Origin of the sequence: Mesorhizobium sp. B2-6-1, assembly GCF_006440475.1 — a bacterium.
Classification (GTDB): domain Bacteria; phylum Pseudomonadota; class Alphaproteobacteria; order Rhizobiales; family Rhizobiaceae; genus Mesorhizobium.
In genome coordinates this window covers 227,185-342,074 of the sequence record NZ_VFUH01000002.1, presented here as the reverse complement: position 1 = coordinate 342,074, position 114,890 = coordinate 227,185, and the positions used below count along the sequence as shown (strand labels likewise).

Below are 114,890 nucleotides of genomic sequence, written 5' to 3'. Positions count from 1 at the left end.
TCCGAGGTGCGGAAATCGCTGATCATGCGGTCGAAGCGGCCTTCGCGGCGCGCCACCGCCACGGCGCCGCGCAACATAGGAGCGATGGAAGCCGGCGTCGCGAGCTTCGCGGGAAGCGCGGCCTTTGCCGCCTTGGGCTTGGCATGCTTGGCTACATACTCCTCGGCGACATTCACATAATGGATCATCCGGTCGTAGGCCTGCTTGGCGTCGTCGCCGAAGGTGAAGATGCCGTGCTTGTCGAGGATCAGGCCTTCCACATCAGGGTCGGCGTCGAAAACGTCGGCAGCCGCCTTGGCGAGGTCGAAGCCCGGCATGATGTAGGGCACGTAACCCATCTTGGCCCCGAACACCGTCTTCACCAGCGGCTTGCTGTCTTCCTGATCGACGATCGCCAGGATGGCGGTCGAGTGCGTGTGGTCGACGAATTTGTGCGGCAGGAAGGCATGCAGCAAAGTCTCGACCGAAGGATTGGGCGAGGACGGATCGATGAGGTTCGCCCGCTGCAGCGCGACCATGTCCTCGTCGGAGAGCTTGTCCAGCGCGCGCGCCTTGATGAGCGCGCCCATCTTCACCGCCGGCAAGCCCTCCGGCTCGATGACGGCCATGTCCCAGCCGCTGCCCTTGACGCACAGCACGTCCCATTCGTCGCCGACGAGGTCGGTCGCCTTGGTCTTGCAGGAGGTGTTGCCGCCGCCATGCAGCACCAGTCTCGGTTCGCCGCCCAGCAGGCGCGTCGTGTAGACGCGTAGCGCGAGGTCGCGTCCGACGCCTTTCTTTGCATAGTCGGCAACCATCTTCTCCGCGTCGCCGTCATTCCACAGGTTCTTCATTAGCTTCGTCCGGTTGCTGTCATCGTGGTGAAACAGGAATGCCGCGACGCCCTGATGACGGCCGCGGCAGGAATGGTCTCTAGGATACCTTTTTGCCTGGCGCTCCGGCATGATCCAGAAGCCGCTGCGCCATGTCGGCGCCGACCACCAGATGCGTGCAAAGGCCGCCGTCGATCGCAGCGAGCAGGGGTTCGAACTTGCTGTTCTCCTGCACCACCATCAGCCGCTTCTGAATGGCGCGCAACGAGGAAAGCTCCGCCGAGATCACCCGCCTGTTGTAGCCGCAGTCGAGCACCTTGCCCTCGGCATCGATGATCTGCCCGGCAATGACGCCGGCCGCCCCTGCTTTGCGCAGGTCGGCCATTTCGTCTGATGTCAGCGCGCCGCATTTGACCAGATGGCTGTCGGCATCGACGGCGCCGACCGAATACAGCGCCAGATCGCATTCGTGGATGCTCGACAGCTGTTCGCGGATTACAGGCTCGGCCCGCAGGCCGCGCGCCAGCTCTTCTGTGGTCAGCACGAGCGGCGCGTAGAAATTGATGCCCTTGGCGTTGAGCCGCCGGGCGATCTCCATCGTGCACTGGTCGGGACGATAGGAATATGGCGCGCCGAGATTGCCGCAGAGCTGCACCACGGTGACATCCTGGAGATCGGCGTAGGACATGATGTCGGCGATCATGTAGACGGTGCGTCCCCAGGCGACGCCGATGCGGTCGCCTTTTTTCACCAGTTCGAGAAAGACGCTCGCCGCCAGCACCGCGATGTCGGTGGCGGGATCGGCGATATGGCCGTTTTCCGGCGCGATCCAGACCGCGTCGAGACCGAGTGCATCCTCGAGCTTGCGCGCCATGACGTCGTCGGTGAAAAGCTGGGTCGAGGTCGAGATGTTGACGATGCCGGTCTCTCGCGCCTTGCGCAGATACATGGCAACCGAGGCGCGGGAAATGTTAAGCTGGCTCGCCACCTGGTCCTGGCGCAGGCCATGCGCATAATAGAGCCAGGCGGCCTTGTGGATAAGTTGTTCTGCCGGTCGGATTGCCATGCCTTCTCCTCGGCTGACATTAGTCACGGCTCTCGACAAAAGTCAAACCGCGCGGAGGTACGCGATGCCTTTACGCGCGCCAAATCTAGATCATCATTGCGCCAGACGCGCTTTGTCGTGGCATCGTTGCTGGTGACGCGGCCCCAGCCTGTGGTTAGAACATGTCGGCAAAGGGACATACGGGGAGGACACGATGGGCAACCCTTACGAACAGGATCTCGACAGGAACGCTGCCAACCACCAGCCGCTGACGCCGCTCACCTATCTGGAGCGGGCAGCCAAGACCTATCCCGATCATGTCGCCATCATCCATGGCCGGCAGCGCGTGACGTATCGCGATTTCTGGCGGCGTTCGCTGCAGCTCGCCTCGGCGCTCTCCAGGCGCGGCATAGGCAAGGGCGACACGGTGACGGTGATGCTGTCGAACACGCCGCCGATGCTGGAGGCACATTTCGGCGTGCCAATGACCAAGGCGGTGCTGCATTCGCTCAACACTCGCCTCGACGCCGCCGTGATCGCTTTCCAGCTCGACCATGCCGGGACCAGGGTGCTTATCGTCGATCGCGAATTCTCCGGAGTGGTTCGGCAAGCGCTCGATCTGGCCAAGGTGAAGCCCCTGGTCATCGACTATGACGATCCCGACTACGCCGCGGACGCTCCCTATCCGAAGGGTGGTCGCATCGGCACTCTTGATTACGAGGCCTTCGTTGCCGAGGGCGAGGAGAATTTCGCCTGGTCGATGCCAGACGACGAGTGGGACGCCATTTCGCTCAACTACACCTCGGGCACGACAGGCAACCCGAAAGGCGTCGTCTATCATCATCGGGGTGCTGCGCTGATGGCCTACGCCAACACCGTCCATGCCGGCATGGCCAAGCACGCGGTCTATCTGTGGACACTGCCGATGTTCCACTGCAATGGCTGGTGCTTTCCGTGGACCTTGGCCGTCCAGGCCGGCACCCATATCTGTCTGCGCTGGGTTCGGCCGAAGCAGATCTACGACGCCATCGCCGACCATGACGTCACCCATCTGTGCGGCGCGCCGATCGTCATGTCGGTGCTGATCAACGCCAGGGATGAGGACAAGCGCCAGTTCCCGCAAGCCGTCACCTTCAACACGGCCGCCGCGCCGCCGCCGGAAGCGGTGCTCACCGGCATGGCCGATGCCGGCTTCGCCGTCACGCATCTCTATGGTCTGACCGAGACCTACGGCCCGGCGGTGGTGAACGAATGGCACAATGAGTGGGATCATCTGGAGAAGGGGCAGAGGGCCACGAGGAAGGCCAGGCAAGGCGTCCGCTACGCCGCGCTCGAAGGCCTCACGGTGATGGATCCCGAAACGATGACGCAGACGCCCGCCGACGGCCAGACCATCGGCGAGGTCATGTTTCGCGGCAACATCGTCATGAAAGGCTATCTCAGGAACCGCAAGGCCACCGACGAGGCGTTCGCCGGCGGCTGGTTCCACTCCGGCGATCTCGGCGTCATGCATGCGGATGGATATATCCAGCTCAAGGACCGCTCCAAGGACATCATCATTTCGGGCGGCGAGAACATTTCCTCGATCGAGGTCGAGGACGCGCTCTACAAGCACCCGTCCGTTGCGTCTTGCGGCGTGGTGGCGCGGGCGGACGAGAAATGGGGCGAGGTGCCGGTCGCCTATGTCGAGCTGAAGCCTGGCAAGACGGCGACCGAGGCAGAGATCATCGAGCATTGCCGCGCGCTGCTTGCCCGCTTCAAGCTGCCGAAAGCGGTGGTGTTCGCCGAGATCCCCAAGACCTCGACGGGGAAGATCCAGAAATTCCGGCTAAGGGAGATGGCGAAGGAGGCGTAGGCCGCATGGCCGCTCTTGCCATGACCTCGACAATTTGCGGCGGGCCTTGTGACTTCGTCATCCCAGGGCGAAGCAAGGACCAAGCGACGCGGCGCAGACCCTAGGATCCATGCCCTGATGTCAGTCAAAAAATGAGGTGGATCAGGAAGTTACTGTAGCCTACAGCAGCCATCCTCGACTGCCGGAGCACGGCCGCAAGGCCACGGCATGGATCCTAGGATTTCCGCGACGTCGCTTCGCGACTGCTCCACCCTGGGATGACGAAGTGCGAGGCGAGCCACCCCCCTCACTGTCACCATCTGTCACCATTTTGTACGCGTACGCCGAATCCGCGTTGACATCGCGTTCCTTTCGATTTACGAGTGACGAAAATCAAAATTCATCACTAGTAAATCGAAAGAGGCTATGTCCGAAACCGCCAACCTCGTCGCCGATGCCGCTCGCCAGGAGAATGTAACGCGCATTCTCGATTGCGCCGAGCGCCTGTTCCGGCACTATGGCTACGGCAAGACCAATGTCGCCGACATTGCCCGCGAACTCGGCATGTCGCCAGCCAACATCTATCGCTTCTTTGCGTCCAAGGTCGAAATCCACCAGGCGGTCTGTGGCCGGATGCTCGGGGCCAGCTACAGGATGGCCTACGAGATCATGCATTTGCCGATCAGCGCCGAGGAACGGCTGCGGCGCTACGTGCACGCGCAGTACAAGATGACGATGGAGGTCATGCTCGACGACCAGAAGGTCCATGAGATGGTCATCGTCGCTCTCGAGCGCGATTGGAGCGTCATCGACAAGCATGTCGACAGTATCCACGATCTTTTTGCCGAGGTGATCCGCGAGGGCATCGCGGCCGACGAATTCAGGGAACAGGATCCGGTGATTGCGTCGCGCTGCTTCGGCGCCGCCACGGTCATTTTGTGCCACCCGCAGATGGTGGCCCAGTGTCTTGCCAAGACCAACCGGGCAATGCCCGACGACCTCATCGACTATGCGATCAAGGCCTTGAAGAAATAGCCGCCGCCCGCCGGGCGCCGGCAACGACAATCAATCTCCAGTTTGGGAGTGCTAAGGTGTCTTCGTCCAATTCCATTATCCGCTGGCTGCCCGTTGCCGGCCTGATCGTCGCGGCACTCGGCCTTGCCGGTTGTTCCCAGGAGAAGGCGGAGGTCAGGGATATCATCCGCCCCGTCAAGGTCGTCGAGATCGGCGCGGCGCAGACCACCCGCCAGCTCGATTACTCCGGCTCGGTGCGTGCTCGCACCGAGATGAATCTCGGCTTCCGCGTTGCCGGCAAGGTCACCGAGAGGCTCGTCGACATCGGCCAGCATGTCACCTCGGGCGACGTCCTCGCCCGCGTCGATCCCTCCGACTACGAGCTTTCGGTCAAAAGCGCCGCGGCGAGCCTTGACGCCGCCGAGCGCCAGGTCGAGACGGTGGATCTCGCCAGGAAGCGCGCCGAGCAGCTCTATGCCAAGAATTTCGCGCCGAAATCGCAGCTCGAGCAGGCGACGCTGGCCTACAACCAGGCGGTCGCGACGCGCGATGCCGCCCGCTCGACCCTCGCCCAGGCTCAGAACCAGGTCCACTATACCGACCTCAAGGCGAGCGAGAACGGCATCGTCACCGCGGTCAGTGCCGATGTCGGCCAGGTGGTCGGTGCCGGCACGCCCGTGATGACGGTTGCCGTCGATGGCGAGAAGGAAGTGCTGATCGCGGTGCCTGAAATGGATATTGCCGGCTTCAGGCCGGGCAAGGAGGTCAAGGCAAGCTTCTGGGCGGACGATGCGCTGACGCTTGCCGGCAAGGTCCGCGAAGTGGCCGGCAGCGCCGACCCGCAGTCGCGTACCTTCGCCGTTCGCGTCTCGCTTCCCAACGATCCGCGCGTGCTGCTCGGCATGACCGCCAACGTGCAGGCCTCGATCGACAGCAAGACCCAGCTGGTCTCGATCCCGCTCAGCGCCCTGGCTGAAAAGGACGGCCAGAAGATCGTCTGGGCCGTGGACCGCGGCAGCGACACCGTGCATTCGCGTCCGGTCAAGATCGCGAACTTCACCGCCGATGGCGTCGCGGTTGCCGACGGCCTCAAGCAGGGCGACGTCGTGGTTGCCGCTGGCACCCAGTTCATGACCGACAATCTGAAGGTCAAGCTGTCCGGCGACAGTCTCCAGCAGTCCGCCTCGGCGGCGGACGACGCTGCCACCAGCAGCCTGCGCTGACAGCCAGGCACTACGAAAGCCCCCCTGTCTTGGCGGCGCGAGCCGCAAGACCGGGCAGGCCATGGTTTCCGGGCGGCAGGCGCCCGATCGTCGAGACGCCGGCAAGATGGCTCCCCCGCATCATTGTCGCGTCACACGCGATGCGAGTCTCTCCGCTTGAGGGAGCTTCGCCGCCCGGAAGCCAGACGAAGAACGCATGAACGGCATGATGAACCTGCCCTGCAGATCAATTGGACTGGACTGGCGCCATGACCACCGACAGCAACACTGAAAAGCGGCCTTTCAACCTCTCGCGTTGGGCGATCGGGCATCCGAGCATCGCACGTTTCCTGTTCGGCCTGATCATCCTTGCCGGTGCGCTCGGCCTGATGCGCATGGGCCAGAAGGAAGATCCCGATTTCACCTTCCGCGTCATGGTCGTGCAGGCGATCTGGCCGGGTTCTTCGATCCAGGAGATGGAAGACCAGGTCGTCAACAAGATCGAACGCAAGCTGCAGGAAACGCCGCATCTCGACTTCGTGCGCTCCTACACGCGCGCCGGCAGCGCCATCATCACGGTTCAGATCAAGGGCGACACCAATGCTGCCCAGGTCAACGACGCCTTCTATCAGGTGCGCAAGAAGGTCGGCGACATAGCAGGCGATCTGCCGCAGGGCCTGCTCGGCCCCTATTTCAACGATGAATTCGGCGACACCTTCATCACCTTGCATTCGATCAGCGGCGATGGCTTCAGCTATCCCGAATTGAAGAAGTTCGCCATCCAGGCCCGCGATATGCTGCTGACGACGCCCGGCGTCGAAAAGGCGGTCATCATCGGCGACCAGCCCGAGAAGATCTATATCGACGTCTCGTCCAAGGCGCTGGCCGAGCGCGGCCTGACGCTGACTGACCTGCAGAACGCGATCAAGGGACAGAACAATGTCGACCCGGCAGGCTCTGTCGACACCGGCCTGCGCTCGGTCCGCATTTCGGTCGAGGGCGACGTCACCAGGGCGGCCGACATTCGCGAGCTGCGCTTGCGCGCCGGCAACCAGGTGACGCGCCTTGGCGATATCGCCACCGTGAGCTCGGGGCTGGAGGATCCTTTCGAGCGCAAGTACCGGTTCAATGGCCACGAGAGCGTCCAGCTCGGTGTCGTCATGGCCAAGGGCTTCAACGTCACCGATGTCGGCAAGGACGTCGAGGCGACCTACAAGCGATTCGAGGAGGCGCTGCCCTATGGCGTCTCCGTCGACCAGATATCGGACCAACCCGAGGTCGTCAGGGACGCTGTCGGCGAGTTCATGCATGCGCTCGGCGAAGCGCTGCTGATCGTGCTCGTCGTCTCGTTCCTGTCGATCGGCTGGCGCTCCGGACTTGTCATTGCGATCGCCATCCCGCTGGTCCTGGCCGCCACTTTCGCCGTCATGTACGAGATCGGCATCGACCTGCAGCGCATTTCTCTCGGCGCCTTGATCATCGCGCTCGGCCTGCTTGTCGACGACGCCATGATCGTCGTCGAGATGATGGAACGCAAGCTGGAGGAGGGGCTGGTCAAGATCGAGGCGGCGGGTTTCGCCTATTCCTCGACCGCTTTCCCGATGCTGACCGGCACGCTGATCACCACCGCCGGCTTCATTCCGGTCGGCTTCGCCGCCTCCACCGCCGGCGAATATGTCCGCACGCTGTTCTACGTCGTCGGCATCGCGCTCGTCGTGTCCTGGTTCGTGGCGGTCTATTTCACGCCATGGCTGGGATATATGATCCTCAAGCAGCGCAAGCATGCCGGTTCCCATCACGACGTCTTCGACACCAGCTTCTATCGCCGGCTTCGCTCGACCGTTACCTGGGCCGTGCGCCATCGCATCATCGTGCTGACGATGACGCTGGTGACCTTCGCCACCAGCCTGTGGGCCTTCCAGTTCATTCCGCAGAACTTCTTCCCGCAATCGTCTCGCCCGGAAATCCTCGTCGATCTCTGGCTGCCGGAAGGCACCAGCATCAAGGAAGTCGAGACGCAGGCCAAGGCGCTGGAAGCCAAGATGATGGACGACAAGGACAAGCGCTTCATCGCCACCTATATCGGTGAAGGCGCGCCGCGCTTCTTCCTGCCGCTGGACCAGCAGCTCAGGAATCCGAACTTCGCCCAGCTTCTTGTGATGGCCAATGACGAGCCGGCGCGCGAGCGGCTGATCGTCAAGCTGCGTACCATCCTGGCGCAGGACTTCCCCTCCATCCGCGGCAAGGTCGACCGCTTGTTCCTCGGGCCGCCGACAGGCTGGCCGGTGCAGATGCGCGTCATGGGCCCGGACCGCCAGGAAGTGCGACGCATTGCCGACCAGGTGAAGGCGAAATTCCAGGCCAACCCGCTGCTCGGCGCCGTCCATGACGACTGGCTGGAACCTGTGCCGGCGATGAAGCTGGTCATCGACCAGGACCGCGCCCGTGCGTTGGGCGTCACCTCGCAGCGCATCCGCCAGATGCTGCAGGCGTCCATGTCCGGCGCGCCGCTGGGCGACTTCCGCGACGGCGAAGAAACGGTGTCCATCGTCGCGCGCGAGCCGGATGCCAGCCGCGCGCTGCTGTCCTCGGTCGATTCCATCTACATCCCGACCGATTTCGGTGGCTTCGTGCCGCTGTCGCAGGTGGCCAAGGTTGTGCCGGTGCTGGAGCAAGGCGTCGAGTGGAGGCGCGACCGCTTGCCGACCATCAGCGTGCGGGCGACCTTGCCCGACGGCGTGCAGTCAAACGACGTCGTCACCAAGATGTACAACGACATGAAGGGCCTGCGCGATGGTCTGGCGCCTGGCTACAAGATCGAGATCCAGGGCGGTGCCGAGGATTCGGCGGAAAGCCAGGCTTCCATTGCCGCCAAGGCGCCGATCATGCTGGCCGTCATCGTCATATTGCTGATGGTCCAGCTGCAGCATTTCGGCAAGGCTATGCTTGTTCTGGCCACCGGTCCGCTCGGCATCATCGGTGCGGCCGCGGCCCTTTTGATCAGCGGCGCGCCGTTCGGCTTCGTCGCCATCCTCGGCGTCATCGCGCTGCTCGGCATCATCATGCGAAACTCCATCATCCTCGTCGACCAGATCGACCAGGACATCGCGAAAGGCATGGAACGCTCCGAAGCGATCATCGGCTCGGCTGTGCGCCGTTTCCGGCCGATCGTGTTGACGGCAATGACCGCGGTGCTGGCGCTGATCCCGATCTCGCGCGGCGTATTCTGGGGGCCGCTCGCCTACGCCATGATGGGCGGCATTCTGGTTGCAACCGTGCTCACCATCCTGGTGCTGCCCGCCGGCTACGCCCTGTTCTTCGGCCGCGAGCGCAAGAAGGTGCCGACCGACGAACAGACGCCCGAACCGGAAACCGTCGAAGGCGTGGAGAGGCCGCAACTCGCTTTGGCGGCTGAATGAACGAAATCGGCCGGTCTCATTTGAGACCGGCCGATTTCTGTTCTTGCGGAGCCGAAGGCCGCTTGCCCGTCAGGCAAATCAGATAACGAAAAACCAGTTGGCGATCAGCATTACCGCCACGCCGGCGACCAGCGTCAGATAGGGCAGCATGCCCGCCTTTTTCACCGAGAGGTCCGCTCCCGCCATGCCGAGGTCGGCCAGCATGTGGTCGGGGAACTTGCCGCCGTCCTGGATGTAATGGCGGAAGCAGAACACCGGGATGATCAGCGCTGCGGTGATCAGCCCGGCCCACAGCGCCATCGGGTTCCACACCTTCGCGCCGGCGCCCATGAAGATCGCGTTGACATAGGCGAAGATCGCTCCGACGCCGAGCAGCCAGCTCGGGGCCTTCCATGGCCGCGCGATATGGCCGTTGTCGATGCGATGGATCCAGCCGGCATTGAGGTTGAGGAAGTTGAAGATGATGTAGCCGCAATTGGATACGGCGAGAATGAAGAAGAAGCTCGTCGCATCGGCCGAGGCGATCGCCAGCACGATCAGGTTGAAGCACAGGTCGGTCCACATCGCCCGCGTCGGCGCGCCATGTTCGTTGACATGGCTGAGGTAGCGCGGCAGCCAGCCGTCGACGGAGCCCTGGTAGAGCGTGCGCGAGGAGCCGGCCATAGCCGTCATGATGCACAGCACAAGCGCCAGGATCATCAGCATCACCAGCAGGCTGTGGATAAGCCCGCCGCCGCCGACCATGCCGGCGAGAGCATCCGCCACGCCTGAGCCGTCGACGATCGGCGTCGCCAGCATGCCATTCAACCCGAGCACGCCTTGGAAGGTGAACGGCACCAGGATGAACAGCAGCATGCAGAGCAGGCCGGAATAGAAGATGGCCTTGAAGGTGTCGGTGCCCGGATTCTTGAACTCGGACGTATAGCAGACGGCGGTTTCGAAGCCGTAGGTCGACCAGGCGGCGATGAACATGCCGCCGAGCACCAGCGTCCAGCCGGCAATGTTCCAGGCGCCGGGCTCTGGCGCATACGCGGCCGCTAGCGGCACCAGCGGCGAAAAATTCGCCCAGTTGATCTGGCCGGTGAAGATCGGCACGACGCCGACGATCAGCATCGGGACGATGACCAGCAGGCCGATATATTTCTGCACATTAGCGGTGCCCAGGATACCGCGATGCTGGATCGAGAAGATCATCAGCATCAGCACGGCGCCGATAAAGAAGGTGGCGTTGAAGGTGAAGGACACCGGACCCAGCGTGTGGCTGAACGCCGACCACGTGCGGATCGCCGGGGTCGCCGCCGCGGTCACCGCGGTAATGGCGTCGGCGGCGCTTGTTCCGGCATGTGCCGCGACATAGGCGGCGACCTCGGGCGACGTGTCGGTAAAGATCGGCACCGGCGCCAGCGCGTTGAGGATATAGGCGGCGGCGATCGAGCAGCCGAGCGAGAGCACCGGCGACCAGGCAAACCAGTTGCACCACACCGACAAGGGCGCGATGAACTTGGAGTAGCGCAGCCAGGCGGTGGCGCCGTAGATCGAGGCGCCGCCCGATTTGTTCGGGAACAGGCCGGCGATCTCGGCATAGGTGAAGGATTGCAGGAAGCCCATGACCATGGACACCGTCCAGATCAGGAAAGCGAGCGTCCCGGTCGTGCCGGCAATGCCGCCGATCGAGAACAGGACGAGGGCCGGGACGCCGCTCGCCACCCAGAAGGCGCCGCGCCAGTCGATATGCCTGAGCAGCTTGCTTTCGGCAGGCTGGTCCAGGACCGTGCTTATGGTGCTCATGTCGGTGAATTCCCCTTTTTGATGTTCCCCGCCGGCGACGCCTCGGCTGTGCGAAGCTTGCTCCCCGGCCTATATCGCCGCGACTTCAGTGTTTCCACTCAGTCGTATTTTTTTCTTAGGAGTGAAGATTGATCCGGCGCGCTTTCACGTCAAGCGTTTTGTCGCGCCGTGCACATCACGCTTGCGGGCGGGCGCACAAATGTGCCCCGCGGCGCCGCCGACGGGCAGTCCCGTATGCCCGGAAGGCCGCGATCAGGAACGCGGCCTGGTCTTCTGCGGATCGTAATGGGCGAAGGCCACGACTCGCGCCGGCAGCCGCTTGGCGTGGCCGTCGAGCTTGCCGATTTCGACTCGCGCGCCGATGGCGGCGTGGGTGACATCGAGCCGCGCCAGCGCGATGGTCTTGTTCAGCACCGGCGAGCGCATGCCCGACGTGACGACGCCGATCTGGGCGCGGCCGACATGCACGCAATCGCCATGGCCGACCGCGACGTTGGCATCGATGTCGAGCCCGACCAGTTTGTTCTGCGGGTTCTCCTTGCGCCGGATCAGCGCCTCGCGGCCGATGAAGTCGTCGGTCTTGGACTTCAGCGGCACGGTGAAGCCGATGCCGGCCTCGAACGGGTCGGTCTGGTCGGAGAACTCGTAACCGGCGAAGATCAGCCCGGCCTCGATGCGCACCATGTCCAGCGCCTGCAGGCCCATCGGCTTCAATCCATGCGGTTGGCCGGCGGCCCAGATCGCGTCGAAGACCTTTTCGGCGTCGCGCGGATGACACCAGATCTCGTAGCCGAGTTCACCGGTATAGCCGGTGCGCGAGACGACGACCGGAACGCCATTGCCGCCGCCGATGCGCGCGACGGCGAAGCGGAACCATTCCAGTTCCTCGATCGACGGCTGCAGCGGCGAGGTCCAGATCACCTTCCTCAGGATATCGCGGCTCTTCGGCCCCTGCACGGCGATATTGTGCATCTGGTCGGTGGACGAGCGCACCAGCACGTTGAGGCCGAGCTTTGTCGCCGTCTCGCGCAGCCATTCGCCGGACAGATCGTCGCCGCCGACCCAGCGGAAATTGTCCTTGCCGAGCCTGAGCAGCGTGCCATCGTCGATCATGCCGCCATGCTCGTAGCACATGGCGGAATAGACGACCTGGCCGACGCCGAGCTTCTTGACGTCGCGGGTCAGCGTGTACTGCAGCAGCGCTTCGGAATCCGGGCCGGTGACCTCGAATTTGCGCAGCGGCGACAGGTCCATGATCACGGCGTCCTGCCGGCAGGCCCAGTATTCGGCGATCGCGCCTTCCCTGGCGAAGGAATTGGCCAGCCAATAGCCCCTGTACTCGACGAAGTCGCGGGTGTGCTTGGCAAAGCTCGAATGAAAGGAGGTCTCGCGGGTCATTTTCGGTTCCGAATCGGGCGTCATGCGTCTGGCGATCGCACGCGAGAATTTGTGCTGGCCGGAATAGGTGCGCACATGGATGTCGGTCAGGTCCCAGCCATTGGCCGGCGTCGTGTCGTCGGGGCAGGCGGAGGACACGCAGACGATGTCGGTCAGGGCCCGCAGCAGCACATAGTCGCCGGGCCGCGACCATGGCTCGTCGGAGACCATGACGCCATGCGCGTCGATCGCCGTGTTGAAGAAGAAGTTGATCGCCATCCAGCCGGCGCGTGGTGTGACGCCCTTGTCCGACAGCGCGCGGTTGAAATTCTCCGAGCAGTTGGCGTGGCCGGGATAGCCGATGTCATCGTAATATTTGGCGGCGCATGCGAGCGCGAAGGCGTCGTGCCGGCCGCATGTGTCCTGCACCACTTCGACCAGCGGCTCCATGTCCTGGTCGTAATATTTCGAGTGCAGCCCCGGCATCGGATAGCTCGCGCCCATCAGCGTGCGTGTCGTCGTCACATCGAGCGGATGGTCGAGCCCCTTGTCCAGCTTGCGCGCCGAAAAGCACTGGAAGTCGGTGCACTGGCGGCCATCGACGTCGATGATCTGCAGATAGTCGCCGGCTTTGACGAAATAGGATTCCGCCGTCGCCGAATGGACGCGCAGGTCGAGCACCGGATCGGCGAGCGGGTCGGCCAATTGCGACTTCGCCGCCGGACGGATGGTGGCACGCCGCACGATCACGGTAAGCGGCGTCGCCGTATCATGGCCGTCGACCAGCATCGGCCCGCCGGGCGCGGCGATCACCACCGAGCCGACGCGCGCAACGCTGAAAGCCTGTTCGGTGCCGGCCGGCGTGGCGCCGCCGAATACGCGCACCGCCTTGGCTTGGTCGAGCCGCACCTGCCGGCGCGCGAGCCCGCGCCGCAGGGACGCGAGACTGTCATCGCCCTCGGCAAGCAGCGCCTTGATGCCGGCGGCATTGCTGTTGGATTTTTCCCCGAGGATGGAGGGATCGGTCGCACCCGTGCCGTCCCACGCCAGCAGTTCGCAAGCCTGGCCGCCCTCGACATTGCGCACCGTGATCGTGTCGCCGGCCTCGGCCTCGATCAGCACCGCACCATTGCCTTGGACCGTATAGCGCTCCATGCCCGGCGGCAGCGCGATCTGGCCGGGCCGCAGGATCAGGCTCGGCCGGGGTGGTCCGGATGCGACGGCAGGGTAGGGCGACTGGCTCATCTCAGCCTTGCGGTTCGAGAAACAAGTTTGCCTGTGTGTGAAATTATTTTAGCAGCAAGAATAGCAGTGCGGGTGGGTTTGGCAAGGCGGTGGTGGGGCAGGTTCTTCCTTCTCCCCTTGTGGGGTCCGAAGGACGGGACGAGATCCGTGGCTCGCCCCAGGGCGGTGGATCAGTGCCCAGCGCCGAGACGGTTGAGGGGGTGGGTGACGGCGTGCCGTCATTGCCAAGCTGGAGCACCACTCATCCGACCTCGCTCCGCGAGGCCACCTTCTCCTACAACAAGGGGAGAAGGGAAGGGCGTGCGCAAGGCTACGTCACTTCCTCGGAATGGCTGATATCCACACCATATTCCGCCGCCGCATCGAGCATCGTGTGCCACAGGCTCTCGGCAAAGGTCGCGAAGACCAGAACGTTGAACACCGCCTGTCCGTCCGCCCGATCATTCCCACGCCAGAGCGTGACGCTGGTGTGATCCATCGAGGTTGCGGCGGCAGAGCCGACCGCGAACACACCGGCATGCAGATCGAGCGATGACAGCTTGGCCAACATCGCCCGCGCCTTGTCACCGGAGATGCTGATTAGCGCCCGCGCATGCGACTGGTCGGATAGCGAGGCCGATCCGGCAAGCAGAGGAGCAAGCGCCTTCATCCCGTGCTTGCCACTCTTCGACAGCACGAAAAACTGATCCGGCCCGGACCAGATCAGCGTGGCGTCCGCAATCCGCACCGCCTTGGGCGCATCCGGACCGGCAATGCCGAAACACGCCGTCGCAGCCCTGGCCAGGTCACCCGCCTTGCCGCGGCGTGCCATCACTTGCACGAGGTCGAAATTGCGGATCTCGGTCAGCGAAACGCCGGCATCGCCCTGCGCGCCATGCGGACCGACGACCAGCGTGCGGTCGAGAGGGCTGCGCGCATCCCAGGTAAATTCAGCCACGCTGGCGCCCTCCATCCGGATCGTAGAAGACGGGATTGCACAGTTCGACATCATACTCCTCTGCGCGTAGCGGATCGTGCGCGCGCACGGTCTCGCCGATACGCTCGCGACCACGTTCCACGAGAGCAAGCCCGATCCATTGATCCGATGTCGGCGAGAAGCAGACTGAGGTGACATAGCCCTGGTCGTTATCAGGTCCGGGCGTCTGGCCCTTCGGAACGATGTGCGCGCCGGAGCGCAGCCGCCGCGCCTTGTCGGTCGGCTTGATGCCGACGACGACCTGCCGGTCCGGCGCGACCAGCGCCTCGCGCCCGGCCATGACGCGGCCCACAAAATCCTTCTTGGTCGACATCATCTTGCCCAGGCCGAGGTCGGCGGCCGTGGTCGTGCCGTTCAGTTCCGGTCCGGCGACATGGCCCTTTTCGATGCGCATGACGCCAAGAGCCTCGGTGCCGTATGGCGTCACGCCGAACGGCTTGCCGGCCAGCATCAGATTGCGCACGAGCGCCTCGCCATAGCGCGCCGGCACCGAAATTTCGAACGCCATTTCGCCGGAGAAAGAGATGCGAAACAGCCGTGCCTTGATGCCACCGCGCAACGCAACTTCGCGCGCGCCCATGAACGGGAAGCCCTCGTTCGACAGATCCTCTGTCGGGTCGACGATCTCCTTCAGCAGATCTCGGGTCTTCGGCCCGGCGATCGAGAATTGCGCCCACTGGTCGGAGACCGAGGTCAGTTGCACGTCCAATTCGGGAAACAGCACCTGCCGGCAGAATTCGAGATGCTGCATCACCAGTCCGGCCTTGGCGGTGGTGGTGGTGAGGAAATAATGATCCTCGGCCAGCCGCGAGGTCGTGCCGTCGTCGTAGACGAACCCGTCTTCGCGCAACATCAGCCCGTAGCGTGCCTTGCCGACGGCGAGGTTGGAAAAGGTGTTGATGTAGACGCGGTCGAGGAAGGCGCCGGCATCGGGGCCGTGCACGTCGATCTTGCCGAGCGTCGAGACATCGCAGAAGCCGACGCCGGAACGCACCGCCTTGACCTCGCGGGTGACGGATTCCAGCCAGTCCTTCTCGCCCGTGCGCGGATACCATTGCGCGCGCTTCCACAGGCCGGTGTCGACGAAGACGGCATCCTGTTCGGCGGCCCAGTGATGCGAAGGCGTCAGCCTTGTGGCGTGGAAAGTCTCGTCGCGGTGATGGCCGGCAAAGGCGCCGATCGCGACCGGCACATAGGGCGGGCGGTAGATCGTCGTGCCGGTTTCGGGAATGGACTTGCCCGACACCGCGGCCATGATGGCAAGGCCGGCGACGTTGGAGGTCTTGCCCTGGTCGGTCGCCATGCCGAGCGTGGTGTAGCGCTTCAGATGCTCGACCGACTCGAAGCCCTCGCGCTGCGCCAGTTCGATGTCGGAAGCAGTGACATCGTGCTGCTGGTCGACGAACGCCTTGCCCTTGCCGGCGACATGCCAGAGCGGCGTCAACGAGAACGCCTCGTCATCGGCAGTTGGCGCTGTGCCGGCCTTGCCGCTGCGCCCGGCGTCGAGCGCGGCCGCCGCGCCTGCTGCAAACCCTCCCGCCAGGCAGGCGCCGAGACCGAACGAGCCATTGGCTGCACCGGCGGCGACCATGCCGGGAGGCGCGCCGTCGGGCACGAAGGCGGCGATGTCGTCGCGCCATTTCGGCCGGCCGCGATGATAGGAGGTGAGCCCGACCGCCGGGTTCCAGCCGCCGGAGACGGCAAGCCCGTCCGCTTCCACTTCGGCTCGCGCGCCGCCGGTGAGAGAGACGGAGATTTTCCTCACACCGTCCTTGCCGCCGTCCGCACGGCTGACGGCGCCATGCAGCACCGGGAAGCCGCTCTTCGAGGCGAGCGAACGATGGGCGGGCGAGACGTCAGGCCGTGCGTCGATGACCGCCGCAATCTGCAAGCCTGCGCCGAGTACTGTCTCGACCGTGCGCCAGCCATCCTCATTGTTGGTGAACAGCGCGATGCGTTTTGCCGGCGCGGCGGCATAGCGCGCGACATAGGTCCGCATGGCCGAAGCCATCATCACGCCGGGCGTATCGTTGCCGGCAAAGACGACCGGCCGCTCGAGGGCGCCGGCCGCGACGACGCAACGCCTGGCCACGATGCGCCACATGCGCTGGCGCACCTGGTGCTCGGGCGGCGAGGGCAGATGGTCGTTGACCCGCTCGATCGCGCCATAGGTGCCGCCATCGTAGACGCCGAACAGCGTCGTGCGGGTCATGATGCGGACATCGGGCATTGCCTCGAGTTCCGCCAGGGTTCGCGACAGCCACTCGGCTGCCGGCAGCCCGTCGATCGTGCCGCCATCCGAGAGCAGGCGGCCGCCGGGAATAAAATCCTCTTCGCACAGGATGACGCGGGCGCCGGAGCGGCCGGCGGCAAGGGCCGCCGCAAGCCCGGTCGGGCCGGAGCCGGCGATCAGCACGTCGCAATGCGCCCAGGCCTTGTCATAGTGGTCGGGATCGGCAACGCCGGCGGCGCGGCCGAGGCCTGCGGCGCGGCGGATCGCCGGCTCGTAGATCGCCTCCCAGAATTTCGCCGGCCACATGAAGGTCTTGTAGTAGAAGCCGGCGACGAAGATCGGCGCGAAGATTTGGTTGACCGACATCACGTCGAAATGGAGCGACGGCCAGCGGTTCTGGCTGGCGGCCTCGAGCCCTTCATAGAGCTCGGCGGTCGTGGCCTTGGTGTTCGGCTCGCGGCGTGCGCCGGTGCGCAGTTCGACCAGCGCGTTGGGCTCTTCCGAGCCGGCGGTCAGAATGCCGCGCGGACGGTGGTATTTGAACGAGCGGCCGACCAGCTTGACGCCGTTGGCGATCAGCGCCGACGCCAGCGTGTCGCCCTCGAAGCCGAAGAACGTCTTGCCATCGAAGCGGAAGCTCAGCGGTGACGAACGATCGAGGAGGCCGCCAGTGGAGAGACGATTGGACTGGGAGGAAATCACGATGCAGCCCCATGCACTGGCGTCGCGCTGCCCCTCATCGCCCTGCCGCTTCTTACCCTCCCCCTGGTGGGGAGGGTCGCTGCGAAGCAGCGGGGTGGGGGGGCGGCGCCGACCCCCACCCGGACCTGCGGTCCGACCTCCCTACAAGGGGGAGGTAAAGACGTACCGGCCTTCACCGCGGCGCTGAGCTGGACAGAAAAATTCATTTCGCAACCTGCCTCGCTCCGGCGCCCGCCGCCGGCTCCACGGCCGAAATTTCGTGCGTCAGCGTGTTGCGGGTGACCTTCAGCCACGCTCGGCAGCCGCCGCCGTGATACCAATTCTCGTCCATCACGCCGGCGACATTGTCGCGCAGGTAAACGTAGTCGAAGACGTCGTCCTCCGAAGCGCCAGCCTCCGGACGCATCGGCTTGGCGTCGCCGAGATAGGTGAACTCGCCGAGGTCGCGTTCGCCGCAGAAGGGACAGGTGATGCGCATGGCAGGGCCTTCAGTGCAGGTTCGGTTGGGCGCCCTGGCCCTTTTCGTCTATCATCGCACCAGACCGGAACCGGTCGAGGCGAAAGCGGGCGGCCTCCTTGTGGGACTGGTCGCGGGCCAGCAGGTGGGCAAAGACGAGGCCTGAGCCCGGCGTCGCCTTGAAGCCGCCATAGCACCAGCCGGCATTGAGGTAGAGCCCGTCGACCGGCGTCTTGTCGATGATCGGCGAGCCGTCCATCGACATGTCCATGATGCCGCCCCACTGGCGCAGCAGGCGCACGCGGCCGATCATCGGCATCAGCGCCATGCCGCCTTCGCAGACGTCTTCCATCACAGGCAAATTGCCGCGCTGGGCGTAGGAATTGTAGCCGTCTATGTCGCCGCCGAAGACCAGGCCGCCCTTGTCCGACTGGCTGACGTAGAAATGGCCGGCGCCGAACGTCATCACATTGGGGATGAGCGGCTTGATCGCCTCGGAGACGAAAGCCTGCAGCACATGGCTTTCGATCGGCAGGCGCAGGCCCGCCATCGCGGCGACGCGCGAGGAGGAGCCCGCGACGGCCATGCCGACTTTCCCGGCGCCGATCTTGCCGCGCGAGGTCTCGACGCCGGTCACCTTGCCGTTGGCGTCGCGCACGAAGCCCGTCACTTCGCAATTCTGGATGATGTCGACGCCGAGCGCGCTCGCCGCATGGGCGTAGCCCCAGACCACGGCGTCGTGCCGCGCCGTGCCGCCGCGCCGCTGCAAGAGCCCGCCTTGCACGGGAAAGCGCGCATTGTCGAAATTCAGGAACGGCATCATCTTCTTGACCGCGGCAAGGTCGAGCAATTCGGCATCGATGCCGTTGATGCGCATCGTGTTGCCGCGCCGCGCATAGGCATCGCGCTGCGCATCGGAATGGTAGAGATTGATGACGCCGCGCTGGCTGACCATCGTGTTGTAGTTGAGGTCCTGCTCCATCCGTTCCCACAGCTTCATGGACAATTCGTAGAAGCCGGTGTTGCCGGGCAGGCCGTAATTGGAGCGGATGATGGTGGTGTTGCGGCCGGCATTGCCGGAGCCGATCCAGCCCTTTTCCAGCACGGCCACATTCCTGATGCCGTACTCGCTGGCGAGGAACCAGGCGGTGGCCAGACCATGCCCGCCGCCGCCGATGATCACCACGTCGTAGCGGTCCTTCGGGCTGGCGTCGCGCCAGGTGCGCTGCCAGTTCTTGTGGCCGGAGAAGGCGGCGCGGGCGAGCGAGAAGATCGAATATTTCATACGTTCATTCCGAGGTCGCTCGCACGCTGCGCCGGTCAGATATCCAGCGTGTGGTCGCGCTCCCATTGCGTGAAGTGCGAAGCATAGGAATTCCATTCCTGGTGCTTCAGCTTTAGATAAGCCGACGAGAATTCCTCACCCAGCGCCGTCTTGAGCGATTTGTCATTGTCGAATTCGCGCAACGCGTCGAGCAGGTTGAGCGGCAATTTCGGCGCGCCCTCCACCGTGTGACCATGCTGGTACATGTCGATGTCGTAGCGCCTGCCGGGATCGGCCTTGGAGCGGATGCCGTCGAGGCCGGCGGCGATGATGACGGCTTGCAGCAGATAAGGGTTGGCCGCGCCATCAGGCAGCCGCAGCTCGAAGCGGCCGGGGCCGGGCACGCGCACCATGTGGGTGCGGTTGTTGCCGGTCCAGGTCACCGTGTTCGGCGCCCAGGTGGCGCCCGAAATGGTGCGAGGCGCGTTGATGCGCTTGTAGGAATTGACGGTCGGGTTGGTGATGGCGGCGAGAGCCGAGGCATGTTTCATGATGCCGCCGAGGAAGTGCTTACCCTTGGCCGACAGGCCGAGCTCCATCGAATTGTCGGCAAAGACATTGGTCTTGCCTGATTTGTCCCACACCGAGATGTGCGCATGGCAGCCATTGCCGGTCAGTCCCTGGAAGGGCTTGGGCATAAAAGTGGCGCGCAGGCCGTGCTTTTCCGCGATCGACTTGACCATGAACTTGAAGAAAGAATGCTTATCGGCGGTCGCCAGCGCATCGTCGAAGGCCCAGTTCATCTCGAACTGGCCGTTGGCATCCTCGTGGTCGTTCTGGTAGGCGCCCCAGCCGAGCGCCAGCATGTGGTCGCAGATCTCGGCGATGACGTCGTAGCGGCGCATCAACGCTTGCTGGTCGTAGCATGGTTTCGCCGCCGTATCATATTCGTCGGAGATCGTTTTGCCGTCGGGCGAGATCAGGAAGAATTCCGCCTCGACGCCGGTCTTGACATGCATGCCGTCGTTAGCGGCTTCCGCGATCAGTCGCTTAAGCGTGTTGCGCGGTGCCTGGTCGACCTCCTTGTCGTCCATGATGCAGTTGGCGGCGACCCAGGCGACGTCAGGCTTCCAGGGCAGCTGGATAACCGAATTCGGATCCGGCACCGCCAGCATGTCGGGATGTGCCGGCGTGAGGTCGAGCGAGGTAGCGAAACCGGCGAAGCCGGCGCCATCCTTCTGCATATCTGATATCGCCTGCGCCGGCACCAGCTTGGCGCGTTGCCCGCTGAACAGGTCGGTGTAGGAGATCATGAAATATTTGACGTTTTTCGCCCTTGCGAACTCTGCAAGATCAACTGTCACGGAAGTTCCCCATTTTTTGTCGATTGTTGGCCCTAGAGCATATGGCCTTCGGCCCTTTGTTGATCAGAAGCCGTTCTTCCCCGGTATCCAGTTGGTGCCGGCCAGCGGCACGCCGGCCATCGCGGCGGCCTCGATCGTGAGCGCGACGAGATCCTCGGGTTCGAGATTGTGCAGGCTGTTCTTGCCGCAAGCGCGGGCGATGGTCTGCGCCTCCAGCGTCATCACCTTGAGATAGTTCGCCAGCCGGCGGCCGGCGGCCACCGGATCGACCCGCTTCATCAGTTCGGGATCCTGCGTGGTGATGCCGGCCGGGTCGCGGCCCTCGTGCCAATCGTCATAGGCGCCTGATGTGGTGCCGAGCTCGTTGTACTCCGCCTCCCAGCGGGGATCGTTGTCGCCGAGCGCGACAAGGGCAGCCGTGCCGATGGAGACCGCGTCGACGCCGAGCGCCAGCGCCTTGGCGACATCGGCGCCGTTGCGGATGCCGCCCGAGACGATCAGCTGCACCTTGCGATGCATGCCGAGATCCTGCAGCGCCTGCACCGCCGGCCTGATGCAAGCGAGCGTCGGCTGGCCGACATTCTCGATGAACACTTCCTGCGTCGCCGCCGTGCCGCCCTGCATGCCGTCGACGACGACGACGTCGGCGCCGGCCTTCACCGCAAGCGCTGTGTCGTAATAGGGGCGGGCGCCGCCGACCTTGACGTAAATCGGCTTTTCCCAGTCGGTGATTTCGCGCAGTTCGAGAATCTTGATCTCGAGATCGTCCGGCCCGGTCCAGTCGGGATGGCGCGAGGCCGAGCGCTGGTCGATGCCCTTGGGCAGCGTGCGCATCTCGGCGACGCGATCGGAGATCTTCTGGCCGAGCAGCATGCCGCCGCCGCCGGGCTTGGCGCCCTGGCCGACGACGACCTCGATGGCATCGGCGCGGCGCAGATCGCGCAAATTCATGCCGTAGCGCGACGGCAGGTATTGGTAGACGAGCTGCTTGGAATGGCCGCGCTCTTCCTCGGTCATGCCGCCGTCGCCGGTCGTGGTCGAGGTGCCCGACAGCGTCGCGCCGCGCCCGAGCGCTTCCTTGGCCGGGCCCGACAGCGAGCCGAAGCTCATGCCGGCGATGGTGATCGGGATTTTCAGCTCGATCGGCTTCTTGGCATGGCGTGAGCCCAACACGACTGATGTGTCGCAGCGCTCGCGATAGCCTTCGAGCGGATAGCGCGAGATCGATGCGCCCAGGAACAGAAGGTCGTCGAAATGCGGCAGCTTGCGCTTGGCGCCGGCGCCCCGGATGTCATAGATGCCGGTGGCCGCGGCGCGGCGGATCTCGGAAAGCGTGTAGTCGTCGAAAGTCGCGGATTTGCGCGGCGTCGTCGGCGGGTTGCGATAGGTCATGCTGCCTCAATACGCGTCGGCGTTGTCGATATTGAAATTGTAGAGCGTGCGCGCCGAGCCGTAGCGCTTGAATTCAGACGGCTTGACACCGGTGACGCCGGCGCGGTCGAGCAGGCCCTGCAGCAATTCCAGGTGTTCGGGCCGCATTTCCTTGGCGATGCAGTCGGCACCCAGGCTGCCGACCTTGCCGCGCACGAACAGCCGTGCCTCGTAGATGGAATCGCCGAGCGCGTCGCCGGCATCGCCCAGCACCACCAGATTGCCGGACTGCGCCATGAAGGCCGACATATGGCCGATATTGCCGTGCACGACGATGTCGATGCCTTTCATCGAAATGCCGCACCGCGAGGACGCATTGCCCTCGATGACGAGCAGCCCGCCCTTGCCGGTGGCGCCGGCATATTGGCTGGCGTCGCCTTTGACTGTTATCGACCCCGACATCATGTTTTCGCCAACGCCGGGTCCCGCCGAACCATGCACGGTGATGGCACTGCCGGAATTCATGCCGCCACAGTAATAGCCGACGCTGCCGCGCACATCGATGCTGACCGGCTGGTCGACGCCAACGGCGACCGAATGGCTGCCCTTCGGGTTCAACACTTCCCAGGCGGTCTCGTTCGAGCCTGGCGTCAGATTGTGCAGTGCCTGGTTGAGCTCGCGCAGCGACATCTGGTCCAGGTCGAACACCCGGGAGGCATGGTCGCTCGCCGCCGCGGTTGAAAGTTTTGTTGCCGGCATGAACTCAATGCTCCCAGAAATAGACGGTTGCGGGTTCCGGTTCCCAGACTCTCGCATTGTCTATGCCGGGCAGTTTGGTCAGCGCGCGATATTCCGAGCCGAAGGCGACATACTGGTCCGTCTCGGCCATCACGGCGGGCTTGCAGGCGATCGGGTCGCGCACCACGCCGAAGCCGTTCTTGGTGCCGACGACGAAGGTGAAGAAACCGTCGAGATCTGAGAGGGTGCCCTCCAGCGCCTCGCCGAGGTTCTTGCCATGCGCCATCTGCGAGGAGAGATAGGCGGCCGCCACTTCGGTGTCGTTCTCGGTCTCGAATTTCATGCCTTCGCGGACCAGTTCGCGGCGAACGTTGTTGTGGTTGGACAGCGAGCCATTGTGCACCAGGCACTGGTCGGCGCCGGTCGAGAACGGATGCGCGCCCATCGTCGTCACCGCCGATTCCGTCGCCATGCGGGTGTGCCCGATGCCATGCGTTCCGGTCATCCCACGGATGTCGAAGCGGTCGACCACAGCCTCGGGCAAGCCGACTTCCTTGTATATTTCCACGGCTTCGCCGGCACCCATGATGCGGATGTCGGGCCTGAGCGACTGGATGGTCTCACGCGCGGCATCGACCTTTTCGGGCGTGGTCCTGATGACGGCATGCGTCGATTTTACCATGACGCTCACCGGCACGCCGAGCGCCTTGGTGAGTTCGGCGTCCAGTCCACGAAAATCACGCTCCGGCCTCGGCGACTGGATGGTGATCTTGGCCTCGTTGCGGGACGGCGCGCCATAGATCGCGATGCCGGCGCTGTCGGGTCCGCGATCGCTGAGCGATACCAGCATCTGCGACAACATCGCACCGAGCTGCGGCTCCAGCGCCTTGTCCTTGAGGAAAAGTCCAACGATTCCGCACATGCCAGCCTCCAGACCCTTTGTAGCTAAAAATGATGTATCGAATGAGTTCGGGGAATTCAATTGGTATGAAAAAAATATTCCTCTCGTTACGCGTTGTGTTTTGTCCCATCCGGCGGCCCATCGCCTTGTCGGCGCATGGAATGGGCCCATTTGGCGGTCCGGATACGAGCCATCTTGTAGGCGTCGAGGATCGACAGCGCATAGATCAGGAAGCCGCCGGCGTGGCGGCCGACAAAGCTGGCGTCGGGCGGGGCGATCTTCGCCGTCACCCAGGCCAGGATGACCATGAAGAAAAGAAACTGCAGGCCGCGCGTCGGAACGCCCAGCATGACGTGGCCGCTGCCCGGTAGCAGGGTTGCCGCGCCCAGGACGATATATGGGCTGGTAGGTCCGGGCGAGGGGGTTGCGCCGGTCATGCCGCTTTCCGTTCGTTCCTGTTGATCGCGTCGCGCAGTCCCGAAAGGGATACGAGCAGCCGCGAGATCAGCGCCGGGTCGATTTGCGCGTCACCGAAAGCGGCTTGCCGGAAGACACCGTAGCGGGCCCGCTCGGCTTCGGCCAGCAGCCAGACGATACGCACACCCTTTGGCGTGATCAGTAGCTCCTTGGCGCGTCCTTCTGAAAAGGGCTCCAGATGGTCGGCGATGATGTTTTGCGGGAAGCGCACGCCTCTGCGGTCCGTTCGAAGCACCGCCTCGGCGGGAAAGCCGGGCGCCTTCGGCAGCGTGTGGTCGAGATGGTCGAAATTGGAGAATGTCGTCGGCGAGCCCGGCCGCATCATCATGTCGAAGGTGCCGGGCACGGCTGTTTTCTCCGTTATCGATACGCTGAGCCAGCGCGCCGGCAGCTTTCTCGTCGCCAGCGTGTCGACGATGGTGCGCAACTGCACGCGCTGGCCGTTCCACGAGCCTTCCCACGTAACGACGCCGGCAGTACCGTCCGAGACATCTTCGGCGTCGGCAATGACGGCGCGGATGCTGGCCTGGTCGGCGGCGCGCGCCACGGCAGCCCTGTCGCGGCTGCGGCGTGCCAGCCAGGCAAAGTGCAGGACGAGAGCCAGGACAGCCGCCCCGGCAAGCAGTGCTGACGTCACCTCGGACATTTCGTCATGCCAGGCCCGCCCAATTCGGACGGGCCTACTCCCATCAATAGCCCTGCGGTTTCGGCCACGGCATGGTGAACTGGTCGCCGCGCCGTACGAATTTGTAGCGGTAGAAATGGAACCACAGCGAGATCAGGAAATAGAACGCGACCATGGCGATGAGCTGCGAGCCGAAGCCGAGGAAGATGGCGAAGAAGGTCACCACGCACAGGCAGAACAAGACGATCGCCGGCAGCGGGTGAAAGGGATGCGTGTAGCCGCGGCGGATCGAACCCAGAGGCCACTTCTTCCGGAACATCATGATGTTGATGCTCATGAACGTATATTGCAGCACGCCGGACAGGATCGAGAAGGTGATCGCCTGGTTGAGGTCGGCGATAAAGGCGAAGGCGAGCGCGATCGGCAGCAGGAACAGGATCGAGCGGTAGGGTGTGCGGTATCTCGGGTGCACCGCCGAGAACCAGCTCGGCAGGTAGCGATCGCGGCCGAGCGAGAACCAGGCGCGCGCCGCGTCGTTGATGCAGCCATTGGCGGACGCCAGTGCGGCAAGCAGCGTGGCGATGAACAGCAGGTTTTCCAGCAGCGGGTTGCCGGTCAGCTTGCCGGCGTCCCACAGCGGATAATAAGTGATGCCGAGATATTCCCAGGGCATCAGCGAGGCGCAGACATACCAGGTCATGGCGGCGGCGATCAGAAGCGTGATCATGCCGGCCATCGTGCCATAAGGCAGCGAGCGCGCGGGCGAGCGCACTTCCTCGGCCGCCTGCGTGGTGCCCTCGATGCCGAGATAGTACCAGATGCCGAACTGGAAAGCGGCGATGACGCCGATCCAGCCATAGGGCAGCGCGTTCTCTGGGGTGACCAACTCGTTGAGCTTGAGCACCGCGCCTTGCGTCCACGGGCTGACCGAGAAGAACAGGATGACGATAGAGATGTAGGCAATCGCGGTGATGACGAAGTTGACGTTGAGCGTCATCAGCACGCCGCGATAGTTGAGCCATGCCAGGACGACGATGGTGGCGGCGATGAAGGAGTTGTGGGTGAGGCCCTCGACGCCCGCCTTGGCGACGATCGTGTCGCCGAGCAGGATGGCGTCCGACACTTCGAGCATGGTGTAGGCAAAGACCAGGAACAGCGCGACGTTGAAGGCCATCAGCGGCCCGACGATGTGCTTGGCCTGCGCATATTGGCCGCCCGCGGCGGCGACCGTCGACGTCACTTCGGAATCGATCATGGCGACCGAGGTATAGAGCAGCCCGACGACCCAGCAGACAATCAGCGCGGCAAGCGCGCCGCCCTTGTCGGCGGAGAAATTCCAGCCGGTGAACTCGCCGACCAGGACGATGCCCACACCCAACGCCCAGACATGGGCCGGGCCAAGCACCCGAAGCAGCGAGACCCTGTCGCCATTTGTTGCCGAACCCGCAGTTTCAACCACGACCGTCATCGATCAATCCCCACTCAGATCCGGTGTTTTTCGGAAGCGGCTTCAAGTTCGCCTTCGCGCGAGGACGTCAGCACATCCTCGGAGTAGGTCGTATCGACCTTGAACCAATCGTAGAGCATCCACAGCGCAAGCACGATCGAGATGCCCCAGCATGCGTAAGAGAGTACTATCCACATGGTCTGTCCCCGGATTATTTCTCGTCGAACTTCTCGTTGATGACGTCGCGATATTCACGGTCCGATGCCCGGAACAGGAACACGAAATAACCGATCAACACGGCTGCCATGACAACCAGCGTCGGCCAGTCGATGATGTAGTGGAAACGGTTCTGGATGATGTCGTGCGCGGTCTCGGGCGTATAGCCGAGCCTTTCCCAGATCGACGCCATGGTCGGGTTCTGGCCGAGCGCCTCCCAGGTCTTGGCGTCGAGCGCATCGATGGACTTGGCTGCTCCCGCCAATCCCAGTTTCAGCGGCAGCCACAGCGCCACGAAGATGGCGACCACGACGACGGCGATATCGAAGACCTGCCCGGCCTTGCTCTGTTGCGGCGGCGTGTAGCGGGACATGCTTCTCTCCCCCCCTCAGGATTTGCGGTTGCGGTCGTAATTCTTGATGTCGAGCCCGTAGATGAACTCCTTGTCTTCCTTGTAGTGGTTGACCATGGCCAGGATCGCCGCCGTGTTGAAGATCAGCACCGCGGCGGCGGCAATCGCGACGACGGCCTTGATGCCGTCATGCGGGATATGCGGCCATGTCATGAAGAGGACGAAGAGGATCGTCGCCCACAGGCAGATGATCAGGAGCGCGGATCCGCGCAAGTCGGAACGGTACAGCGCCTCGATGCGCTGCTGCAGGTCTGACATCGGTTTTCCCCTTTTTCGACGTCCGGTTCCGAATCCACCGCCCGCCGTTCTCTTTCAAGAGAGTGAAATTTTTTTCATAAATTCAGACCGAATTCGGAAATTGTCAAGACGAATTTACGCAGAGTTAACCGCCTTGTTCGGATGACGAATTTGCCTGACAATGAAATTATTTGCTTTCAGGGGATTGCAGGCCTCCCGCGTTTGCGATCAATATTCGCTCAAAGCTCCAGCCCACGCGCACAGGAGCAGGGAACATAATCAAAATATCAAACGGAGGATCGGATGACGGCATCCTGGAGATTTTCAACCCTGGCGGATCGCCATCGCGCGCTGGGTTCGAAACTCGAAGACTGGAGCGGCATGGGCACCGCCTGGACCTACGACAAGGATGCCGACGAGGAATACATCGCTATCCGCACCAAGGCCGGGCTGATGGATGTCTCGGGCCTGAAGAAGGTCCACATCACAGGCCCGCACGCCTCGCACCTCATCGATCTCGCCACCACGCGCGACGTCGAAAAAATCTATCCCGGCAAATCGGCCTATGCCTGCATGCTCAACGAGGCGGGAAAATTCACCGACGACTGCATCCTCTACCGCACCGGGCCGAATAGCTGGATGGTGGTGCATGGCTCGGGAACCGGACATGAGGAGTTGCAGCGGGCGGCGATGGGCAGGGACGTGTCGCTGCGCTTCGACGACAATCTGCACGACCTCTCGCTGCAGGGGCCGGCGGCGGTCGACTATCTTGCCAGGCACGTGCCGGGCATTCGCGACCTCAACTATTTCCATCACATGCAGACGCAGCTCTTCGGTTTTCCGGTGATGATCTCGCGCACCGGCTATACCGGCGAGCGCGGCTATGAAATCTTCTGCCGCGGCCAGGATGCCGGCACGATCTGGGACAGGATCCTCGACGAGGGCAAGAGCGCCGGCATCATCCCGTGCCGCTTCACTACGCTCGACATGCTGCGCGTCGAGAGCTATCTCCTGTTCTATCCCTACGACAATTCGCAGAAATATCCGTTCGAGAATGAAGGCCCCGGCGACACGCTGTGGGAACTCGGCCTCGACTTCACCGTCAGCCCGGGAAAGACCGGCTTTCGCGGCGCCGAGGAGCACTACCGTCTCAAGGGCAAGGAGCGCTTCAAGATCTATGGCGTGTTGCTCGACGGCAAGGAGCCGGCCGACGAGGGCGCCCCGGTCTATCGCGATGGGAAGAAAGTCGGCGTCGTCACCTGCGCCATGTATTCGCCGCTGGTCGAGAAATCGATGGGCATCGCCCGCCTCGACGTCGACTGCGCCGTCAAGGACACAAGGCTCGAGATCCGCAACAGGAGCGGATCGATCAAGGCGACGGCGCAGCCATTGCCGTTCGACGACCCAAAGAAGACCAAGCGCACGGCGAAAGGCTGAGGCATAGTCGAAGGCGAGGGTTCGAGGCACGAAGCAGAGAATGGCAGCCAAGTCGATCATCAGCCGGCCCGTCTACGGAACCTTGTCTCCGCAGCCCGGCAAGCACCATCTTTTCATCGCCGATGCCGAGGGTGCGCTCGCGATAGCGGACATGGCCAAAACGGCTCCGGACGGGTTCTTCGACGGTGCCGAGATCGTCTTCATTCCCGGGCCGGACGACAGGCAAGTCGCCGCTCTCGAAGCGCTGAAACCGGCGCGCTTCCACCAGGCGCCGTCCTTCGCCAGTCTGCTGCCGCGGCTGAAACAGACGCTTGATAACGCGCATATGGGCCTGCGCCTCTATCTCGCCGGTACCGAAGGGCTGATCGGCCAGGCCATGCAGGTGGCGCTCGATGCCGGCATCGACCACACCGCGATCCAGACCGAACATCGCGGCTCGCTGGCGCGCCGCGTGCAGTGCGTGCATTGCAAGGGCATCACCGAGAATGTAACGACGCAACCCGCCACCTGCTCGCATTGCGGCCTGCTACTTCTGGTACGCGACCACTATTCGCGGCGGCTGGCGGCGTTCCAGGGCGTCTGCATCAATGCCGAGGATCGCAGCGAAATTCCTCCGTTCGAGGAGGTCTTCCGATGAGCACCGGCACCACCAAGCTCGACGTCGTCGTCAGCGATGTTGTGCCCGTCAACGAGCTGGTCACCCGCTTTCATTTCCGCCGCCGCGACGGCGAGCTGTTGCCGACCTTTTCAGGCGGCGCCCATGTCGTGGTCGAGATGCGCGACGGCGACCGCACAAGGCTCAATCCCTATTCGCTGATGGGCTCGCCGCTCGACACGCGCGAATACACGATCTCGATACGTCGCGACGATGTCGGCCGGGGCGGCTCGCTGTTTATGCACCGGAGCGTCAAGCCCGGCCTGGAGATGGTGATCTCCTATCCAGTCAATCTGTTCTCACTCGATCTCCGGGCGAAGAAACATTTGATGCTGGCGGGCGGCATCGGCATCACGCCCTTCATGGCCCAGACCGCGCAGTTGGCAGGCGAGGGCGGCAATTTCGAACTGCACTACACCTGCCGCACGGCTTCGCTCGGCACCTATGCCGATGTGCTGCAACAGCGCTACGGCCGCCGGGTCCGGCTCTATCACGACGACCGCGGGGAACGCATAGACCTCGACCGGCTGCTGTCGTCGCAGCCGCTCGGCACGCATCTCTATGTCTGCGGTCCGGCAGGCATGATCGGCTGGGTGCGCGAGCGCGCCGCCGCGCTTGGCTGGCCACCGGAGACCGTGCATTTCGAGCATTTCGCGGCGCCGCAACCGGGATTGCCCTTCGATGTGACGCTGGCCGTCAGCGGCAAGACCATCCGGGTCGGCGAGCAGCAGAGCCTGCTCGAGGCGATCGAGGCGGCCGGCGTCGATCCGCCCTATCTCTGCCGCGGCGGCGTTTGCGGCCAATGCGAAACCAACGTCATCGCGTCCGACGGCAAGTTCATCCACAACGACCATTGGCTGAGCGAGGAAGATCATCGCTCCGGCTGCAAGATCATGCCGTGCGTGTCGCGCTTCGAAGGCAAATCGCTGGTCTTGGAAAGATAGGAGGCGAGCTTGGGCATCACCTTTCGCAAGGAAACGTTTCGCGACGACTTCACCTTCAGGAACAGCCCTGAGCACATCAGGCGGTTCCCGTTTCCGTTCCATGAAGACAGCTACATGTATGCGGTCAACATCGAGCCGCATGTCGTCGGTCCGAAGGGCAGCGTGCTGGAAAACCTGATAGATGTCGATGAGCACTATGTCGCCGAGATGCAGGACCGCGCTCTGGTCCTGGCCGAGGATCCGTTGCGCTGCCAGTCGCTGCCGCACATGACGCTCGCCGGCTGGGATCTGCTCGAACTTCTGATGGAGCAGCAGGCGCTGGGCTATCCCGAGCATTTCACGCTGACCCGAGACGGCGATCGCTGGCGCTGGATCAACCGGCCGCTCGGCATCGACGACACCTTCACCTTCGGCGACACAACGACGCTGCCTTACGGGCCGATGGAGTACATCACCCGCCAGAGCCAGGGCGATTTCTGCATCCTCGATCAGCGCGACGGCAATCTTTGGATGGATGCCGGAATGGTCACCACCCAGGCCGACTGGTCGCTCGATTTTGACATCGGCATGAACTTCTTCGAGTGGCACGCGCCGGTACCGCTGGCACATGAAAAGGGGATTTTCGTCAGGGCGCTGAAGTTCCTCATCAACATCCAGCAGGGCAAGCCGGCGCGTCGCCTGAACTGGACCATGACCGTCAATCCGCGCCTCGACACCAGCCCCGAGAATTATCACAAATGGGGCCCGGACCGGGCGACGGTGACGCCCGACAATGTCGGCGACAAGGTGCATCTGCGCGTCGAGTTGCAGAGCTTCTGGCGCCTGCCGCGCTCCAACGCCATCGTCTTCCCGATCCGCTGCTACCTGATCAAGATGGACGAGCTGGTGACGCAACCGAAATGGGCGCGCCGCCTGCACCGCGTCGTCCGCGACCTGCCCGAGGAGCTTGCCACCTACAAGGGGCTGACGCGCTACCGCCCGACACTGGTCGAGTGGCTGTCGAAATTGGATGATGGCAGTGCGACGAGCCCGGGATTCGGGCCGGATTGATTGCTGTATTGACGCTGCCCTCCAAGCAGCCAATCTCCCCCCAAGAGGGGGAGATGCCCGGCAGGGCAGAAGGGGCGCCGTGGAGCGCAGGCCTTGCCCAATGTCCAACCTCTAACGCTCCGCGAAACTCACCCGCCGCCCAGCCCGGCCACAATCACGACATGCTGGCAGACACTGTCGATGTCGCGGATAACATCGTCGTTCCAGAAGCGCAGGACGGTCCACCCCAGGGCTTCGAACTTGGCGGTTCTTGCAGCGTCCAATTCCAACGCTTCGGCTTGGCCATGCTGGGAACCATCAAGCTCGACGATCAGCTTTTTGTCCGGGCATGCAAAATCGACGATATGGCCGGCGATAGGCATCTGGCGCCGAAAACCCCAGTCCCATCAACCTACGTGCCCTGATCTCATTCCAGAGCTTGAGTTCGGCGTCGGTCATCACCTTGCGCATCCTGCGCGCATTGCGGCGGTTGTTGGAGGATACGAGATTATGCGTCATCGCGGTTCGCCCCCCTCTGTCCTGCCGGACATCTCCCCCTCAAGGGGGGAGATCGGATGTCACTTCGGCTTTCGCCAATCGCCAATGCTGTAAAAAAGGAATCGAGCCCCGTTAACCCGCGCTCTGCGGATAGCAAATAATCGACAGATAGCGCATGGGCAGTTTCGTCAGCTGCTCCGGTCCGTGCGGGGCGTCGGCGTCGAAGAACAGGCTGTCGCCGGGCTTCATCGGATAGAGATTGCTGCCGTGCCGGTAAATGACCTCGCCCTCGAGCATATAAAGGAATTCCATGCCCTCGTGCTGGAAGGTCGGGAACACGTCCGAATCCTCGGTCAGCGTGATCAGATAGGGCTCGACGACGACGCCGCTGGTGTTTGAGCCGATATGGCCAAGCAGATTGTACTGGTGGCCGGCGCGCGTGCCGCGGCGCTCGACGTCCAACCCTTCGCCCGCCTTGACGAAAACGGCGCTGCGCTCCTCTTCGAAGCGGCGGAAGAAGGCGGTGACGGGAACACCCAGCGCCCGCGACAGCGCCTGCAAGGTGGTCAGCGACGGCGAGGTGATGCCGTTCTCGATCTTCGACAGCATGCCCAGCGAAATGTCGGTGGCGACCGCCAGATCGGCGACGGTGATGCCGAGCTTCTTGCGGAACGCGCGCACCTCGCGGCCGATCGCCACTTCCAGCACCTTTTCACGCGTGTCGCGGATGGCGTGCGGGTTCTGGGTAAGCGGCGCGCGGATGGTCTTCCCGTCCACCGAGACCTTTGGCAGCGGCTTTGCCTTTGCGCCGCCGGCTCCAGCACCGGCCTTTGGATTTGAAGCGTTTTTCGCCATGTCGCCCCCGGACTTCGCGGATTTATTTCACTCAAGGTGAACATATTCGGTGGCGATACATGAGCGCAGCCGCGTCGGCAAGCCGTCTTATGCCGCATGCGCCAATCCCGCGATTTCGGGCAATGCGGGTTCTTCGCCAGGAATCCGCCTTGCGCAAACGCCGTTCCCGCAGATGGCTGTTGACAGTGCCGGAGGGCCAATTACTGTCACTGCCAGTGAAATTTGTTTCGCTGGGGAAAAAAAAAAAATGGAGGCCCGGACATGAACACTCGCGTTGCCGTCATCGGGGCCGGACCGTCCGGCCTAGCACAGCTCAGGGCCTTCAAGTCAGCGGCCGACAAAGGGGCAGACATTCCCGAGATCGTCTGCTTCGAAAAGCAGTCCGACTGGGGCGGCCTGTGGAATTATACATGGCGCACCGGCCTCGACGAACATGGCGATCCGGTGCACGGCTCGATGTATCGCTATCTCTGGTCGAACGGGCCGAAGGAATGCCTGGAATTCGCCGACTACACGTTCGAGGAACATTTCGGCCGACCGATCGGCTCCTATCCCCCGCGCGCCGTGCTGTGGGACTACATCAAGGGCCGCGTCGAAAAGTCAGGCGTGCGCAAATGGGTGCGCTTCAACAGTCCTGTGCGCATGGTGACCTTCTCGGACGAGACGAAGAAATTCACCGTCACCGCGCATGACCGCACCAATGACGTCACCTATTCGGAAGAGTTCGACAATGTCGTCGTCGCCTCCGGGCATTTCTCGGTGCCAAACGTTCCCTATTTCGAGGGGTTCTCGACCTTCAACGGCCGCATCCTGCACAGCCACGATTTCCGCGACGCGATGGAATTCAAGGGCAAGGACATCCTGATCATCGGACGCTCCTATTCGGCCGAGGACATCGGCTCGCAATGCTACAAATACGGCGCGAAGTCGATCACCTCGAGCTACCGCTCCAAGCCGATGGGCTTCAAATGGCCTGAGAACTGGAAAGAGGTGCCGCTGCTCCAGAAGGTCGTCGGCAAGACCGCGCATTTCAAGGATGGTTCAACCAAGGATGTCGACGCCATCATCCTGTGCACCGGCTATCTCCATTCCTTCCCCTTCCTCACCGACGACCTGAAGCTCAAGACCGCCAACCGCATGTGGCCGCTGGATCTCTATGAAGGCGTCGTTTGGGAGAAGAACCCGAAGCTTTTCTACATTGGCATGCAGGACCAGTTCTACACTTTCAACATGTTCGACGCGCAGGCTTGGTTCGCGCGCGACGTCATCATGGGCCGCATCAAGCTGCCGTCCGCGCAGGCAATGGCCGAGCACGGCGCCAGATGGCGGGCGCGCGAGGAGACGCTGGAAGACGCCGAGCAGATGATCTGGTTCCAGGGCGACTACACCAAGGAACTGATGGACCAGACCGACTATCCCGGCTTCGACGTCGAGGCGGTCAACCAGACCTTCATGGAATGGGAGCATCACAAGGTGGAAGACATCATGAGCTTCCGCGACCATTCCTACCGCTCGTTGATGACCGGCACCATGGCGCCGCTGCACCATACGCCTTGGCTTCAGGCGCTGGACGATTCGATGGAGAGCTATCTGGAGGTGAAGGGCGTCGCGGCGGAGTAGCGGCTTTCAGGCCGGCAACACGACCCAGTCGTGGCGGCTTTCGCCATAGACGGCTTGCGTCGGCGCAGGGAAAGACGGATCGGCGAAACAGCCGACCGCGACAGCGACCGCCTCCGGTTTGCGCGACGGATACCAGAACACCGTCGAGCCGCAGTTTCCACAAAAGTGGAACGTGACGGGAAAGCCGCTGTCGGAATTGCGCCGGAATGTCTGGGATGAGCCGTCGATGTCGATCGCGTCGGCATCGAAAAAAGCCGCTATCCCGAACGGACTGCCGGTGCGCCGCTGGCAGTCCAGGCAATGGCAAAGCGATATTTTGGCCGGCTGTTGCGGACAGCGGATCTGCAATTGGCCACAGGTGCAGCGGGCAATCCTGCTGGTCATGTCTTCCTCCCTGGATAAGTTCGCCGGTTGAGCTTTAACCCAGCCTCGCCCGTGCCTTGGCCGTCCAGGCATTGAACAGCCGATCGGCGACGATGCCGATGAAGGCGATGGCGAGGCCCGCCACGATGCCGCGGCCGGAATCGGCCTTGGACAGCGCGATGAACACCTCCTGGCCGAGATCACGGGTGCCGACCATGGCGCAGATGATGATCATCGCCAAAGCCATCAGGATCGTCTGGTTGACGCCCAGCATGATCTCGGGCAGCGCGAGCGGCAATTGCACGCGAAAAAAGGTCTGGCGCTGCGTGCAGCCCGAAACCTTGGCCGCCTCGATCAGCGCCGGCGGCACCTGCCTGATGCCGTGATTGGTATAGCGGATCGCCGGCACCACGGCGAAGGCGATCGTTGCGATCATCGCGGTGACGTCACCGACGCGGAACAGCATCACCACCGGAATGATGAAGCAGAAGGAGGGCAGCACCTGCAGCGTATCGATGACGGGCGTGATCACCTTCTCGACGCGATCGCTGCGCGCGGCCATCAGGCCGATGGGAATGCCGATCAGGCAAGCGATGAAAGCAGAGATGCCGCAGAGATAGACCGTCGCCATGGTCTTTTCCCACAGCCCGGTGACGGCGCAGAAGGCGGTCAGCACTGCCACCAGAGCGGCCAGGCGCAGGCCGGAAAGCTGATAGCCGGCAAGGCCGAGCAGGAACACCGCGCCCAGCCACGGAAAGCCCTCGCAGAAGGCGCGCACCGGGTTCAGCACGTTAAGGATCAGCGCCACGCGGAACGCCTCGATGATATCGAAGAAGTTGATCGTCACCCAATTCACCGCCGCTTTCCACAATGGCGCGGTGGTGAAGGTGATCGCCTTCGGCACCGCCGCGAAGGCAGGCACGAAGAGGCCAAGCAGTGTGGTGGCGATCAGGATGGCGACGGCCAGCGTCAGATTGCGCCGCCAGAAGGCGGGCTGGACTTGCCGGTGGACGTGACCTTTTGCATGGTTGGCGGCGATGGCCTGGCTCAGCCGGTCGAGCGCGACGGCTAGCGCCACGATGGCCAGCCCCGCTTCCATGGCTTCGCCGACCTTCAGCGCACGCAGCGCCAGCAACACGTCATAGCCTAGCCCGCCGGCGCCGATCATCGAGGCGATGATCACCATGTTCAGCGCCAGCATGATCACCTGGTTGACGCCGACCATCAGCGTCGGCCGCGCCGACGGCAAAAGCACGCGCCACAGTTTCTGCCGCGCCGTGCAGCCGGCCATCTCGCTGAAATCGTCGATCTCGGACGGCACCCGCGACAGGCCGAGCATCGTTGCCCGCACCATTGGCGGCGCGGCGAAGATGGCGGTGGCGATCATCGCCGAAACCGGACTGTTGCCGAACAGAAGCAGCATCGGGATGAGGTACGCGAAGGTCGGGATGGTCTGCATCAGATCGAGGGCAGGGGAGACCACCAGCCGCTCCGCCCAGGGTTTCCGCCAGGCCCAGATGCCGACGAACAATCCCGTGGCGATGCAGAATGGCACGGCGATGGAAATCAGCGCCAGCGTCAGCATGGCGCTGGTCCATTGGCCGAACAGCGCGATGTAGAGCAAACAGCCGCCGACCAGCATGCCGAGCTTGCGGCCGCCAGCGGCATGCCCGGCGACAAACGCCGCCGCGCAGACGCCGATCCAGGACAGGCGCGGCAGCATATAGGCGTCGGCACCGTGGCCGATCTTGAAATTCTTTGCCAGAAGGTCGAGCGCGAAATCGAGCGGCACGCCGAGCACGGCAGTGATCGACCGCGTCAGCCATGACAGGTTTATCTTTATCCAGCGCATCAGGGCGCTGACCCAATCGGCGACCGGCACGATCGCCTCGGCCGGATAGTTGGCAGCCCAGGGGAGACTGTCCTGGAGCAGGAACACGACCAGCACCACGGCAAGCGCTGCGGCCCAGACCAGCAGCCGGGTCTGCGCCGGTCGCGGCCTCGTCCCACTGGCGCTTGCCGTTACTGTCATGCACCGGCTCCTGACCGCTCGATGCCGGCGAGCAGGTCGATCACCGCTTGCGGCGTCACCTCGCCGATCGGCTTGCCGCTGCCGTTGACCACCGCGAACGGTCTGCCGGCCGCGACGATGCTGGCCGAGAAGCTGGCAATCTTGGCCTCTGGCGCCACCGTGCCGCCATGCTCGGCGCCGTCGCAGGCGCGCATCAGGCTCTTCGCCGAGATCACCTTGGCGCGGTCGACGTCGCGGGTGAATTCGGCGACATAGTCGGTCGCGGGATCAACCACCAACTCCTCCGGCGTGCCGATCTGGATGACTTCGCCATCCTTCATGATGGCGATGCGGTCGGCCAGCCTTATCGCCTCGTCGAAATCATGGGTGATGAAGACGATGGTCTTGTGCAGCATGGTCTGCAATCGCATCAGCTCGTCCTGCATCTCGCGGCGGATCAACGGGTCGAGCGCCGAGAACGGCTCGTCGAGGAACCAGATCTCCGGCTTGGTCGCCAGGCTGCGGGCGATGCCGACACGCTGCTGCTGGCCGCCTGAAAGTTCGCGCGGATAGAAATGCTCGCGGCCGCGCAGGCCGACAAGCTCGATCACGTCGCGGGCGCGTGCTTCGCGCGTCGCGCGGTCCTGCCCCTGGATGCTGAGCGGAAAGGCGATGTTGTCCAGCACGTTGAGATGCGGCAGCAGCGCGAAATTCTGGAACACCATGCCCATGCGGTGGCGCCTGAGTTCGATGAGCGCCGCATCGGAGATCTTGAGCAGGTCCTTGCCCTCGAACTCGACCTTGCCGTGCGTCGGCTCGACCAGACGCGACATGCAGCGCACCAGGGTCGACTTGCCCGACCCCGAGAGCCCCATGATGGTGAAGACCTCGCCCTGGCGGATTTCAAGATCGACGCCGCGTACCGCCCCGACCAGTCCGGCAGCGGCGACATCGGCCATGCTGGCCTTGCCGTCGCGCTCGCGGATGAAACTGGCCGCGTTCGAACCGAACAGTTTCCAGACATTGCGGCAGGCCAGCTTTATCGGGCGGGCATCCTTTGGCGCGCCCGCAACGTTTGATCCCTGTTCGGTCTTGTCAGGCATTCAAGCGTCCTTCTGGAATATCGACGATTGAGGCCCGGCCGATCGACGGCCGGGTCTCATTCTCCAGTCGGAGCAATCACTGTGCCCAGGCTTTCCAGTCGGCTTCGTGGACGGCGATCCAGGCGGCGGCGACGTCCTCCGGCGTCTTGCCGCCGAGGTCGATCTCGCCGCTCATCTTGTTGAGCTCGTCGGTGTCGACCGTGTAGGCCTTGGCCACCTTGTAGGCGACGGGCCATTTGTCCTTCATGCCGTTCCAGGCATATTTCCAGATCTCGCCATGCGGCTTGCCGCAATCATATTTGGCATCGGGATTCGTGCCCCATTTCGGGTCGCTGTAGCATTCGGGCGTGTATTCGGGGAATTCGACCCACTCGCCCTTGTATTTGGCCGGCGCCCAATGCGGCGAATAGATCCACAGCATGATCGGCGCCTTGCGCTGATAGGCCGAATCCAGCTCCGCGAACATCGCCGCGTCGGTGCCGGCGTGGATGACTGTGAATGGCAATTTGAGTGCCTCGACGCGCTCGTCGTCAAAACCCTCCCAGGTCACCGGACCGCCGAGATAACGACCCTTGGGTGTCGTCTCGGCTGTCGAAAAGGCCTCGGCGCATTTCGGGTCTTTCAGCGCTTCCCAATTGGGCAGGCCGGGGCATTTCTCTTTCATATATTCGGGGAACCACCACTCTTCCTTGGCCTTGGGGCCGAGCTTGCCGAGGCGCTCGGTCTGGCCGGTGGCATCGGAAGCCTTCATCGCCTCGCCGGCGGTCGTGTCCCAGAATTCCAGGCCGACATCGAGGTCGCCATTGGTGAGACCGGTGGTCAGGCTGGAGAGGTAATCGGCGGTCGGATATTCGACGGTGTAGCCGAGCTTTTCGAGAATGCCGCCGAGAATCTTGGCGTTGAGGTTGACGCTGGTCCAGTCGAACAGCGCGATCTTGATGGGGTCGTTGGATTCAGGGGCTGCGGCGTGGACGGAAAGCGTTGGCAGGCTCAGTGCCGCGAGCGCGGCGGCGCCCAGGCACAGTTTAGAAACTCTGCTCCGAAATGACATGCTTGTTCTCCTTCAAGCTGTGACGGTTATCGTTCGTTCCCTTCTTGCGTCTTTCTGCCCTTGTTGGGTTTTTTCTTGATTGTGTTGGAAAGACCTGCCTTTGCGCAAGGCCGTTTCCGCCATCGCGCGGCCAAAACCGGCGCAGGCGGGATTGTGCTGAGTTTTTGATTTGCGGAAATGGTGCTGAGAGGGTCGGCGTCATAGCTGCCGACGCATCGCTACGACAGCGATCACCTGCCGGTCGATTGCCAGCCTTATGGCGCCCTGCAAAATGCGAGCCATCAGGGTCCCCTGACCTCGGCTATCGGCCCGGCAAGCCCCATCGCCAGGACGGTTTCATGGGATGAAAATTATATATACCAACGTTCATCGCGCGCAACGACTAAGGCTTTGCTGGATGCATAATTCGGACCGCAGGCGAGGTCGCACCCAACCCACCTGCCGAGCCACCTTACCAGCAGACGTAGCCGCCATCGACGATCAGGTCGAGGCCGGTGACGAAGCTCGACGCGCGGCTGGCCAGGAACACGGTCGGCCCGACCATTTCCTCGGGCGCCGCCATGCGCCCCATCGGCGTGTCGCGCTTGAAGATCTTTATCTCTTCCGCCACCTCCGGCCGCTTGTTCATCGGCGTCAGCGTGTAGCCCGGGCTGACCACATTGACGCGCAGGCCGCGGTCGGCCCACTCCATGGCGAGGCTCTTCGACATGTGGATGACGGCGGCCTTCGAGGAATTGTAATGCGCCTGCGTCAGCCCGCGATTGACGATGGTGCCCGACATCGAGGCGATGTTGACGATCGAGCCCTTGCGCCGCGCCAGCATCTTGCGCGCTTCGGCCTGGCAGGACAGGAACACGCCGGCGACATTGACCTCGTGCACCTTCCGCCACGTCTCCAGGGCCATTGTCTCGGCCGGCTCCGATCCGGCGATGCCGGCATTGTTGACGGCAATCGTCAGGGCGCCGAGTTCGCTCTCGACGCGGTCGGTCGCCGCCGCGAGATCGCCCTCGGACGTCACCGTGCCCGTCAGCACCAGCGCCTTGCGCCCAAGCGCGGTGATACGCTGTGCGGTCTCCTCCAGCCCGCCCTTCGATGCATGGCCGAAACAGGCGACGTCGGCGCCGGCCTGCGCCAATCCGATCGCGATTGCCTGGCCGATGCCGCTGCCGGCACCGGTAACCAGCGCGACATCGCCGTCCAGCTTGAAAAGATCCATCGATAGCCCTCCCTGCTTCAGGGAGGGTATGCGCTGTCCCGCGTTCCGATCAAGCCTTCAGCGCGGGCATGGCGACACGGCTAGAAATAGCCGTCGGAGGCGGCCGTGGCTTCTTTCGGGATCTCGACGCCGTCGACCAGGATCTTGTCGACCAGTTCGTGATGGAAGCAGACCAGGCCCTTGATGCGCTCCGCCTCATGCACCGGCTCGGGATAATACCAGACGAGGTTCTCGTGGCGCTTCTTGCCCGTCGTCACGTGATAGTAGTTGGAGATGCCCTTGTAGGGGCAGCGCGAGATGTAGCGGCTGGGCGCGAACATATCGAGCCGCGTGTCGGAGATTGGCAGATAATGGCGTACCGGATGGCCGGTCTCGAACAGGAACACGCCGCGCCGTGAATCGGCGACCTGCTCGCCGTCCAGGATGACCTGCACCCGCCGTGAGGACGGCAGGCAGTCGACCCGCCGGAACGGGTCGCGGGCGTGGACGAAGATCTCCTCGTCCTCCTCATACCAGTGCGTCATCTTGGGCCAGTAGAAGGACATGTAGTCCGCGATCGGCGGACAGCCCTTGACCGGGTCGAGATAGCGCCAGGCGGCATCCTCGACCAGCGTGATGCCGGTGTTGAGCGAGTAGTGCGTAGCCAGGCCCTTGAACGGATCTTCCGTCGTCGTCCTGCTCGGCAGCAGGAACTCCTCGCGCACGTCACTCATCGGGAAGTAGTAGACCGGCAGGTGATCGGATTCGTAGAACACCAGCGCCCTGGTCGTGTCGGCGACGATCATCGATCCCACTTGCACGCGCAGCCGCTTCTGCATCGGCATGGTGAAGGCGACGTAGCCGGGCTCGAACTCATACTGCACGATCGTGTCGAGCAAGGGAAAATGCGGCCCGCGGCCGCGCAAATGAGGCTTGCGAATGGTAGTCTCCCGTTTCTTTTCTTTTGTCATCGAGTGTTGGCGCAAAGCGAGATGGACCTGGATTGAGTCATCGTATCGGAGTGGGTTTCCGGGCGGCGGGCTTCTCCTGAGTCGAGCGGCTCGAACGATGGCCCCCCATCGCCCTTCGCAGCCCCGCTGGCGGATAGCCTCGCCGCCCGAAAGCAGAAATTGTCCATCCAGCCTCTATCCCAGCGACACCCGGTCGAGCAGCAGGCCGGCGGCGATCGGCGGCAGCCCGCTGACATTCTTGCGCACCGGCACCAGGAGGTCGGGGAAATAGCTGAAGATGACAGGCGTCTCGTCGAGCAGCAGCTTCTGGATGTCTGACGCCGCCGCCCGCTGCGCGCCGATGTCGAGCGCCTTGAGATAGGAATTGACCATGCCGTCATAGGCGGCGCTCTTGAAATGCGCCGCATTCCACGGGCCGTCGCTGACCAGCGGGCTTTTCAGGAAGACGTTCGGCACGCTGCGATGGGCGTAGTCGGTGATGCCGAGCGGGCTGTCCAGCCAGTCCGATTGACCGAACACCGCCTTGCCGTAATATTTGTCCTGGTCCTCGATGTTGAGCGAGACGCGCGCGCCGATCTCCTTGGCGAAGTTCTGGAACAGCTGCGCGTAGCCGGGAATGTCGGAGTAGCGCAGCGTCGTCAGCGTGATGTCGAAGCCGCTGCTGAGGCCCACGGCTTCCATAAGCTGCTTGGCCTTGGCGATGTCCTGGGCGCGCTGCGGCACCGTTCTGTCGGTCGCGGGGAAGGCCGCCGCAAACGGGCTGTCATTGCCGGTCGCCGCCATCCCGCGGCACAGCCCATCCACCAGCTTGGAACGGTCGATGCACAGCGCCAGCGCCTGGCGCACGCGCTTGTCGGTGAAAGGCGCCATGTCGCAGCGCATGTGGAGCTGGCGGTGCGCGGTCGAGGCGACGCGCAGCACGGTGATGTCGGGGCTGTTCAGCACCACTTGGCTGACATCGAGCGGAACGGCGTCGAGAATGTCCACTTCGCCGGCCTGCAGCGCCAGGATGCGCGGCTGGACATCGCCGTAGAATTTGAACTCGAGCCGGTCGGGCAACGCCTTCTCGCCCCAATAATCGGGGTTGCGGATGAAGGTAGCGCCGACTTTCGGCGTGTAGCTCTCCAGCCGGAACGGGCCGGTGCCTTCAAAGGTCTTTTCGTAGTCGCCCTTGTAGCTCGCCGGCAGGATGACGGCATTGTAGTTGTCGATCGACACCGAATAGGGAAAGCTGCCGTTCGGCACGTCGAGATGGAAGGCGACGGTGTGGTCGTCGACCTTGCGGGTGCCGCCCTTCGACAGCAGGCCCTTGAACACCGAAAGCGCGTTCGAGGCCCCGTCCGGGTCGGCCAGCCGGTCGAAGGTCGCGACGACGTCGTCGGCCTTGAAGTCCTCGCCATTGTGGAATTTCACGCCCTTGCGCAGCTTGAACGTCCAGACGCTGCCGTCCTCGTTCGGCGACCAGCTTTCCGCCAGCACCGGCTTCAGCGTGAGGTCCGGCTGTGTGACGCAGAGGAATTCGGCGGTCTGGAAAACCAGCTGGTAGCTGCCGCTGTCGTAGTAGGTGACGGGATCGATGGCCCCGCCTGGCGTCGCCACGCCGGCGCGCACCGTGCCGCCCGGTTTGCCTTCGGCGCGGGCTTCTTGCGTGCCGAGACCGGCGGCGGCGACAAGGCTGCCCAAGAACGGCAGCGAAAGGCCGAGAACGCTGCCATGGCGCAGGAAATCGCGCCGGTCGAGCCGGCCGGCCAGCAATTCGTCGACAGCGGAATTTTCGATTGCAGTGAGATTCCGGCGGGCGATGTCGATCCTCTCGAAATGCTTCGGCATGGCTGCAATCCTCGCTTGTCTTGGGGCAGGCCATCTAGTTCATCGTTGACCGCGAGCGGAAAGCGATATTTTTTGATAGGGGCCATCGGAATTTTCGATGCGGAGAGCCAAGGCATGGACACCGAAAACCTGCGCAGTTTCCTGGAGATTGCCGAGCATGGCAGCTTCACCGTCGCGGCCAATCGGCTGAACCTTGCCCAGTCCACCGTCAGTGCGCGGATAAGAGTGCTGGAGGAGCAGTTGGGGCGACGGCTTTTCATCCGCGACCGCGATGGCATCACGCTGACGCCGGCCGGCCGCCAGTTCCTGCCGCATGCGTCCGCCATCACCCGCACCTGGGAGCAATCGAGGCAGGACATCGCCGTTCCCGATGGCTATGAAACACTGCTCCGGCTGACCGCGCCCGCCTATCTGTGGGAGCGCATCACTTCGCCATGGGTCGAATGGATGCGCGCCGAGCGGCCGAACGTTGCGTTACGGCTCGAGGGCAGTTTTCCCGATCTGGCGATCGATCAACTGGCCGAAGGTCTGCTCGACATCTGCATCCTCTATCTGCCGCGGCCGCATCCCGGCATTGTTTACGAAACGCTGGCCGTCGATCAGGTCGTGCTTGTCCAGCATGCCGCGCAGACGAAGCCATGGACCGAGAACTACATACTGATGGACTGGGGGCTCGAATTCCGCATCGAGCATGATCGGGCGTTTGCCGGCATGGTCAAGCCGGCCATTTCGGCCGGCCTGGTCTTCATCGGTTTGCAGCACGTGCTGTCGCAGCAAGCCGCCGCCTATCTGCCGCTCAGCGCCGTCAGCGGCCATATCGAGCGCGGCGAAATGAAACGCGTCGCGAACACGCCCGTGTTCCAGCGGCCGATCTATCTTGCCTATCCCAGCAATCCGGCGTCGTCGGATGTGCTCGACGTGGCCTTGGCGGGATTGCGGGCACTGACGAGGGATTGGGCCGGCGAGCAGGGCTTTGCCGAGGGCGACCGGTCCTTCAGCATGGCCGGCCAGTTGTGAACCGGCCAGAAAAATGCGATCATCCATACCTTGCCTATGCCGGCTCGGCCACGACCGCCTTCTGCAGCTCTCGCCAGTTCGGCATAGGGAATATGGCAGCGGATCGAGTGTCCGGGGCGCGCCTCGCTGAGCGGCGGTTCGAGGCGCTGGCGAAGGCATTCATTGAGACGGTCGAACGGCCAAATTAGGGGATCAGCGATGTGGATGTGGGGGGACTAGCAGCAGTAGGCCGATGGGCCTGACCAGCAAAAACATGCGCCAATACCAAGCATGCGAACGAAGGATGCATTGTCCTAGCCATTCGCCTCTTAACGGGAGGTTGAACTTTCGGCTCCCTTCCCGTGCGATGCGCCACCACCGTTATTCGCCCCTCCTCCGACAACGTTCGTTGGCTTCGTCTTCGGTTTGTTAACAGCCTGCGAGACAATTGGGGCCTGGCTAACAGGCTTCGACTTTCGAGGCGCCCCAACTGTTCGAGAACGCTTCGTGGAGGCAGCATCCCGATCTACAGATGCCGGCTTTTTGCCCTCCACTGCAAGCAATGCAACGTTCTTACCACGTTCAAGCCACATAAGCTGCGAGGAGTTTCCAAAAAATACGCTCGCAGCGACAGGCCCTGATATCCCATCCACAGCAGCTCTGTCCGTAAACTGCCAAAAAGACCAGGGCGCCTTCAATCCTAAATTCACTGACGGTTGCTGACGCCCGTCCCCTAGCATAATGGGGAACTTAGCAAACGCGCTTTCCAGTTTGATATTCTCCGTTACGTATCTGCTGGTATTTATGATCGGACTCTTTCCATAAGCCTTCTGAATGGCAGCTGCCATTTTCAGAGCTTGACGCTGCCAGCCCGCCTTGCGCGAACACTCCTTCTCCGCACCTCTGCCGGGCGAAGGAAATTGGAGAGTGATGGGTAACGAGGAACTTCCAGGCTCGACCACAGACCGAACATTCTTCATCTGCTCAGCAGCGTTAGCACAGTAGTCGAAGGTATGTAGCGCACCCGCTTTTATCCCGGCTACTCGCGCTCCACCGATATTTTCTTTGTAATTCGGGTCTTTGTAGTCAGACCCAACGCTGGATCGAACAAATATATAATCAATTCCAGCCTTTTGTACTCGCTGGAAATCCGCATGGCCATTATGTTCCGAAATTTCGAAACCTCGTTTCGAGTACAGGCCAGGCTGATTAAATACTAATTTATCGGGTTGATGAACAATCACGTTGCCCGACAGCTTGTCCAATTGTGACAGTTCAATCCCACTTGGCACCTGCCACGTGTCTTTCGATGTTAGCTCGGAATCGTTGTGATGCACGGGACCTAGGAAAAAAAACGCCCCGTTGGCGTGCACGCCACCCGGCTCCACTGTGCCTACCCATGGAACCGTGTAAATCTGGTTGTAAGTCAGACTCGTAACACTATTTTCAATAAAGTTATTAAACCTTTTGGTTAGGTAGCCAACGATGTCTCCCAAGGTGATGACACCTCCATACATCAACACCTCTTTGTCTGTGCTTGATATAACCACTGGCCAAGCAGGTGTTGTCGGTGAGGTTATTCCTTCGATCAAGGTGTCAAAAAAGATACTGCCTTGGTCCGCACCGCCTAGCGACCATACTGGCTGGTCATTTCGGCCCGCCGTAACGATGTGTGCGCCGCGTTCGCGAGTATTGAATTCGTTACTACCGGTGTCTCCCACACCAAAAATATCTCCCCCATAGCACGCGTTGATCAATGCCAACACATGAAAGCTGCTTCTGGCTAGGTCTTTGAGAATGGAATGAAGTTCGCCCAGTGAAAATAAATTGTCTTTATCTGTGTCGCCAAAGGCGGCAGACAAAACAAGAGAACCAGGAATTGCATCATGACTCTCGACCCCGTGACCAGAATAAGCAAAAATAATTCGCGCTTTCCCCAGGTATAGCGCAGCACGACTACCAAAATAGTTTCGAAGAAAGTAACTAATGTTCTGCTGAGTAGCGTCTTCGTTCCTTAGGACGATGACCTCATCGAAAGATTGATTATCCTTCAAAAACTGCTCAAGATGATCGACATCCTTCTTTGCGGGTTCGAGCGTCGTCACTTCAAGATTGGGATAACTGTCAATTCCCACCAATAGGGCAATACTTCTACTATAGTCACCCCGTCTGATCTGCAAATTGTTGGAAATGCGTTTATCTGCGGGCGCCTCATCTGATCGAAAAAAGTAGAAGAATTTGCATTTATCTAAATTATCAACTTCTGCATGGTTTGAGCAATATTCCGCGCCCATTGCGCCTTTGCAGAGTAATCCCCAGCAGCCCATTGCCGCGACAAAGATGAGGATTGTCGTCTTTTGGATCACGGTAAAGCTACTCCAAAGAATTTCTTAAATTCTTCCGGTGTTCCCTTAAATATATTCGCATCCAGCGCCTTGGAATAGCCCGATGTAACTCGAGCGCTCGACGTAAACTGCCAAATGTGCCAAGTTGAATTTGGAAAAACTGACGGCGCCTCCACAGCTCTGCTCGACTTTGAATAATCCGCAATCCACAATTTAAAATGGCTGAATTTCTTAAACTCGGCCACAGGAATGTTCCGTTCTTTCCACCACGAGACCGTCGTGTACAACATAGGCACTTTTCCCGTTCGCTCCTCAACCCTGTTTAAAAAAGCAAGCGCTGTGCCAACTATGTAGTCTGGAGTTTTGTTTTGCCAACGATCAGGATTGTCCTTCCACGCATCCCATTCCAAATCCACAACCGGGGGAAGGTCCTGATCGCCAAATCCCCCGTTGGAAGAAACAAAATTCACGAACGTATCCGCCTGATCACCCCCATCTCCCTCTGCAGTGAGGAAATGGTAGGCGCCCCGCAAAAGTCTCCTATTGCTGGGAAGTTCAGCAAGGGCCGAATAATACTCAGCAAACTTCCCGTCTTTGAATTTTGTCCCTTGCGTTGCTTTTGCATAGACGAATGAAATCTTCTGTTGTTTAAAATTTTGAAAGTTAATCGAGGGGTTTGTATGGTGACTTATATCGACCCCAAAGTACGATTTTTCACGAGGCTTCTTATCGTCTACCTCAGCATTTTGAGGAAAAGTAAAACTACCGTTTAGTTTGAACGGCTTCCCCGGCAAGTCAGGTTCTTTTTCTTCTGCCTCAATGATTCTTTTAAAGAGAATTTGTCGGGATGCGTCATCGGTAAGAATCGATAGCTTATCACCACCGTCATCACCAAGCGCAGAACTATTTAAGAAGGTCAATGTCGATATGAGTGTGAGACTATGGATTAGGCGAACCATGCAATTCTCCTGATGGTTCAGCATTACCTTAGGTAACTATATTCCCTAGAAGGTTTCCTGTCAAACGGCCGAACGTTGCGTTGCGGCTCGAGGGCAGTTTTCCCGATCTGGCGATCGATCAACTGGCCGAAGGTCTGCTCGACATCTGCATCCTCTATCTGCCGCGGCCGCATCCCGGCATTGTTTACGAAACGCTGGCCGTCGATCAGGTCGTGCTTGTCCAGCATGCCGCGCAGACGAAGCCATGGACCGAGAACTACATACTGATGGACTGGGGGCTCGAATTCCGCATCGAGCATGATCGGGCGTTTGCCGGCATGGTCAAGCCGGCCATTTCGGCCGGCCTGGTCTTCATCGGTTTGCAGCACGTGCTGTCGCAGCAAGCCGCCGCCTATCTGCCGCTCAGCGCCGTCAGCGGCCATATCGAGCGCGGCGAAATGAAACGCGTCGCGAACACGCCCATGTTTCAGCGGCCGATCTATCTTGCCTATCCCAGCAATCCGGCGTCGTCGGATGTGCTCGACGTGGCCTTGGCGGGATTGCGGGCACTGACGAGGGATTGGGCCGGCGAGCAGGGCTTTGCCGAGGGCGACCGGTCCTTCAGCATGGCCGGCCATCCGTGAAGGGCAGGGGCCGTATGTTCGGCTACGCCGGCTCGGTATCGACCGCTGCCGGCCTCTGCAGCCTGGCGAGTTCCACATAGGGAATATGGCAACGGATCGAGTGTCCGGGGCGCGCCTCGGCCAGCGGCGGTTCCTGTTGTTCGCAGATCGGGCCGATCTTGCGTGGGCAGCGCGTGTGGAAGACACAGCCCGGCGGCGGATTGGTGGCGCTGGGGATTTCGCCGTCGAGACGGATGCGCGCCGTCTCGGTCTGGTCGAGCCTGGGCACGGCCGACAGCAGCGCTTCGGTGTAGGGATGATGCGGGCCGGAGAAAACGTCCTCCGACGGCCCAAGCTCCATGATGCGGCCGAGATAGAGCACGGCGATTTTGTCGGAGAGGTAGCGCACCACGCCAAGATCATGCGAGATGAAGATGTAGCTGACGTCTTCCTTCGCTTGCAGATCGGCGAGCAGGTTGAGAATCGCGGCTTGCACCGACACATCGAGCGCGGAGGTCGGCTCGTCGCACACGACGATGCGTGGATCGCCGGCGAAGGCGCGCGCTATGGCAACGCGCTGTTTCAGCCCGCCCGACAGCTGGCGCGGCTTCACGGCCAGATGCCGGTCGGTCAGCCGCACCGAGCGGACGAGGTCGTCGAGGCGCGCCTTGAGCGCCTTGCCGCTCAAGCCTGCCAGCCGCTTCAGAGCGCGGCCGATCAGATGCCTTATCGAATGCGAGCGGTTAAGTGCGGAGTCCGGATTCTGGAAGACGATCTGCATCGCCTTGACCTGGTCGTCGCTGCGGTCCCCCAGCAGCGGCGCCAGCGCCTTGCCCTCGAGCTCGATGCTGCCGCCGTCGTCGGGCGGCACGAGGCCGAGCAGCAGCCTGGCGAAAGTGGTCTTGCCGCTGCCGGATTCGCCGACCAGCCCGAGCGTTTCGCCCGGCCTGAGATCGAGCGACACGTCCTTCACCGCGCGCAGCGAATGGCCATGGCTGGCAAAGGTCTTGTTCAGCCCGGCGACCCGCAATACCGGCGCGGCTGCGGCTTTCGGCGCGGCGGGCGCGTCGCTGGGCGTCGCGCGCGGCAGGGATTGCGCCTTCTCGTGATAGTGGCAGCGCGACAGCCGGCCGCCCAGTTCGTAGAGCGGCGGCAACTCGTTGCGGCAGCGGTCGGTAGCGAGAGCGCAGCGGTCGGTGAAGGGGCAGCCCTTGATGTCGGCCCCGATGCCGGGCAAAAAGCCCGGGATGGTGTCGAGGCGGCCCTGGTCCTTGCGCTGGCCGCCGCGTGGCAGGCAGCGCAGCAGCGCTACCGTATAGGGGTGGCGCGGATCGTTGAAGACGGCCTCCGTCGGTCCTTCCTCGACCAGCATGCCGGCGTAGAGCACGCCGACGCGATCGCACATGTTGGAGACGACGGCGAGATTGTGGCTGATGAACAGGATCGAGGCCGACAATTCTTGCCGCAGCTGCGCGATCAGGTCGAGCACCTCGGCTTCGACGGTCGCGTCGAGGCCGGTCGTCGGCTCATCCAGGATCAGCATCGAAGGATCGTTGGCCAGCGCCATGGCGATCGCCACGCGCTGCTGCATGCCGCCGGAAAGCTGGTGCGGATAGCGTTGCATGACGCTGGCCGGATCGGAGATCCGCACCCGGTTGAGCATGGCGATTGCGCGATCCTCGGCTGCCTGCCCCGTTTTGCCGCCAAGCTCGAAGATCTCGGCCAGCTGGCGGCCGATGCGGATCGACGGGTTCAGCGCCTTGCCGGGGTCCTGATAGACCATGGAGACGCTTTCGGCGCGCATTTGCCTGAGCGCCTCGGCATCGAGCTTCATGACGTCCTGGCCGTCGAGCGAGATCGCGCCGCCTGATATCGAACCGTTTCGCGGCAGGTAGCGCACGACGGAAAGGGCGACCGTGGATTTGCCGCAGCCGGATTCGCCGACCAGCCCATAGGCCTCGCCTTGGCCGATGGTCAGGCTGAGATTGCGCAGCACCGCCCGGTTTCGGCCCGAAACACGATAAGCGACCGACAGGTCGTTGAGGTCGAGTGCGTTCTGGGCCTTCGCCTTCCGGGTCTTGGAGGGTTCAGTCATTGAAGGCTCCATGCACGCCGTCGGCCGCCAGGTTGACGCCGATCACCAATGAGGCGATGGCGAGCGCGTCGAACAGCACGGTCCACCAGAAGCCGCCGCCGATCATGCCGTAATTGCTGGAAATCGAGAGCCCCCAGTCCGGCGACGGCGGCTGGATGCCGAAGCCCATGAAGGAAAGCGTGGCGACCGCGAAAATGGCATAACCAAGCCGCACGGTGGTTTCGACCAGGATCGGCGGAATGACGTTGGGCAGGATCTCGACGAACATCGTATGCAGCGCACTCTCATGCCTGAGCTGGGCGGCGGCGACATAGTCGAGCTCGCGCTCTGCCAGCACCGCCGAGCGCACGGTGCGCGCGATGATCGGCGCGAAGCTCAGGCCGATGACCACGATGACGGTGGTCTTGGACGTGCCGAGCGCCACGATGGCGAGCAGCGCCACGATCACCACCGGGATTGCCATGAAGGCTTCCAGGATGCGGCTGACGACATCGTCGACAATACCGCGGAAGTAGCCGGTGAGCAGCCCGAGCGCGGTGCCGGCCACCGTCGCCAGCAATGTCGCCAGCGGCGCGACGGTCAGGATGTCGCGCGAGCCGACGATGACGCGCGAGAAGACGTCGCGGCCGATCTGGTCGGTGCCGAACCAGTGTTCGGCCGAAGGCGGCGCCAGCGCGTTGATGATGTCGTCGACGAGCGGATCGTAGGGCGCGAAATGTTCGCCGAACAGCGCACAGGCGACCCAGAACAGCACGATGGTGATGCCGACGAGGAAGGTGCCGGAGCGAAGCAGCGAGGACAAAACCTCCGCCAGGGGGCTGCGCTGGCGGGTGTCGTCCTGTCTGGCGGGACTGGTCTGGACGGCGCTCATTGTTCTGACCCCAGCCGGATGCGTGGATTGAGCACGGAATAGAGGAAGTCGGCCACAAGGGTGGCCACGGCATACACGATGCCGATGGTCAGGATGCCCGATTCCAGCATCGGGAAATCCTTGCCCCGCGCAGCGGTGAAGATCAGCGAGCCGATACCCTGGTAGCGGAACAGCGTCTCGATCACCACCAGCCCGCCGATGAGATAGCCGGTCTGGGTGGCAATGACGGTGATGGTCGGCAGCAGCGCATTGCGCAGCACATGGCGCCAGATCACCGTGCGCCAGGGCAGGCCCTTGAGCACCGCGGTTCGCGTATAGTCGGAATCGAGCGCCTCGATCATGCCCGAGCGCGCCATGCGCGCGATATAGCCGAACAGCACCAGGAACAGCGGCAGCGCCGGCAGGATCAGGTAGTAAAGCTGCGTGAAGAAACCGGCATCGCGCGGCCATGCCGCCGAGATCGGCAGCCAGCGCAGCCAGACGCCGAAGATCAGGATCAGGATGATGCCGGTGACGAACTCCGGCAGCACCGTCACTGACAGGCCGCCAAGGCTGATGATGCGGTCGAGCGGCCGGTTGAGGTTGAGGGCCGCGACGACGCCGCCAAGGATGCCGATCGGCACCACCAGCACGAAGGCGACCGCCGCCAGCTTCATCGAATTCCCCAGCGCATCGATAACGAAGGGGGCGACCGGCGAGCGGAAGATGTAGGACGTGCCCATGTCGCCCTGGACGAAGTTTGAAATCCAGCTCCAGTACTGGGCAAGCAGTGGCCGGTCGACGCCGAGCGAATGGTTGAGCGCATCGACGGCGCGCTGGTCGGCGAACGGCCCCAATATGGCGCGCCCGACATTGCCTGGAAGCACCTGGCCGCCCAGGAAGACCATGATGCTGAGCAGGAACAGCGTGACGAGCGAAAGCGAGACGCGCCGGACAAGGAACGAGAGAATGGCTAACACTCCCTGAGTAGCCAGCTCCCGTCAGGAAGCTGGCTGTTATAGGATTGGCTTTCCCTTCCGCTCAGGCCTTCGACGCCTTTTCGAGGAACAGCTGCGACATCGCGGTCGGCTGCACGCCGGCCACGCCCTTCGCCGTCGCCGTCAGATAGTCGTAGAAATAGCCGAAGATGACCGGCGTCTCCTCGAGCAGAAGTTTCTGGATCTTGCCTGCCGTCGCCTTCTGCGCTTCGAGATCGAGGGCCGCGATATAGCTGGTCGCCAGCGCGTCGTAGTCCTTGTTCTTGAAGTGCGCCGCGTTCCATGTGCCTTCGCTCTTCAGCGGGGCGGCAAGATAGACGTTCGGCACGCCGCGGTGGCCGTAGTCGGTGATGCCCATTTCCGAGTCCAGCCAGTTCGATTTGCCGAACACGGCGTCGCCGTAATAGGCGCTCTGGTCGAGGATGTTGAGCTCGAGCTCGATGCCGATTTCCTTGACCCAGTTCTGGATGAGCTGGGCGTATTCGGGGATTTCGAGATAGCGCTCGGTGGTCAGCGTCATCTTGAAGCCCTTGCCCGCGCCCGCCGCCTCCATGAGCTGCTTGGCCTGCGCGATGTCCTGCTTGCGCTGCGGCACGCTCGCATCGGTCGAGGGATAAACCGGGGCGAACGGGCTGTCGTTGCCGGCCACGGCGCGCCCCTTCATCAGGCCCGCGACTAGCTTGTCGCGGTCCAGGCTGAGCGCGATGGCGCGGCGCACGCGCGCATCCTTCATCGGCCCGTCGTCGCAGCGCAGGTGCAGTTGCTGGTGCGCCGACGATTTCAGGCTGATGATGTCGATGTTGGGATCGTTGAGCAGCGCCACGCCAGACAGGACAGGCATCTGGTTGATGATGTCGACCTGCCCGCCCTGCAGCGCCAGGATCATTGGCTGCATGTCGGCAAAGAACGTGAATTCGGTGCGTTCCGGCAGCGCCTTCTCGCCCCAGTAGCCTTCGTTGCGGACGAAGGAAGCGCCGACCTTCGGCGTGTATTTGTCGATCTTGAACGGCCCGGTGCCGTCGAAGCTCTTTTCGTAGTCGCCCTTGTAGCTCGCCGGCACGATGACGGCGTTGTAATTATCGGACGACACCATGTAGGGAAAGTTGCCGTTCGGGGCGTCGAGGTGGAATTCCACCGTGTAGTCGTCGACCTTCTTGCTGGCGCCCTTCGACAGGATACCGGTGAACACCGACAATGCGTTGGACGAGTTGGCCGGGTCGGCGATCCGGTCGATGCTGGCCACCACGTCGTCGGCCTTCATTTCGCCGCCTGAGTGGAACTTCACGCCCTTGCGCAGCTTGAAAGTCCACACCGAGCCGTTGTCGTTCGGCTTCCAGCTTTCAGCCAGCGCCGGCTTGAGCACGAGATCGGGGCCGTCGACGCAGAGGAACTCCGCGACTTGCTGCATGATCAGCAGGCCGCCGGCATCGGCGATGGTGACAGGGTCGATCGTCGCCGCCGGCACGCTGCTTGCGACGCGGATCGTGGCGCCTGGCGCGCCTTGCGCCCGGGCGAGCGACGGCATGGCACCGAGGCCCGCGGCCGTGGTGATGCCGCCCAGCAGCGGCAGCGACAGGCCGAGCAGGCTGCCATGGCGGATGAAGTCGCGGCGGCTGACACGGCCGTCGACGAGACCGTCGATGAGGTGATTTTCGAGCGGCGAGCGATTGCGCCGGATGAGGTCGAGAATGCGATGATTCTTGCTCATGGGTTTGACCCTTTCCCCTGTTTCTTATGGTTGACGAAAATTCGCGACTACACCGTTTCCGGTCGCCAGAGGCCTGTAGACCGGGACTGTAGCACGCGGTTTTGTCCGGTCCATCCAGTCCTTGGGATGGACGTGCCGGTTTCTGGGCTGCACTGCTTCCTCTGGTCCGTGGCCACCCTTTCCGATCGGGATCGCGATGGCTGGCTTCTTCTGTTTTGGCCGGCCGCCCTCATCTAGTTCAGCGGCAAACGACGGTAAGTTCCGGGCTTTGCCCGATCATGATATTTGTTGCAGGGCCCGTTCTCGACGAAATCGCGATGGCAGGCAGCGAGCCGTTCTCGCGACAATGTGATGCCGAGACCGGGCTCCTCCGGCACAGGCACGACATTGTTCCTCGGGCAAAACGGTCCTTCCTCGGTGATGTCGGTCGGTTGCATGCGAAACAGCGACTGGTTCGGTTCCCGTATCCAGCCGAGTGCCGCGCACAGATGCAGGTAAGCGGCGCTGCCGATGCCGCTGTCGCCGCTGTAGCACCAGAAATCGATGCCGGCGTGCTCGCAGGCGCCGACGAAGCGCAGCATGCGGCCGATGCCGCCATGCGCCGTCGGATTGCCGACGAAGGCGTCGGGCACCTTGAGGTCCATGGCGCGGGCGATGTCGATGTTGTGGGTCGAGAACGGGATCGAGCAATGGCGCCTGAGTTCGCGCATCTCCTCGATCGTCGCCACTGGATCCTCCCAATTGCGCACGCTAAGCTCTTCCAGCGGCCGTGCCAGTCGCCGGGCGGTGCTGAGCGAATAGGCCTGGTTGGAATCGATGCGGATCATTGCATCGTCGCCGAGCTTCCTGCGGATCAATTCGATCATCTTCAGCGAGATTTTTGGATCCTGCGTCGAGAACTTCCCTTCGAAGAAGGTCGTTCCGTGGGTCTCATGAAGCTCGACGCAGTAGTCGGCGACTTCCTCCGCTGTCGTCTCGCCTTTCACCCTTGGCCCGTCGCCGCGCAGCGAAAAGTAATCGGTGAACGGGATCTCCTTGCGCACGGCGCCGCCGAGCAGTTGGTAGAGCGGCTGGTTCCACACCTTGCCGCGCAGGTCCCAGAGCGCCATCTCGATCGCGCCGAAGGCCATGATGCGGGTGCGGTCGTTGATCGACTGCACGCCGGTCCAGTAGGGGAGGCAGACATGCTCGGCGCCCGCGATGTCGAAGGCGTCGCGGCCCACGAGCCGCGGTGCCAGGATGTCGTTGATGATCGCGGCTGCTGCCGGCGTCGGTGCTTCGCCGAGGCCGATCAGGCCATCTTCGGTCTCCGCTTCGACAATGGTCGGCGAGAAGCCGTCGAGTTCACCGAACACCCAGGCATAAGGCGCCTCGAGCCTGAGGTTGATCGGCGTCGCCTTGATGCCGCGGATTTTCACCGGCCGACCTCGAAGAAGGGCTTGCCGAGAAGATCCGGGACGACGTCGATGCCGAGGCCCGGACCATCCGGAACGCCCATGCGGCTGCCGGTGACCGGCGGCTTGTTCGACGCCGTGCGCACCGTCACCCATTCGTGGAACGCGATGGCGTGCAGGCGGCGCTCCTGCGGCGTCGACAGCGACAGATGCGCCATGGCTGCCGTGTCGATCTCGGCGCCGCCGGTATCCTCGACGGTGATCATGAAGCCGAGGTCGACGGCGACATCGCGGATCAGCCGGGTCCTGCCGACGCCGCCGAGCCGCGAGATCTTCAGCGTCAGCCCGTCGGCCGCGCCTCGGCGATGGATTTCCAGCATGTCCTCGAGCGAGGTGACGGATTCGTCGAGCACCATCGGCTTGTCGAGCATGCGGCGCACCGACATGTTTTCCTCGATCGTCGTGCAGGGTTGCTCGAATGTGTAATCGATCGAGCGCGTCGCATCAGCGAACTGGCGCGCCTGGTAGGGCGTCCAGCCGGCATTGGCGTCGCAGAAGATGACAGTGTCTTTCGGCACTGAGGCGGCGACCGCCGTGACGCGTTCGATGTCGTCGCGAACGTTGCCGCCGACCTTGACCTGCAGCCGGTGGAAGCCGTCCTGGACGATGCGCTCGGCCAGTGCGGCCATGGCATCGACGCTGCCATGGGTGACGACCTTGTAAAGCTCGGCCGTATCGCTCTCCTTGCCGCCCAGCATCGTCACCAGCGGCACGTCGGCGGCACGCGCGGCGAGATCCCAGCAGGCCATGTCGAGCGCCGACTTGATATAGGGATGGCCCTTGAAGACGGTGTCCATCAGGCGGCCGATGCCGGCGAGGCCGCGTGGGTCGTGGCCGATGAGGTGCGGGGCGATCTCCATAACGCCGGCACGGGCGCCCGCCGGGAAGGCGGCCGAATAGAAATTGCCGAGCGGCGCCATCTCGCCCCAGCCGGTGATGCCGTCATCGGAGGTGATCGATACGATCACTGCGTCGAAGGCGTCGGCGACGCGCCCCTTCGACATGCGGTAGGGCCCGTCCACGAAGGGCTGCACGACATGGTAGGCTTTGATGGTTGCGATCTGCACGTTAATGTCCGTTGTCCGCTGGGGAAGGATCAGGCGCCTTTCGACGGGCGCCGTTCGAGAGCGCGCGCGTAGGCAAGAAGCTCTTCGAAGTCGTGGTCTATATGCTCGCGGGCGTGGCGCTGGGCAGCGCGCATGTCGTCGCCCTTGAGCAGCCGCACGTAAGTCTCGTGAACGTTCTCGGCAGGCACCGCTTCGTTGCGTGCCTGCTGGTGCAGGGCAAAATACATCTGCAACCGGCTGGTCAGCCGTTGCCATGTTTCCAAAAGAACGGAATTGTCGGCCCATTCGTGAATCAGGCCATGCAGTTGCAGCGCGGTTTCGATCTGCCTTGTGGTGTCGCGGTCGCGCGTCGCCTGCTTCACCGCCTCATGGCGCCGGTCGAGCTCATCGAAAAAGCGCCGGTCGCGCAGCTCCCATGTCCGCTCGATGGCGAATTCGTCGAGCACCTTGTTGAGCGAGTAGACATCGTCGATGTCCTTGGCGGTGACATTGATGACGAAGGTGCCGGCATAGGGGATGCTGGTCAGGATGCCTTCCTGCACCAGCTCGCGCATCGCTTCGCGCAAAGGCGCGCGGCTGACGCGCATCTGCTCGGAAATCCGCAGCTCGTTGAGCTTCTGGCCCGGCTCCAACTGGCCGGTCAGGATTGCCCGTCGCAGCAGCGCCACGATCTCCGCGCGTCGGGTCGTATCCGCGATTGGACTGAAATCCGCCTTTGCCATCCCGGCCACTCCCGACGAAACAAGGGCAAGACAAGCAGATTGTCGACAATCTAACAAGGACTTTTGCGGCTTTTTTCACATGGCCGGTACTGGTCGGGCGGAGCTGCTCGCAAAAGCGGCGCCCGCGACCTGTGGGAAGGCCGGGGCGCCGCGCTGAAACCGGGCCTGCGGGGGAGTCAGGTGGCCGGTTTCTGTGGCAGTGGCGAAATCGGCATTCCAGGGCCGATCTTCTGCAGATTGCCTGTTATCACCTGGTCGCCTTCCGTGACTCCGCTCAGGATGGCCACCAGGTCGCCGCTGGTCGGCCCGGTCGAGACCAGCCGCTGGTCGACCGTGTTGCCCTTGCCGACGACGTAGAGATATTTGCCGAGCTGGCTCGAACCCAGTGCCACCTGCGGCACCATAAGCGCATCGGGCTGCTGTTTGACGTGCAGCCGGACGCGGACATATTGGCCAGGCAGCAGCGCGAACTTGGCGTTGCCGATGGTGGCGCGCGCGGTGATGGTGCCGGTCGAATGGTCGATCGTGTTGTCGATGAAGGTGAGTTCGCCCTTCTGATGGGCTTCGGTCTCGCCCGGGAGCAGCACCTCGACCTCGATCGGGCGGGCGGCGCGAGCTTCCTCGATCTGCGCCAGATCGCTCTCGCTCGGATTGAAGGTTACATAGATCGGGTCGAGCTGCACCAGCGTGTTGAGCACCGTGCCGGCGACGCTGACCAGCGTGCCGATCGAGGCCTGGTTACGGCCGATGCGGCCTGCGAAGGGAGCGCGAATCTCCGAATAGCTCAAATTGAGCTCGGCCGAGCGGACCGCCGCCTGGTTGAGCGCCAGCGACGCCTGCGCCTCGCGCAAGGTGCTGGTGCGCTGGTCGAAGCTGTCCTTGGCCAGATAGCCGCTCTTGGCGAGCTCGGTGCCGCGGCTGAGATTGGAGCGGGCATAGTCGAGCGTCGCTGTATCACGCTGCACCTGCGCCTTCGCCTGGTCGAGCGCCGCCTGGAAGTCCTGCGGCGCGATCCTGTAGAGGAGGTCGCCCTTCCTGACGTCGGCGCCGTCTTCGGCGGCCTGCTCTTCCAGGTAGCCCGGCACTCTGGCCTGCAGCGTGACGCTGCGGATCGGTTCGGTGCGGGCGGCATAGTCGAGATAGATCGGGATCGTTTTCTTCACCACGCTGGTCACCGGCACCGGCATGACGAATGCCGCGGGAGCGGGCGTTGCCGCTCCGGCCGTGCCGGCATTGAGGCTGAGGCTGCCCATATCGAGCAGGTGAACGCTCGCCACCGAGATTGCACCCAGCGCGACAGCGGCGCCCAAAGCGATTTTCCATTTACGCATGTTCAGTCTCCAATCTTATTCGGCCGCTTGCGCCATGGGCGGCAAGGCGGGTTCGGCAGTTGGTTCGGAATGCAGGGAAGCGGGCTCTTCACCGCCGCGCCGTTCGCGCAGCTGTTCGATGACCGCATAGAAGACCGGCACGAACACCAGCGACAGGATGGTCGCCGCCACCATGCCGCCGAAGACGGTGGTGCCGATCGATTGACGGCTGGCAGCACCGGCGCCGGTCGCGAACATCAGCGGCAGCACGCCCAGGATGAAGGCGAAGGCCGTCATCAGGATCGGCCGCAGCCTCAGCCGTGCCGCTTCCATCGCCGCTTCGACGATGCTGAGGCCTTCTTCGCGCCGTCGCCGGGCGAACTCGACGATCAGGATGGCGTTCTTGGCCGCCAGGCCGATCAGCATGACGAAGCCGATCTGCGAGTAGACGTCGATCTGCATGCCGCGCACCCACAGCACCACGAACGCGCCGAACAAGGCGAGCGGCACTGCCAGCAGCACCATGAACGGCATCGCCCAGCTCTCATATTGCGCCGCCAGGATCAGGAAGACGAAGACGATGGCGAGGCCGAAGACGACCGACGCGATCGATCCCGCCTTGAGCTCCTGGAAGGTGATGCCGGTCCATTCGAAGCCGAAATCCCTTGGCAGAGCCGTGGCGGCGGCCCGTTCCATGGCGGCGACCGCCTGGCCGGACGAATAGCCGGGCGCGGCGCCGCCATTGATCGAGGCCGAGGCGTTGTTGTTGTAGTGCGGCACCGTTTCCGGGCCGACGAACGGCACCAGCTTGCCCAGCGTGCTGAGTGGCACCATGCCGCCGGAGGCATTGCGCACATAGAGCCGCGAAATGTCGGCCGCACCCGCGCGTGCATCCTTGTCGGCCTGGATGGTCACCCGGAAGGTGCGGCCGAACAGGTTGAAGTCGTTGACGTAGAGCGAGCCGAGATAGATCTGCAGCGTGTTGAAGACGTCCGGCAGGTTGAGCCCGAGCAGCTTCGCCTTGGCGCGGTCGAGGTCGTAGTTGAACTGCGGCGTCGAGGTCGAGAATGGCGAGAAAAGCTGCTGAGGGTTGATTTCCGGCTGCTTGCGCGCCTCGGCGATCACGGCTTGCGTTGCGTCGTTGAGCGCGGTGCTGCCGCGGCCGGTAAGGTCCTCGACGACGAATTCGAAGCCGCCCGTGGTGCCGATACCCGGGATCGAGGGCGGATCGAAGGAGAGCGCGAACGCCTCCGGGATCTGCATCAGCTTGCCGCGCACGTCGGCGACGAGCTTGGAGGCGCTCTGGTCGGGACCGCGCTCCTCCCACGGCTTGAGGATGGCGAATTCGACCGCGGAATTCGACTGCGCAGCGCTGGTCAGGAAGTTCAGGCCGCTGATCGAGCCGACGATGTCGACGCCGGGCGTCGATTGCAGGATGTCGCGCGCCTTCTGCGCCACCGCGTCGGTGCGTTCCAGTGAAGCGCCGTCGGGCAACTGGATGACGACGAAGAAATAGCCCTGGTCCTCGACCGGAAGGAAGGTCGAGGGAAGCTTCGCCCAGACGAAATAGGTGGCGACCAGCCCGGCCGCGAACAGGCCGAGCATGATCCAGCGCAAACGGATGAGGATGCGCACGCCATTGGCATAGGCATGCGACAGCCTGTCGAAGCCCGTATTGAACCAGCGGAACAGCACGAATTGCGTGCCTTGGCGATGGCGCAGGAAGGCGGCGCTCAGCGCCGGGCTCAGCGTCAGCGAATTGAAGGCGGAAATGCCGACCGAGATCGCCACCGTCAGCGCGAACTGGTTGTAGAGGCGTCCCGAAACGCCGGGGATGAAGGCGACCGGCACGAAGACGGCCATCAGCACGGCTGTGGTGGCGATGATCGGACCGGTGACCTCGGCCATGGCGGCTTTCGTCGCTGCCAGCGGTTTCAGCCCGGCCTCGAGCTGTCGTTCGACATTCTCGACCACCACGATGGCATCATCGACGACAAGGCCGATCGCCAGCACCATGCCGAGCAGGGAGAGCATGTTGAGCGAGAAGCCCATCATCTCCATGACGACGAGCGTCGCCACCAGCGACACCGGGATGGCGATCGTCGGGATAATTGTGGTGCGCCAGCTTTGCAGGAAGATGAACACCACGGCGACGACGAGAACCAGAGCCTCGCCGAGCGTGATCAGCACGTCATGCATGGAGGCCGAGACGAAGCGCGTCGTGTCGTAGTGCATGGCATAGCTGACGCCCTTGGGGAAGCGGGCGGACAGCTCCTGCATCTTGTCCTTGACGCGCTGCTGCAGATCGAGCGCGTTGGAGCCGGGCATCTGATAGACGGCGAGCACCACGGTCGGGTCCTTGCCGAAGAAGGCCGACGACGAATATTGCAGGGCGCCGAGCTCGATGCGGGCGACGTCGCGCAGCCGCACCAGCGAACCGGTGGTGGTGTTGGCGCGCACGACGATGTCGCCGAACTCCTTGGGATCGCTCAACCGGCCAACGGCATTGACCTGCATCTCGAAAGCGGTGCCGGCAGGCGCCGGAGACTGGCCGATCTTGCCGGCGGCCACCTGGACGTTCTGCTCGGCAATGGCGTTCTGGACGTCGACGGCGGTGATGCCGAGATTGGCGAGCTTGTCCGGATCGAGCCAGACGCGCATCGAATAGCGCCGCTCGCCGAAGATCTGCACGTCACCGACACCGGGCAGCCGCTTCAGCGGGTCGACCACTTGCAGATAGGCAAGGTTCGACAGTGCCACCGGATCGACGGAACCGTCGGGCGAGGTGAGGTTGACGATGAGGACAAAGTTCGGATTCTGCTTCTTGATCGTCACGCCGCCCTGATTGACGATCGCCGGCAGCGACGAGGCAGCCTGCGAGACGCGGTTCTGGACGTCGACGGCGGCGGTGCTCAGGGAATAGCCGACATCGAAGGTGATGGTGATCGTCGAGGAGCCGTCGTTGGAGCTGGTCGACGACATGTAGGTCATGCCTTGCACGCCGTTGATCTGCTGCTCCAGCGGCGTCGTCACCGTGTCGGCGACCACCTGCGCGCTGGCTCCCGGATAGTGGGCGCTGACCACGACCTGCGGCGGTGTGATGTCGGGAAACTGCGAGACGGGCAGCAGGAAATAACAAATCGTCCCGGCGAGCACCATGATGATGGCGATCGCCGAGGCGAAGATCGGGCGGTGAATGAAGAAGTTTACCACGACACGCACGCCTCTCCGGCTGCTCTTGCCCTGCCGAACGCAGTGGCAACCCTGGACAGCCTCTGGCCGCGTCCGAACTCTTCCGACGAACGGAGCAACGGCACCTCGCCGCGCTGCGAACCGGCAAGCGTGCGCAGCATTGTTTCGAAAGCGCGCGGATCGACCCCGTCGGCTTTCATGACCAGCCGGATCATCGGATCCCGGACGGCTTCATCTATGGTAAGATCGCGGCGCTGTGGCATTGGCCGGCTCCTTGTCTGTCGATTCGCAGCCCATGCTCGCGAACCGTTTTTCATCTCTTCACCGGCCGGAGCCGCATGAAATGCAATTTTTCGCCCGCCCCGATCTGGCCGGACCAGATCACGGTCTTGTTATTGACGGCGGACGCCATAGGTGTTACCAGTAAGTAACATTCTGGAAGTTACAGACCGGTAACACCCTAGTCAAGAGGTGGCCGAGGGATTTTTGGAAACGAAGGAGATCAATGATGACAGACGGCGTCGTGGAGCGTCCTCGTCCCCGGGATCGGATCCTGGAGACGGCGCGCGACATGTTCCACAAGCACGGCATCAAGGGCGTCGGCGTCGACGCCATCACCGAGGCTGCCGGCACGAACAAGATGACGCTCTACCGTCATTTCGAATCCAAGGACGATCTGATCATCGAATGCCTGCGCGCCACCGCATCAAAGGCCGGCGCGATGTGGGACGCATTCGAAGCCGAGCACCCGGGCGACAAGCTCGCGCAACTGCATGCCTGGGTTCGCAAGGCGGCCGAGATGCTTACGGCCGATTGCCGCGGCTGCGACATGGCCAACGCCGCGGTTGAGCTGACTGAACCCGACCATCCGGCCAGGCGCGTGATCAAGGAACTCAAGGAAGCCCAGCGCGAGCGCCTGGTGGCGCTCTGCCGGGGCGCCGGCATCGGCCAGGCCGAACTTCTGGCCGATACGCTTTCGCTGCTGTGCGAAGGCGCGCGCGTGAGCGTGCAGACCGTTGGCACCGAAGGTCCCAGCGCGCAATTGGTGCGCATGGCGGAAGGGTTGATCCAGTCCTTCAGGGGCGGAGCCGCCGCGGGCTGATCCATCGGCAAGGCTCATTGGCGCCGGACAGCGCGTGCGCTTCCGGTTTGCCGTGGCTTTGATGTTGCGTGGATTCCCTGCCGTTCCCGGAAATGTCCGGCATGCAATAAAAAAGCCCGCTGCCGGGAGGAGGTGGCAGCGGGCTCGATTTCGAATGTGGTGCGGGAGGAGGTGCACCCCACTCAGCGCCGGCATCGCATCTGGGAGGAGTAGATGGCCGACAACCAAAAGCTATGAGTTGCCCAATGATTCGGCAATCGTGAATCGTGCATAGCAGCTGTGCAGATTCGCCGTATCGCTCGCGACGTGATCGGAAGGCCTCGCGGCCCGCGTCACTGCACCGGGACGTTTTCCCGGAAGATCAGCCGCGGCTCGATGAATTTCCGCGTCAGGTAGGGCGCCGATGATGCGATCGAGCCAAGCAGGCGGATGACCGATTGCTCGGCGATCAGCCTGGCATTCTGGTCGATGACGACGTCGGCGAGATCGTCGACGAGATAGCCGCGCGTTTCCCTCGTCAGGTCGTGACAGATGAATACCGGCTTGCGGTTGGGCCTGGCCTCCCGGATGGCCTTGGCAACGCCGGAGCGTCCGGCTCCAATGCAATAGATGCCGAGCAGTTCCGGCTCGTTGCGCAGCGCCTTCATGGTTTCGGCATAGCTGGCACCGGTCTCGTCGTTGATCTCGACGGCGCTGCTGACGCTCAGGTTGGGGAACTCCTCGCCGAGCACGGAGCGGAAACCCATCTCACGTTCCTCATGGCCGCGATAGGAGCGCGAGCCGACCACCATCGCCAACTGGCCCTCGCGGTCGGCGAGGAAGCGCCCCATCAGGAGTGCGGCGGTCCGTCCCGCCACCCGGTTGTCTATGCCGACATAGGCCGAGCGTGGTGCGGCCGGAATATCGGACACCAGCGTCACCAGGCGAATGCCGGCCTCGACGATGTCGCGCAGGATGTTGCGCGTCCTGGGATGATCGACGGCGATGACGCCGACGCCGTTGGCTTTCAGCGACAGGTTTTCGACGGCGGTCTGCAAAGCGTTCGGCGAGATTCCGGCGAGGTTGTGGATCCGGCACGAGGCAACGAGCGGCAGGCGCGAGGCATAATCCTCGATATGCCTGGCCAAATCCTGCATGAAGGCGTTGCTGCCGATCGGCAGGAAGAATTCCAGATTGGCCGGCCGCGAGGGGAGCGTTACCTGATCGGCGACCGGCAGATAGCCGAGCTGCTTAGCGGCCTCCATGACGCGCTGCCGGTTGGCCGCGCTGACCCCCTTCCGGTTGTTGAGCACCCTGTCGACCGTCGCCGTCGACAGTTCGCAGTTCCTGGCGATGTCAGAGACGGTGGCTTTCATGCCGCAACCCTATTGCCGATGCGATGGCACGCCAGACGGGCGATTTGAGCGGCGCCGATCGCGCCCATCGCCCGGATGCCCATTCTGCTGTTTCGCCAGGGATGTTGCGCTCGTCCTCAATGCGACCCCTTGCCATCGGCGATGGCGTCGCGGATCTCCTTGTCCGACATGCCGGTGATGACGCGTTCAACCTCCGCCACGCTGGTCGTCTTGGGGTCGATGTCCCCGGCCACCACCTTGCCGCGCCGCATGACGACGATGCGGTCCACCACCTGGAAGACATGGTGGATGTTGTGCGCGATGAAGATGCAGGAATGGCCGGAATCGCGCGCGCTGCGCACGAAGCTCAGCACGCCCTGGGTTTCGGCGACGCCGAGATTGTTGGTCGGTTCGTCGAGGATGATGAGATCGCTGTCGAAATGCATGGCGCGCGCTATCGCCACCGCCTGGCGCTCGCCGCCGGAGAGCGAGCCGATCGGCGTCGTCGGCGGAATGTTCTTGGAAATGCCGACCTGCTTGAGTAGGTCGCGGGCGACCGTGTTCATCGCCTCCTGGTCCATGCGGTTGAGGAAGCGCGGCGGCTTGATCGGCTCGCGCCCGAGGAACAGATTGCGGGCGATCGACAGCTGCGTGACCAGCGCCGAGTCCTGGTAGATGGTCTCTATGCCGTTGGCGATGGCGTCGCTGGTGTTGCGCAGGTTCACCTTCTTGCCGCGGATGAAGATGTCGCCGCTGGTCAGCGGCACCGCGCCCGACAGCACTTTGATCAGCGTCGACTTGCCGGCGCCATTGTCGCCGAGCAGGCCGACGATCTCGCGCTCGTTGACATGGAAATTGGCGTCCACCAGCGCCTGCACGCGCCCGTAGGACTTGCGGATGTTCTGCATGCGGATCAGTGGCTCGGCCATGGTTCACGTCCCTGCCTGATGCCGGCGTTCCAGCCATGAATGAAGCGCCATCATGCCAAGGATGATCGCGCCGATGAAGATGTTGTAGGCAAGGCCGGGCACGCCGATCAGCACGATGCCGTTGCGCATGACGCGCAGGATAAGGATGCCGAGCACGGTGCCGATGATGGTGCCGCGCCCGCCCGTCAGCGCCGTGCCGCCGATCACCACCATGGCGATGACCTCGAGTTCGTAGCCGGTGCCGCTGTTGGGGTTGGCCGCCGAGGTGCGCAGCGAGGAGATGACGCCGGCAAGCGAGGCCATGACCGAGGACAGCACGAACAGGCCGATCTTGACGCGGCTGACATTGACGCCGCGCGCCCTCGCAGCGTTCGGGTTGCCGCCGGCGGCCTGGATCCAGTTGCCGGTGCGGCTTTGCGTCAGCACATAGCCCAGCGCGATGGCCGCGGCGATGAACCAGAACAGCGACATGTAGATGCGGAACGGGCCGATGAAGAAATCGCCGACCAGCGCCTCCGCCAGCCAACTGCCCTCGGCGCTCCAGGTGCGCTGCGGAAAGCCGTCGGTGACGAACAGCGCGGTGCCGCGCACCACCAGGAGCATGCCGAGCGTGACCAGAAAGGACGGGATCTTGAGCTGCGTGACGAACCAGCCATTGACTAGGCCGATGAAGGCGGCGACCAGCAGCGCGAGGACGAAGCCCATCTCCAGCGAGGTGAGGCCGCTGTTGAACAGCGTCCACATCAGCACCGGCGAGAAGCCGAACAGCGAGCCGACGGAAAGGTCGAATTCGCCCGACGTCATCAGCAACGTCATCGCCAGCGCGATCAGCCCGAGCTCGACCGTGAAGGCCAACGTGTTGGAGATGTTCTGGGGTGACAGGAAGTCGTGGTTGAAACCCCAGAAGACGGCGATCTCGACGACGAGCAGCACGAAGGGGCCGAATTCCGGCCGCGCGATCAGGCCTTGGACAAGCGAACGATTTTCCACGTGTAACCCGCGACTGGTTGGAATGGGCCGGACCATCGGGCCGCATCAAACGGCTCGATACCAGGCGAAAGGGCGGGACGCCGCACGCCCGGTGGACGCGCGGCGCTGGAGATCAGGGGCTATTTGCCGGACAGGATCTTGTCGTAGATCTCGGCGGTGTCTTTCTCATAGAGCGCGCCGGTGATGACGTTGAAGCCCGGGGGAATGCCGCTTGCGGCCATGTTGGCGAGCGACAGCGCGACATAGCTGGTCGCCTGCGGGTCCTGCCACTGGCCGGCATTGACGTAGCCGTTCAGCACTTCCTGGGTGGTGTCGAGCGAGTTGCCCCAGCCGACGACGGGGATTTCGCCGGGCTTGACGCCGACCTGGTCGAACACGCGTTTGATCGAGCCGGTGACGAGGTCGCCAAGGCCGATGATCGCCTTCACCTTGGCCTTGTTAGCGGTGAGATAGTCGACCATGCGGTTGATCACCTCGGCCTGGTCGAGCGTCGCCTCGGTCACCTCATAGGTGATGCCGAGCGGCTCGAACACGCTCTTGATGCCTTCCTCTTCCTGCACGCCATAGGTGGCGCCGGGAATCTCGACAGGCATCCAGACGAAGTCGCCCTTCTTCACCAGGCCCTTGTCGACCAGATACTGCGCCCAGTGCTTGCCGAAGGTGACATTGTCGCCGCCGACATAGGCGTTGAAATTGGCCTTGGGATCGGGCGTGTTGAAATTGATGATCGGAATGTTGGCCGCGCGGGCTTCCTTGACGATCTCGACAAGGCTGCCCGGATCGGGGCTGGTGGTGGTGATGCCGTCGGCCTTGGCCGAGATCGCGGCCCGCACCGCCTCCTGCTGCGAGGCGACGTCGCCATTGTGGAACGAGGTGTTGACGGTATTGCCGGTGTCCTTGGCCCATTGCTTGGCGCCGGCAAGGAAGTAGGTCCAGACCGGATCGGCCGGGCCGCCATGTGAAATCCAGTAGAACGTCTTGGCCTGCGCCGCCGCCGGAATGACCGTCAGCGCGACCAGCAGGCCGTATAGAACCACTCTTAGCCGTGTCAGCATTTGATTTCCTCCCGTTTGAAACTGATCAGTTCGAAACCGCCCTCTTGATCGGGCAAGACCGCGTCCTCCCCGCCAACGCCGTGTTGGATGATCAGAGCATCCTCTTTTTCGACAAATGGCAAGCCTCCGCCTGTCAGTCGTAGTCGGCGCCTGACGGGGCGCCATCAGCGGTCCCATCAGATTGCATCAGTTCGGATGATTTTCGCGGCAGGCGATACCGGCCTCGAGGGTCGCCGGAGCGATGATTGACCGCCCTCGGGCGAACCCAGAGCTAGAGGAGGCCGGCCCTGGCAAGATCGCGCATCAGATGGCTGGCGCCGTAGGTCCAGTGCGGGCAGTCCGGCGACAGTCGCACCCGGTTGACCAGCGCGCCGAATTTCTCCGACGAGATGGTGACGATGTCGCCGACCTTATGGGTGAAACCCTTGCCCTTCTCGCCGCGGTCCTTCGAAGGCACGAACATGGTGCCGAGATAGAGCGCCAGGCCGTCCGGGTACTGGTGATGCGGGCCCATGGCAGCCGCTACGAGCTCTTCGGGAGAGCGGCTGATCTCGGCCATCGAGCTCGCGCCCTCCAGCGAGAACCCGTCCTCACCTTCCACTTTCAGCCGGACCACGGCCCGCTTTACGTCGTCGATGGAGAACGTGCCGTCGAACAGGCGGATGAAGGGGCCGAGCGAGGCGGAGGCGTTGTTGTCCTTGGCCTTGCCGAGCAGCAGCGCGGAGCGCCCTTCGACATCGCGCAGATTTACGTCGTTGCCGATGGTGGCGCCGACGATCCTGCCGCTTGAGGCGGCGATCATGGCGATCTCCGGCTCCGGATTGTTCCAGGTCGAGACGGGATGCAGGCCGACATCGGCGCCGAAGCCGACCGAGGCCATCGGCTGGCATTTGGTGAAGATCTCGGCGTCGGGGCCGATGCCCACTTCCAGATATTGCGACCAGGCGCCGCGTGCGATGAGCTTGGCCTTGATCTCCATCGCTTCCGGCGAACCGGGCTTGAGCTTGGACAGATCGTGGCCGATCAGCCCGGCAATGTCGGCGCGGATGGCGTCGGCCTTTTCCGCCGAACCGCGCGCCTGTTCCTCGATGACGCGTTCCAAAAGGCTGACGACGAAGGTGACGCCCGAGGCCTTGATCGCCTGCAGGTCGACGGGGGAGATGAGATAGGGCCTTGCCGGATCACGCGTGGCTTCGAAACTGTTGGCCGCGATGCCGTCGAGCGAGCCGATCGGCTTGCCCTTGGCCGAGCGCACATAACCGGCCGGATCGGCCATCTCGCAGATATCGCGCACGGTCGGCGCCGTGCTCGACGTGATGTCGAAGACGGTGCCATCACGCACCGTGACCACCAGGGGATGCGAGGCGTCGCTGCTTCTGGCGCGCCCGACAAAAAGGCCTTCGGCGGGCAGATGCATCGGGTTTGTCATGCGTACGGTCCTCTGATCATCAAAAATGCGGCTCGCTGGTTCGGCGCGGCACTTTCACCGGATTCCTGTCAAAGGTCTATCCCGTTTGTGGTGAGCCAGGCGCCATATCTGCCGGCGTCGTCGGCGATTGGCGTACCGCAAGGAAGCACTCCTTCAGGGGTTGGATGCATGCGGCGGTGCGGGAGCCCCAACGCCTGCGTCATTTTTCGGCTTGCGGTTGTTCTCGTTTTGTTCTAATATGCCCAACCTGAGTCAATTGGCGGACGAGATCAGTATGAGTGGGCAACCCGCATTCGGAACCGCGAAGAACGGCCAGGCCTTTTTCCGATGGGAACAGGCCGGGAAGCATTTCCACCGGCTGTTCTTTGCCATCCTCGTCGGCAGCGCGATTGCTGGTCGTCTCGCGCGAAAGGCCATTGCCTTGAACCGTGAGTTCGGATTGCAAGGCTGGCTGGTTCCGGAAAATCACATCCACATCTCGCTTGTCGGGCTCGGCGACCATGAGGAGTACCCGCAGGAGCTGGCAGAGGCCGCCTGTCATATCGGATCGATGATCGTTGCGAAGCCCTTCGAGGTCTCGTTCGATCGCCTGTCGGCTTTTGGCGGTGGTGCACTGGTCCTGCGCGGCAGCGATGGCAATCCGCCGCTGCAGAAGTTCTGGCGTGACCTCACGGCGGTGATCTCGGACAGCCCGCTAAAACCCTTTCTCACCAGGTCCATCGAACCGCATGTTACATTGCTTCGTGATGAAGTGGGCGTTCCCAGCATTCGCGAGCGGTCGATCGATCCGATCGGCTGGACTGTCCGGGATTTTGTGCTGATCCACAGTCTCATTGGGAAGGGCGCCTACAAGCAACCCGGACGTTGGCGGCTGACCGGCCAGGACGATGCACTGCCCGCCATGTGAGAGCCTGGAATCGTCCTCGCATAGTCCGCGCGGTCCATCATCCTGACATGGCATGTCAGCTACCAGACGGCACGACGATGGCAGGCCGCCAACCTTTCCCTATTTGCAATGCGTCTGAACAGGAGGAACACATGACCAACACGGAAATTGCCAAGGATTTCACGGAGCTTCTCAAGCGCGGTGACTACGAAAGTGCTGCCGAGAAATACAACGCCGACGACATCGTCAGCTATGAGGCCATGGAGGGGCCGATGGCCGTCTGCCGCGGCAAGGACGCCGTCAAGCAGAAAGGCCAGTGGTGGCAGGAAAACAACGAAGTCCATGGCGGCTCGGTCGAGGGCCCTTATGTCAACGGCGACCAGTTCGCCGTGCGCTTTACATTTGACATAACGCCCAAGGCCACGGGCCAGCGTGTCACCATGGACGAGGTTGGCCTGTACACGGTCAAGAACGGCAAGATTGCCGAAGAGCGCTTCTATTATTGAGACGGGTTTTCGGCTGTCGGCACATTTCGCCGCATCCTGAGCGGCCAGGATCATGTCCTGGCCGCTATCCGACCTGATGCACATCGTCGTCACGGATCGGCGACCGCGCGCCCGCCATTGAAGAAACTTACTCTTCGATGGTTCTGCCGGGCCGCTGGCAAAGCGCGCCGGGGCTGCTTAATCTGCGGCCAGATTCGAAGTCCGGAAGGCACCTGTTTTGACGATCACCATGTACGGCATCACCACCTGCGACACGATCAGGAAGGCCCGCGTCTGGCTGGATGGCCACGACGTGCCTTACCGGTTCCACGACTATCGGGCCGAAGGCATCGAGGCGGGCAGGCTGGATGGCTGGGTCCGCAAGGTCGGCTGGGAAAAGCTGCTCAATAAGGGCAGCACCACGTTCCGCGAGTTGCCGGACAAGGATAAGCAGGGCCTGGATGAAAAGAAGGCCAAGGCACTGATGCTGGCCAAGCCGACGATGATCAAACGGCCTGTGCTCGAGGTTGGCGACCGCATCCTGGTCGGGTTCAAGCCGGATGTTTATGAGGCGGCGGTGGTCGGGAAGTAGGGCGCGGTACACTCTCAGTTCGTCATCCTAGGGCGGAGCAAGGAGCGAAGCGACGCGGCGCAGACCCTAGGATCCATGCCGTGACTTTTGGGCGTCGCAGCCGTGCAGATTCTGCTCCGTTGCATTTGCGGACGGACGTCACGGCATGGATCCTCGGGTCAAGCCCGAGGATGACGAAGGGACAGGTCACTGTCCTCTCAGATACCCCGCCAGTGCCACGGCATTGTTGTGCGCCTCGTCATGGGCGCCGTAGAGCAGCGTCACCTTGCCGTCGCGGAGCAGGGCGCGCAGTTGCGCCACGGCCTCGCCATTGCCTTCCAGTTCGGCACGATACCGCTTCTGGAACTCGGCCCATCGTTCGGGCTCGTGCCCGAACCACTTGCGCAAGTCGGTACTCGGCGCGATGTCCTTCAGCCATAGCGCCAGCGCGGCATGCTCCTTGCTGACGCCACGTGGCCAGACACGATCGACCAGGACCCGCTGCCCGTCATCGGGCGAGGGTGGTTCATACACCCGTTTGACCGCGATCTCGAAGGCCATCCGCTCTCCTTCGTGCGCTCCCGTCAGGCCCACTCGCCCTTGCGCATGACCGGCACGCGGCTGCCGTCCTTGCCGACGCCGTCGATGTCGATCTTGTCCGAGCCGATCATCCAGTCGATGTGGATGAAGCTCTTGTTGCCGCCGCGCTCCGCGATCTCGGCCTGGCTGAGCGAGGCGCCGTCGACGAAGCACTTCGAATAGCACTGGCCGAGCGCGATGTGGCAGGCGGCGTTTTCGTCGAACAGCGTGTTGAAGAACAACAGGCCGCTCGCCGAGATCGGCGAGGAATGCGGCACCAGCGCCACTTCGCCAAGCCGGCGTGCGCCCTCGTCGGTGTCCAGCACTTTCTTCAGCACGTCCTCGCCCTTCGAAGCCTTCGCCTCGACGATCCTGCCGCCCTCGAAACGCACCGAGATCTCGTCGATCAGCGTGCCCTGGTAGGAGAGCGGCTTGGTCGATGAAACATGGCCTTCCACCCGCCGTGCATGCGGCGTGGTGAAGACCTCCTCGGTCGGGATGTTGGGATTGCAAGTGACGCCGTTCTTGGCGGTGGAGGCGCCGCCCATCCATTCATGGCCGTCGGCCAGCCCGACCGTCAGGTCGGTGCCCGGCCCGGTGAAATGAAGCGCATGGAAAGCATGGCCGTTGAGCCATTCGGTGCGGCTGCGAAGGGCGGCATTGTGCGCCTTCCAGTTGCCGATCGGATCTTCCACGTCCACCCGCGAGGCGGCAAAGATGGCGTCGGCGAGCTTGGCGACCGCAACATCGTCGGCATCATCGGGGAAGACCTGCTTGGCCCAGGCGAGATCGGGACAGGCGACGATGTTCCAGTTGATGTCGAAGCCGGTGATCTTTTCCAGCGCCGGCTGGTAGGCCATCGAATTGGCCTTGTTGGCGCGCGCCACGTTCGCCGGGTCCTGCGCCGACAGGAGCGAGGGATCTTCGCCGCGCACGGCAAGTCGCGCCGCATTGTTGGAGAAGGCTTTGGCCATGCCTTCATAGAGCCAGCCGGCGGCGCGGTCGAAGCCGGCGTCGGCGCCATAGCGAAAGCGCGCCAGCGTGATCTCGTCATCGTTGAAGATCGGCGTCACCAGCCCCGCGCCGGCCTTGTAGGCATGCTCGACGATGCGCCGGGTCAGCGGCAGCGCGGCGATGGAGGAGGTCAGCACCAGGTCCTGCCCGGGCTGCAATTGCAGCCCCACCTTGATGGCGACTTCGGCCAGCCTGTCGAGCTTCACCGGGTCGATCGTTGCGGAAACGCCGCGCGAATGTGTGGTCATGATCCTGCCTGCCGTAGTTTGATGTCGGACTCTACATAGACCGGCGCCACGGTGCTTTCCACCGTGATCGCATCGGTCGTGCCCGTCTTCGCGGAGCCGAACCGCGCCATCGTCGCCTCGATCTCTTCCCTGATCCAGAGCTTGAAATCCCGGACCTTGCGGCTTTCGGCCTTGGCGGCGGAGGTCACCAGCCAATAGCCAAGCCCGCTCTGGGCGCGGATCCCGAACGGCGCGACGAGCCGCCCGTCGGCCAGCGCGTCGGCGGCGAGCAACTGCCAGCCCAGCATCACGCCATGGCCGGCAATCGCCGATTCCAGGCAAAGCATCGGATCGGTGAAGCGCGCGCCCTTCAGGAAGGTGACGGGTTCGACACCGGCGGCGTCGAACCAGCTTTCCCAGTTGATCATCGCCCGTTCGTCGGTGATCGCGCAGGTCTGGGCAAGGTCTTCGATCGATTTCAGTTTCTTCGCTATCGAGGGCGCGCAGACCGGGAACACCTCTTGTGCCAAAAGCAACTCCGCCTTGCTGGCCGGCCATGTGCCGTCGCCAAGCCGGATGGCGATATCGATATCGGAATGGTCGAGGTCGGCCAGCCGCACCGAGGCGTCGATGCGCAACAGCACGTTGGGATGCCGGGTGAAGTGATGCGACAGCCGCGGCAGCAGCCATTTCGAGGCGAATGCCGGCGCCACGGAAACCACCAGCGTGCATTGTCGCGCCTCGTCGGCCAGCGCCACGGCCTGGGTGAGCTCGCGGAAACCCGCGCCGAGGCGCATCGCGAACATGGCGCCGAATTCCGTCAGGACCAGCCCCTTGGCCGTTCGCTCGAACACGGCCTGGCCGAGCTGCTGCTCCGCGCGCTTTATCTGCTGGCTGACGGCGCTGGCCGAAACGTTGAGTTCGCCGGCGGCCGCGGCGAGCGAGCCGAGACGGGCGACGGTCTCCACGGCGCGAAGGCCGTTGAGGTGGACGCGGTTGAGCATGGCCATTGAGTTTTTCTAAACCAGCGGGGCTGAAATCTCAATTGAAAGTGATGCCGAAAGCGCAGACTTTATTCACGGGACAGGCCTGCGGAGGCTGACATGTTGAGGCTGTTATCGTCGCTCAAGATAGTATTCCCTGTGCACGAGCCGCCAGACGGCTGCGAAATGGTCGCCTGGCTGGCCGATCCGCTTGCGCATCCCGTGCTCGACGCCATGTCGGAGCGTGAGCTCGGCGACATGCCGTTCCGGCTGACGGCGCGACGCACCGCCCACGAGACGGCGCAAGCGGGCTGCCGCTGATTGGTGCTGACGGTCCGGCGCCTGGCCCAACGCAAGCGCGTTGTGTCGCCGGTCTTCGCACTTATTGTGCACCGCGATGACATCCGCCACCTCAACAGCGCTGCGGTTCGCTTTCGCCGGCATGATCGCCATGGCTGTCGCCATGGGCATTGGTCGTTTCGTCTATACGCCGATCCTGCCCGGCATGATGGAAGAACTCCATCTGTCGGCGGCCGATGCGGGCTGGATCGCGTCAGCCAATTATCTCGGCTACCTCGCCGGCGCCTTCGCCGCGGCGGGCGGCTGGGCGCATGGACGCGAGCGCCTGCTGATGCTGGCCGGCCTCGGCGCCAGCGCCTTGCTTGCCGCGCTGATGGGCTTGTCGGATACGATCGCCGCCTTTCTCGTCATCCGCTTTCTTGCAGGCCTGGCCAGCGCCTTCGTCATGGTGTTCCTGGCCAGCATTGTTTTCAGCCATCTTGCCGCGGCCGGCCGCAGCGATCTGCAGGCGTGGCATTTCGGCGGCGTCGGCCTCGGCATCGCCCTGTCCTCGGTGCTGATGGCGGCCCTGGTCAGCGAACATGCCGGCTGGGCGGCGGGCTGGCTGTGGTCGGCGGCGATCTCGGCTTGTGGCTTCGTCGTGGTGGCGCTGTTGGTGGACAGCGGTCCGCTGGCCAGCGGCGATACCGGCCGCGAGCCGGCGCTGCCAAAAGACCGCTCGCTGACCAAGGTGATCGTCGCTTACGGCTTGTTCGGCTTCGGCTACGTGGTAACGGCGACCTTTCTTGTCGCCATTGTCCGGCAAGGCGGCGGCGGACGCGTGTTCGAGGCGGTGGTCTGGATGGTCACCGGTCTTGCCGGCTTTCCCTCGGTCTGGCTCTGGCAGAAGATATCGGCGCGGATCGGCCTTTACGCGACCTATGCGCTGGGATGTTTCGTCGAGGTCGTCGGCATTGTCGCAAGCGTCGCGGTGGGCGGGCGCACCGGGCCGCTGCTCGGCGGCCTGCTCGTTGGCGGCACGTTCATTGCCATCACCGCGATCGGCCTGCAGACCGCGCGGCAACTGGCGCCACAAGCTCCCCGGCGGACCTTCGCCTTGATGACGGCTTCGTTCGGTCTTGGCCAGATCATCGGCCCGATTGCCGCCGGGCTCCTGGCGCAGGCGTCGGGCGATTTCTTCCTTGCCTCGATCGCCGCCGCGGCCGTTCTGGTCGCCTCCGGCGTCATCATATGGTCGGCCGCGCCAAAATCGCCATGATTGTGGGTTTGCTCGGTGCCGGGCATCGGGCATGGGCATTTTCTTTCCCCCTAATGTGTGACTTTATGCCCGCTGAACTCAGCTGATTTGCGCAAAAACCGAGGAATTCGCCACAGTGTTCGTATCCTTCTTCCCGCAGCCGAAGCTGTTTTTCTCTTCGGCCGCCGTCTGGAGCCTTGCGGCGATCCTGTTCTGGTTTTTCGGGGGTGAGCAACTGGGCGCCGTCTTCGGCCTGCCGCCGGCAGCAGCCGGTGCACCGCCCATTATCGGCATCGCCGTCCTCGTCTCGAAGCCGTTTCTCTGGTTCTACATCTACTTCGCGTTTTGCGTGGTCGCTTTCTATGCGTTCTGGAGCTGGTATTCGCCGCATCCGTGGCAACGTTGGTCTATCCTGATGACGGCGGTCATCCTGTTCTTCATCTATTTCAATGTGCAGGTCAGCGTCGCCGTCAATGCCTGGTACGGCCCCTTTTTCGACTATGTGCAGGGGCTGATGTCGGGCACCGGAAAATCGACCAACGCCGAATTCTACATTGGGCTGGCCGATTTCTCGTGGCTTGCGCTGGTCGGCATGAACGTGCAGGTGGTCAACGCCTTCATCGTCAGCCACTGGATCTTCCGCTGGCGCACGGCGATGAACAACTATTTCGTCGAGAACTGGGGCAGGCTGCGCCACATCGAGGGCGCCTCGCAACGTATCCAGGAGGACACGATGCGGTTTTCCCAGATCATGGAAGATCTGGGTTCCAGCTTCGTCCAGTCGATCATGACGCTGATCGCCTTCCTGCCGGTCATGATCCAGTTGCAGGCCCATATAACCGAGTTGCCGATCATCGGCGCGATCCCCCAGCCATTGGTGGTGGCGGCACTGGCCTGGTGTCTGTTCGGAACGATTTCGGTCATGATTGCCGGCATGAAGCTTCCAGGGCTGCAGTTCCGCAACCAGCGCGTGGAGGCGGCCTACCGCAAGGAGCTCGTTTACGGCGAGGATCATGCCGACCGGGCCCAGCCCGCCACCACCGCCGCGCTGTTCGCCAATGTTCGCCACAATTATTTCCGGCTGTATTTCCACTACATCTATTTCAATGTCGTCCGGTACACCTACCTGCAGGCCGACAATATTTTCTCGCTGCTGATCCTCGGGCCGTCGCTGGTCGCCCACAAGATAACGTTCGGCGCGCTGAACCAGATTTCGAATGCATTCGGCAAGGTGACGGGTTCTTTGCAGTTCCTGCTCACCTCCTGGTCGACCATCGTCGAACTGCAATCGGTGCATAAGCGCCTGCGCGCCTTCGAGGCGACGCTGCAGGGCGAGCCGCTGCCGGAAATCGACCAGCGCTATCTGGCGCGGCAAGGCGCCGAGGATCCCGCTTAAGTCAGGAAAGACCTGGGTGCGAAACGGGTCGGCGGCTCAGCCGCCGACGGAAGCCTGCTTCTGGCCAGAACCCTGCCGCGAGATGTAATCGCGAAAACTGATGCATTCGACGTCTGATTTGACGCAGACCTCGCCGGCAAAACGCTCCAGCGCGTTCCAGTAGGCGCCGTCATTCATCAGCACGAAATGGAAGCCGAGTTGCAGCGGAACGCGCTTGCCCCGGTATTGATCCTCGAAGGCGGCGCGGAAAGCCTGGTAGGTGCGGTCCGCGAACTCGCCTGCCTTGCTCGGCCGCTCGAAGCCGCCGGAATGCCTGACATAGAGATTGTAGTCCATGGCGATCACCGGCCGCGATTTCGGTCCTTCCGGGATCTGCGGCAGTGAAAAGCGCGCGAGGCCGGCGGTGGTCGGCGGCTGGACCGGGCCGCGCGAGACGCCGCTGGCGTCGAACCGGTAACCGGCGGCGGGCAGCGCCTCGTAGAGCGCCTTGCTCGTCGACAGATAGGGCGCGCGGAAGCCAACCACCGCATGCCGCGCGAAATCGCGCCAGCCGGTCGGCTCGGGCTCGATGCCGTTGATCGCATAGGCGTTTTCGAGGATGTGCTCGAACGAGGCGAACTCCTTCAGCCAGTCGGCCTTGCTCCAGCCCTTGCCGTCGAAATGGCCGCAGCCATGACTGGCGATGTCATGGCCTTCCGATGCCGCAAGCCCGATCTGCTCCAGCCGCTGGCTCACTTCCTGCGTCGAGGCGGCGAAGCCGATGTTGGATTTGCCCGATGTCTTGCCCGGCGCGGTGTATTGGCTGCGCGTTTCGGGTGACAGCAGGAAGACACAGGAGAGGAAATAGGTGAAATGCGCTCCGGTGCGCTTCGCCAGCGCCCGGCTGCGCTTCCATTGCGAGATGTCGCGGGCGCTGTCGAAGGAGATGATGACGACCTGCTTCGGCCTTGCCGGCAAAGGCGCCCGCGAGCCGGGTGGATCGGCGAAAGCCGCACCGGCCGTGGCAAGCGAAGCGAGACAGAACGCGGCAACGCGAGACGAAAAGGATATTGGCAACAGCTACTGACCCCGGGCGGTTTTGGCCCCGCTATAGCGCAAATGTGGCGTGGGTGCGGTGGCCTTTTCGTCCGTTTGCCCCGCGAATAGGTGATTTTCCGGTCGAACCCCTTCCATGCCGACAAAATTTCGCTAAAACGCGGGCTCGCGAACGCTCCGGCCCGGGGCAGGAATGGTTTTATTGATGTCCGACGACAGTTTTATCCGTGAAGTCAACGACGAGATCCGTCGCGAACAGGCGCAGAAGCTGTGGGACCGTTTCGGCCCGGCCCTGCTTGTGGTCGCGGTGCTGGTCGTGCTCGGCACCGCCGCCTTCGTCGGCTACCGCTACTGGGACGAGACCCGCGCCAACCGTTCGGGCGATGCCTTCTCGCAAGCGTTGAAGCTGGCCAATGACGGCAAGAACGACGAGGCGCTGGCCGCGCTCGATCAATTGGAGAAGGATGGCTACGGCGCCTATCCGCTGCTCGCCCGCATGCGCGCGGCCACCGTCAAGGCCGACAAGGGCGACGTCGACGCAGCCGTCAAGGATTTCGACGAGGTGGCGGCCGACGCCGCCATTCCCCAGGGCATTCGCGACATGGCGCGGTTGAGGGCGGCGCTGCTGCTGGTCGATCACGGCTCCTTCGCCGATGTGTCGAGCCGCGTCGAGGCCCTGACCTCGGACACCAACACGCTGCGCCACACCGCGCGCGAGGCGCTCGGGCTGGCCGCCTGGAAGGAAGGCAAGACCCAGGATGCGCTGAAGCTGTTCGACCAGATCGCCGCCGATGACGGTGCCCCGCGCAACACCCGTGAACGGGCGACCCTGATGTCCGAGCTGATCCGCGGCTCGGGCAGCGCGTCGTGACATATGAGCTTCAAAGTCGCCATCATTGGCCGGCCTAACGTCGGCAAATCGACTCTTTTCAATCGGCTGGTGGGAAGGAAGCTGGCGCTTGTCGATGACACGCCGGGCGTCACCCGCGACCGCCGCGTCCATGCGGCAAAGCTTTACGACCTGCATTTCGACGTAATCGACACTGCGGGTTTCGAGGACGCCGCCGCCTCGACGCTGCCCGGCCGCATGCGTGCGCAGACCGAGATCGCTATCCGTGAGGCCGACCTGATCTTCTTCACCGTCGACGCCAAATCCGGCCTGTTGCCGGACGACCGGACCTTTGCCGAGATCGTGCGCAAATCCGGCAAGCCGGTAGTGCTGGTCGCCAACAAGGCCGAGGCGAAGGGCGCGCAGGGCGGCATGCTGGAGGCCTGGGAGCTCGGGCTTGGCGAGCCGGTTCCGGTCTCGGCCGAACACGGCCAAGGCATGCCCGACCTGCGCGACGCGGTGATCGCCGCACTTGGCGAGGCGAGAGCCTTTGGCGAGGATGAGGACGACGACGAGGAGATCGCCTCCAGCGAGGTGCTGATCGGCGAGGATATCGCCGATCCCGACGCCGACGAGGTGCCGGCCTATGACGACACCAAGCCGATGCGCATTGCCGTCGTCGGCCGCCCCAATGCCGGCAAGTCGACGCTGATCAACGCGCTGATCGGCGAGGAGCGGCTTTTGACCGGACCGGAAGCCGGCATCACCCGCGATTCCATCTCGGTCGATTGGGACTGGCGCGGCCGCCGTATAAAATTGTTCGACACCGCCGGCATGCGCCGCAAGGCCAGGATCCATGAAAAGCTCGAGGTCATGTCGGTGCAGGATGGCCTGCGCGCCATCCGCTTCGCCGAGATCGTCATCATCGTGCTCGACGCCACCATCCCTTTCGAGAAGCAGGATCTCCAGATCGCCGACCTGATCATCCGCGAGGGCCGCGCGCCGGTGATCGCCTTCAACAAATGGGACCTGATCGACAATCCGCAGGAACTCTTGGCCGAACTGCGCGAAAAGACCGAACGGCTTTTGCCGCAGGCGCGCGGCATGCAGGCGGTGACGGTTTCGGCCGAGACCGGACGGGGCCTCGACAAGCTCATGGAAGCCGTCATCCGCACGCACAAGGTCTGGAACAGCCGCGTCTCGACCGGCAGGCTCAATCGCTGGCTGGAAGGCATTCTGGCGCATCATCCGCCGCCCGCGGTTGCCGGTCGCCGGCTGAAGGTCAAATATGTCACGCAGGCCAAGACGCGCCCGCCGGGCTTCGTCGTCTCGTGCTCGCGCCCGGATGCGATGCCGCAATCCTATGTCCGCTATCTCACCAACAGCCTGCGCGAAGCCTTCGACATGCCGGGCGTACCGATCCGCATGGCGTTAAGGACTTCGGACAATCCCTTTGCCGGCAGGGCCAAGAAGCGCTGACGTCCGGGGGAAGGGTGCCAACCCTTCGACGCGGTGTAGACCCTGGAATGACGAAGAGGGTTGCGACCAGGGCCTAGGCGACCTTCAGCAGGTTCTCATCCGTCCGCGCGCCCTCCGGTAGCGCCTGCCGCGCCGCTTCCAGCAGGATATCGGCGAGGCGGGCGGCCACCGGTTCGGGTTCGGCATCCCTGCGGTGCAGGAACAGCGCCATCCTGGGCAGCGCCGGCAGATCGGCAATCTCCGGCGTCATCGCGCTGACGCTGGCCGGCAGGCCGATGTCGGTGCGGATCGTCAGCCCGAGCCCGGCTGCAACAGCCGCCCAGATGCCACCAAGGCTCGGGCTGGAGAAGGCCATGCGCCAGGGCAGGCCGGCGCGGTCGAGCGTTTCGGTTGCGACCGTGCGCAACAGGCAAGGTGCTTCCAGCGCCACCAGCGGCAGCGGCTCGCCATGGCGCAGGCTGGTCTCGATGCGCTTTGCCGGGCCGATCCAGCGCATCTGCACGTCGGCGACATGCTGGCTGTATGGCAGCGTCGCGCCGCTGTGCCAGGCAAGTGCGATGTCCAGGCTGCCCGAGATGATCCGCTCCGCGAGCTCATGGCTGCGCGCGATGCGGGCCTCGATCTTGACTTTGGGATGGGCACGGGCGAAGCGGCCGAGCACGTCAGGTAGCACCGCCTCGCCAAAATCCTCCTGCAGGCCGAGCCGCACCCAGCCTTCCAGCTCGACATCATGGATAGCGGCGGCCGCCTCGTCATTGAGCTCGACCAGCCGCCGCGCATAGCCGAGCATGGTCTCGCCGGCTTCCGTCAGTGCCAGCCCGCGTCCCGACTTGCGGAAGATAGGCGTCGCCGCCTGCTCCTCCAGTTTCTTCAACTGCGCGCTGACCGCCGAGGTCGAGCGGCCAAGCCGGTCGGCCGCCTTGGCGAAGCTGCCAAGCTCCATTCCGGTGACGAAGCTTCTGAGGACGTCGAGGTCGAATGTCACGCGTCGCATGATAATCCCGTTTTTTAGGATTGTGCGTCAAAAACTTCCTGATTTTATGGATAAAGGTATGGCGATAGACATGCGCCGTCAAGCCGGTCACCGGGCCGCAAACGGGAATGAAACCATGTCCGCCATCGTCACCCGCACCGATTGTCAGTCGACGCCACGGGCCGAAGGCTCCGGCTCCAGGACCTTCACGCCCAATCACCGCTGGAAGGTGCTGGGCATCGGCGTCGCCGCCAATGCCGGTTTTTCCGCTACTTTCTCCGGCATACCGGCAACCGCGGTGCTGATGCGGCAGGGCTATCATCTCGGCAATGCTCAGCTCGGCCTGGCGCTTGGCCTTCTCGGTCTGGGCGTTGCGCTCAGCGAACTGCCCTGGGGCCTGCTCACCGATCGCTGGGGCGATCGCCGTGTGCTTTTGACCGGGCTCGGCGCCACGGCGGCATGGCTGTTCCTGATGGCGTTGCTTGTCGTTCCATCCCCGTCCGGCGTGCCGGGCGTTCATGTCCTGGCCGCCGCCTTGCTCGCCACCGGCCTGCTCGGCGGCAGCGTCAACGGTTCGAGCGGCCGCGCCATCATGGGCTGGTTCCGGGAAGGCGAACGCGGATTCGCCATGAGCATCCGGCAGACGGCGGTGCCGCTTGGCGGCGGGCTGGGCGCTCTTGTCCTGCCCTTGCTTGCCGCCACGCATGGCTTCGCGGCGGTCTATGGCCTGCTCGCCGCCTTCTCCGTGATCTCCGCTTTCTTCGCCTGGCGCTGGCTGCACGAACCGCCGACACAGGGTTCGGCCGCGCCGACCGTTCTGGCCGGGCCCCGGCCGCTGCGCAATGTCGAGGTCTGGCGCATCGCAGCGGCCATCGGCCTGCTGTGCTTTCCGCAAGTGGCCGTACTCACCTTCGCATCGGTCTTCCTGCACGACTTCGCCGGCATGGGGACCCTGGCCACCAGCGCAAGCCTCGCCGCCGTGCAGACCGGCGCCATGGCGATGCGCGTCTGGAGCGGCCGCTTCACCGACCGCCACGGCAACCGCCGGCCGTTCCTGCGCCTGTGCAGTGCGCTCAGCGCGCTTGCCTTCACGCTGCTCTGGCTGCTGGTCCTGGCCGGCCCGACCATATCAGGCGGCCAACCCGTCGTGATGGCCACGCTTCCCGTGATGCTGATTGTCGCAGGCATCCTGGTCTCCGCCTGGCATGGCGTCGCCTACACCGAGCTTGCCACGCTTGCCGGCGCCGGCCATGTCGGCACCGCGCTCAGCCTGGCCAACAGCTTCGTTTTCATAGGTTTCTTCCTGGTTCCGGTGGCCATTCCGGGGCTCTTGCATCTCTGGTCCTGGCCCGGCGTTTGGTTGTCGGCGGCGGCGTGCGCGTTGATCGCGTGGCCCATCTTCCTGCGGCCGGCCTCCATGTCCGTCCCGCCGCAAAACCGCCCCACTTCGCAACCACGAGCCTGAGCCGACCGGGAAAACCCGATCGAAGCTGTTAACGTCCCATCAAGGTTAATGCATCATTTTGCTCTCCAGTGGGGTCAGTAGCGTTCCTGGAGAGAGTTCCGTGCATCGACGTGTCTTGACGCGCCTTGTTGCCGTCGCCGGTGAGAAGAAACGCAGCCTCGTGGCACCTTTCATCGTCGGCCTCGGCATCTGGATCGGATTTCCGACGGTTTCCGCCTACCAGGATATGACGAGCCTCGTTTCCGGCCTCGAGGCGCCGACCCGCTGGAATTCCTATGTCGAGAAATCCGTCGCCGGATCGGTCCATGCCGCCGAGATGCCGTTTGTCGACGACGCTGTGACGGGTTCGCTCTCCGGATCGGGGGTGCGCCTGCCCGGCGTCGGCGCCGTCTCCTTTCGCGGCAAGGGCGGCAAGGTCAGCACTACGCCTGATGAGGACCGCATCGTGCGCGCCGACAAGAAGGGCCGCATCGTCCAGATCTCTCCCGTCGCCCCGCCGAAGAACTTCAACGCCGGCTCGATCTTCGAGCGCACCTCATCCCTGCTGCGGCCCAGCATGGACAGCGGCCTGAAGATGGCTTTCGCCAAACCCCAGATCAAAGGCAAGGAAATCCAGATCGCCGCGGCATTCCACGCGCGTGAGGACAAGAAGCCGGATCCCGGCGTGTCGCCCATGCTTGCCGCCCTGGTCAACAACGATCATCCGGATGTGCTGGCGACGGCCTATGCGCAGGCCGCGCCCGATTATGCCAAGGCGTCGCCCTTCGAGGCCCTGCTCCAGGACGAGGAGCCCAACAACGGCCGTTTCATCCCGCCGATGGCCAAGGGCGACCATTCGTGGATCCAGAATCCACTTCCGGCGAGCGTCTTCTCCAAGCCCGAGCAGAAATGCCTGGCCAACGGCATCTATTTCGAGGCGCGGGGCGAATCCGTGCGCGGCCAGGCCGCCGTCGCCCAGGTCATCCTCAACCGTGTCCGCAATCCGGCCTATCCCAATTCGATCTGCGGCGTCGTCTACCAGAACGACAGCTGGTTCAACCGTTGCCAGTTCTCCTTCGCCTGCGACGGCAGGAAGAAGCGCATCGACAACCCGGTCGCCTACAAGACTGCGCAGGACGTCGGCATGGCGGTGACCGCCGGCAAGGTCTTCATTCCCGAAGTCGGATCGTCGACCCATTACTATGCCAATTACGTCCATCCCAACTGGGCGCGTACGATGCAGAAGATGACCAAGATCGGCCTGCATATCTTCTACCGCACCTATGGCGGCGGCTGGAGCTGAACGCCCGATAGGCGTCCATATTTTTGCGCGGCTGCGCGGTCTCTCGAAGAGCCGTCGCGCGGAGGATTCGCTCAAGGCGTCCGCGCCGCCATGGCGGGCACGATGTCGCACCTCTCTATTATATTGATTTCATTGTATAAAATACATGGTAACGAACTTCCGCCCGTGGCTTGACGGGCGCAAACCCTCTAACTATGTTGCCGGCGACTTTAGAAGCGGACGGACGGTGACGGTCTGCCCGGGCAGGGGGGTTGCGATGGCCGATGAAACTGGGCCAGGCGGAACCGGAGAAACCGGCCGCGGCAAGCAGCACGAAGCCGCCATCCGCGACGACGAACTTGAGCGCCGCCGGCGTGAACTTGAAGCATCGCTTGCGACAAGACGGCCGGACCGGCTCGAGGGGAAAGACGCGAAACCAGTGACCGGGTACGGTCAGGCACTCAAGCTGTCCAGCGAGTTCATCGCCGGGGTGGTGGTCGGTGCCGCCATCGGCTGGATCATCGACCGTCTGGCGGGGACATCGCCATGGGGTCTGATCGTGTTTCTGCTGCTTGGTTTTGGCGCGGGCGTGCTCAATGTCATGCGTTCGGCAGGCGTTGTGGCGGAATTCGGACAGGGCGACAAATCGCGCTCTGGCCGCGACGACAGCAAGTGACCGCCCTTCAGGCGGCATTTGGAAATAGCCGCCTTTCGACGGGCGGCATGGTAACAAGGCCGCATGCGGCACTGACGGGGTTTGAACGTGGCAGCTGACAAGGTCGATCCGATCCACCAGTTCCATATCAACAAGCTGATACCGATCGATATCGGCGGCTACGACTTGTCCTTTACCAATTCGGCGCTGTTCATGGTCGCGACCGTGGTCGTCGCCGCGGCATTCCTGTTTCTGACGACGTCGAGCCGCAGCCTCGTTCCCGGCCGGCTGCAATCGATCTCCGAAATGGCCTATGAATTCGTCGGCAACATGTTGCGTGACGCCGCCGGCACGCAGGGCATGAAGTTCTTTCCCTTCGTGTTTTCCCTGTTCATGTTCGTGCTGGTCGCCAACCTGCTTGGCCTGTTCCCGTATTTCTTCACCGTCACCAGCCACATCATCGTCACCTTCGGCCTCGCCGTCTTGGTTATCGGCACCGTGATTGTCTACGGTTTCGGCAAGCACGGCCTTGGTTTCCTCAAGCTGTTCGTGCCGCAAGGCGTGCCGGTGTTCCTGCTGCCGCTGGTGGTGCTGATCGAAGTGATCTCCTTCGTCTCGCGCCCTGTCAGCCTCTCGGTTCGTCTGTTCGCCAACATGCTCGCCGGGCACATCACGCTGAAGGTCTTCTCCGGCTTCGTCGTCAGCCTCTCGGCGCTGGGCGCGGTCGGCGTCGCTGGCTCGGTGCTGCCGCTGGCGATGGCCGTGGCGTTGACCGCGCTCGAACTGCTGGTCGCCTTCCTTCAGGCCTATGTCTTCGCGGTGCTGACCTGCATGTATCTCAACGACGCCCTGCACCCGGGGCACTGATAAAAAATTTCCGGCGCAAGAGTTTTCAACATTGCCGCCGGAATGGAATCGCAACGGAATTTCAGATCCAAAGGAGTTGAACAAATGGACGTAGAAGCAGCAAAGTACATCGGCGCCGGCATCGCTTGCCTCGGCATGGGCGGCGCGGGCATTGGCCTCGGCAACATCTTCGGCAGCTATCTCTCGGGCGCGCTGCGCAACCCGTCGGCCGCCGATGGCCAGTTCGGCCGTCTGATCTTCGGCTTCGCCGTGACCGAAGCTCTGGGCATCTTCTCGCTTCTCATCGCGCTGCTGGCCCTGTTTGGCTGAGCCGCTATTTGGCTAAGCTATGGGAAGATTGGACAGGCCGGCCGCGAGAGCGGCGGGTCTGATATCAGGGGATAGTCCATGTTCGTGACATCTGCCTTTGCGCAAGAGTCCGCGCCTGCCACCGAGGCTGGCCACGCTGCGACGGAAGGCGACACGCATTCCGGCACCAGCGTGCCTGCCGAAGCGCATGGCATGTTTCCGCCATTCGATCCGGCGACGTTTCCGTCGCAGCTTCTTTGGCTGGCGATCACGTTCGGGCTCTTCTACCTCTTCCTGAAGAGGGTGGTGGTGCCGCGCGTCGGCGGCATCATCGATGTCCGCAACGACCGCATCAGCCAGGATCTCGATCAGGCCGCGAAGTTGAAGGGCGAGGCCGACGCTGCCGTTGCTGCTTACGAGCAGGAATTGGCGGAAGCCAAGAAGAACGCCAACGCCATCGGCCAGCAGGCCAATGACGCGGCCAAGGCGGAAGCCGAGACCGCGCGCAAGAAGATCGAGGCCGCGCTCGACGAGAAGCTCGGCGAGGCCGAGGCGCGCATCTCTTCCATCAAGGCCAACGCCATGAAGGAAGTCGGCAGCATCGCCGAGGACACTGCCTCGGCGATCGTCGAGGCGCTGGTCGGCGGCAAGGCCAGCAAGGCCGAGATCGCGGCCGCGGTCAAATCCGTGGCCGGGTGAGGAGCGCATCATGGACGCCACATCTCTTGCAACGCTCTGGGCCACGATCGCCCTGGTCATCTTTTTGGGCATCGCTATCTACATCAAGGTGCCCCGCCTGATCGCCAAGGCGCTCGATGCCCGCGCCGCCAGGATCAGCAGCGAGCTCGACGAGGCGCGCAGGCTGCGCGAGGAGGCCCAGCAGCTGCTTGGCCAATATCAGCGCAAGCGCAAGGAAGCCGAGCAGGAGGCCGCAGACATCGTCGCCGCGGCCAAGCGCGAAGCCGAACTGCTCGCCGCCGAGGCGCACAAGAAGACCGAGGACTACGTCGCGCGGCGCACCGCTCTTGCCGAACAGAAGATCGGCCAGGCCGAGCGCGAGGCGATCGGCGAAGTGCGCGCCAGCGCCGTCGACATCGCCGTCGAAGCCGCTCGCACGCTGCTCGCCGGCAAGATCGACGCCAAGGCGGGAGCCGACCTGTTCAAGACCTCGCTCGCCGATGTGAAGGCGAAGCTGAACTGAGCTGAAACAACAGAAATGAAAAAAGGTCGCCTGGGAAACCCGGCGGCTTTTTGTTGTGGCGCGGAGGTCAACGCTGCCGATCTCCCCTCTCGTGGGGGAGATGCCCGGCAGGGCAGAGGGGGGCGCGAAGGAACGCCAGCGCTCGATTCAAAATCAGCTGAATTGGGTGCCGATAGTGCAGGGAACCTGGGCAAGACTAACTGATAGGCTGGAGGGACAGCGCCCCCCTCTGTCCTGCCGGACATCTCCCCCACGAGGGGGGAGATTGGCTGTCACCGCCGCTTTCGCCAATCCTACCAACGCAAGATAGATCGAGCCGCCCTAATCCAGCCCGGCGAAGCTCTCTTCTTCCACCACCTCGGCACCTTCAAGCCTGAATGGCGCGAACGACACGCGGTGCAGCCGCGCCACCGGCCCGTGCGTCTCGATCGCGGTGCGATGGCGGACCGTGGCATAGCCCATATGCACTTCGAAGCCATAGTGCTGGTGATGGCTGCCGCAGCCGCACATCATGCGGTCGCGCATCACCTTGGCGACGATCGAGGCGGCGGCGATGGATTGCGAGCGCTGGTCGCCCTTGATCAGCGCGCGCCCCGTGCAAGGCAGGCCCGGCGGCACGTCGCGCCCATCGGCAAGCGCGAGCTTCGGCTGCACCGGCAGGCCGGCGACCGCACGGCGCATCGCCTCCAGGCTCGCCTTGAGGATGTTGCTGCCGTCAATGCCCTCGGCGCTGACCGAGGCCATCGACACGCCGAGCGCGGAGCCGATGATGCGCACGAACAGCGCCTCGCGTTGCAAATGGCTGAGCCGTTTGGAATCGTCGAGGCCGTCGGGGATGTTGGCAGGGTCGAGCACGACCGCAGCCGCCACCACCGGTCCGGCCAGCGGGCCGCGTCCGGCCTCGTCCATCCCCGCGACCGGCCACAGGCCTTCGGCCATCGCCTTCGTCTCGAAGGAGAAATCGGGTTTCTCGACGATTTCGAAGAGAGGCGGAGAATCAGAACGCGCGCGAGCCATGTTGCGGCGAGGTTCGCATCGGCTCTGATTCTCCGCAAGTCCCTCCGGGTCGGGTGGGGCGCCGGACCGGGAGGGCACCGTCTGCAGGCCGGGGCAGGCCGGACGGGATTTTTTCGCCACGGCGGCAAACAGCCGCGGTCGTTCAAAGCAGCATCAACTGCTCCTGGTCCTTGCCGGCGGCGACGAACTGGTCGGTCCGCAGCGTGCGCCGCTCGGCATTGAGACCGAGCCGCTTGGCGGTGATTTCGAAGCGCCGGCCGATCTGCCAGGCGTAAGGACCCGCGCCCTTCATGCGCTTGCCCCATTCCGAATCGTAATCCTTGCCCTCGCGCATCGAGCGGATCAGCGACATCACATGGCGATAGCGGTCGGGATAGTGGCGCAGCAGCCAGTCCTTGAAGATCGGGCTGACCTCGAGCGGCAGGCGCAGCACGACATAGCCCGCCTCGCGTGCGCCGGCATGGTGCGCCGAATCGAGGATGCGTTCCATCTCCTGATCGGTCAGCCCGGGGATGATCGGCGCCACCATGACCGAAGCAGGGATGCCGGCATCCGCAAGCTGCCTGATCGCCTCCAGCCGCTTGGCCGGCGTCGAGGCGCGTGGCTCCATGGTGCGCGCCAGCATGCGGTCGAGCGTCGTCACCGACAACGCCACCTTGGCGAGGCCCCGTTCGGCCATGCGTGACAAGATGTCGATATCGCGCGTCACCAGAGCGGATTTGGTGACGATGCCGACCGGGTGGCCGCGCGCCTCCAGCACTTCGAGGATCTCGCGCATGATCCGGTACTGCTTCTCGATCGGCTGGTAGGGATCGGTATTGGTGCCGATGGCGATGGTCCGCGGCTGGTAACCGTCCTTCGACAGTTCCTTGTCGAGCAGGCGCGCCGCGTCGGGCTTGGCGAACAGCTTGGATTCGAAATCCAGCCCCGGCGACAGGCCCATGAAACTATGCGTAGGCCGCGCAAAGCAATAGACGCAGCCATGCTCGCAGCCGCGATAGGGATTGATCGAGCGGTCGAAGGAGATGTCGGGCGATTCATTGCGGGTGATGATGGTACGCGGCTTCTCGACCTGTACCTCGGTCTTGAAGGGAGGCAGTTCCTCCAGCGAGTTCCAGCCATCGTCGAAGACATGCCGGCTGACCGGCTCGAACCGACCGGACGGGTTGATGCCTGCCGACCGGCCGCGGTTGCGGTCGGGGCGGACGCGCATGCCGCTCTGCTCGATCATCGCGTTGGCCATTTCGGCTCGTCCTGCTCCGAAGGCGGCAATGTCGGCGCGCATGATCGGTTCCATCTTCGCCCGCTCCCAAGGACTGTCCATGTTGTTTCGAATCGCTCTGCTCATGAATTTAATCCTATTTGCCGAACGAGAACAAAGCAAGAACTTTCTATGGTGCGCCGCAAAACTGGCGCTGCGTTCCGCTTTCCGCTATTCGGCACACGATGCTCACCGTTCTTATCGAGACCCACAATGACGAGGAGGGCCTCGCCCGCACGCTGGCGACGCTGATCGGCGGCGCGGTCGAGGGCGTGGTGCGCGAGGTCATCGTCTGCGACACCGGTTCCACCGACCAGACCCATCGCGTCGCCGAGCATGCCGGGTGCCAGTATGCGACCGACGGCGTCGCGGCGGCCATCCGGCACGCGAAAGGCGATTGGCTGTTGCTGCTGGAACCGGGCGCGCGGCTGGTCGACGGATGGATCGACGAGGTCGTTGCGCATACAGCGAGGCAAACCATGGCGGCGCGGTTTTCACGCACACGCGCCGGCCGCGCGCCATTCCTGGCCCGTATCTTCTCGGCAAACCGTGCCTTGGCCGACGGGCTGCTGATCAGCAAGCGCCAGGCCGCATCCTTGTCGAAAAGAGCCGGCAGCGCCGAGGCTCTCGCTCGCGGCCTGGCGACCAAGCGGCTGGATGCCGAAATCTGGGCCGCTCCGGCAAAACAAGAGCACCGCCCGTCCAAATGATTTTGCAGCTGCTCTGTCTACGTGCGTTGCACATGTGACGCGCAGCTAGCTTCCGATCACGCGGGTGCCGGCGCGCAGGCCGCGGCTGATGATGGAAGTGGTTTCGGTGTCTCGCGGTCCTCGCGCCGGCGCTTCCACGGCGAGCCGGTCATTCGCTAAAACGCATCTCGACAGGCATCCAGCGAAGACGACGTCTGGCTTGACGCTGTGCCTTGCTTTCCGCGTCGTAGTCGACCGGGATCGGTTCCTGACTGAACGACCTTTGATCGTCCAGGGCGTTGATGATGACGATTGCCCTGGCATCGTCCTCTCCGGCGATTGCGGCGGTATAGGCACCGCATTCACCGCAGATCAGGTAGTCGGCCGTCCCCAATCCAAAACGGTATTTCTTCAATCGCTGGATGTCCTTGACTGATATGACCAGTCTGCCGTCCGGATCGGCGACGGCGCGCGAGCCATGCTTGGTACAGAACGAGCACTGGCAGGCGCGAACCTCGATTTTCGATGGATCGAGCTCGGTTGAAAATCGAAGGCGTATGTTGCCGCAATGGCACCCGCCATTATGCACTGTCATCGCGTCCGCCCGTCTTCAACGGCGATGGCCGCCGCCGCGAGACGATACGTCCTGCCGCATCCGGTTTGGAATGGTCTTTCGAAGGCGAAGGCGGTGTTCTGCCTGGCAAACGCGGCGTGAAACCAGCGCCTTGCCTCGGCTTTCACGGAGCCGACATGCCGCGCCGCAGGTGCTCGTCCAGGCGCGGCATGATCTCGACGAAGTTGCAGGGCATGTGCCGGTAGTCGAGCTGCGCCTTCAAGATGCCGTCCCAGGCATCCTTGCAGGCGCCGGGCGAGCCCGGCAGCACGAAGACGAAGGTGGCGTTGACGACGCCGCCGGTCGCTCGGCTCTGGATCGTGGAGGTGCCGATCTTGTCGTAGGAAATGCGGTGGAACACCTCGGAAAAACCATCCATGCGCTTTTCGAAGATCGGCTCCAGCGCGTCCGGCGTCACGTCGCGCCCGGTGAAGCCGGTGCCGCCGGTGGTGATGACCACATCGATCCCATCATCCTTCGACCAGCCGAGCACCTTGTTGCGGATCTTGTCTCCATCGTCGGTGACGATATCGCGGGCGGCAAGGATGTGGCCGGCTTCCGCGATGCGGTCGGCCAGCGTCTGGCCGGACCTGTCGTCGGCAAGGCTGCGCGTGTCGGAAACGGTCAGCACCGCGATGCGGACCGGAATGAAGGAACGGCTCTCGTCAGTCCTGGCCATGGGCATCTGCCTCCGCCGTCATGCTGCGGGTCGCGGCGACGAACCAGTCGGGTTGCCGGGCACGGATGTCGGCGGCCGCGCGCTTGGCGACGTTGCCGGTCTCGAACAGGCCGAAGCAGGTGGCGCCGGAACCCGACATGCGGGCAAAACCGGCCCCGGCCTTGTTCAGCACCGAAAGTGCCTTGCCGATAGCGGGCTCGATGGCGCGGGCCGCCGGCTCAAGGTCGTTGCGCGTAATCTCCAGCCAGTTGCGCAGGCTGTGGAAGTCGACCACGCGCGGCAGCGGCGGAAGCGCTTCATTGTCGCGCCGCGACAGCGCGTTGAACACGTCGGTTGTCGAGACCGCCTTGCCGGGATTGACCAGCACCAGTCCGAGCGCCGAGAAATCCGGCACGATCGACAACTCCTCGCCGATGCCGCGTGCAATCAGCGGCCTGGCTGCCAGACACATGGGAATGTCGGCGCCGAGCGAAAGCCCGATCCGCGCCAGCGCGGCATCGTCGATGTCGAGTTGCCAGCTTGCCGCAAGCCCGCGCAGAACTGCTGCCGCATCGCTCGACCCGCCGCCGACGCCGGAAGCTACCGGCAGGTTCTTTTCGAGCTTGATGGAGACCGGCGGCGTGCCGCGAGGACCGGCCGCCTGCCGCAGCGCGTCACGCGCCCTGAGCACCAGATTGCGGCCGTCGACGGGAACATCCGGAGCGTAGCGGCCGGACACGCTGAAATCGTCTCGCTCGGCAAGCTCGATCTCGATCCTGTCGCCAAAGCGCGTGAACACCGCCAGGCTTTCGATCAGATGATACCCGTCATCGCGCCTGCCGGTGACATGCAGAGCGAGGTTTATCTTGGCGGGCGCCGGCCACATCCGGACGCGCTGGCCGGATTCCAGGCTCTCGATTCCGAGTGAAATGAGGATCAGTCCTTGGCCAGCCGGTACTCGCCGGTCTTCGGATCCTTCACCAGCGTCCCCATCGCGCCGTTTGCCGTCTGCTTTTCGGTGCGCCGCACCTTGGCGGTTACGCGCTCGGCCTCGCGGATGAAGGTGCGGTAGCCAAAATAGGCGGCGATCCCGACGACGGCGAAGAAAATGATCTGCGGCATATCAAAACTCCTCCCACGCTGGGCCGGCGAAGGGCGGCCGGTCGGGTCGGTTGGCGCATGTCGTCCAAAGACGGGTTCTGGAGAAAAACGACATGCATGGAACTTCAGCGTTCATGCTAGACGGTTTTGCCGGGTTTTCAAAGCCCGAAGCGCGCCCACAGAGCGCGCTCTTGCGCCGCATCGATCACGCCGCCGGTGGCAGCGGCGGCAATATCGGGCGCCGAAAATCCCTTGCTCGAGCCGAACAGCCCGAAGCGGCCGAACAAACCGCGCGGCGCCGAGATCAGCTTGAGTTGGGTTTTCGCCCCGAACCGCGTCTTGAGCACGGATCGCATGTCGCCGAGCGCATCGACAAGCCCAAGCTCCAGGCCGCGCTTGCCGGTCCAGAACAGGCCCGTGAACAGGTCGGGATCGTCCTTGAGCTTGGTGCCGCGCCGCTCCTTGACCAGATCGATGAAGGTTTCGTGCACTTCGAGCTGCAGCGCCTTCAGCCGTTCGATGTCTTCCTTTTTCTCGGGCTTGAACGGATCGAGCACCGACTTGTTCTGCCCTGCCGTGTGGACGCGGCGCTCGACGCCGATCTTCTTCATCAGCTCCGGGAAGCCGAACGAAGCCGAGACCACGCCGATCGAGCCGACGATGGACGATGGATCGGCGAAAATCTCGTCGCCGGCGACCGCGATCATGTAGCCGCCCGAGGCAGCGACGTCCTCGACGAAGACCAGCACCTTTCTGTTCTTCTCGATCGCCAGGTCGCGGATACGCTTGAAGATCAGCCGCGACTGCACCGGCGAGCCGCCGGGCGAATTGATGGAGATGGCGATGGCAGGCGCGTCGAAGGAAAACGCCTTTTCGATCAGCCCGGCGGTGGAGGCAAGCGACAGGCTGGGACGGAACGGGCCGCCGCCCGCCAGGATGGTGCCGTGCAACCGGATAACCGGAATGGTGACGACCGTGGAACGCCAGGATTTCGGCAGCAGGCGGTTGAAAAGGCGTTTCACTGAGGTCGATCTCCGCTCGATGGGTTGCCAGCATGTAGGAATTTCAAGGCCAACGGCAATGCCGCGGCCATCGCGGCCAGGTTGTGTTCAATCTCCGAACAAGGAGGCGAGGCCGTTGTTGATCATCTCCGTCCGTTCCGACGGGCCGTCGCCCGTCTGCGCGTGAAGCATCAAAGGCGGCCGGATAGCGAGTTTGCCGCGCGCCCCGAGCGTTGCCCTGACGATGATGCGGATCGCCGCGGCATCGGGGCGGGGATGCACGGCCAGCATCTCGGCGTCGCCGAAACGGCCCGCGATCGCATCGAGAAGCGAACCGAGTTGCTCGGGCCGCGCGATGATGGCAAGCCCGCCGCGCGGCCTGACCACCGCTGCGGCACTGCGGATCCAGCCCTCTAACAGCCCGTCCTCCATGACATGCGCTTCCTTTCTCAAGCGCTCGGGCGTGGCGCGGTCCTGCGCGGCGTTGAAGGGCGGATTCATGATGACGAAATCGAAATCATTGTCGCCGAGGCCGGCCGCCGTCCTGGCGCGGCCCGAAAGCGCGACATTGGCGACGAGCACCGAAGCGCGGTCGACGAGGTGAGCGTTGCCGGGATGCGCGAGCGTGGCCGCGGCGAAAGCCGCCATTTCCGGCGCGCGTTCGACCAGCACGGCCCGGGCCGTCGGGCAGCGCGCCAGAACGGCAAGTGCCGCGGCACCGGCGCCGGCGCCGAAATCGGCGAGACGCCCGCCGAAGGAGGACGGCACGGCAGCCGCCAGCATCATGGCGTCCATGCCGGCGCGATGGCCGCCATGCTTGGGCTGCACCAGCCAGAACCGGCCGCGATGGAAGGCATCGACCGTGTGGGCTGGCGTGTCCGGGGCGAGAGCGGCTGGCGCGGCGGACATTATTTTTGGCGGATCTCGTTGGCGATGCCGGCATCCGTCAGGATGCGCCGCGCCGCGTCGGCCTTGTCGGCGTCGACCATGACGCGCCGCGGCAGGATGCCGAGCGAGCCGTCGAGCACGCTCATATTCTGGTCGGCCACGAAGCAGCCGATGCCGGCATCGCGCATCAGCGATTCGACGAAGGAGATGATGACGGCGTCGTTGGTGCGAATGAGCTCTATCATCGGACGAAACTCTCAGTTTGCCGCGTTCATGTAAACGCATGCGAGGCCCGAAACCAGAGAAGCCGCGCCAATTCGCCACTTGCCGTGGCCGCGTTCGCCGCCCTAGAGTCCGTAACGGAACTAAGGGTGCCGTCGCACGCGTTACATCAGACGGGAGAGTTTGTCGTGGGTGTCGTTCTCAACATCGAAAACGGAAAGCGGGAACCCGCCTCCATCAAGGATCTGATCGACCTGACGGCGGCCGACATGGGGCGCGTCAACGAATTGATCCTGTCGAAGGCCGGATCCGATGTCGAGATGATCCCGGAGGTCGCCAACCACTTGATCTCGTCGGGCGGCAAGCGGCTCAGGCCAATGCTGACGCTCGCCGCCGCACAGATGTTCGGCTATGCCGGCGAGGGCCACGTCAAGCTCGCCACATCGGTCGAGTTCATGCACACGGCGACGCTGCTCCACGACGACGTCGTCGACGAGAGCGGCATGCGACGCGGCAAGAAGACGGCCCGCATGATCTGGGGCAACCAGGCGAGCGTGCTGGTCGGCGACTTCCTGCTTGGCCAGGCATTCCGCATGATGGTCGATGTCGGTTCGCTGGAGGCGCTCGACATCCTGTCGAGCGCGGCCTCGATCATCGCCGAGGGCGAGGTCATGCAGCTTGCCGCCGCCAAGAACCTGGAGACCACCGAGGACGAGCATTTCGCCGTCATCAAGGCCAAGACCGCGGCCCTTTTCTCGGCTGCCGCCGAGGTCGGCCCCGTCATCGCCCAGGCGACGCGCAACGACCGCGCCGCCTTGCGCTCCTACGGCATGAATCTCGGGCTCGCCTTCCAGCTGATCGACGATGCGCTGGACTATGGCGGCACCAGCAAGGATCTGGGCAAGAATGTCGGCGACGATTTTCGCGAGGGCAAGGTGACGCTGCCGGTCATTCTCGCCTACCGGCGCGGCAGCAAGGCCGAGCGCACCTTCTGGAAGCGGGCCATCGAGGACAATGTCACCGATCACGCCGGCCTCGGAAAGGCGATCGGGCTGATGACCCACCACGGCGCGATCGCCGACACGATCGGGCGCGCCCGTCATTTCGGCGAGATCGCCCGCGACGCGCTGGCGCCGCTGGAGGCGACGCCGCAGAAATCGGCGCTGATCGACGTCATCGACTTCTGCATCAGCCGGGTGAACTGAGCCGCTGCCTTTCACGCAGCTCTCCTCTGGCTCGTGCTGGGGAGAAATCCGTGAATCCTTCTCCGCCGCCTCGACAAGCTGCCCGGCTGCAAATTATCTATAAAACATGGCAAAGGGCACGGACGACACCATCGCGGTGCGCATCGGCAAGGTTCTGGCGGATCGCATCATCTCGGGCGCGATCGAGCCGGGCGCCCGGTTGCGGCAGGACCATGTCGCCGAGGAGTTTAACACCAGCCATGTGCCCGTGCGCGAGGCCTTTCGCCGCCTCGAGGCGCAAGGCCTCGCCGTCAGCGAACCGCGCCGCGGCGTGCGCGTGGCGGCTTTCGACCTCGGCGAGGTCAAGGAGGTCGCCGAAATGCGGGCGGCGCTCGAAGTGCTGGCGCTGCGCCACGCGGCGCCGCATCTGACCTCCGCTATTCTCGATCGGGCCGAGGAGGCCAGCAAGGCCGGCGACAAATCCCTGGACGTCAGGTCGTGGGAAGAAGCCAACCGCGCCTTTCACCGGTTGATCCTGACGCCATGCGGCATGTCGCGTCTTCTCGCCACCATCGATGACCTGCACGCCGCAAGCGCCCGTTTCCTGTTCGCCGCATGGCGTTCGGAATGGGAGACCCGTACCGACCAGGACCACCGGGCGATATTGGCCGCCTTGCGGCAGGGCAACACCGAATCGGCCGCGGCGACATTGGGGCGGCACGTGCAATGGATTGGCCGCAAGCCGGTCAGGACAGCCTCCGGCACCACGCGAGAGGCCTTCGCGATCGTGGGCTAACCGCCTTGCGCAAGGCATGCCTTGCCATCGTCCGAAAATTGTGGCTTCGATAATAGATCGAAGGCAAAAATTATCTATAATTTTGGATCGACCAAGGGAGCCCCTATGACCGACATCGCGTTCTCGTCCGCAAAACCGTCCTTCAGCCCGCTCCGGCTTCAGGAGCGATCGCTCGGCTGGCAGGCGGGCGCCGTCGTGCTCGGCACCCTGTTCCTGGCGCTGTCCTCCTACATCCAGGTGCCGATGGTGCCGGTTCCGGTGACGATGCAGACCTTTGCCGTGACGCTGGTCGGCGCGCTCTACGGCTGGCGGCTGGGCGCGATCACCATCGCCGCCTGGCTGGCCGAGGGTGCGGTCGGCTTCCCGGTTCTGGCCGGCGGGGCTGCCGGCGTACAACATTTCATTGGCCCGACGGGCGGCTATCTCTTCGCCTTCCCGGTTGTCGGCGCACTGGTCGGCTGGCTGGCGGAGCGCGGCTGGAACGGCGGCAGGGTCGTGCTTGCCTTTGCCGCCATGCTGCTCGGCAACCTGCTGTGCCTAGCCCTTGGCACGGCGTGGCTCGCCGTCATCATCGGCGCCGAGAAGGCTGTTGCCTTCGGCTTCCTGCCGTTTGTCCTCGGTGGCCTGCTCAAGTCGGCGCTTGGCGCCGCCACGCTGATGGCGCTCCCGCGCGGCAAGGCGAAATAGCGCCAGCCGTGACGATAAGGCTGCGCGCTCATCACCTCCTTTGCCTGCTCACCTATGTGGGCAAGGGATACAGCCCCGCATTCACGGCCAACTACGACGGTATCGCGCAGCGCCTTGGCCGGGGCGAGGACATACTGGTCGTGTCCGGCCCGGACGACATCTGCGCACCGTTGCTGGATGAACAGGAGTCACATTGCCTGCGGGACAGCGCCGCCGAGCGGGACCGGCTTGCCGCCCACGATGCCGGCGCCTTGCTCGGGCGACCAATCCGGGCCGGTGCGCGCCTCGATCCCGGTGCGGACATGCTGGCGCGGATGCGGCAGGCCTTCTCGGCCGGCCTCACGCGCGAGGCCTGCCGAGGCTGTGAATGGAGCGGCCTGTGCAGCGCGGTGGCGTCAGGCGGATATCAGGGCGCGCGCCTGCGGCCCTCCGGTCTTCCGGGCACTCCTGACGCCGATGCGCCGGTTTCGGGCTGAAAGCCGTTCTTTGCCGGCATGGTTTGTTAATCGGGTGACCCGATTGTGAATTCGAGGCGGATTGAAGCGTGACCCCAAAAAGGCCATGCTTTTCTCCGAAAGATCGAATCTACGTCGATCCCGCTGACGCGGAGATGGCGCCTGGCTGAAAGGGATACGATGCAGCAGGGACGTGCGCGCTGGCTGACAAGGCTGGCACTTGTGACGGGCATGGCGATTTCGGCGCTGCCGGCCTATGCCAAGCAGACCACCGAACCGGTGAAGATCACATCTTTCTCGGGAGCCTATCTGGCTGCCCGGATCGCCGAGGGTGACAACGACCTGGATAATGCCATTGCCTACTACAAGCAGGCCCTGGCCTTCGATCCAAGCGATACGGGCCTGCAGCAGAGTCTGATGCTGTCGCTGATCGCGCAAGGCCGCTTCGACGAATCCCTTGTCTATGCCGACAAGCTCAAGGAAGTTCCCGACGTCGAACGGTTCTCGCGCCTGGCGCTGGCGGTCGATTCCTTCCACAAGAAGGATTTTTCCAAGGCGCAGTATTGGTTGAAGCTGTCGCTGGAATCCGATCTCGACCGGCTGATCTCCGGCGTCATGTCCGGCTGGGCCCAGGAGGGCGCCGGCGACCCCAGCGAGGCGATGGCATCCATCGACAAGCTGCAGGGGCCGGACTGGTTCGGCCTGTTCAAATCCTTCCACCGCGCACTGATCGCCGACGCGTCCAACATGCCTGAGAAGGCCGACGCGATCTACGCCGCGACCATGCAGGACACCGCCGCCGGCAGCGCGGCTCCCGAAACATGGATGCGCAATGCGCAGGCCTATGCCTCGTTCCTGGCCCGCAAGGGCGACACGGCCAAGGCGGTATCGGTGCTCGACCAGGCCGAGGCGTTTTCGCCGGGCAAGCTGGAAATTGTCGCCTTGCGCGACAGGATCAGCAAGGGCGACAAGATCCCGCCCTTCATAGCCGGCCCATCCGACGGCGCCTCCGAGATATTGCTCGATCTGGCAACCGCGCTCAATCGCGGCGGCGGTGAGCCTTTCGTCAGGCTCTATCTGCAATATGCGCTGGCGCTGAAACCCGACAGCGATGCCGCCCTGGTGCAGCTTGCCGCCGTTTCCGAACAGCTGAAGGACGGCGAGGGGGCCATCGCGCTCTACCGACGGATACCGGATACCTCGCCGCTGAAGGAGCTTTCGGACTTACAGCTTGGCCTCAACCTGGCCGATCTCGATCGCCATGACGAGGCGATCACGCATCTGAAGGCCTTCGTCGATAAGCATCCCAACGACATGCGCGCCTATCTGGCGCTTGGTGGGGTCTATTCGTCGAAGGAGGATTTCCGTTCCGCCGCCAATCTCTACGACAAGGCCGTCGAGGCGCTGAAGACGCCGACCGCCGCCAACTGGAATATCTTCTACCAGCGGGGCATCGCCTATGAGCGGCTGAAGGAATGGCCGAAGGCCGAGCCGAATTTCCGCAAGGCGCTGGAATTGCGGCCCGACCAGCCGCAGGTGCTGAACTATCTCGGCTATTCCTGGGTCGACATGAATATGAACCTGAAGGAAGGCCTGGCGATGATACAGAAGGCCGTCGATCTCAGGCCGAGCGACGGTTACATCGTCGACTCGCTGGGCTGGGCCTATTTCCGCCTCGGCAGGTACGATGACGCGGTGCGCGAAATGGAACGCGCGGTGTCGCTGAAGCCGGAAGATCCGGTGCTGAACGACCATCTCGGCGACGCCTATTGGCGCGTCGGCCGCAAGCTGGAAGCCACCTTCCAGTGGAACCAGGCGCGCGACCTGAAGCCGGATCCCGACGTGCTTGCCGCCTTGCAGCAGAAGCTGATGAAGGGACTGCCGCCGATCGAGTCCAACACGGCGCAGGAAACCCCCAAGGTCAAGCCGGCACCGGCTGCGCCGAAGGGCTAAGATGAAATGATGTTGCTCGCGAACGGGGCCCTTGTCGGGCTCCGTTTTCGTTGGCAGCCGTGTCAGAACAGCTTGCGGTAGACGACGAAGCCCGAGCGTTCGCCGATCCTGTCGTAGAGCTTCATGGCGGTGTGATTGGTCTCGTGCGTCAGCCAGTAGACCCGGCCCGAACCGGCCGCCTGCGCCCGCTCGTAGACGCCCTCGATGAGAGCCCGGCCGATGCCCTTGCCGCGCAAGGTCTCGTCGGTGAAAAGATCCTGCAGATAGCAGTTCGGCGCGACCGCCGTGGTGCTGCGGTGGAAGAGGTAGTGCACGAGGCCGACGAGCCGTCCTTCACTTTCGGCAACCAGCGCATGCACCGGCTCATAGGCGTCGAAGAAGCGCGACCATGTCATGGCGGTGATCTCGCTTGCCAGCGCCGTCTCGCCCGAGCGCCCGTAAAACGCGTTGTAGCCGTCCCACAGCGGCAGCCATTGCGCGAAATCCTGGCGCGTGACCGGGCGGACGGTGATGGAGTTGGGCATGGCTGACCTGTTGTCTGGCGAGACGGAGTTGTGAGCGTTCACCAGAAGGCACGTGCTCATCGCCGGCAATGGGCCAGCCGCTCGCAAAGCTTTCGACATGCCTCGCGACGCCCGCGCCTTGCTTGACGCTTCGCCGCCGTGTCTCTAGGACGGGGCCGCAAGTCAGCCCTTGCAGCCGAGGCCACCGTGACGATTGAAATCCCCGCCCATATGCATCCCAGCCGCTCCTTTCAGGGGCTGATCCTGACTCTGCACAATTACTGGGCGGACTATGGCTGCGTCATCCTCCAGCCCTACGACATGGAGGTCGGCGCCGGCACCTTCCATCCGGCCACGACGCTGCGGGCGCTTGGACCGAGGCGCTGGAACGCCGCCTACGTCCAGCCTTCGCGCCGCCCCAAGGACGGCCGCTACGGCGAGAATCCGAACCGGCTGCAGCACTACTACCAGTATCAGGTGATCCTGAAGCCCAATCCGCCCAACTTGCAGGAGCTCTATCTCGGCTCGTTGGCGGCGATCGGCGTCGACCCGCTGCTGCATGACATCCGCTTTGTCGAAGACGATTGGGAAAGCCCGACGCTGGGCGCCTGGGGCCTTGGCTGGGAATGCTGGTGCGACGGCATGGAGGTGTCGCAGTTCACCTACTTCCAGCAGGTCTGCGGCATCGAATGCGCGCCGGTTGCGGGCGAGCTCACTTATGGTCTGGAACGGCTGGCCATGTATGTGCAGGGCGTCGACAATGTCTACGACCTCAATTTCAACGGCCGCGACGGCGCCGACAAGGTCACCTACGGCGATGTCTTCCTGCAGGCCGAGCAGGAATATTCGCGTCACAATTTCGAATACGCCGACACGACGATGCTGCTGCGCCACTTCGACGATGCCGAGGCCGAATGCAAGGCACTGCTCGATGCCGGTGCGCCCGCATCGAACGACAATCTGCCTGTGCACCGCATGGTGTTTCCCGCCTACGACCAGTGCATCAAGGCCAGTCACGTCTTCAACCTGCTCGACGCGCGCGGCGTGATCTCCGTCACCGAGCGGCAGAGCTACATCCTGCGCGTGCGCAATCTGGCGAAAGCCTGTGGCGAGGCGTTCTTGAAGACGCAGGCCGGCGGATTGGCGGCCTGATCTCAGGCACCCTCCCTCATCAAATCGAGGGAAGCGTTGATCGGCGATAGAATCTGGCCGCTCGGGCCGGCTATTATGCGCAATGCTTGGCGCACGCCCGGCATCGAGAAGGCGCCATGGGCCTGAGCGGTGAAGCAGGCGCTGAGCGCCAGGATTTGCAAAAGTCTGGATACCGTTTTCATGGTCGTTCAGCCAATAGCTCTCTGCCTGAGCGTGGGTCGCTTCAGCGCTGCGTTCGGTTCATGGAAATCTTTGATCCAAGGACGGGTGGGATCATCCCGTCCCGACAGGACGCCCAAAATTTCTGGAAAGGGTGACAGCGGCCAGCCGAGTTGCTATGGCCTCTTTACCTCCCCCTGGATGGGGGAGGTCGCCGCGAAGCGGCGGGTGGGGGTGACAGCGCGACTTCTCATGCCGAAACTCGATCGGTTCAAACTGCGGTCGGTGCAACGGCTTCGTGCGGCGATGACCGACGAAGAACGCATCTTGTGGCGGCACCTATGGCGCATCCCGGTGGAAAGGCACTCATTTCGCAAGCAGGCGTCGGTCGGTATTTACTTCCCTGATTTCATCTCGCACCGCCTGAAGCTGATCGTCGAGGTGGACGGCGCTCACCACAGTTTCGATCGTCAGCAACGACACGACGAAATTCGGACAAAATGGTTCGAAAGTCAGGGCTATCGTGTCATCCGTTTCTGGAACCACGAAATCAAAAACGAACTGGATTCCGTGCTCGATACGATCTATGCGGCGGTGGAAGAACGAAAATCAGACCTTCGCCCGTCAGACGCCGAAGGCGCTTGAGATTGAGACGCCGCCACCCCACCCCGGCGCTGACGCGCCGACCCTCCCCATCGAGGGGAGGGTGAGGAGCTATCCATGCCTGACCTGCTTCTAGAACTTCGCTCCGAGGAAATCCCGGCCCAGCCGCGCGCCCGCAGCGCCGGAGGCGCGAGGACGCGCGAACAGGAAAATGGCATGCGGGCGGAGACACTCTGATGCCGGATCTTTTGCTCGAACTTCGCTCCGAGGAAATCCCGGCCCGCATGCAGCGCAAGGCGGCGGGCGATCTGAGGAAGATGCTGACCGACGGCCTGGTCGAGGCAGGGCTGACCTACGAGGCGGCGCGCGAGTACTGGACACCGCGGCGACTGGCGCTCGACATCAGGGGCCTGACCGCGCGCTCGAAGGATATCCGCGAGGAGATCAAGGGGCCGTCGACGACGGCGCCGGAACAGGCGGTCCAGGGCTTCCTGCGCAAGGCCGGGCTTTCCTCGGTCGCCGAGGCACACGTCCATTCCGACCCGAAGAAAGGCGATTTCTACGTCGCCCATGTCTCGAAGCCGGGCAGGGCGGCGGAAGAGATCATCGCCGGGCTGGTGCCTGACATCATCCGCAATTTCCCGTGGCCGAAATCGATGCGTTGGGGGCCGGCCTCGGCCAAGCCCGGCTCGCTGCGCTGGGTACGGCCGCTGCAATCGATCCTGTGCACCTTCGGTCCGGAAACCGAGGAGCCGGTCGTGGTCGATTTCGAGATCGACGGCATCCGTTCGGGCAATGTCACTTACGGCCACCGCTTTCACGCGCCCGGCGAAATCACCGTGCGCCGCTTCGACGATTATGTAAGCAAGCTGGAAGCGGCCAAGGTCGTGCTCGACGCCGACCGGCGCAAGGAGATCATCCTTGCCGATGCCCGCAACCTCGCTTTCGCCAACGGGCTGGATCTGGTCGAGGACGAGGGGCTTTTGGAAGAGGTGTCCGGGCTGGTGGAATGGCCTGTCGTGCTGATGGGCGCGTTCGAAGACGCTTTCCTGGCCATTCCGGCCGAGGTGATCCGCCTGACCATCCGCGCCAACCAGAAGTGCTTTGTGACATCGCGCCCAATCTCCCCCCTCGAGGGGGAGATGTCGGCGAAGCCGACAGAGGGGGTCGGCACGACGGGACGCGACTCCCTTTCGCACACAGAGGACGCCGGCGCTCCACATGAGACGACCCCCTCTGCCCTGCCGGGCATCTCCCCCTCAAGGGGGGAGATCAGCGAACTTTCCAACCGCTTCATCCTCACCGCCAACATCGAGGCGAGCGACGGCGGCAAGGAGATCGCCCAGGGCAACGGCAAGGTGGTGCGCGCGCGCCTCTCCGACGCGCTCTATTTCTGGACGACCGACCAGGGCGATCTGCCCGATCTCGCCGAGCTCGAGGCGTCGGCGAGAAAGTTCGGGCTTGACCTGAAGAAGCCTCTCGACCAGCGCATCGCGCGCCTCGACCACCTCAATGTGACCTTCCATGCCAAGCTTGGCACGCAGGGCGCGCGCGTGGAGCGGATCAGGCGATTGGCGGAGGAACTGGCGCCGCTCGTCGGCGCCGATCCCGCGCTCGCCGCTCGCGCCGCGGTTCTCGCCAAGGCCGATCTGACCACCGAAGTGGTCGGCGAGTTTCCCGAATTGCAGGGCGCCATGGGCCGCAAATACGCGTTGCTCCAGGGCGAGCATCCGTCCGTGGCGGCAGCCATCGAAGAGCACTACAAACCGCAGGGGCCGTCCGATTACGTGCCGAGCGATCCGGTGTCGATCGCCGTCGCGCTCGCCGACAAGCTGGATACGCTTGTCGGCTTCTGGGCCATCGATGAAAAACCGACCGGCTCGAAGGATCCTTACGCGCTGCGCCGCGCTGCGCTCGGCGTGGTGAGGATTTTGGTCGAGAACCGCATTCGACTGGGGCTGACGACGATCTTCGGCAGCGCCTCCATGAATTACACGGTTGGCAGTACGGATCAGGTCCGAGACCTCCTCGCCTTCTTCCACGACCGCCTGAAAGTCTACCTGCGCGATCAGGGCGCTCGCCACGACCTGATCGACGCTGTCATCACGCCGCAGTCGGATGACCTGCTGCAGATCGTACGCCGCGTCGAGGCGCTCGGCACTTTCCTCGACACCGAGAACGGCAAGAACCTGCTTGCCGGCACCAAGCGCGCGGCCAATATTTTGGCTGCCGAGGAGAAGAAGAAAACGGCGATCGCCGAAACCGTCGAGCCCGCGCTGTTCCGCGAGGATGCCGAGAAATCGCTGTTCGCGGCGGTGAATCAGGCCGAGAAGCAAGCCGGCGAAGCGATTCAAAACGAAGACTTTTCCGCCGCCATGCTGGCGCTTAGCGTTTTGCGCGAACCGGTTGATTCATTCTTTGAACGCGTTCTCGTGAATGATGAGGATCAGGCCGTGCGCGCCAATCGATTGGCGCTGCTCGCCCGCATCCGCGCGGCCACCGACCAGGTTGCGGATTTCTCCAAGATCGCGGGCTAGAGACTTCAGGCGGCGACACTCGTCCACGGCGCAAAAGCGGCCTGTCCGGCAATGGTGCCGGACGCCGGACCGACGTCAAGACAGCCGCTACTTGAGCTTGCCGACTCCAGGGACGGGCTGCTGCGCTGCCGCCGCCGGCGCGGCTGCCGGTGATGTCGCCGGGGTCTTCTGCCCATTCGCCGCCGGTGCCGTCGAAGCGGTGGCGGTTGCAGGGGCAGTGGCCGGCACCTTGGCCTGCGTGGGCGTCGAGAAGGCGCTGCCGACGATACCGCCGCGAATGATCATCGGGTTTTGCAGGAAGCCGTGCCGCGCCTCAGGCGCGTTCGGGATCGCCGCCACCTTTTCATAGGTGACGTCAGGTTCACCGAGCGCGGTGACCGACCGCATATCGCCTGCCTTGGCAGCATCGGCTGCCTCCAGCGTGACAATGGACGGCGTTGCGGACGGCGCGCCGGGAAAGACCAGGGAGGAAGCCTGGGCCCCGCCGGCCATCGCCGCCAGAGTGATAGCAAGCGTTCCCCAAATACGCACAGACACGATGAAAGCTCCCCATTACCCGGAAGCCGCACGATAGCGGGTCGGAATTGATGCCGGCTTTCACGGAACCGTAGCATTTTAGGGATTGGTGAATCGCCAAGGGACGGGCTTGCCCCTTGGACGCCATCGTACTACGCAGCCGGCATTCGTGAGGTGACGAGAGTGGCTGAAATTCTTGCCGTCGGCGAGGCGATGGAACGGGCATTGGCGCTGCTTGAAAGCGGCGAGGTGGTCGCCATTCCGACCGAGACCGTCTATGGGCTCGCCGGCGACGCCACCAACGGCGTTGGCGTGGCGCGTATCTTCGAGGCCAAGGGTCGGCCGCGCTTCAACCCTCTGATCGCCCATGTCGCAGACATGGCGATGGCCGAGCGCATTGCTTTGTTCGATCCGCTGTCGAGGAAATTGGCGCTTGCGTTCTGGCCGGGTCCTTTGACGCTGGTGCTGCCGCAGCGGCCCGGCAACGGCATTCATCCGCTGGTCAGCGCCGGGCTCGACACGATCGCCTTGCGCATGCCGAGGGGCTTTGGCGGCGACCTGATTGCAAGGCTTGGCCGGCCGCTTGCGGCTCCCAGCGCCAATTCCTCCGGCAGGATCAGCGCGACGACGGCGCAGGCCGTGGCGGCTGATCTCGGCGCACGCATAAAGCTGGTCGTCGATGGCGGCGCGACGCCGGTCGGGCTGGAATCGACCATCGTCAAAGCCGAAGAGGGAAAATTGCGTCTGCTGAGGCCCGGCGGCATTGCCGCCCAGGAAATCGAGGCGGTCGTCGGCATGGACCTGTTGCGCGGCGCCGACGCCGGTGTCGAGGCGCCGGGCATGCTTGCCTCGCACTATGCGCCTGACGCCGCGGTGCGGCTCAACGCCGGGACCGTCGGCGAAGGCGAGGCGCTGCTGGCCTTCGGCAAACGTCGCGCCGAAGGCTGGCAAAAGGCGGCCGCCTGCCTCAATCTGTCCGAGGCCGGTGACCTGCGCGAAGCGGCGAGCAATCTTTTCGCCTACATGCAGCAACTCGATCGCAGCGGCGCGCGGACCATCGCCGTGGAACCCGTTCCCTTCGACGGGCTCGGCGAAGCGATCAACGATCGGCTTTCACGGGCCGCCGCGCCGCGTGACAATAGCTTGCCGCCAACCTAGTTTCGCGCACATGACCGACATCGCCGAGATTCCCGACACCGCTCTCATCGACCGCTTCGCGGCGATCGTAGGCGAAAAATACGCGTTGCGCGACCAGCGCGATATAGCACCCTACATCACCGAACGGCGCGGGCTATGGCATGGCGCGACATCGCTCGTGCTGCGGCCAGGCAGCGTCGAGGAGGTCAGCCGGATCCTGCGGCTGGCGACCGAGACGGCAACGCCAATCGTGCCGCAAAGCGGCAATACCGGGTTGGTCGGCGCCCAGGTGCCGGACAGGTCCGGCCGCGAGATCGTGCTGTCCCTGTCGCGGCTGAACCGCATCCGCGAGATCGATGTCTTGTCCAACACCGTGACGGCGGAGGCCGGCGTCATCTTGCAGACGTTGCAGGAAGCGGCCGATGCCGCAGACCGGCTGTTTCCGCTGTCGCTGGCCGCGCAGGGCTCCTGCCAGATCGGCGGCAACCTTTCCTCCAATGCCGGCGGCACCGGCGTGCTGGCCTATGGCAATGCACGCGAGCTCTGCCTCGGCGTCGAGGTGGTGTTGCCGACCGGCGAAGTGTTCGACGATCTGCGCAAGCTGAAGAAGGACAATACCGGCTACGACCTCAAGAACCTGTTCGTCGGCGCCGAAGGCACGCTCGGCATCATCACCGCCGCCGTGCTGAAACTGTTCCCGAAGCCGAAAGGTCGCGAGGTCGCGTTCGTCGGCCTGCCGTCGGCCGAGGCGGCGCTGTCGCTGTTCAGCCTGGCGACGGACCGCGCCGGCGCCGCGCTCACCGCCTTCGAACTGATCGGCAAGCGGCCCTACGATTTCACGCTGGCGCATGCCCAGGGCGTGGTGCGGCCGCTGGCGCAGGATTGGCCGTGGTATGTGCTGATGCAGATCTCGTCCGGCCGTTCACCGGAGGATGCCAGGGCCTTGATCGAGGACGTGCTCGGGGCCGGGCTGGAACAGGAAATCGTCGGCGATGCGGTGATCGCGGCCAGCCTTGCGCAAGGCGATGCCTTCTGGAATTTTCGCGAGGTGCTGCCCGACGCGCAGAAGCCCGAGGGCGCCTCGATCAAGCATGACATTTCGGTCCCGGTGGCATCGATCCCACGTTTCATCGAAGAGGCCGCCGGCGCGGTGGCTTCGGTCAGCCCCGGAGCGCGCGTGGTCTGCTTCGGCCATATGGGCGACGGCAATCTCCACTATAACATCTCGCGGCCAGTCGACGGCGACGACCAGGCGTTCCTCGATCTCTACCACCCCATGAACAAGGCCGTGCACGACGTCGTGCGCTCCTTCCACGGCTCGATCTCGGCCGAGCACGGCATCGGCCAGTTGAAGCGGGACGAACTGATCGCCACCGCCCCGCCGATGGCGATAGACCTGATGCGCAGGGTCAAGCAGGCCTTCGACCCGGCCGGCATCATGAATCCTGGTAAGGTTATCTGATCCTTTCGGATTCAAGCGCTCGGTCGCATTCCGATAACCATCCCCGTGATCAGCAAAATTTAACCGACTTTCTTAAGCGCGGCGGTAAGGAGGCCGCGCTACTGTTTCCCCATAACGAGGCCGGGAAAACTGGCCCGGAGAGAACCGGACACCGGCTCTCAGGAGAAACAGGAAGGCATTCAATGAACACTGGACTGAAGCCAGTCTGGGCGGGACGCAACATGCGCCTCGACCCATTCCGCCTGCCGCAGGTGGTAAGCTACGCCACGCGCGACGACTATGGCGACGTGACCTTCACCATCGACCACCGTGGCGCCGTGATCCGCCGCCTGCTCGAGATGAGCGGCGTACCGGCAATCATCGCTCTGCCCGCCAATGCGTTCCGCGGCGTTGCCGCCCGCGCGATGGAGGACCCGGAAGGTAACGTCACGGTGACTTTGGAACTCCTGCACAATGATCCGATGCTGTCGGTGCCGCTGCTGGTGGCCGACGATCTCGACGACGTCGCCGCCGACTGGCGCGCCTGGGCCGACGCCTATCGCCTGCCGATGCTGTTGATCGAATCGGACGGCATCGCCCGCACGCTGGAGGAATCGCTCGGCGCGGCCATCAAGACGCTGCCGCCGCAGGACCGCCGCAAGGGCCGCGTTTCGACCATGCGCCGCCCGCGCTTCCTCGCCCGCCGCAGGGCGGGTGACCTCGGTCTCAGGCTGGTGATCGGCGGCGAGGAGATCATCGCGCGCGAATAGGCTGAAATTCTGTCTGGAAGGCTGGCGCCGGCTAGCGCCACCTTCTCTCCGTAAACGGGGAGAAGGAAAAGAAAACTACACCAGTGGCTTCAGCGCCACCCACAGCGCGCCGCCGATGAGGCCGAGGAAGATCAGCCAGCCGACCTGGTTGTTCGACCTGAACAGCCGCAGGCATTGATCCGGATTGTCGACATCCAGCACCAGGATCTGCCGCGCCATGTGGGCGCCGGCGGCGATAAGTCCGGCCAGAGCCACGACAGGGGCCTGCGCTGACGCGAAGGCGATGGCGAAGCAGACAAGCGCGCCGCCGTAAAGCCCGGCCAGCCACGACTTGGTATTGTCGCCGAACAGGCGCGCGGTCGAGCGTACGCCGACGATGGCGTCGTCTTCCTTGTCCTGGTGCGCATAGATCGTGTCGTAGCCGATCACCCACAGGATCGAGCCGAGATAGAGCATGACGGCCGGCCCGTCGAGGTCGCCGAACTCAACCGCCCATCCCATCAGCGCGCCCCAGGAAAAGGCAAGGCCGAGAACCAGTTGCGGCCAGTTGGTGATCCGCTTCATGAATGGATAGATGGCGACGATGGCCAGCGAGCAGACGCCGAGCAGGACGGCGAAGCTGTTGAACTGCAAGAGCACGGCAAGTCCGACCAGTGCCTGCAGGATGACAAACAGCCACGCCCCACGCCGCGTGACCTTGCCCGACGGAAGCGGCCGCGAGCGCGTGCGCTCGACCTGATTGTCGATGTCTTCGTCAGCCAAGTCGTTGTAGGTGCAGCCGGCGCCGCGCATGGCGATGGCGCCGGCCAGGAACAGCACGAGATACAAGGGCGCCGGCAGCAGTGAAAGCAGCGGATCGCCCGGGCGCGGGTAGGCGCTGGCCGCGAGAGCCGCGGACCACCAGCACGGCCACAAAAGCAACTGCCAGCCGATCGGCCGGTCCCATCGGGCAAGCTGTGCGTAGGGCCATATCGGCCGCGGCAGCACGCGGTAGACCCAATGGCCGTTCGGCGCGTCGGCGACGCGGCCCTGGGCTGCTTTCGACTGAACCGTTTCCATGACGATGGAGTGGCAGCAGCCGCGCAAACCGTCAAGCGGCGAGCAGGGCAGTGGCATTCGTCAGCGCTTCAGGAGGCGAAGATGTCGCGGGCGGAGAACCAGCTCTTTGCCACGTCGACGAAGGCCAGCACGGCATTGGGCAGGCGCTGGTGCGTGTCATGGGTGAGGATGATGCGCTGCATGGGCAGCGGATCGGAAAGCGGCTTGCAGACGAGAGGCAAGCCGTCATAGCTGCGGTCGCCATGCGGCCTCGTGTAACTGACGGCGACGCCGAAGCCGTTGGCCACCATGCTGCGCTGGAGTTCGAACGAGCTTGTCTGCCTGTCGGCGACCGGCGACAGGCCACGGCTGCGGAACAGGTCCAGCATGTGCTGCCAGCTATGCGGCTGGTCCGTCGTGATCAGCGGATAGGCGGCCAGATCGGCCAGGCTGACATCGGGACGATCCGCCAGCGCGTGTCCAGCCGGCAAAAGCGCGTGCGGCCTGAGCTCATGCAGCAGGATGCGGGCGAAATGCGAAGGCAGCCCAAGATCATAGGTGAGCCCGAGGTCGACGGCGGCATCGCCGAGGCGCCGCCCGAGCGTCTCGAAGGTCTCGTCGCGCACGATCACTGCAACCTCAGGATGGCGTTCCGAGAAGGCGCGGATCAGGGCCGGCGCGAAATAAGGCGCCAGATCTTCGAAGCATCCGAGCACCAGTTCGCCCCCGAGCGCCGACTTGCGCGAGCCGAGACCGATGAGCTCGTCCGTCTCGGCAAGGACCTGTTTCGCCTTGGCCACCACGGCGCGGCCGAAGGATGTCAGCGAAACGCCGCTTCCGCGCTGGCGCACGAAGAGTTTCTGGCCGAAATCCTGTTCGACCGCGTCGATCGCCACCGAAATGGACGGCTGTGAGACGTTCAGCGCCCTGGCCGCGCCGGTAACGCTGCCGTGGCGAGCGACGGCAACCAGATAGCGCAGCTGCGTTAGGGTCAGACTCATAGAGTGGCACTATGTGACAGATGAGAAGTTATTATTTTACTGAATGAAAGAGGCTTGCGATAGTGGCATCGATCCCTGAAAGGAGAATGCCATGGCTTCCCAGACCGCACCTCGCGCGATCGACACAGGCTTGATCGATGCGCGGACAATAGCGGATTACCAGCGCGACGGCGCTGTCTGCATCCGCGGCGCTTTCAAGGACTGGGTCGAAACGATCGCCGCCGGCATCGAGCGGAACATGCAAAACCGCAGCGCCACCGCATCGGATATCGCCAATGGCCGCGGCAGCTTCTTCGACGACTACTGCAACTGGGAACGCATTCCAGAATTCGTCGAGCTGGTGCGCGAATCGCCGGCGGCCGAACTGGCGGCCGCGGTGATGCGGTCGCGCACGGCGCAGTTCTTCCACGATCATGTCCTGGTCAAGGAACCGGGCACGCAGAAGCCGACGCCCTGGCATCAGGACATCCCCTATTATTTTGTCGACGGCCGGCAGACAGTGAGCTTCTGGATCCCTATCGACCCTGTAAAGGAGGCAACGCTGCGGCTGATTGCCGGCTCGCACAAATGGGACAAGATGATCCTGCCGGTGCGCTGGCTCGACGACAGCAATTTCTATGGCGACGAGGGTGACTACCTGCCGGTGCCGGATCCAGACACGGACTCCTCGCTGGAGGTGCTTGAATGGGAAATGGAGCCGGGCGATGCTATCCTGTTCGATTTCAGGACAGCGCATGGCGCACGCGGCAACCTCACTGCGGCGCGGCGGCGGGCGCTTTCGCTGCGCTGGGTCGGCGACGACGCCCACTATGTCGAACGGCCGGGGCGCACCTCGCCGCCCTATCATGGCCATGGCATGCAGCCGGGGCAGAAGCTGCGCGAGGACTGGTTCCCGATCGTTTTCCAGAGCTGAAGCGCTTTCCAGAAAATCGGCGACGGTCTCCGCCGCCGATTTTCGGGCAGGGGTAACGTTCCCGTGCGCAATTCCGATCAAAGCGCCCGGATGCCTTGACCCGTCGTCCAGAGAGCAATAGCGGGTTCTCTGGAAGATTACAGGCATCAAGAGGTGGCCATGAACGTTCTTCTTCTCGGCTCCGGCGGCCGCGAACATGCGCTCGCCTGGAAGATCGCCGCGTCGCCGTTGCTCACCAAGCTCTATGCCGCGCCCGGCAATCCTGGCATCGGCCGCGAGGCAGAGCTGGTCAAGCTCGACATCGCCGATCATTCCGCTATCGCCGCCTTCTGCAAGGACAGAGAAATCGGCCTCGTCGTGGTCGGGCCGGAAGGGCCGCTGGTGGCCGGCATATCAGACGATCTGCGTGGCTGGGGCATCCGCGTCTTTGGCCCGTCGCGAGCGGCGGCGCGGCTCGAAGGATCGAAGGGCTTCACCAAGGATCTTTGCGCCAGATACGATATCCCCACCGCCGCCTATGGCCGTTTCGCGGACCTGGCATCGGCCAAGGCCTATGTCGAGAAGATGGGCACCCCGATCGTCATCAAGGCCGACGGCCTTGCCGCGGGCAAGGGCGTCACTGTCGCAATGACGATGGATGAGGCGCTGGCCGCGCTCGACGCCTGTTTCGACGGTTCTTTCGGCACCGCCGGTGCGGAAGTCGTGGTCGAGGAGTTTCTGACCGGCGAGGAGGCCAGCTTCTTCTGCCTGTGCGACGGCACTACAGCACTGCCCTTCGGCACCGCGCAGGATCACAAGCGCGTCGGCGATGGCGATGTCGGCCCCAACACAGGCGGCATGGGCGCCTATTCGCCGGCCCCGGTGATGACGCCCCAGATGGTGGAGCGCACCATGCGCGAGATCGTCGAACCGACCATGCGCGGCATGGCTGCAACAGGTGCACCGTTCGCCGGCATTCTCTTCGCCGGGCTGATGATTACGGACAAAGGGCCGAAGCTGATCGAATACAACACCCGCTTCGGCGACCCCGAATGCCAGGTGCTGATGATGCGGCTGAAGGACGACCTGCTGGTGCTGCTCAATGCCGCCGTCGATGGCCAACTCGCGCACATGTCGGCGCGCTGGAGCGACGAGGCGGCACTGACCGTCGTCATGGCCGCGAGAGGCTATCCCGGCACGCCCGAAAAAGGCTCGGTCATTCGCGGGCTCGATGAGGCTGCCAGCGAAGGCGCCCAGATTTTCCATGCCGGCACCGCCATCAATGGCGGTGCGCTGGTCGCCAATGGCGGTCGCGTCTTGAACGTCACCGCGGTCGGCGCGACTGTCGGCGAGGCGCAGGAGAAGGCCTATGCCGCGCTCGACCGTATCGACTGGCCGCAGGGCTTCTGCCGCCGCGACATTGGCTGGCAGGCCGTGGCGCGCGAAGCGGCAGGAGCAAGCTGACCGCAAGCATCCGGTCGCACAAATTCAGCGTTTGCCGCGGTCGGGTTCGGTAGAAGCGGTGCTCACCGGGTCCGCCGCCGCAGCGAAGGCGGCGTCGAGTTGCGCTGGGGTACGCTGCCCGGTGCGCTTCCAGGAGACATATTGGACGATGCCGAAGATCGGCCGCCGCGGCACCGTCTTCACGACAGGCATGCGGAACCCGTCGCGGAATTTCGACCAGCGCGAACCAAGCACCGCGACCATTTCCCCGAAACTCGGCGGCGTCGCCACATCGGCGTAGATGAGGGTGGTCTTGCCGGCCAAAGCGGCTTCGCGCGAGAGCGGCACCGGTACGCTGGCGAGATAATCCGCAGGCACGTCGATCAGCCCGCCGAACGGCCATTGCTGGCGCAGCGTGGCGGCATCTGTCGGCGCGATGTTGACGTCGATGTCGTCCGGCGTCCCGGCTACCCTGTAGGGGCAACGGAAGCGGCCGCAATTGGCCTGCGCCGAAAACTGCCAGAGCGCATAGCCTTGCCAGTTGCCGATGGGAAAATGCACGTCGATGTCAGGCTTGTAGCGCGCGTACCAGAGCGGCAGCCGCGACAGCAGCCGGTATTTGTAGCTGTTGTCGGCGATATACTGGGCAGTCTTGCCATTGGTGTAGAGTACCGGGAAGCGGCCGATGCGCCGATGCACCTGGCGCACGAACGCCTCGGCGTCGTCGAGCGACATCCATTGCGCGGGATCGATGCCTTCGATGTCGAGGGCCATGAGGTCGTCCGGCGCGGGATCGGCGAAATCAAGGAAATTATTGGCCTGCTCGACTGGATTGCCGGGGCGGGCGAGGTGATAGGCGCCCCATTTCAGGCCGAGCGCCTTGGCGACCACCTTGCGCGTCTGGAACAGTTCGCGCGTCACCGCATGGCGTTTCCACAGTGCCTTGCAGAGTTTGACCTCGGTATCGTCTCCGGAGCAGGAATAGGGCGGCGACATGCCGTCGGAGGCTTTGTTGATGAAGCCGACGACGCGCTTGTCCGTGGCAAGCTGTGCCCAGTCGATGGAATTGTATTCGTAGGCATCGACGACAAGCGCCCGGTCGGCACTTTTCCACGGCTCGGAGAAATCCGAGGCCCTTGCCGCCGGTGTCAGCGCCATCATCGCCGCGAGAGCGATCGCTGGGCGGCGAAGAAGATGCGCCGTTCTCTTCAAACAGGAATCCCCGTTGATCAAAGGCAAATCCTGGACCGCTATGGTTAAGGATTTACTTCGGGCCCGGACCGAAGTGGCCTTCAGGGAACAGCCGCCAAGTGCGAGATTATCGAAGATTCCACGACAGGCCGTTTGTAACGGTTGACGGTGCGCGCAACGTTCCATTTGCTTTCGGTGGATTCACAATCGTTTCCGCCAAGGCGATCCGATCCCCGATGGAAAGACGGACGGCGGCAGCCTCGTCAATGGAGGGCAGCGCTGTTTTGGTAAGGGCAAATAGCGGTCTGTTCGCTTGGCATCATGTCATCGATGGTTCAGCGCTCACCGCCGGATGAACGGCCGGAATTCAAACGGATCCGGCGCGGGCTGTTGCGGCAGCGTGCCTTCGGCCGCGCGTTTGCGATGATGGGCGAGCGAGCATTTCGGCGAGCACAATATACCGCGATCCGACCAATAGGCGGCGCCGTTTTCCAATTCACCGTGATAGTATGAGAACCCCGCCGCCCGGTAGGGCAGGCCGCACTCGATACAACGGTAGGCGTCAGGTCTGGCAAGCATGAGTTGGTTTCCAGTCGGCTGGTTCTGGTCTGTTGCCGGTCGATTTTGACCCGGCGTCCATCGCATTTAATACGAGCCGGCGCGATTACAAAATCAGCGTGACAAAATTTGACGTTTACGTAAAAAGAAGATGGGCGATCGCCCAAAGGCGAATACGGTGTGTGGCAAGCAGGTCCCACTCAGGTCCTAGGATCAGCCTGGCCGATGCATCAGGAGGAGCGAGCGGCATGTATCTGGCACCGGTCGAGGACATCGCGTTCACCCTCAAGCATGTGGCCGGCCTGAAGCCTGCCCTCGATGACGGCACGTTCGGCGATCTCGGCGAGGATCTCGTCGACGCCGTTCTTAGCGAGGCCGGCCGCTTCGCCACCGAAGAGGTCGCGCCGCTCTACAAGATCGGCGACGAGCATGGCGCGGTGCTGAAGGACGCGGCAGTGACCATGCCGCCGGGCTGGAAGGAACTTTATCGCCGCTGGATCGACGGCGGCTGGAACGCGCTCTCCGGCCCGGAAGGATATGGCGGGCAGGCGCTTCCGACCATGCTCGGGGTCGCCGCGCTCGAAATGTGGAATTCCGCCGCCATGGCCTTCGGCATTGGCCCGACGCTGACCATGGGTGCGGTCGAGGCGCTCGACAAGCACGCTTCGGAAGAGCTCAAGGCCAAGTATCTCGCAAAGCTCGTCTCCGGCGAGTGGATGGGCACGATGAACCTGACTGAGCCGCAGGCCGGCTCGGACCTCGCTGCCTTGCGCACGCGCGCCGAACCGGCCCGCGACGGCACCTACCGCATCTTCGGCCAGAAGATATTCATCACCTATGGCGAGCATGATCTCACCGACAATATCGTCCATCTGGTACTGGCGCGGCTGCCTGACGCGCCTGCGGGCACGCGCGGCATCTCGCTCTTCCTGGTGCCGAAATTCCTGGTCGGCGCGGACGGCTTGCCTGGCGCACGCAACGACGTCTTCTGTTCGGGCCTCGAGCACAAGCTCGGCATCCATGCCTCGCCGACCTGCACCATGATCTATGGCGACGGTTTTCAGGGCGCCAAGCCCGGCGCCATCGGATGGCTGATCGGCGAGGAGAACAAGGGGCTGGCCTGCATGTTCACCATGATGAACAATGCCCGCCTCGCCGTCGGGATGCAGGGCGTGGCGGTCGCGGAAGCCGCGACCCAGAAGGCGATCGCCTATGCCAATGAGCGCCGCCAGGGCAAGGCGGCGGATTACGCCGGCGCCGGCATGGCGCCGATCGTCCATCACCCCGACGTGCAGCGCAATCTCCTGACCATGAAGGCGCTGACGCAGATCGCGCGGGCGATCAGCTATTCCTGTGCCCATGCCATCGACCTGGCGCGCGTATCGTCTGGTGACCAGGCGGCGCATTGGCGCGACCGGGCCAACCTGTTGACGCCGCTTGCCAAGGCTTTTTCGACCGATATCGGCGTCGAGGTCGCCTCGCTTGGCGTCCAGGTCCATGGCGGCATGGGTTTCATCGAGGAGACGGGGGCTGCGGCACTCTATCGCGACGCCCGCATCGCGCCGATCTACGAGGGCACCAACGGCATCCAGGCGATCGATCTGGTGACCCGAAAACTGCCGCTCGGCGGCGGCGAGCATGTGCACGGCTTCATCGCCGAGCTTGCCGCTGTCGCCAGCGCCGTGCGGACATCGAATCTCGAAGGGTTTGGCCATACGGCCGATGCTCTCGACCGCGGGCTCGACGATCTGACGCAAGCGACACGTTTCCTGCAAAAACTGTCGGCCGATGGCCGGACTGGCGAGGCGCTTGCCGGCGCGACACCCTATCTCCGGCTG

General features: G+C 63.5%; 104 protein-coding genes and 2 pseudogenes (2 of these 106 only partly in view). 42 read left to right on the top strand and 64 right to left on the bottom strand.

Annotated elements, in window-relative coordinates:
• A protein-coding gene (locus FJ443_RS06335; RefSeq protein WP_140663130.1) for a bifunctional aldolase/short-chain dehydrogenase crosses the window boundary here: on the bottom strand, positions 1-833 show its 5' end (the start). 1,222 nt of this gene lie to the left of the window's left edge; the window shows 833 of its 2,055 coding nt (coding positions 1-833); its start codon is at positions 831-833; its stop codon lies beyond the left edge, outside the window.
• Between the two features lie 79 nt (positions 834-912).
• On the bottom strand, positions 913-1,878 hold the full coding sequence (locus FJ443_RS06330) for a sugar-binding transcriptional regulator (protein WP_140514676.1): 966 nt from the start codon (positions 1,876-1,878) through the stop codon (positions 913-915).
• Positions 1,879-2,071: 193 nt separating this feature from the next.
• On the opposite strand from FJ443_RS06330, the gene FJ443_RS06325 reads away from it, so the two are divergent.
• From FJ443_RS06325 to FJ443_RS06310, 4 genes are all read left to right on the top strand, one after another.
• The gene (locus FJ443_RS06325; protein ID WP_140663128.1) at positions 2,072-3,712 is read left to right on the top strand and encodes an acyl-CoA synthetase; all 1,641 of its coding nucleotides are present in this window, start codon (positions 2,072-2,074) and stop codon (positions 3,710-3,712) included.
• Positions 3,713-4,117: 405 nt separating this feature from the next.
• Positions 4,118-4,726, top strand: a complete 609-nt coding sequence (locus FJ443_RS06320) for a TetR family transcriptional regulator (RefSeq protein WP_140663126.1) — start codon at positions 4,118-4,120, stop codon at positions 4,724-4,726.
• A gap of 56 nt (positions 4,727-4,782) precedes the next feature.
• Entirely contained in the window at positions 4,783-5,928 is a 1,146-nt protein-coding gene (locus FJ443_RS06315) for an efflux RND transporter periplasmic adaptor subunit (RefSeq protein WP_140663124.1), read from the top strand.
• A 248-nt stretch (positions 5,929-6,176) separates the two neighbouring features.
• Positions 6,177-9,326, top strand: a complete 3,150-nt coding sequence (locus FJ443_RS06310) for an efflux RND transporter permease subunit (RefSeq protein ID WP_140663122.1) — start codon at positions 6,177-6,179, stop codon at positions 9,324-9,326.
• A 78-nt stretch (positions 9,327-9,404) separates the two neighbouring features.
• Here the strand turns inward: FJ443_RS06310 and FJ443_RS06305 are convergent, their stop codons facing one another.
• The 16 genes from FJ443_RS06305 to FJ443_RS06230 form a co-directional block, all read right to left on the bottom strand.
• Positions 9,405-11,114 carry an APC family permease gene (locus tag FJ443_RS06305; RefSeq protein WP_140663120.1) on the bottom strand — a complete coding sequence of 570 codons (1,710 nt, stop codon included), beginning with the start codon at positions 11,112-11,114 and terminating at the stop codon, positions 9,405-9,407.
• A gap of 252 nt (positions 11,115-11,366) precedes the next feature.
• The gene (locus FJ443_RS06300) at positions 11,367-13,736 is read right to left on the bottom strand and encodes an aminomethyltransferase family protein (RefSeq protein WP_140663118.1); all 2,370 of its coding nucleotides are present in this window, start codon (positions 13,734-13,736) and stop codon (positions 11,367-11,369) included.
• Between the two features lie 310 nt (positions 13,737-14,046).
• Entirely contained in the window at positions 14,047-14,673 is a 627-nt protein-coding gene (locus FJ443_RS06295) for a sarcosine oxidase subunit gamma family protein (RefSeq protein ID WP_140623594.1), read from the bottom strand.
• A complete protein-coding gene (locus tag FJ443_RS06290) occupies positions 14,666-17,647 on the bottom strand; it encodes a sarcosine oxidase subunit alpha (RefSeq protein ID WP_140663116.1) in 2,982 nt (993 codons plus the stop codon). Before FJ443_RS06290 ends, FJ443_RS06295 begins: the two co-directional genes overlap by 8 nt.
• 202 nt (positions 17,648-17,849) lie before the next feature.
• Positions 17,850-18,125 (bottom strand): sarcosine oxidase subunit delta, encoded by a 276-nt coding sequence (locus tag FJ443_RS06285; RefSeq protein ID WP_140520863.1) that lies wholly within the window; start codon positions 18,123-18,125, stop codon positions 17,850-17,852.
• A 10-nt stretch (positions 18,126-18,135) separates the two neighbouring features.
• The gene (locus FJ443_RS06280; protein WP_140497859.1) at positions 18,136-19,389 is read right to left on the bottom strand and encodes a sarcosine oxidase subunit beta family protein; all 1,254 of its coding nucleotides are present in this window, start codon (positions 19,387-19,389) and stop codon (positions 18,136-18,138) included.
• A gap of 35 nt (positions 19,390-19,424) precedes the next feature.
• A complete protein-coding gene (gene glnT / locus FJ443_RS06275) occupies positions 19,425-20,732 on the bottom strand; it encodes a type III glutamate--ammonia ligase (protein ID WP_140514695.1) in 1,308 nt (435 codons plus the stop codon).
• 63 nt (positions 20,733-20,795) lie between these two features.
• Positions 20,796-22,124, bottom strand: a complete 1,329-nt coding sequence (locus FJ443_RS06270; RefSeq protein WP_095771140.1) for an FMN-binding glutamate synthase family protein — start codon at positions 22,122-22,124, stop codon at positions 20,796-20,798.
• 6 nt (positions 22,125-22,130) lie between these two features.
• On the bottom strand, positions 22,131-22,862 hold the full coding sequence (locus FJ443_RS06265; protein ID WP_140497863.1) for a GXGXG domain-containing protein: 732 nt from the start codon (positions 22,860-22,862) through the stop codon (positions 22,131-22,133).
• A 4-nt stretch (positions 22,863-22,866) separates the two neighbouring features.
• Positions 22,867-23,763, bottom strand: coding sequence for a glutamine amidotransferase family protein (locus tag FJ443_RS06260; protein WP_140497865.1), 897 nt, complete (start codon positions 23,761-23,763; stop codon positions 22,867-22,869).
• Positions 23,764-23,849: 86 nt separating this feature from the next.
• Positions 23,850-24,179 (bottom strand): hypothetical protein, encoded by a 330-nt coding sequence (locus FJ443_RS06255; protein ID WP_140497867.1) that lies wholly within the window; start codon positions 24,177-24,179, stop codon positions 23,850-23,852.
• On the bottom strand, positions 24,176-24,865 hold the full coding sequence (locus FJ443_RS06250; protein WP_181165153.1) for a hypothetical protein: 690 nt from the start codon (positions 24,863-24,865) through the stop codon (positions 24,176-24,178). The genes FJ443_RS06255 and FJ443_RS06250 overlap by 4 nt, the downstream gene beginning before the upstream one ends.
• A 43-nt stretch (positions 24,866-24,908) precedes the next feature.
• Complete coding sequence (locus FJ443_RS06245) at positions 24,909-26,312, bottom strand: amino acid permease (RefSeq protein WP_140497869.1); 1,404 nt, start codon at positions 26,310-26,312, stop codon at positions 24,909-24,911.
• 14 nt (positions 26,313-26,326) lie between these two features.
• Positions 26,327-26,488, bottom strand: coding sequence for a hypothetical protein (locus tag FJ443_RS06240; protein ID WP_140497871.1), 162 nt, complete (start codon positions 26,486-26,488; stop codon positions 26,327-26,329).
• Between the two features lie 14 nt (positions 26,489-26,502).
• Positions 26,503-26,880, bottom strand: a complete 378-nt coding sequence (locus FJ443_RS06235; RefSeq protein WP_140497873.1) for a hypothetical protein — start codon at positions 26,878-26,880, stop codon at positions 26,503-26,505.
• Between the two features lie 15 nt (positions 26,881-26,895).
• Entirely contained in the window at positions 26,896-27,177 is a 282-nt protein-coding gene (locus FJ443_RS06230) for a hypothetical protein (RefSeq protein ID WP_140497875.1), read from the bottom strand.
• Between the two features lie 282 nt (positions 27,178-27,459).
• Between FJ443_RS06230 and FJ443_RS06225 the strand changes: the two genes are divergently transcribed.
• From FJ443_RS06225 to FJ443_RS06210, 4 genes are read left to right on the top strand one after another with little or no spacing between them, the layout of a single operon-like run.
• On the top strand, positions 27,460-28,593 hold the full coding sequence (locus FJ443_RS06225) for an aminomethyltransferase family protein (RefSeq protein ID WP_140497877.1): 1,134 nt from the start codon (positions 27,460-27,462) through the stop codon (positions 28,591-28,593).
• Positions 28,594-28,633: 40 nt separating this feature from the next.
• Positions 28,634-29,230 carry a dimethylamine monooxygenase subunit DmmA family protein gene (locus tag FJ443_RS06220; protein ID WP_140497879.1) on the top strand — a complete coding sequence of 199 codons (597 nt, stop codon included), beginning with the start codon at positions 28,634-28,636 and terminating at the stop codon, positions 29,228-29,230.
• A complete protein-coding gene (locus tag FJ443_RS06215; RefSeq protein ID WP_140663114.1) occupies positions 29,227-30,192 on the top strand; it encodes a PDR/VanB family oxidoreductase in 966 nt (321 codons plus the stop codon). The genes FJ443_RS06220 and FJ443_RS06215 overlap by 4 nt, the downstream gene beginning before the upstream one ends.
• A gap of 9 nt (positions 30,193-30,201) precedes the next feature.
• Positions 30,202-31,242: a DUF3445 domain-containing protein gene (locus FJ443_RS06210; RefSeq protein ID WP_140497883.1), complete on the top strand. Its 1,041-nt coding sequence runs from the start codon at positions 30,202-30,204 to the stop codon at positions 31,240-31,242.
• A 128-nt stretch (positions 31,243-31,370) separates the two neighbouring features.
• On the opposite strand, the pseudogene FJ443_RS31570 reads toward FJ443_RS06210, so the two are convergent.
• Positions 31,371-31,740: pseudogene (locus FJ443_RS31570) on the bottom strand (endonuclease domain-containing protein).
• Between the two features lie 111 nt (positions 31,741-31,851).
• Positions 31,852-32,574 (bottom strand): XRE family transcriptional regulator, encoded by a 723-nt coding sequence (locus FJ443_RS06200; protein WP_140580709.1) that lies wholly within the window; start codon positions 32,572-32,574, stop codon positions 31,852-31,854.
• A 261-nt stretch (positions 32,575-32,835) separates the two neighbouring features.
• Between FJ443_RS06200 and FJ443_RS06195 the strand changes: the two genes are divergently transcribed.
• The gene (locus tag FJ443_RS06195) at positions 32,836-34,194 is read left to right on the top strand and encodes an NAD(P)/FAD-dependent oxidoreductase (protein WP_140558273.1); all 1,359 of its coding nucleotides are present in this window, start codon (positions 32,836-32,838) and stop codon (positions 34,192-34,194) included.
• A 6-nt stretch (positions 34,195-34,200) separates the two neighbouring features.
• On the opposite strand, the gene FJ443_RS06190 is transcribed toward FJ443_RS06195, so the two are convergent.
• The 7 genes from FJ443_RS06190 to FJ443_RS06160 form a co-directional block, all read right to left on the bottom strand.
• Positions 34,201-34,578, bottom strand: coding sequence for a GFA family protein (locus FJ443_RS06190; RefSeq protein ID WP_140514715.1), 378 nt, complete (start codon positions 34,576-34,578; stop codon positions 34,201-34,203).
• 34 nt (positions 34,579-34,612) lie between these two features.
• Positions 34,613-36,589: an ABC transporter permease subunit gene (locus FJ443_RS06185; RefSeq protein WP_140663111.1), complete on the bottom strand. Its 1,977-nt coding sequence runs from the start codon at positions 36,587-36,589 to the stop codon at positions 34,613-34,615.
• Positions 36,586-37,671 carry a glycine betaine/L-proline ABC transporter ATP-binding protein gene (locus tag FJ443_RS06180; RefSeq protein ID WP_140663108.1) on the bottom strand — a complete coding sequence of 362 codons (1,086 nt, stop codon included), beginning with the start codon at positions 37,669-37,671 and terminating at the stop codon, positions 36,586-36,588. Before FJ443_RS06180 ends, FJ443_RS06185 begins: the two co-directional genes overlap by 4 nt.
• Before the next feature lie 76 nt (positions 37,672-37,747).
• Positions 37,748-38,722: an ABC transporter substrate-binding protein gene (locus FJ443_RS06175; RefSeq protein ID WP_140663106.1), complete on the bottom strand. Its 975-nt coding sequence runs from the start codon at positions 38,720-38,722 to the stop codon at positions 37,748-37,750.
• 451 nt (positions 38,723-39,173) lie between these two features.
• On the bottom strand, positions 39,174-39,938 hold the full coding sequence (locus FJ443_RS06170) for an SDR family oxidoreductase (RefSeq protein ID WP_140514719.1): 765 nt from the start codon (positions 39,936-39,938) through the stop codon (positions 39,174-39,176).
• An 80-nt stretch (positions 39,939-40,018) separates the two neighbouring features.
• Complete coding sequence (locus FJ443_RS06165) at positions 40,019-40,888, bottom strand: DUF427 domain-containing protein (protein WP_140497901.1); 870 nt, start codon at positions 40,886-40,888, stop codon at positions 40,019-40,021.
• A 174-nt stretch (positions 40,889-41,062) separates the two neighbouring features.
• Positions 41,063-42,718, bottom strand: coding sequence for an ABC transporter substrate-binding protein (locus FJ443_RS06160; protein WP_140580717.1), 1,656 nt, complete (start codon positions 42,716-42,718; stop codon positions 41,063-41,065).
• A 114-nt stretch (positions 42,719-42,832) separates the two neighbouring features.
• Here FJ443_RS06160 and FJ443_RS06155 point away from each other — a divergent pair, with 114 nt between their 5' ends.
• Positions 42,833-43,735 (top strand): LysR family transcriptional regulator, encoded by a 903-nt coding sequence (locus FJ443_RS06155; protein ID WP_140663105.1) that lies wholly within the window; start codon positions 42,833-42,835, stop codon positions 43,733-43,735.
• Positions 43,736-44,043: 308 nt separating this feature from the next.
• On the opposite strand, the gene FJ443_RS06150 is transcribed toward FJ443_RS06155, so the two are convergent.
• Together FJ443_RS06150 and FJ443_RS06145 are read right to left on the bottom strand one after the other, a co-directional pair.
• Positions 44,044-46,080, bottom strand: coding sequence for a GH25 family lysozyme (locus FJ443_RS06150; RefSeq protein ID WP_140663103.1), 2,037 nt, complete (start codon positions 46,078-46,080; stop codon positions 44,044-44,046).
• Positions 46,077-47,018 (bottom strand): GH25 family lysozyme, encoded by a 942-nt coding sequence (locus tag FJ443_RS06145; protein WP_181175073.1) that lies wholly within the window; start codon positions 47,016-47,018, stop codon positions 46,077-46,079. The genes FJ443_RS06150 and FJ443_RS06145 overlap by 4 nt, the downstream gene beginning before the upstream one ends.
• A gap of 62 nt (positions 47,019-47,080) precedes the next feature.
• Here FJ443_RS06145 and FJ443_RS06140 point away from each other — a divergent pair.
• Positions 47,081-47,641, top strand: a pseudogene (locus FJ443_RS06140) (substrate-binding domain-containing protein); the annotation flags it as partial.
• A gap of 22 nt (positions 47,642-47,663) precedes the next feature.
• On the opposite strand, the gene FJ443_RS06135 reads toward FJ443_RS06140, so the two are convergent.
• From FJ443_RS06135 to FJ443_RS06090, 10 genes are all read right to left on the bottom strand, one after another.
• Positions 47,664-49,715 carry an ABC transporter ATP-binding protein gene (locus FJ443_RS06135; RefSeq protein ID WP_140663099.1) on the bottom strand — a complete coding sequence of 684 codons (2,052 nt, stop codon included), beginning with the start codon at positions 49,713-49,715 and terminating at the stop codon, positions 47,664-47,666.
• Positions 49,708-50,586, bottom strand: coding sequence for an ABC transporter permease (locus FJ443_RS06130; RefSeq protein WP_140663098.1), 879 nt, complete (start codon positions 50,584-50,586; stop codon positions 49,708-49,710). The genes FJ443_RS06135 and FJ443_RS06130 overlap by 8 nt, the downstream gene beginning before the upstream one ends.
• Positions 50,583-51,536, bottom strand: coding sequence for an ABC transporter permease (locus FJ443_RS06125; RefSeq protein WP_140498118.1), 954 nt, complete (start codon positions 51,534-51,536; stop codon positions 50,583-50,585). Before FJ443_RS06125 ends, FJ443_RS06130 begins: the two co-directional genes overlap by 4 nt.
• A 70-nt stretch (positions 51,537-51,606) precedes the next feature.
• Positions 51,607-53,271: an ABC transporter substrate-binding protein gene (locus tag FJ443_RS06120; protein WP_140663096.1), complete on the bottom strand. Its 1,665-nt coding sequence runs from the start codon at positions 53,269-53,271 to the stop codon at positions 51,607-51,609.
• 233 nt (positions 53,272-53,504) lie between these two features.
• Positions 53,505-54,689: a mandelate racemase/muconate lactonizing enzyme family protein gene (locus FJ443_RS06115; protein ID WP_140663094.1), complete on the bottom strand. Its 1,185-nt coding sequence runs from the start codon at positions 54,687-54,689 to the stop codon at positions 53,505-53,507.
• Positions 54,686-55,792, bottom strand: a complete 1,107-nt coding sequence (locus FJ443_RS06110) for a mandelate racemase/muconate lactonizing enzyme family protein (protein WP_140663092.1) — start codon at positions 55,790-55,792, stop codon at positions 54,686-54,688. The genes FJ443_RS06115 and FJ443_RS06110 overlap by 4 nt, the downstream gene beginning before the upstream one ends.
• 29 nt (positions 55,793-55,821) lie before the next feature.
• Positions 55,822-56,514 (bottom strand): GntR family transcriptional regulator, encoded by a 693-nt coding sequence (locus FJ443_RS06105; RefSeq protein ID WP_140497917.1) that lies wholly within the window; start codon positions 56,512-56,514, stop codon positions 55,822-55,824.
• Between the two features lie 176 nt (positions 56,515-56,690).
• Positions 56,691-57,845, bottom strand: coding sequence for an efflux RND transporter periplasmic adaptor subunit (locus FJ443_RS06100; protein WP_140663090.1), 1,155 nt, complete (start codon positions 57,843-57,845; stop codon positions 56,691-56,693).
• 15 nt (positions 57,846-57,860) lie between these two features.
• Positions 57,861-61,037 carry a multidrug efflux RND transporter permease subunit gene (locus FJ443_RS06095; protein WP_140629458.1) on the bottom strand — a complete coding sequence of 1,059 codons (3,177 nt, stop codon included), beginning with the start codon at positions 61,035-61,037 and terminating at the stop codon, positions 57,861-57,863.
• Positions 61,031-61,279, bottom strand: coding sequence for a hypothetical protein (locus FJ443_RS06090; RefSeq protein ID WP_140497921.1), 249 nt, complete (start codon positions 61,277-61,279; stop codon positions 61,031-61,033). Before FJ443_RS06090 ends, FJ443_RS06095 begins: the two co-directional genes overlap by 7 nt.
• A gap of 245 nt (positions 61,280-61,524) precedes the next feature.
• Between FJ443_RS06090 and FJ443_RS06085 the strand changes: the two genes are divergently transcribed.
• Positions 61,525-62,118 (top strand): TetR/AcrR family transcriptional regulator, encoded by a 594-nt coding sequence (locus FJ443_RS06085; RefSeq protein WP_140497923.1) that lies wholly within the window; start codon positions 61,525-61,527, stop codon positions 62,116-62,118.
• Positions 62,119-62,450: 332 nt separating this feature from the next.
• Here the strand turns inward: FJ443_RS06085 and FJ443_RS06075 are convergent, their stop codons facing one another.
• The 5 genes from FJ443_RS06075 to FJ443_RS06055 all read right to left on the bottom strand — a co-directional run bounded on the left by FJ443_RS06075 (position 62,451) and on the right by FJ443_RS06055 (position 67,855).
• Positions 62,451-63,473, bottom strand: coding sequence for a LacI family DNA-binding transcriptional regulator (locus FJ443_RS06075; RefSeq protein WP_140514733.1), 1,023 nt, complete (start codon positions 63,471-63,473; stop codon positions 62,451-62,453).
• A gap of 116 nt (positions 63,474-63,589) precedes the next feature.
• Positions 63,590-64,381, bottom strand: coding sequence for an ATP-binding cassette domain-containing protein (locus tag FJ443_RS06070; protein ID WP_140497927.1), 792 nt, complete (start codon positions 64,379-64,381; stop codon positions 63,590-63,592).
• Between the two features lie 3 nt (positions 64,382-64,384).
• A complete protein-coding gene (locus FJ443_RS06065) occupies positions 64,385-65,371 on the bottom strand; it encodes an ABC transporter permease (protein WP_140497929.1) in 987 nt (328 codons plus the stop codon).
• Between the two features lie 119 nt (positions 65,372-65,490).
• Entirely contained in the window at positions 65,491-66,426 is a 936-nt protein-coding gene (locus FJ443_RS06060) for a substrate-binding domain-containing protein (RefSeq protein WP_140497931.1), read from the bottom strand.
• Between the two features lie 271 nt (positions 66,427-66,697).
• The gene (locus tag FJ443_RS06055) at positions 66,698-67,855 is read right to left on the bottom strand and encodes a fumarylacetoacetate hydrolase family protein (protein ID WP_140520842.1); all 1,158 of its coding nucleotides are present in this window, start codon (positions 67,853-67,855) and stop codon (positions 66,698-66,700) included.
• A gap of 274 nt (positions 67,856-68,129) precedes the next feature.
• Between FJ443_RS06055 and FJ443_RS06050 the strand changes: the two genes are divergently transcribed.
• The 3 genes from FJ443_RS06050 (at position 68,130) to FJ443_RS06040 (ending at position 69,818) form a co-directional block, all read left to right on the top strand.
• A complete protein-coding gene (locus tag FJ443_RS06050; protein WP_140514736.1) occupies positions 68,130-68,762 on the top strand; it encodes a 2'-5' RNA ligase family protein in 633 nt (210 codons plus the stop codon).
• Between the two features lie 131 nt (positions 68,763-68,893).
• Positions 68,894-69,247: a nuclear transport factor 2 family protein gene (locus tag FJ443_RS06045; RefSeq protein ID WP_140497937.1), complete on the top strand. Its 354-nt coding sequence runs from the start codon at positions 68,894-68,896 to the stop codon at positions 69,245-69,247.
• A gap of 217 nt (positions 69,248-69,464) precedes the next feature.
• Positions 69,465-69,818 (top strand): ArsC family reductase, encoded by a 354-nt coding sequence (locus tag FJ443_RS06040; protein WP_140663088.1) that lies wholly within the window; start codon positions 69,465-69,467, stop codon positions 69,816-69,818.
• Positions 69,819-70,004: 186 nt separating this feature from the next.
• Here FJ443_RS06040 and FJ443_RS06035 read toward each other — a convergent pair whose 3' ends face one another.
• The 3 genes from FJ443_RS06035 to FJ443_RS06025 are packed head-to-tail and all read right to left on the bottom strand — an operon-like array spanning position 70,005 to position 72,627.
• Positions 70,005-70,358 (bottom strand): DUF488 domain-containing protein, encoded by a 354-nt coding sequence (locus FJ443_RS06035; protein ID WP_140559348.1) that lies wholly within the window; start codon positions 70,356-70,358, stop codon positions 70,005-70,007.
• Positions 70,359-70,381: 23 nt separating this feature from the next.
• Positions 70,382-71,638, bottom strand: a complete 1,257-nt coding sequence (locus FJ443_RS06030; RefSeq protein ID WP_140663086.1) for an aminopeptidase — start codon at positions 71,636-71,638, stop codon at positions 70,382-70,384.
• Complete coding sequence (locus FJ443_RS06025) at positions 71,635-72,627, bottom strand: LysR substrate-binding domain-containing protein (RefSeq protein WP_140663084.1); 993 nt, start codon at positions 72,625-72,627, stop codon at positions 71,635-71,637. Before FJ443_RS06025 ends, FJ443_RS06030 begins: the two co-directional genes overlap by 4 nt.
• Positions 72,628-72,720: 93 nt before the next feature.
• On the opposite strand from FJ443_RS06025, the gene FJ443_RS06020 reads away from it, so the two are divergent.
• From FJ443_RS06020 to sbmA, 3 genes are all read left to right on the top strand, one after another.
• Positions 72,721-72,921, top strand: coding sequence for a hypothetical protein (locus FJ443_RS06020; protein ID WP_140520836.1), 201 nt, complete (start codon positions 72,721-72,723; stop codon positions 72,919-72,921).
• 76 nt (positions 72,922-72,997) lie between these two features.
• Positions 72,998-74,158 carry a YbfB/YjiJ family MFS transporter gene (locus FJ443_RS06015; RefSeq protein ID WP_140520835.1) on the top strand — a complete coding sequence of 387 codons (1,161 nt, stop codon included), beginning with the start codon at positions 72,998-73,000 and terminating at the stop codon, positions 74,156-74,158.
• Positions 74,159-74,273: 115 nt separating this feature from the next.
• Positions 74,274-75,533: a peptide antibiotic transporter SbmA gene (sbmA, locus tag FJ443_RS06010; protein ID WP_140497950.1), complete on the top strand. Its 1,260-nt coding sequence runs from the start codon at positions 74,274-74,276 to the stop codon at positions 75,531-75,533.
• Between the two features lie 36 nt (positions 75,534-75,569).
• Here the strand turns inward: sbmA and FJ443_RS06005 are convergent, their stop codons facing one another.
• The gene (locus tag FJ443_RS06005; protein WP_140663391.1) at positions 75,570-76,583 is read right to left on the bottom strand and encodes a polysaccharide deacetylase; all 1,014 of its coding nucleotides are present in this window, start codon (positions 76,581-76,583) and stop codon (positions 75,570-75,572) included.
• Between the two features lie 190 nt (positions 76,584-76,773).
• On the opposite strand from FJ443_RS06005, the gene FJ443_RS06000 reads away from it, so the two are divergent.
• Together FJ443_RS06000 and der are read left to right on the top strand one after the other, a co-directional pair.
• On the top strand, positions 76,774-77,439 hold the full coding sequence (locus FJ443_RS06000; RefSeq protein WP_140514747.1) for a tetratricopeptide repeat protein: 666 nt from the start codon (positions 76,774-76,776) through the stop codon (positions 77,437-77,439).
• A gap of 3 nt (positions 77,440-77,442) precedes the next feature.
• The gene (gene der, locus FJ443_RS05995; protein ID WP_140497954.1) at positions 77,443-78,876 is read left to right on the top strand and encodes a ribosome biogenesis GTPase Der; all 1,434 of its coding nucleotides are present in this window, start codon (positions 77,443-77,445) and stop codon (positions 78,874-78,876) included.
• A 73-nt stretch (positions 78,877-78,949) separates the two neighbouring features.
• Here der and FJ443_RS05990 read toward each other — a convergent pair whose 3' ends face one another.
• The gene (locus FJ443_RS05990; protein ID WP_140663081.1) at positions 78,950-79,870 is read right to left on the bottom strand and encodes a LysR substrate-binding domain-containing protein; all 921 of its coding nucleotides are present in this window, start codon (positions 79,868-79,870) and stop codon (positions 78,950-78,952) included.
• A gap of 115 nt (positions 79,871-79,985) precedes the next feature.
• Between FJ443_RS05990 and FJ443_RS05985 the strand changes: the two genes are divergently transcribed.
• The 7 genes from FJ443_RS05985 (at position 79,986) to FJ443_RS05955 (ending at position 85,586) form a co-directional block, all read left to right on the top strand.
• A complete protein-coding gene (locus tag FJ443_RS05985) occupies positions 79,986-81,314 on the top strand; it encodes an MFS transporter (RefSeq protein WP_140663079.1) in 1,329 nt (442 codons plus the stop codon).
• A 100-nt stretch (positions 81,315-81,414) separates the two neighbouring features.
• Positions 81,415-82,596: a cell wall hydrolase gene (locus FJ443_RS05980; RefSeq protein ID WP_140514754.1), complete on the top strand. Its 1,182-nt coding sequence runs from the start codon at positions 81,415-81,417 to the stop codon at positions 82,594-82,596.
• A gap of 256 nt (positions 82,597-82,852) precedes the next feature.
• Positions 82,853-83,251 (top strand): AtpZ/AtpI family protein, encoded by a 399-nt coding sequence (locus FJ443_RS05975; protein ID WP_140498124.1) that lies wholly within the window; start codon positions 82,853-82,855, stop codon positions 83,249-83,251.
• 87 nt (positions 83,252-83,338) lie between these two features.
• Positions 83,339-84,097 carry a F0F1 ATP synthase subunit A gene (locus FJ443_RS05970; RefSeq protein ID WP_140497962.1) on the top strand — a complete coding sequence of 253 codons (759 nt, stop codon included), beginning with the start codon at positions 83,339-83,341 and terminating at the stop codon, positions 84,095-84,097.
• An 84-nt stretch (positions 84,098-84,181) separates the two neighbouring features.
• A complete protein-coding gene (locus FJ443_RS05965) occupies positions 84,182-84,406 on the top strand; it encodes a F0F1 ATP synthase subunit C (protein WP_140497964.1) in 225 nt (74 codons plus the stop codon).
• Between the two features lie 78 nt (positions 84,407-84,484).
• Entirely contained in the window at positions 84,485-85,084 is a 600-nt protein-coding gene (locus FJ443_RS05960; RefSeq protein ID WP_140497966.1) for a F0F1 ATP synthase subunit B, read from the top strand.
• A 10-nt stretch (positions 85,085-85,094) separates the two neighbouring features.
• The gene (locus tag FJ443_RS05955; RefSeq protein WP_140514758.1) at positions 85,095-85,586 is read left to right on the top strand and encodes a F0F1 ATP synthase subunit B; all 492 of its coding nucleotides are present in this window, start codon (positions 85,095-85,097) and stop codon (positions 85,584-85,586) included.
• A gap of 321 nt (positions 85,587-85,907) precedes the next feature.
• Here FJ443_RS05955 and FJ443_RS05945 read toward each other — a convergent pair whose 3' ends face one another.
• Both FJ443_RS05945 and FJ443_RS05940 read right to left on the bottom strand, forming a co-directional pair.
• Positions 85,908-86,603, bottom strand: coding sequence for a ribonuclease HII (locus FJ443_RS05945; RefSeq protein ID WP_140514759.1), 696 nt, complete (start codon positions 86,601-86,603; stop codon positions 85,908-85,910).
• Between the two features lie 142 nt (positions 86,604-86,745).
• Positions 86,746-87,900, bottom strand: a complete 1,155-nt coding sequence (locus FJ443_RS05940; RefSeq protein WP_140514951.1) for a PA0069 family radical SAM protein — start codon at positions 87,898-87,900, stop codon at positions 86,746-86,748.
• Between the two features lie 149 nt (positions 87,901-88,049).
• Here FJ443_RS05940 and FJ443_RS05935 point away from each other — a divergent pair, with 149 nt between their 5' ends.
• A complete protein-coding gene (locus FJ443_RS05935; protein ID WP_140663077.1) occupies positions 88,050-88,574 on the top strand; it encodes a glycosyltransferase in 525 nt (174 codons plus the stop codon).
• Positions 88,575-88,722: 148 nt separating this feature from the next.
• Here FJ443_RS05935 and FJ443_RS05930 read toward each other — a convergent pair whose 3' ends face one another.
• From FJ443_RS05930 to FJ443_RS05900, 7 genes are all read right to left on the bottom strand, one after another.
• Entirely contained in the window at positions 88,723-88,968 is a 246-nt protein-coding gene (locus tag FJ443_RS05930) for a hypothetical protein (RefSeq protein ID WP_140663075.1), read from the bottom strand.
• Positions 88,969-89,290: 322 nt separating this feature from the next.
• Positions 89,291-89,845, bottom strand: a complete 555-nt coding sequence (moaB, locus tag FJ443_RS05925; RefSeq protein ID WP_140564282.1) for a molybdenum cofactor biosynthesis protein B — start codon at positions 89,843-89,845, stop codon at positions 89,291-89,293.
• Positions 89,832-90,710, bottom strand: coding sequence for a 4-(cytidine 5'-diphospho)-2-C-methyl-D-erythritol kinase (locus tag FJ443_RS05920; RefSeq protein WP_140663073.1), 879 nt, complete (start codon positions 90,708-90,710; stop codon positions 89,832-89,834). Before FJ443_RS05920 ends, moaB begins: the two co-directional genes overlap by 14 nt.
• A gap of 50 nt (positions 90,711-90,760) precedes the next feature.
• The gene (locus tag FJ443_RS05915; RefSeq protein WP_140497980.1) at positions 90,761-90,946 is read right to left on the bottom strand and encodes a hypothetical protein; all 186 of its coding nucleotides are present in this window, start codon (positions 90,944-90,946) and stop codon (positions 90,761-90,763) included.
• Positions 90,947-91,083: 137 nt separating this feature from the next.
• The gene (locus tag FJ443_RS05910; RefSeq protein WP_140497982.1) at positions 91,084-91,947 is read right to left on the bottom strand and encodes a S49 family peptidase; all 864 of its coding nucleotides are present in this window, start codon (positions 91,945-91,947) and stop codon (positions 91,084-91,086) included.
• Between the two features lie 87 nt (positions 91,948-92,034).
• On the bottom strand, positions 92,035-92,835 hold the full coding sequence (locus FJ443_RS05905; RefSeq protein ID WP_140564280.1) for a methyltransferase: 801 nt from the start codon (positions 92,833-92,835) through the stop codon (positions 92,035-92,037).
• On the bottom strand, positions 92,835-93,059 hold the full coding sequence (locus FJ443_RS05900; protein ID WP_135901951.1) for a DUF2007 domain-containing protein: 225 nt from the start codon (positions 93,057-93,059) through the stop codon (positions 92,835-92,837). The genes FJ443_RS05905 and FJ443_RS05900 overlap by 1 nt, the downstream gene beginning before the upstream one ends.
• A gap of 165 nt (positions 93,060-93,224) precedes the next feature.
• Between FJ443_RS05900 and FJ443_RS05895 the strand changes: the two genes are divergently transcribed.
• The 5 genes from FJ443_RS05895 (at position 93,225) to FJ443_RS05875 (ending at position 98,111) form a co-directional block, all read left to right on the top strand.
• Positions 93,225-94,241 carry a polyprenyl synthetase family protein gene (locus FJ443_RS05895; protein ID WP_140663071.1) on the top strand — a complete coding sequence of 339 codons (1,017 nt, stop codon included), beginning with the start codon at positions 93,225-93,227 and terminating at the stop codon, positions 94,239-94,241.
• A gap of 106 nt (positions 94,242-94,347) precedes the next feature.
• Positions 94,348-95,016, top strand: coding sequence for a GntR family transcriptional regulator (locus FJ443_RS05890; protein ID WP_140547324.1), 669 nt, complete (start codon positions 94,348-94,350; stop codon positions 95,014-95,016).
• A gap of 105 nt (positions 95,017-95,121) precedes the next feature.
• The gene (locus FJ443_RS05885) at positions 95,122-95,703 is read left to right on the top strand and encodes a biotin transporter BioY (RefSeq protein ID WP_140547325.1); all 582 of its coding nucleotides are present in this window, start codon (positions 95,122-95,124) and stop codon (positions 95,701-95,703) included.
• Between the two features lie 8 nt (positions 95,704-95,711).
• Positions 95,712-96,179 carry a DUF1284 domain-containing protein gene (locus tag FJ443_RS05880; RefSeq protein ID WP_140564279.1) on the top strand — a complete coding sequence of 156 codons (468 nt, stop codon included), beginning with the start codon at positions 95,712-95,714 and terminating at the stop codon, positions 96,177-96,179.
• Positions 96,180-96,338: 159 nt separating this feature from the next.
• On the top strand, positions 96,339-98,111 hold the full coding sequence (locus tag FJ443_RS05875; RefSeq protein WP_140663070.1) for a tetratricopeptide repeat protein: 1,773 nt from the start codon (positions 96,339-96,341) through the stop codon (positions 98,109-98,111).
• A gap of 62 nt (positions 98,112-98,173) precedes the next feature.
• Here the strand turns inward: FJ443_RS05875 and FJ443_RS05870 are convergent, their stop codons facing one another.
• Positions 98,174-98,635, bottom strand: a complete 462-nt coding sequence (locus tag FJ443_RS05870) for a GNAT family N-acetyltransferase (protein ID WP_140498002.1) — start codon at positions 98,633-98,635, stop codon at positions 98,174-98,176.
• Positions 98,636-98,845: 210 nt separating this feature from the next.
• On the opposite strand from FJ443_RS05870, the gene FJ443_RS05865 reads away from it, so the two are divergent.
• The 3 genes from FJ443_RS05865 (at position 98,846) to glyS (ending at position 103,065) form a co-directional block, all read left to right on the top strand.
• The gene (locus tag FJ443_RS05865; protein ID WP_181175076.1) at positions 98,846-99,766 is read left to right on the top strand and encodes a glycine--tRNA ligase subunit alpha; all 921 of its coding nucleotides are present in this window, start codon (positions 98,846-98,848) and stop codon (positions 99,764-99,766) included.
• Between the two features lie 129 nt (positions 99,767-99,895).
• Positions 99,896-100,570 carry a DUF559 domain-containing protein gene (locus tag FJ443_RS31565; protein ID WP_224617678.1) on the top strand — a complete coding sequence of 225 codons (675 nt, stop codon included), beginning with the start codon at positions 99,896-99,898 and terminating at the stop codon, positions 100,568-100,570.
• A 194-nt stretch (positions 100,571-100,764) separates the two neighbouring features.
• Positions 100,765-103,065 (top strand): glycine--tRNA ligase subunit beta, encoded by a 2,301-nt coding sequence (glyS, locus tag FJ443_RS05850; protein ID WP_140558229.1) that lies wholly within the window; start codon positions 100,765-100,767, stop codon positions 103,063-103,065.
• 87 nt (positions 103,066-103,152) lie between these two features.
• Here the strand turns inward: glyS and FJ443_RS05845 are convergent, their stop codons facing one another.
• Positions 103,153-103,602 carry a hypothetical protein gene (locus FJ443_RS05845; protein ID WP_140629210.1) on the bottom strand — a complete coding sequence of 150 codons (450 nt, stop codon included), beginning with the start codon at positions 103,600-103,602 and terminating at the stop codon, positions 103,153-103,155.
• Positions 103,603-103,764: 162 nt separating this feature from the next.
• On the opposite strand from FJ443_RS05845, the gene FJ443_RS05840 reads away from it, so the two are divergent.
• From FJ443_RS05840 to FJ443_RS05830, 3 genes are all read left to right on the top strand, one after another.
• Positions 103,765-104,739: an L-threonylcarbamoyladenylate synthase gene (locus tag FJ443_RS05840; protein WP_181175072.1), complete on the top strand. Its 975-nt coding sequence runs from the start codon at positions 103,765-103,767 to the stop codon at positions 104,737-104,739.
• Between the two features lie 10 nt (positions 104,740-104,749).
• On the top strand, positions 104,750-106,180 hold the full coding sequence (locus FJ443_RS05835) for an FAD-binding oxidoreductase (protein WP_140663064.1): 1,431 nt from the start codon (positions 104,750-104,752) through the stop codon (positions 106,178-106,180).
• Between the two features lie 182 nt (positions 106,181-106,362).
• Positions 106,363-106,929 carry a DUF6101 family protein gene (locus FJ443_RS05830; protein ID WP_140498020.1) on the top strand — a complete coding sequence of 189 codons (567 nt, stop codon included), beginning with the start codon at positions 106,363-106,365 and terminating at the stop codon, positions 106,927-106,929.
• A gap of 75 nt (positions 106,930-107,004) precedes the next feature.
• Here FJ443_RS05830 and ubiA read toward each other — a convergent pair whose 3' ends face one another.
• Entirely contained in the window at positions 107,005-107,988 is a 984-nt protein-coding gene (ubiA, locus tag FJ443_RS05825) for a 4-hydroxybenzoate octaprenyltransferase (RefSeq protein WP_181175075.1), read from the bottom strand.
• Between the two features lie 68 nt (positions 107,989-108,056).
• Complete coding sequence (locus tag FJ443_RS05820; RefSeq protein ID WP_140558220.1) at positions 108,057-108,968, bottom strand: LysR family transcriptional regulator; 912 nt, start codon at positions 108,966-108,968, stop codon at positions 108,057-108,059.
• Positions 108,969-109,059: 91 nt separating this feature from the next.
• Here FJ443_RS05820 and FJ443_RS05815 point away from each other — a divergent pair, with 91 nt between their 5' ends.
• Together FJ443_RS05815 and purD are read left to right on the top strand one after the other, a co-directional pair.
• Positions 109,060-109,881, top strand: coding sequence for a phytanoyl-CoA dioxygenase family protein (locus FJ443_RS05815; RefSeq protein WP_140558219.1), 822 nt, complete (start codon positions 109,060-109,062; stop codon positions 109,879-109,881).
• A 159-nt stretch (positions 109,882-110,040) separates the two neighbouring features.
• Positions 110,041-111,324, top strand: coding sequence for a phosphoribosylamine--glycine ligase (gene purD / locus FJ443_RS05810; RefSeq protein ID WP_140559370.1), 1,284 nt, complete (start codon positions 110,041-110,043; stop codon positions 111,322-111,324).
• Positions 111,325-111,348: 24 nt separating this feature from the next.
• Here the strand turns inward: purD and FJ443_RS05805 are convergent, their stop codons facing one another.
• Together FJ443_RS05805 and FJ443_RS05800 are read right to left on the bottom strand one after the other, a co-directional pair.
• Positions 111,349-112,464, bottom strand: a complete 1,116-nt coding sequence (locus FJ443_RS05805; RefSeq protein ID WP_140663386.1) for a glycoside hydrolase family 25 protein — start codon at positions 112,462-112,464, stop codon at positions 111,349-111,351.
• A gap of 372 nt (positions 112,465-112,836) precedes the next feature.
• Complete coding sequence (locus tag FJ443_RS05800; protein ID WP_140663062.1) at positions 112,837-113,073, bottom strand: hypothetical protein; 237 nt, start codon at positions 113,071-113,073, stop codon at positions 112,837-112,839.
• Between the two features lie 227 nt (positions 113,074-113,300).
• On the opposite strand from FJ443_RS05800, the gene FJ443_RS05795 reads away from it, so the two are divergent.
• Positions 113,301-114,890 carry the 5' portion of an acyl-CoA dehydrogenase gene (locus FJ443_RS05795; RefSeq protein WP_140663060.1) on the top strand. It continues 180 nt past the right edge of the window, so 1,590 of the gene's 1,770 nt are visible here — the first part of the coding sequence; it begins with the start codon at positions 113,301-113,303; its stop codon lies beyond the right edge, outside the window.

Excerpts from the sequence above, each read along its gene's own strand:
- FJ443_RS06330 (WP_140514676.1), bottom strand. The coding sequence starts at position 1,878 with ATGGCAATCCGACCGGCAGAACAACTTATCCACAAGGCCGCCTGGCTC.
- FJ443_RS06325 (WP_140663128.1), top strand. The coding sequence starts at position 2,072 with ATGGGCAACCCTTACGAACAGGATCTCGACAGGAACGCTGCCAACCAC.
- FJ443_RS06320 (WP_140663126.1), top strand. The coding sequence starts at position 4,118 with ATGTCCGAAACCGCCAACCTCGTCGCCGATGCCGCTCGCCAGGAGAAT.
- FJ443_RS06310 (WP_140663122.1), top strand. The coding sequence starts at position 6,177 with ATGACCACCGACAGCAACACTGAAAAGCGGCCTTTCAACCTCTCGCGT.
- FJ443_RS06305 (WP_140663120.1), bottom strand. The coding sequence starts at position 11,114 with ATGAGCACCATAAGCACGGTCCTGGACCAGCCTGCCGAAAGCAAGCTG.
- FJ443_RS06300 (WP_140663118.1), bottom strand. The coding sequence starts at position 13,736 with ATGAGCCAGTCGCCCTACCCTGCCGTCGCATCCGGACCACCCCGGCCG.
- FJ443_RS06285 (WP_140520863.1), bottom strand. The coding sequence starts at position 18,125 with ATGCGCATCACCTGTCCCTTCTGCGGCGAACGCGACCTCGGCGAGTTC.
- FJ443_RS06280 (WP_140497859.1), bottom strand. The coding sequence starts at position 19,389 with ATGAAATATTCGATCTTCTCGCTCGCCCGCGCCGCCTTCTCCGGCCAC.
- FJ443_RS06270 (WP_095771140.1), bottom strand. The coding sequence starts at position 22,124 with ATGACCTATCGCAACCCGCCGACGACGCCGCGCAAATCCGCGACTTTC.
- FJ443_RS06265 (WP_140497863.1), bottom strand. The coding sequence starts at position 22,862 with ATGCCGGCAACAAAACTTTCAACCGCGGCGGCGAGCGACCATGCCTCC.
- FJ443_RS06260 (WP_140497865.1), bottom strand. The coding sequence starts at position 23,763 with ATGTGCGGAATCGTTGGACTTTTCCTCAAGGACAAGGCGCTGGAGCCG.
- FJ443_RS06255 (WP_140497867.1), bottom strand. The coding sequence starts at position 24,179 with ATGACCGGCGCAACCCCCTCGCCCGGACCTACCAGCCCATATATCGTC.
- FJ443_RS06250 (WP_181165153.1), bottom strand. The coding sequence starts at position 24,865 with ATGTCCGAGGTGACGTCAGCACTGCTTGCCGGGGCGGCTGTCCTGGCT.
- FJ443_RS06245 (WP_140497869.1), bottom strand. The coding sequence starts at position 26,312 with ATGACGGTCGTGGTTGAAACTGCGGGTTCGGCAACAAATGGCGACAGG.
- FJ443_RS06240 (WP_140497871.1), bottom strand. The coding sequence starts at position 26,488 with ATGTGGATAGTACTCTCTTACGCATGCTGGGGCATCTCGATCGTGCTT.
- FJ443_RS06235 (WP_140497873.1), bottom strand. The coding sequence starts at position 26,880 with ATGTCCCGCTACACGCCGCCGCAACAGAGCAAGGCCGGGCAGGTCTTC.
- FJ443_RS06230 (WP_140497875.1), bottom strand. The coding sequence starts at position 27,177 with ATGTCAGACCTGCAGCAGCGCATCGAGGCGCTGTACCGTTCCGACTTG.
- FJ443_RS06225 (WP_140497877.1), top strand. The coding sequence starts at position 27,460 with ATGACGGCATCCTGGAGATTTTCAACCCTGGCGGATCGCCATCGCGCG.
- FJ443_RS06220 (WP_140497879.1), top strand. The coding sequence starts at position 28,634 with ATGGCAGCCAAGTCGATCATCAGCCGGCCCGTCTACGGAACCTTGTCT.
- FJ443_RS06215 (WP_140663114.1), top strand. The coding sequence starts at position 29,227 with ATGAGCACCGGCACCACCAAGCTCGACGTCGTCGTCAGCGATGTTGTG.
- FJ443_RS06200 (WP_140580709.1), bottom strand. The coding sequence starts at position 32,574 with ATGGCGAAAAACGCTTCAAATCCAAAGGCCGGTGCTGGAGCCGGCGGC.
- FJ443_RS06195 (WP_140558273.1), top strand. The coding sequence starts at position 32,836 with ATGAACACTCGCGTTGCCGTCATCGGGGCCGGACCGTCCGGCCTAGCA.
- FJ443_RS06190 (WP_140514715.1), bottom strand. The coding sequence starts at position 34,578 with ATGACCAGCAGGATTGCCCGCTGCACCTGTGGCCAATTGCAGATCCGC.
- FJ443_RS06185 (WP_140663111.1), bottom strand. The coding sequence starts at position 36,589 with ATGACAGTAACGGCAAGCGCCAGTGGGACGAGGCCGCGACCGGCGCAG.
- FJ443_RS06180 (WP_140663108.1), bottom strand. The coding sequence starts at position 37,671 with ATGCCTGACAAGACCGAACAGGGATCAAACGTTGCGGGCGCGCCAAAG.
- FJ443_RS06175 (WP_140663106.1), bottom strand. The coding sequence starts at position 38,722 with ATGTCATTTCGGAGCAGAGTTTCTAAACTGTGCCTGGGCGCCGCCGCG.
- FJ443_RS06170 (WP_140514719.1), bottom strand. The coding sequence starts at position 39,938 with ATGGATCTTTTCAAGCTGGACGGCGATGTCGCGCTGGTTACCGGTGCC.
- FJ443_RS06165 (WP_140497901.1), bottom strand. The coding sequence starts at position 40,888 with ATGACAAAAGAAAAGAAACGGGAGACTACCATTCGCAAGCCTCATTTG.
- FJ443_RS06160 (WP_140580717.1), bottom strand. The coding sequence starts at position 42,718 with ATGCCGAAGCATTTCGAGAGGATCGACATCGCCCGCCGGAATCTCACT.
- FJ443_RS06155 (WP_140663105.1), top strand. The coding sequence starts at position 42,833 with ATGGACACCGAAAACCTGCGCAGTTTCCTGGAGATTGCCGAGCATGGC.
- FJ443_RS06145 (WP_181175073.1), bottom strand. The coding sequence starts at position 47,018 with ATGGTTCGCCTAATCCATAGTCTCACACTCATATCGACATTGACCTTC.
- FJ443_RS06135 (WP_140663099.1), bottom strand. The coding sequence starts at position 49,715 with ATGACTGAACCCTCCAAGACCCGGAAGGCGAAGGCCCAGAACGCACTC.
- FJ443_RS06130 (WP_140663098.1), bottom strand. The coding sequence starts at position 50,586 with ATGAGCGCCGTCCAGACCAGTCCCGCCAGACAGGACGACACCCGCCAG.
- FJ443_RS06120 (WP_140663096.1), bottom strand. The coding sequence starts at position 53,271 with ATGAGCAAGAATCATCGCATTCTCGACCTCATCCGGCGCAATCGCTCG.
- FJ443_RS06105 (WP_140497917.1), bottom strand. The coding sequence starts at position 56,514 with ATGGCAAAGGCGGATTTCAGTCCAATCGCGGATACGACCCGACGCGCG.
- FJ443_RS06100 (WP_140663090.1), bottom strand. The coding sequence starts at position 57,845 with ATGCGTAAATGGAAAATCGCTTTGGGCGCCGCTGTCGCGCTGGGTGCA.
- FJ443_RS06090 (WP_140497921.1), bottom strand. The coding sequence starts at position 61,279 with ATGCCACAGCGCCGCGATCTTACCATAGATGAAGCCGTCCGGGATCCG.
- FJ443_RS06085 (WP_140497923.1), top strand. The coding sequence starts at position 61,525 with ATGACAGACGGCGTCGTGGAGCGTCCTCGTCCCCGGGATCGGATCCTG.
- FJ443_RS06075 (WP_140514733.1), bottom strand. The coding sequence starts at position 63,473 with ATGAAAGCCACCGTCTCTGACATCGCCAGGAACTGCGAACTGTCGACG.
- FJ443_RS06070 (WP_140497927.1), bottom strand. The coding sequence starts at position 64,381 with ATGGCCGAGCCACTGATCCGCATGCAGAACATCCGCAAGTCCTACGGG.
- FJ443_RS06060 (WP_140497931.1), bottom strand. The coding sequence starts at position 66,426 with ATGCTGACACGGCTAAGAGTGGTTCTATACGGCCTGCTGGTCGCGCTG.
- FJ443_RS06055 (WP_140520842.1), bottom strand. The coding sequence starts at position 67,855 with ATGACAAACCCGATGCATCTGCCCGCCGAAGGCCTTTTTGTCGGGCGC.
- FJ443_RS06050 (WP_140514736.1), top strand. The coding sequence starts at position 68,130 with ATGAGTGGGCAACCCGCATTCGGAACCGCGAAGAACGGCCAGGCCTTT.
- FJ443_RS06045 (WP_140497937.1), top strand. The coding sequence starts at position 68,894 with ATGACCAACACGGAAATTGCCAAGGATTTCACGGAGCTTCTCAAGCGC.
- FJ443_RS06035 (WP_140559348.1), bottom strand. The coding sequence starts at position 70,358 with ATGGCCTTCGAGATCGCGGTCAAACGGGTGTATGAACCACCCTCGCCC.
- FJ443_RS06030 (WP_140663086.1), bottom strand. The coding sequence starts at position 71,638 with ATGACCACACATTCGCGCGGCGTTTCCGCAACGATCGACCCGGTGAAG.
- FJ443_RS06025 (WP_140663084.1), bottom strand. The coding sequence starts at position 72,627 with ATGGCCATGCTCAACCGCGTCCACCTCAACGGCCTTCGCGCCGTGGAG.
- FJ443_RS06020 (WP_140520836.1), top strand. The coding sequence starts at position 72,721 with ATGTTGAGGCTGTTATCGTCGCTCAAGATAGTATTCCCTGTGCACGAG.
- FJ443_RS06015 (WP_140520835.1), top strand. The coding sequence starts at position 72,998 with ATGACATCCGCCACCTCAACAGCGCTGCGGTTCGCTTTCGCCGGCATG.
- FJ443_RS06000 (WP_140514747.1), top strand. The coding sequence starts at position 76,774 with ATGTCCGACGACAGTTTTATCCGTGAAGTCAACGACGAGATCCGTCGC.
- der (WP_140497954.1), top strand. The coding sequence starts at position 77,443 with ATGAGCTTCAAAGTCGCCATCATTGGCCGGCCTAACGTCGGCAAATCG.
- FJ443_RS05990 (WP_140663081.1), bottom strand. The coding sequence starts at position 79,870 with ATGCGACGCGTGACATTCGACCTCGACGTCCTCAGAAGCTTCGTCACC.
- FJ443_RS05985 (WP_140663079.1), top strand. The coding sequence starts at position 79,986 with ATGTCCGCCATCGTCACCCGCACCGATTGTCAGTCGACGCCACGGGCC.
- FJ443_RS05975 (WP_140498124.1), top strand. The coding sequence starts at position 82,853 with ATGGCCGATGAAACTGGGCCAGGCGGAACCGGAGAAACCGGCCGCGGC.
- FJ443_RS05965 (WP_140497964.1), top strand. The coding sequence starts at position 84,182 with ATGGACGTAGAAGCAGCAAAGTACATCGGCGCCGGCATCGCTTGCCTC.
- FJ443_RS05960 (WP_140497966.1), top strand. The coding sequence starts at position 84,485 with ATGTTCGTGACATCTGCCTTTGCGCAAGAGTCCGCGCCTGCCACCGAG.
- FJ443_RS05955 (WP_140514758.1), top strand. The coding sequence starts at position 85,095 with ATGGACGCCACATCTCTTGCAACGCTCTGGGCCACGATCGCCCTGGTC.
- FJ443_RS05945 (WP_140514759.1), bottom strand. The coding sequence starts at position 86,603 with ATGGCTCGCGCGCGTTCTGATTCTCCGCCTCTCTTCGAAATCGTCGAG.
- FJ443_RS05940 (WP_140514951.1), bottom strand. The coding sequence starts at position 87,900 with ATGGAACCGATCATGCGCGCCGACATTGCCGCCTTCGGAGCAGGACGA.
- FJ443_RS05935 (WP_140663077.1), top strand. The coding sequence starts at position 88,050 with ATGCTCACCGTTCTTATCGAGACCCACAATGACGAGGAGGGCCTCGCC.
- moaB (WP_140564282.1), bottom strand. The coding sequence starts at position 89,845 with ATGGCCAGGACTGACGAGAGCCGTTCCTTCATTCCGGTCCGCATCGCG.
- FJ443_RS05920 (WP_140663073.1), bottom strand. The coding sequence starts at position 90,710 with ATGTGGCCGGCGCCCGCCAAGATAAACCTCGCTCTGCATGTCACCGGC.
- FJ443_RS05915 (WP_140497980.1), bottom strand. The coding sequence starts at position 90,946 with ATGCCGCAGATCATTTTCTTCGCCGTCGTCGGGATCGCCGCCTATTTT.
- FJ443_RS05905 (WP_140564280.1), bottom strand. The coding sequence starts at position 92,835 with ATGTCCGCCGCGCCAGCCGCTCTCGCCCCGGACACGCCAGCCCACACG.
- FJ443_RS05900 (WP_135901951.1), bottom strand. The coding sequence starts at position 93,059 with ATGATAGAGCTCATTCGCACCAACGACGCCGTCATCATCTCCTTCGTC.
- FJ443_RS05890 (WP_140547324.1), top strand. The coding sequence starts at position 94,348 with ATGGCAAAGGGCACGGACGACACCATCGCGGTGCGCATCGGCAAGGTT.
- FJ443_RS05885 (WP_140547325.1), top strand. The coding sequence starts at position 95,122 with ATGACCGACATCGCGTTCTCGTCCGCAAAACCGTCCTTCAGCCCGCTC.
- FJ443_RS05875 (WP_140663070.1), top strand. The coding sequence starts at position 96,339 with ATGCAGCAGGGACGTGCGCGCTGGCTGACAAGGCTGGCACTTGTGACG.
- FJ443_RS05870 (WP_140498002.1), bottom strand. The coding sequence starts at position 98,635 with ATGCCCAACTCCATCACCGTCCGCCCGGTCACGCGCCAGGATTTCGCG.
- FJ443_RS05865 (WP_181175076.1), top strand. The coding sequence starts at position 98,846 with ATGCATCCCAGCCGCTCCTTTCAGGGGCTGATCCTGACTCTGCACAAT.
- glyS (WP_140558229.1), top strand. The coding sequence starts at position 100,765 with ATGCCGGATCTTTTGCTCGAACTTCGCTCCGAGGAAATCCCGGCCCGC.
- FJ443_RS05835 (WP_140663064.1), top strand. The coding sequence starts at position 104,750 with ATGACCGACATCGCCGAGATTCCCGACACCGCTCTCATCGACCGCTTC.
- FJ443_RS05830 (WP_140498020.1), top strand. The coding sequence starts at position 106,363 with ATGAACACTGGACTGAAGCCAGTCTGGGCGGGACGCAACATGCGCCTC.
- ubiA (WP_181175075.1), bottom strand. The coding sequence starts at position 107,988 with ATGGAAACGGTTCAGTCGAAAGCAGCCCAGGGCCGCGTCGCCGACGCG.
- FJ443_RS05820 (WP_140558220.1), bottom strand. The coding sequence starts at position 108,968 with ATGAGTCTGACCCTAACGCAGCTGCGCTATCTGGTTGCCGTCGCTCGC.
- FJ443_RS05815 (WP_140558219.1), top strand. The coding sequence starts at position 109,060 with ATGGCTTCCCAGACCGCACCTCGCGCGATCGACACAGGCTTGATCGAT.
- purD (WP_140559370.1), top strand. The coding sequence starts at position 110,041 with ATGAACGTTCTTCTTCTCGGCTCCGGCGGCCGCGAACATGCGCTCGCC.
- FJ443_RS05805 (WP_140663386.1), bottom strand. The coding sequence starts at position 112,464 with ATGATGGCGCTGACACCGGCGGCAAGGGCCTCGGATTTCTCCGAGCCG.
- FJ443_RS05800 (WP_140663062.1), bottom strand. The coding sequence starts at position 113,073 with ATGCTTGCCAGACCTGACGCCTACCGTTGTATCGAGTGCGGCCTGCCC.